Origin of the sequence: Natrialba chahannaoensis JCM 10990 (assembly GCF_000337135.1) — an archaeon.
GTDB classification, from domain to species: domain Archaea; phylum Halobacteriota; class Halobacteria; order Halobacteriales; family Natrialbaceae; genus Natrialba; species Natrialba chahannaoensis.
In genome coordinates this window covers 1-115343 of record NZ_AOIN01000064.1, presented here as the reverse complement: position 1 = coordinate 115343, position 115343 = coordinate 1, and the positions used below count along the sequence as shown (strand labels likewise).

Below are 115343 nucleotides of genomic sequence, written 5' to 3'. Positions count from 1 at the left end.
GACAGCCACGTGCTCGCGCTGCTCGCACTTGCCACCGCCGCCGTCCTCGCGGTCATGCTCTACCTCCCGACCGGCGTCGTCCTCGTCAACGCCGTCGTCGAGGACAGCATCCCAACACTCGCGCCGTTCGTCGATGTCCTCACAGACCCCTTCTACTTCGGCGTCCTGGCAGACGTCTTCGCGGACCCGCTCGCGATCGGCGAGCACCTCCACGCACTCGCCGGCTGGCTCGCAGCCATCTCGATTTCGGTCGGACTCGAGTACCGACTCCCACTGCCGTTCGTGCAGTTCGAGCTGCCGATCCCCTGGGTTGGCGTCGAGACGCCCGGCGTCCGGCAGGGACTGTTCGGCTTTACGGCGTATCAGGCCGCGCTGTCGACGATTGCAAGCGTCGCGATCGGGCTGCCGGCGGCGTACATCCTCGCGAACTACGAGTTCTACGGCCGGCGAACGCTGCGCTCGCTGACGATTCTGCCGTTCGTGCTGCCGGGCATCATGGTCGCGGTCGGCTTCTACGCGATGTTCGGCCGCTCTGGAACGCTGAACACGATTCTTGGCGGAGTCGGCCTCGGTCCGGTTGCGTTCGTCGAGTCGAACCCGCTCGCGATCGTCATCCTGGCCCACGCGTTCTACAACGCGCCGCTGGTCGCTCGGATTACCGTCGCCGCCTGGGAGTCCGTCGACATCCGGGCCGTCGAGACTGCTCGTAGCCTCGGCGCGAGCGAGCGCCGGGCCTTCCGGGATGTCGTCGTGCCACAACTTGTGCCGGCTGTCCTCACCGGCGCGCTGTTGACGTTCATCTTCACGTTCATGACGTTTCCAATCGTGCTTGCGCTCGGTGGTCTCCAGCTTGCGACTGTCGAGGTCTGGATCTACGACCGCATCCAGCGTCTGGACTACACCGAGGCCGCGACACTGGCTGTCCTCGAGACAATCCTCTCGCTCGGGCTGACCTACGCCTATCTCCGGTACGAGTCCGCCCAGACGGGACTCTCGCAGGCGGCCTCGCCGCCACCGAAGGAGGCGCTATTTCCCGATCTCCAGACGGTTCTCTCTCCGCGACGGCTCGCCATCCTCGGCTACGGGCTCGCCGCGCTCATCCTCTTCGTCGGCCCGCTCGCAAGCCTCGTCGTCGGGAGCCTGACGGATGGGAGCGGCTTTACGCTGCGAAACTACGCCTTCCTGTTGGAGCGCCAACTCGAGGGCGAGAGCTTTCAGACCCAGCCGTGGCCGGCGATCCGAAACTCGCTTCTGTTCGGCGTTGCGACCCTCGTGGTCGCGGTGCCGATGGGCGTCGTCATCTCGGTGCTGACGGTTCGGGCGGGTCGGAGCGGGACGATTATCGACACCCTCGCAATGCTTCCGCTCGCGGTCAGCGGGGTCGTCTTCGGCATCGGACTGCTTCAGGGACTCGTCTTCGGCATCTCGCTACCCGGCGGCTGGCAGTTCCAGGTGACCGGCGCGGTCGCCATCGTCGTCGCGCACGCGGTCGCGGCCTACCCGTTCGTCACCCGAAACGTCTCACCGCTGCTTTCGAATGTCGATCCAGCGATGGTCGAGTCCGCACGTGCACTTGGCGCGTCGCGATTCCGGGCGCTGCTCGATGTGGAGCTCCCGCTGGTCGCGAGCGGTATCGTCGCCGGCGCGGCGTTCGCCTTTGCCATCTCGATCGGTGAGTTCTCTTCGACGGTGATTTTGGCCAGCGGGAGCGAGAGCTACACGATGCCAGTCGCCGTCGAACGCTACCTCGGTCGCCGAACCGGCCCCGCAATCGCGATGGGGACGCTCCTCTTATGCGTCACGGCGGCCAGTTTCGTCGTCATCGACCGCGTCGGCGGGAGGTACGAACTGTGACGGAACTTCGACTTGCGGGTGTCTCGAAGCGCTACGGTGACACAGAGACGAGCACCACGGCCGGCGAAAGTGAAGCTGAAGCGATCGCCCTGCAGAACGTCGACCTCACCGTCAACGACGGCGAGTTCTTCACGCTTGTCGGACCCTCTGGCTGTGGCAAGACGACCACGCTACGGACCATTGCCGGTTTCGAGGAGCCGACGACCGGTACCGTCACCTTCGACGGCGACCCGATGACCGGCGTCCCGCCCGAAGACCGGGATGTCGGCGTCGTCTTCCAGAGCTACGCACTCTTTCCACACCTCTCGGTCGCCGAGAACGTCAGCTACGGGCTCAAGTTTCGAGCACCGCCCGCAGGACTGACTGTGGATGAGCGTGTGCGCGAGCTACTCGAGTTAGTCGACCTCGAGGGGATGGGAGAGCGCGATCCGGCGCAGCTCTCTGGCGGCCAGCAACAGCGGGTTGCCCTCGCTCGTGCGCTCGCGCCGGCACCGGAGCTGCTCTTGCTCGACGAGCCGATGAGCGCGCTCGACGCCAGACTGCGTGAGTCGCTTCGCCGGCAGCTCTCACGGATCCAGTCCGAACTCGATATTACGACGGTCTACGTCACGCACGATCAGGCGGAAGCGCTCGCGATTTCGGATCGCCTCGCGGTGATGCACGACGGAGAAATCGAACAGATCGGCCGGCCGAAGGACGTCTACCGCGAGCCGGACTCACGCTTCGTCGCCGAGTTCGTCGGCGACAATAACGTCTTCGACGGCCGGGTGGTCGATCACGACGGCGAGCGTGCGACCGTCGCAGTCGGGGAGACACAGACGAGGGTTACACTCGCTGGCGTTCCGACGGACGCGACGCACATTGCTGCTTGTGTGCGCCCAGGTGCGCTTCGTCGCGAGACGACGCAGAATCAGCTCACTGTCGACATCGAGACTACCGAGTTCCTCGGCGAACGCGTTCGCGTTCACGGCCACTGGAACAGCGTTCCGATCGTCCTCCGGCTCGCGGAGCCGCCCAGCGGTGAGACGTGTTCGGTCGGGTTCGAGCCCGAGGCGGCTCACGTGATCTCTTCGAGCGAGACGTAGTCGATTTCGGTGTTTGAGCCCTAGTTCGATTGCTGCTTACTATCGGTACCATCGCTACTGCCGCCACTATCGCTACAATCATCAACACCGTTCCCATCACCAACACCGTCACCGTCACCGTCACCGTCACCGTCACCGTCACAACCGCCCCCTCTCACGCCTGTCTCGCCATCCGCCCCGACAACTCGACGTGATCGTACGGCTCGTTCGTCACACTTGGGCCATGTCCCGTGTGCATCTCGGCGAGGTCAGTATCGATGGACTCGAGTACCCGGTCGATGCTCTCGATTAACGTCTGGCGATCGCCCTCGGGTAGGTCCGTGCGGCCGAAGCTCCCGTTCTGGAAGATCAGGTCGCCAGCGAAGAGGATGCCGGCGTCGGCGTCGTAAAAACAGAGGTGGTCGTCCTTGTGGCCGGGTGTGTGGAGGGCGGTGTACTCGCCGTCGCCGAGCGCGATGGTCGTGCCGTCCTCGATGGCGTGGTCGACGCCGTCGATCGTGTCGTCGTAGCCCCAGATGTCGACACCGAAGGCCTCCGTGACCGCAGCAACGTTGCCGACGTGGTCGCGGTGAGTGTGCGTGAGGACGACGGCGTCGAGGTCGTCAACTCGGGACTGAACCGCATCGACGACATCGAAGTTCGCCCCGGTGTCGACCAGTACGGTTCGGTCGCCTTCGACCAGAAAGACGTTACTCGTGAAGGCCTGGACACCCTGTGCGAGGTTGTGGATCATAGCGAGCCCTATGGAGGCGAGGGGTTTGTGCGTATCGACACTTGCTGACACTGACACCGCTTGCTGACACCAACACCGACACCGAAACAGACGCAGACGCAGACAGTGGTTCTCGGTGCGGAGCGATTTCGACGACCGGAGGCTGTTCAACCTACACACTACCGAACAGGTCGCTGGTCTAGCGGTACTCGTATTCACAAGCATTTTTAGCTCCGGCACGTAGTGAGCAACGAATGTATCGGCCGGTTTCCGTCGGACTCGTTGCCATCGGCGTTCTCCTCGTTGCACTCGGTATCGGCGCGACCGTTGTTCTGGGCGCGCCGACGGGGGGTAGTGGCGATGCCGGGACGGTGGCCGACGTTCAGACAGCGGAAACGATACCACAGTCGCTCTCTCCGCAAACACAGACACATTACTCGGACACTGAGACGCAGCAGCTGATCCAGCAGACGACCCAGCAACACGGCTCTCCCACCCAGCAGCAGTACGTCCCCGATTCGCGCGAGTTCGATCGGCGGACGTTCGAAATCACGGTCCACGAGAACGGGAGTGCAACCTGGACGTTCCGCTACGAACAGCAACTCGAGGAAAGCGATAACGAGACGGAGACGAACACGCCGGAGAACTTCGAGGCGTTCGCGGAAGAATTCGAGTCGGAGGAGACTGAGTTCTACCAGCGGTTCGTCGAGCAGGCGGGTTCACTCACAGACAGCGGGTCGGAGATCACGGATCGCGAAATGGACGCGACTAATTTCGACCGTCGCGCAATGGTCGATGGGCAGATCAACCCGAGGGGAATCGTCGAGATGTCCTTTACGTGGCACGGGTTCGCAGCCTCGGAGAACGGCACGCTCGTCATCGGTGACGTCTTCCAGAGTGTGTTCCTGTCGAGCGACCAGACAATTGAAGTTCAGCCCGGTGACGGTCTCGTCTTCGAACATGTCGAACCGGAGGCTGAGTACGTCGGGACGACGCTATCAGACGCCGATACGGTCCGATGGAGCGGCGAGCACGAGTTCCTCACCGGACACCCGCGCGTCGTCCTCGAGTACGAAGATGGCGGTTCGGGCGGCATTTCCGGGAGTAGCATTCCGTCGCTCTTTGGTGACCAGTCGACCGGCACGGTGCTGGTCGCACTCGCGCTTACTCTCGCGGTTGTGGCCGGACTAGTTCTCGCTGGGCTCTGGTACCGTACGCGGGGTCAGGATGGAACTGGTGCTGGTGTTGGTACTGGTACTAGTGGTAGCGACACGAGCCGCGATGGGAGCGGTGCTTCCGTTGTTCCAGGGCTCGGTGGGCGTACGGGAGACGAGACGACTGCAGAGAGTGGATCGGACTCCCGTGTAGCTAGTGCTGGTAACGAATCAAGCAATGGTCCGTCTCCGGGAGCCGGCGAAACTGCCGACGCTGGCAGCTCCGGACCGACGCCGGACCCCCTCTCCGAGGATGACCTGTTGACCGACGAGGACCGAGTCGTCAAACTCATCCGCGAGAACGGCGGTCGGATGAAACAGGTCAACATCGTTGACGAAACCGGTTGGTCGAAATCCAAGGTGAGCATGTTGCTCTCGGAGATGGAAGACGATGGAACGATCAGCAAACTCCGCGTTGGACGTGAGAACATCATCAGCCTCGAAGGATTCGAACCGGAGGCGACGAAGTCGCCGTTCGACGAACAGTAGTGACGTACGACGAGTAGCAATAACGTGTGACGAACCTATCGTGACAATTATCACACCTACGACCGGTACATTGTCACACAGTTGTCGTGTGACCGGTATGGTGTGATCCGATGTACAGTGACCTGCAGTGAGACTCTCCTCACGAGCAGCGTTTGCCGTACTCTGTCGTGTGACGTTGGCGCACTCCGGCGCTGAAACGGAATGCTTAAACATCGTAGCGCGCTACGTGAAAGTACGTTCGCGACGAACCGCGACGGGCTCCGATGGTGTAGTCCGGCCAATCATATTGCCCTCTCACGGCAATGACCAGGGTTCGAATCCCTGTCGGAGCACTTCTTCACTTTCAATTCGTTACTGAGCCACTGCAGTCGCTGTTTCACAGAATCGAGGTACTACACCCAGCTCTATCCCGTCTGATCCGGGACGCACCCGCGACGCACCAGACTCGGTGCACGCCGATTCGAAATTGAATGGTGGTGCACTCGATTTATATACTCCGCCAGGACAGTACCACAGAATATAATTTTCCAAATCGTAGTAAATACTCATCTCATACTGGCTGTTCGTCCCTGCTGAACCTATCGACACAAATAAACGAAGAACTGCATGACAATAGTTCACTCGAACCATCAGTAACTATCATAGAAAACGATTGATGACGGCCGCCTGAGGCCCTGCAAGGCTTTTTTACCATCCACCCACACGTCTCTGCTATGCAACTCCACAACAGGGATGTCCGACAGGACGTCCGAGAACTCGGCGCACTACTCGGTGACGTTCTCGAGGACCAAACCTCGCGACAGGCCTTCGAGACGGTCGAGTCGTGTCGGCGGGCGGCGATTGACTACCGAGCCGGCGAACTCGAGTCCCGTGACTCACTTATCGCCGAACTCGAAGGACTGTCGCCACACCAGCAGCGCATCGTCGCGCGAGGGTTCACCTCGTACTTCGAGCTGATCAACCTGGCCGAAGAGCGCGAGCGGGTGCGTTCGATCCGTACCGAGTCCCAGGAAGGAACGCTTGAGGACAGCCTCGAAACGGCGGCTGCAGAACTCGGTGAGGAGGACATCGAAACCGTTCAGCAAGTGCTCGACGACGTACTGATCGAGCCAACGTTTACGGCGCACCCGACCGAGGCGCGACGCAAGACGGTCAAGTCGAAGCTACGCGCGATTTCGATGGCACTCGAGACGCTCGATGAGCGGCTGTTGACCGACAAGGAGTCAGGGCAGGTCTGGGCGGACATCGACTCGGAGGTGACGAGCCTCTGGCAGACGCCCCAGGTTCGCAACCGCCAGCCCGAACCGGAAGACGAGGCCCGAAACGTCCAGTGGTACCTGCAGAACACGCTGTTTGACGTGGTCGGCGAGATCTACGACGAGTTCGCCGACGCGATCGACGAGGAGGTAGCGAGCGACCTCGATATCCCGAAGCTGTTCGAGTTCCGCTCGTGGGCCGGCAGCGACCGGGACGGGAACCCCTACGTGACGCCTGATGTGACCGCGCGGACGCTCGAACGCCAGCGGTCGGTCGTCCTCGAACGCTACCGCGAGCAGCTCAAACGCCTCTCGGGCGTGTTGAGCCAGGACGGAAGCCGGATCGACCCCGGCTCCGAATTCCAGGCCGCACTCGAGTCGGATCGCGAGCGACTGCCGGGGACTGCCAAGACCGCGGCGGAGCGGTATCCGGACGAACCGTACCGACAGAAGCTCAAGCTGATGCGCGAGCGGCTTGATCGTGTGGGTGACGTTCGACCGGGCGGCTACGACGACGCCGAAGAACTGCGAACCGATCTCACAACCATCGCCACGAGCCTGCGAGACAACGGCGCGGCGAGCGTCGTCGAGGCCCACGTTGATCCAATTCGACGGCAGGTCGCCACGTTCGGCTTCTCGCTTGCGAGTCTCGACCTGCGAGACCACCAGCAAAAACACACCGACGCGATCGCGGAGGCACTCGAGTCCGAGGAGATCGACTACCACGCCCTGTCCGAAGACGAACGGACGGAGCTGTTGACCGACGCGATCTTGCAGGACGAACCGGTGATCGACCTGGCCGGTGCCGTGAGCGACGAGCTCTCGGACGACTCCGCGCGCGTTCTGCGACTGTTCAACAGTCTCGCCGACTGGCAACGCGAGTACGGCGTCGAGGCAATCGACACCTACTGTATCTCGATGACCGAGGAACCGAGTCACGTCCTCGAGGTGCTGTTCCTGGCCGATCAGGCTGGTGTCGTCTCGCTACCAGAGCACTGTGGTATCGATGTCGTCCCGCTGCTCGAGACCGAGTATGCGCTCTCGGGGGCGCGCCGGATCATGGGCTCGCTGTTCGAGAACGAGGCCTACGTGCAGGCGCTCGAAGCGCGCGGACGCACCCAGGAGATCATGCTCGGCTACTCCGACTCGAACAAGGAGAACGGCTTCCTGGCGGCGAACTGGTCGCTGTACAAGAACCAGCGCCGACTCGGGGAGATCTGCGACGACCACGACGTGACGATGCGGCTGTTCCACGGCCGCGGTGGCTCCATCTCGCGGGGTGGCGGGCCGATGAACGAAGCGCTGCTCGCGTTGCCGAACAGCACTGTGACGGGCCAGGTCAAGTTCACCGAGCAGGGCGAGGCGATCGCCGAGAAGTACGCCAACCCGCGCATCGCCGAGCGCAACATCGAGCAGATGCTCAACGCCCAGCTTCGGGCGCGCCTCTACGCGAAAGACCAGCCTGAAGACGAGATTCGCGAAGAGTGGGTCGACGCCATGGAGACGATGGCCGACTCGGCCCGCCGCGAGTATCGCGATCTCCTGGAGAGCGACGGCTTCGTCCGATACTTCGAACAGGCGACGCCGATCACTGTCATCGAGAACCTCGACCTGGGATCGCGGCCTGCCTCGCGCTCCGGCGAGCGCACCGTCGAAGACCTGCGAGCGATTCCATGGGTGTTCTCCTGGACTCAGTCCCGGTGCATCCTGCCGGGCTGGTACGCCATTGCGACGGGTATCGACGCATACCTCGACGATGGTGGTGACGTGGAAACCCTCCAGACGATGTACGAGGAATGGTCGTTCTTCCGAACCACGCTCGACAACGCCGCACTCTCGCTCTCGCGGACCGAACTCGAGATCGCCGAGCAGTACGCGAACCTCGCGGACGAGGACCTGCGCGAGCAGTTCTTCCCACGGCTGACCGGCGAATACAAGCGTGCAGCCGACCTGATCACCAAGATCGGTCAGCGTGACCAACTCCACACCCGCGACTGGCTGGGTGAGAACCTGGAGCGACGAAACCCCTACGTCGACCCGCTGAACTTGCTTCAGACGTACCTGCTCGACCAAACTCACCGGACGGACATCGAAGAACGGACGCTCCGGCTGACGGTGAAGGGAATCGCGGCGGGGATGAAGAACACGGGATAAGCACACTCCGGTGACGATACGGTACTCGAGTTTTCAGTCGCTCTCTACCTGACTCTACGCTGTCGACTCCTCGACAGTCGGCACCGGCACCGACTCCAGCACACCGTTGACGACCTGCGACTTCGCGACGCCGTTAACCGTCGCGTCCGGCGTCAACACCAGCCTGTGGGCCAACACCGGCTGGGCAACGCGCTTGATGTCGTCCGGCGTCACGTACGACCGACCGACGATCGTCGCATACGCCCGCGCCGCCTCGAACAGTCGCTGGGTGCCACGCGGCGACACGCCCGTCTCGACACGGCCATCCGCACGGGTTTCGCGGGCGAGCGCGGCGACGTACTCGAGTAGGTCTTCGTCCACCCGGACTGTCTCGGGTACTTCTCGGAGTTGTCCGACCTGCTGGGGTTCGAGGACGGCCTCGACGGACGGACTGGTGGTTTCTCGGTCGGCGCGGCGACGGAGGAGTTCGACCTCGCCGGCTTCGTCGGGGTAGCCCATCGATGTTTTGACGAGGAAGCGGTCGACCTGCGCTTCGGGGAGCGGGAAGGTCCCTTCCTGTTCGACGGGGTTCTGGGTGGCGATGACGACGAAGGGATCGGGTAGCTGGCGGGTCTCGCCGTCGACGGTGACCTGGCCTTCCTCCATCGCTTCGAGGAGCGCGGCCTGGGTTTTCGGCGGTGCGCGGTTGATCTCGTCGGCGAGGACGACGTTTGCGAAGATGGGGCCCTGGTTGAACTCGAAGGTTCGCTCGCGTTCGTTGAAGATGTGGGTACCGGTGACGTCGGCGGGGAGCAGGTCGGGGGTGAACTGGATGCGCGAGAACGAGAGGCCGAGTGCAGTGGCGACGCTGCGGGCGGTGAGCGTCTTGCCGGTGCCGGGGACGTCCTCGACGAGGACGTGGCCGCGACCAACGACGCCGACGAGGATGTCTTCGGGGAACGCGCGGTCGCAGATGACGGCGTCGTCGATGGTCTGGAGGACGGCCGAACACTCGCTACTGGCCTGGGTGACGTCCATGGAAACGCCGTCGGCCGCTCGTGTCAAATGAGTTTCGCTCCCAGTGAGTTCCGGACTGCGTTCGGTGTCCGCTGTGTATCCGTCGGTATCCCACTCACTGACGATCTACAGAGCGTCCGTGAACCGCTCCCATCCTGCGAAACAGATCGAAACCGGTAAAAACGATACCCGAGTACAAACAGGTGAGCCGAGATAGCCTAGCCCGGCCAAGGCGGCAGATTCGAAATCTGCTGTCCTCACGGACTCGGGAGTTCAAATCTCCCTCTCGGCGTTTTTGGAGCAACAAATCGATGAGCGGTGCATAGCGACGCGAATCAACGAGTTGCTGCAAAACGACACAGAGATTTGAATCAGGGAGGTCGCACGCTCGCGAACGAAATGAGCGAGACCGTCCGACTGTGGTTCAAATCTCCCTCTCGGCGTTTTCCGCGAACTAACATCACTGAGCACCGTGTAGCGTGTGCTCAGAATCCGTGAGCGGACACGTTCACGGGAATTTGAACGAGGCCAGACGCGCGCAACGAAGTGAGCACGTCTGGACGTTGTTCAAATCTCCCTCTCGACGCTTCTACAGCGACCAACACCGACGAGCGACGCGTGGCGTGAAGCGCCACGACGGTCGAGCGGTGAAACCGCGAGATGCGTCGCGGCGTGAGTCAACCTGTCAGCATGCTCGCCGGGATTTTCTTCCACCCCTCGTGCATATAGCGCTCTCATAGTCACCTCTGGTTTGTGCTCCGAGGCACGGTACTCGAGTACCGTCCATCACCGTATTGTGAGTCCTCTGTCTGAGCACCCCATTACCATCCATTGGAAGCGTCGGACGTACAGAGCAAATCCGCTGGTCGGCTAGGTTGTCGCCGTCACCTGCAGGGTAACGCCTTATTCGCGTTCGTCTGGTCGGTTATTGTGTCAGTGAGTATCAATGGGAACGGCTGTATTCGATCGACGACGGGAGGTGAGCGACGGCAATGACTGACGCTGGTGAGCGAGACGGTGAACAGCCACATGACACCGGGTCCATTACCGATCGGACTGAAACCGACGAGGAGACATCGTCACCGGAGGAGGTGACCGACACGGGTGAACTGTTCCATCCACTCGGAGAGGATGCCCAGACCGATTTTCGGGACATGCTCGAGGAGACCGAGTACGATGCAGGCCTTGGGATGGAGATGGCTCGAGACGCGATGCGGCTTACGAAGGGCGAACTCTCCGAGGAGGAGTTCTACGACCGCTACCACGATGACGTGGTCGACGAGTTCGGCGAGGATGACCGGCCGATGGCCGAACGGATCGAGGAGGCCCGGGCAAACGGCACTCTCGACGATGCGCTGGCACGGTTCGGAACGGACGACGAATCTCGTCGCGACGTGATCAAGAAGATGGGTGTCGGCGCAGGCGCGTTCGGACTCACGGCCTGGGGCGCGTCGAACGGTGACGAGCGAGAGCCCGCCATCGGCGCTGTGCAGGACGACAACGGTGAGGAAAACGGTGCGGACGGAGACGGAACCCAGTGGGGTATGGTCCTCGATCACGAAACCTGCGACGGCTGTCTCGCCTGTGTTGTCGCCTGCAATGACGAGCATAATTGGAACGACGGTGCGAACTGGATGTACATCCTCGCTTACGAGGATGGGACGGTCGAATCGCCGGACGAAGAGGAGTTCGACGACACGCGCGATTTCAACTTCTTGATCCGGCCCTGCCAGCACTGTACCGACGCCCCCTGCGAGAAGGTCTGTCCGACCACGGCGCGCCACACCCGCGAGAACGGTGGGCTCGTTCTCACGGATTACGACATCTGTATCGGCTGTCGGTACTGTCAGGTCGCCTGTCCCTATGGTGTGAACTACTTCCAGTGGGAGGATCCCGAGGTTGAAGCTCCCTCCGAGGAACTTGAGGAGGACATGATGTTCGACGAGCGCGGCCGCTGGGTGAGCGGACGTGGCCCACGCGGTGTGATGGAGAAGTGCATCTTCGACCCGGCCCGGCAGGACGGACAGATGGGTGAGGAGATGGTCGGGACGACCGCCTGCGAGGACGCCTGTCCGCCGGGCGCGATCCAGTTCGGGGACATGAATGACCCCGAGAGCGATCCCCAGCAGTACCTCCAGAACGTGCCGCTTGCGAGGGCACGAGAGCACGACCCCGATGACGAAGTGCTTCAGGAGGCAATCGCGATCGTCGAGGGCGAAGAGGAGGGAGCCGATGAGGGCGACGATGGCATGACCGAGGAGGAAGCGATCCGACTGCTTCGCGGCGAGTACGGTGACAACGATTCCTCGTTCAAGCTGCTAGAGGAGTTCGGCACGAATCCGAATGTTATCTACCTCGGCAACGAGCCGGGTCCCGACGCCGAGCAGGTTCCCGGACCGGTCGCCTACGAGGATGTTGGGCAGATCAACAACCGGATGGAGGTCACCGACGAGCGGACGTTGGACGGCCTCGAACTCTGAGACACTGGGTGAGCGTTCCCTTCTCTTTCGATCGGCCAGTCCTGTTGGTGTTATTGATGGTCTCCTGCGCCTGAAGACGCCTAAAGGCGCGGGTATTCTCCTTGTTCTTTATGTTGATTCAGTCATACGGATTCGTATGAACACTCGTGGCCGCCTTTTCGTCGGCCTCCTCTGGCTCGGTGTCGCTGCTTTGATGGCGACGACGATCCTCGTCGAACCCGGCTTTTCGGCATCGGCGAGCGAACTCGCTCGGCTGTTCGTGGTTGCACTCGCGGTCTTTCTGGCCGTTGTCTACCTGTTCGATCCGTGGAATGTGTTGAGTCGCCAGCCATTCCATTGAGACCGGACTGGTACTACCACGGGCAACCCCGTCTCTGTTCAATCACCCGCTGGCGCGAGCGGCCGCTGATCGACCGCGAGCAACCGATCGAGTGCATCGACCATCGCCTCGACGCTCGCTCGGGTGATGTCCGCCTCGCTGCGAGCAACCGTCACCGAGCGATCGTTTCGCACCATCGTCACCTCGACAGTGACGACCGCATCCGTCCCGCCCGTCACCGCGTCGACGTGGTAGGACTCGAGTTCGGCGTCGGCCGAGGAGCCGAGGGCCTCCCGGATCGCTGAGACGGCCGCATCGACGGGACCGGAGCCCGTGCCGCTTGCGACCCGTTCCTCGCCGTCGACATCGAGACGGATACTCGCCGTGGGGACGGCTCCGCCGCTCGTCGCCGTCAGGTCGAGCAGGTCAACGACGCGCTCGCGGTCGTCACCAGTCACGTCCTCAGTGATGGCGAGCAGGTCGGCGTCCGTAACGCGCCGGCCGCGGTCGCCGAGTTCGGTGACCCGCGTTGCGATCTCAGCCACTTCGTCGTCACTCGCCTCAACGTCGTGCTCCTCGAGTGTGGCCGCGACGCCGGCCCGGCCGGTGTGCTTGCCGAGGGCGAGGCGACGCTCACGGCCGACGGTTTCGGGCGCGTAGGGCTCGTACATCTTATCGTCTTTGAGAGTGCCGTCCGTGTGGATGCCGCTCTCGTGGGTGAACGCGTTCTCGCCGATGACGGCCTTGTTTGGCGGGAGTTCGACACCGGTCGCTCGCGAGACGCGCTGTGCGAGGCCGTACAGCGTTTCGAGGTCGACCGTCTCCACGTCGTACACGTGTGAGAGCGCGATGGCGACCTCCTCGAGGGCGACGTTGCCGGCACGCTCGCCGAGGCCGTTGACCGTGCAGTGGACGAGGTCTGCGCCGGCCGAGACGGCGGCGAGCGCGTTCGCCACGCCGAGGCCGAGGTCGTCGTGCGTGTGCGCGCTGACCGGCCCGAGTTCGGCGAGCCGGGAGACGGCCGCCGTCGTGTGTTCTGGACCGGTGTGGCCGACCGTGTCGGCGAAACAGAACCGGTCCGCACCCGCCTCGAGCGAGGTTTCGGCGAGCTCCGCGAGGTAGTCGAGATCCGCCCGGGAGCCGTCCTCGCCGATCACCTCGACCCAGAGGTCGTGCTCGGTCGCGTACTCGACCAGTTCGGCCGTCGTCGCGAGGTTATCCGCACGTGAGGTGCCGACCTTCCCCTCGACGTGGCGGTCACTCGAGGGCACGACGATGTGGACGCCGTCGACGCCGCACTCGAGTGCCTGGTCGACGTCGCCGCGAATGCCGCGACAGAAGCTGGTGACGAGGGCGTCGAGGTCGAGGTCGGTGACGCGGGAGATAGCGCGGCGTTCGCCGGCACCGGTGCAGGCGCTGCCGGCTTCGATGACGCTGACGCCGGCGCGCTCGAGGGAGCGGGCGAGTTCGACCTTTTCGTCGGGCGAGAGCGAGACGCCGGGGGCCTGTTCGCCGTCGCGGAGTGTGGTGTCGAGGAGTTGAACGGTGCGGTCTGGATCGATCGTCTGGTCGGGGGTTGGTGTCTGTGAGTGCATTGGAGTGGTGGTGGTGGGTGTGGGTGTTGTCTGTGGGTGTGGTTGTCGGCGTAGGCGTGGCTGTGGGTGTGGCTGTGGTTGTGTCCGAGGCCGTAGCTGCGGTTGCGTTCGTCGCTGTGGATCTGTCGCTGTCGGCGTCTTCGCCAGTGCTGGTGCTCCCGTCGTCGCCAGCGTCAGCAGCGTCGGACGCAGTATCGGTTACTGTCGATGCAGATGAAACAGAAGCAGTGGCAGTGGCAGCGGCAGCGTCAGTTTCAGTAGCAATCTCAGTCTCAGTACGACCGCGGAGGACCGAGGCGAGACTATGTGTGCCGTATAATTTCGCGTCCAGCCGGATCGCTCCGACTTCCTCTATCCTCCGGCGATGAGACCGAATCAGAATCTCGTGCCATTGTACCTCGGTCTACTGTGACACACCGTCTTAAGCACGTCGACCACGGTACTTTCTGCGCTGTCGCCTCAACCAGTTTGCACGACGCTAGTCGTCGATCAACGCAACCTCGTCACCCGGCTCGACGCCAGCCGCAGCGCCGGCGGGTAACTCGAGTATCGTGTCCGCGCGATCGCGGGCGAAGCCGCGCCACGGTCGGAGTTGTTCGACGCGCTGGACGACGCCGTCGGCGACCCAGATGACGTCGAGCGGGACGAAGACGAACAACATGTGGACATCGCGGGTGCTCGCGTTGCCGAAGCGGAAGGCGAGCGCGAAGTCCTCAGGGAGCGAGCGGCGGAACATGAGACCGCGGGTCTGTGCGAGCAGGGAGTCTGCGAGGTCGATCTGGGTGGCGAGCGTCGTCCGGTCGTCTGGGGATGCAACTGAGCCGTCGGCGGCGTGAACGAGGCGCACGACTGGGCGTCGGCGTGCAACGAGCAAAAAGACTGTCAAAACGGCGGCTGCTGACTGTGGTCCGTGATTTCCGTGGCCGTGGGCGTAGCCGTGGCGGTGACCGTTACTCCGCCTTGTCGTCGGTGAATTCGAAGACGTTGGCTTCGGCGTCAGTGTCTTCGTCGCCGCTGCCTTCGCCATCTTCGGTATCATCGCTGCCGTCCGTCACGCCAGCGGATTCAGACGCAATGGCGCTTTCTCCCTCACCAGCCACCGTCGCATCGAGCAACGCCGCGTCCCCCGCGTCTGCAGCCGCGTCAGTCTCGAATCGGTCGAGCGCGGCCGAAAGCGTCGTCGCCTGCTGACTCAGCTGCTCGGCCGAGCCGGTGACTTCCGTCAGCGCGCTCGTCTGCTCCTCGGCTGCCGCGGCGACCGTCTCGGCCTCTGCGGTCGTCTCCTCGGAAATCGAGGCGACTTCGTCGACCATCGCGACGACTTCCTGGGTGGAGGCGGCCTGTTGCTCCGTCGCTGCCGAAATCTCCTGCACGCCGTCGTTCGTCTCCTGGGCGTATGTGGCAATCTCCTCGAGGTCGTCGACGACAGTCGTCACGAGTTCGTTCACCCGCTCGATCTCGTCGGTCGTCTGGTCGACCTCCGTCGCAGAGCGTGCCGTCTGGGACTCAACCGCTTCGAGTCGCTCATCGATCTGCTCTGCGGCCTCCTTGACGTCCTGGGAGAGCTCCTTGACCTCCTCGGCAACCGTGCTGAAGCCACCCGTGTCGCCGTCGCTCGCCGAGCGCGAGGCCTCGATCGAGGCGTTCAGCGCGAGCATGTTCGTCTGTGCCGCAATCTCGGTAATCGTCTCCGTCAGTTCTGCAATCTGGTCAACCTGCGTCTCGAGTTCCTCGAATTCCTCGACGACCGCCTGGTGTTCGTCTTCGAGGTCATCACACGCGTTGATCGCCTCCTGTGCGATGTCGCTGCCGTCGCGGCTCGTTTCGGCGGTCCGCTCGGCGAGCGTCGCGACCTGACTCGAGGAGGCCGCAATTTCTTCGGTCGTCGTCGAGAGCGTGTTAAGTTCGTTGTCGATCGACTGCAGTGACTTGTGCTGACGGTCTGCACCGTCGGAAATCTCCTGCACCGAGGTGCTGACCTCTGCGCTTGCGGTCTGGACCTCCTCGCTCGAGGCGGTCACCTGCTCGGAGGCAGTCGCCACGTCGGTCGCGAACTGCGAGAGCTGTTCGACGGTCGTCTCGAGTTCGCCGAGCATCTCGTTGAACTCGGTGGCGATCTCTCCCATCGCCTCGTTTTCGCTTTCGGGATCCATTCGAGCCGTGAGGTCGCCGTCTGCAGCGGTCTGCATCACCGTACTGTATTCGTCGGCCTTCTGTTCGAGGTGGGCGTTCATTCGGCCAACCCGTTCACGTTCGTCTTCGGCCTCAGCGCGGGCGTCTTCAGCTTCCCGGAGCGAGTTCTTCAGTTCGTGACGCATCGAATCGAAGCCGTCGTAGAGCCGGCCGATGTTGTCAATCCGGTTGCTCTCCAGTTCGACATCGAGGTTGCCTGCTTCCATCTCCTTCGCCTTGTCCGTCAAGCGATCGATCGAGGCAGCGGTGTTGCGCCCGATGACGGCACCGAGAACGGCGATGATGAGCACGCTTGCGAGCGTGATCAGCGCGCCGAACTGGCCGATCGAGTCGACGACACCGAGTGCCTGATCCTCGGTGGTGTGGACGAGAACGGTCCAGTCCTCGCCAGTCGTGTAGTAGCCGACGACGTAGCCGCCCGGCGAGAAGTCATAGGGCTCCTGCTGGAGTACGTCAGTCGGCGCTTCGTCGAACCGGAGCGCACCGAGTGAGTTCTCCTCGGCAGTGTCGAGGAGTTCCGCGTTGCCGTACGTCTCGCCGAACGAGACGTTGTCTGGATCGCTGCCGTAACCAAGATACGCGTCGTCCGCGATGATCTGTCCCTCGTCGTCGACGATGGTGACGACAGTTTCAGACTGCCAGACCGTCGGCGAGTTCGACGAGCGGTCGGCCAGGTCGAACGTGAGCATGATAGCTCGGTCACTCCCCGGAATGCCAATGTAGTACGAGCGGACGGGCCGCTCGTCGAAAATAAGCGAGACGTTGTCTTCGATCAGGTACGGATCAGTCCGCTGGGCGACGTGCCCAGACGCCGACTCGAGTTCGTCCGTCTCAGGGAACGCAAGTTCCTCGAGTGAGGACGCGTTGTTGGTGCCCGCGAGAATGTCTCCAGATTCGGTGCTGGTGTCGACGTACAGTGCGTTGACCCTAGTGTTTTCGGGGAGTTCGTCGTAGACATCCTCGAGATATTCGTCTATTGCCTCGAGATCTTCGACAGTCCCTCCCTGCCCGTCATCTTGGACAGCCGAGAAGATCGGTGCTTGTGCCGTCGAGGCCAGAAGCTGCTCGTTTCGGTCGTTCCAGTTTTCGATCTCAGTCGCCTCCTGAACGGCCTGATCCTGCTGTTCGTTCAGCACCGTCTGCTCGACGGTATCGGTGATCATCGACGTCTCGACGATGCCGACCGCACCGACAGAGAGCCCGATGATCAGTAGCATGATTCCAAACTTGAGTGCATAGCGCCGTCTAATAAACGACGGGACGAGTCGCCGTATCCCACTACTCATTATGCACCCCTTCTTCTAACAATTCTTATGTCTGACGAAGCTACTGTCTGTAATTATGATACTTGTTCTCACCCACCGTCCTACACGTCCGCATGGATGGTCCGTTGGGTTCAAACCGTCTGCTACCCTTTGACGCAGTGAGAATGGAGCGAACACCAAACGGCACTCCCGTCGGCGTCGACGATCCCTACGAGTTCGTGGGTGTCTGTGACTACCTTACCGGTGAGGGGACGTGTCGGTACGCTTTTGATCACTACGGGCACGATCCCGAGTTCGCCCGCGAGCGTGCACAGGAGGACTACGACTGTCCGATCGTCGATCCCGAAACCGACGACACCTGGGCTGATTGCCCACATTTCCGTGCGCGAAACCGAGACCGCGAGTGCGTTCGCTGTGACCTCACCGAAAAGCGACTCGCCCACGACGACGAGCGTCCGCTGCTCGAGGAACATCACCTTTCATACGCACGCGATGGCGAGACGCTCTCCCACGAGATTACGATCTACCTCTGTCGGTGGTGCCATGCGAAGGTCCACAACTCGTGGGCGCGGATCACCGACGACGCCGCACCGGTCCCAGAGGCGCTGGCCGAACTCGAGGGCCGCCGTAGTCGGGAACTCGAGGAACTAAGCTTCGAATCGGCAGCGGAACGGTACGACCGGGAGCAAACAGACGAGTGAGATCCTCCCAGATGGACAAGCGGTCACGTCGCTGAGTGTAACGGCGGTGGCAGCGGTCACGAGGGCGGCGCTCGCTGGCCCATCGTTTACCCGCCGCCGGAGTGGACGCGTTCGTATGTCAACACCATCATCCTCATCCTCATCCTCGTCTTCGTCTTCGTCGCCGCCGACACTCATGGTGTACGGTTCCTACGGTTTCGTCGGGAACCTGGTCGCACAGGAGGTGCTCGACCGCAACCACAACCACAACCGCGGCCGCGGCCGCGACCGTGAAATCGACATGGTCCTCGCCGGTCGCGACCGCGAACAACTCACAGCACAGGTCGATGAACTCGGCGTCCCCGGCCGCGTGTTCCACCTCGGCGATCCTGACCTCATCGACGAAGCACTCACAGACGACGTCGACTGCGTGCTCAACTGCGCGGGCCCGTTCTCGAACACGGCCGCCCCGCTCGTCGAGGGCTGCATCCGAACCGGCACCGACTACGTCGACATCACTGGCGAAATCCCCGTCATCGAAGGCATCGGGGAGCGAGACAGCGACGCGACCGACGCCGGTGTAACGCTGTTGCCAGCCGCCGCGTTCTCTGCCGTTGCCATGGACTGTCTCGCCGCCCACCTCTCGGATCGGCTTCCCAACGCGGACAGCCTCGAACTGGGCGTCGACTCGCTCCGCCCGCCGTCGATCGGGACGGTCAGGACGGTCATCGAGGGGATCGAGGACGGCGGGGCCGTCTATCGCGACGGGCGACTCGAGTACGTCCCTGCGGCGTGGCGGACCAGAGAAATCGACTTTGGCCGCGGCACCCGCTCCGCGGCGACGATGCCGATGGGGGACGTGTCGACGGCTCACTACACAACCGGGATTCCGAACGTCTCCGTCTACGCAATCGCGCCTCCGCCCGCTCGGCTCGCGCTGAAATCCCACCGGTATCTCGCGCCGCTACTCGGGTCGACGCCGGTCCAGAAGGGCCTGAAGCGGCTGTCAGGACTTGTTCGCGAGGGGCCGGCCTCGTGGTCGCGAAAGCGCGGGTCGGCGTATCTCTGGGGCGAAGCGCGAGCCGACGGTTCGAACGGCGAGCGTGTCGTCTCCCGGTTGCTGACGCCGGACGTGTACGTCGTCACCGTTGACGCCGCCGTTGCGACTGCCGAACGCGTGCTCGACGGCGACACCGAGGACGGCTTTCAGACGCCAGCCGGCGCGTTCGGTCCCGAATTCGTCCTCGACCTCAAGGGCGTCGAGGGCTTCTTCGACGAGTCAACGCCCGACTCAGACTCGCGAACGGTCGACGTGCCGTCGTGAGTCGGGCTACACGTGCGTGCAACGCTTTGGCTTCTCGTCGGGGAGACGACCAGTCACAGAAACAGCGTCTCAGCGACCGGGATACTCCCGGACGCTGCTCTAGTCGAGAATATCGCCGACGCGCCGCGGTTCACCCTGCAGGTTCGGCTGTTCGGCGACGATTTTGAGGACTTCGTGGTCCGTCACGTTGTAGTACGATTTCTCCGTGGCCTCCTCGATGAGTTCTTGTTCGAGGCGAAACTCGGTGCCTTCGTAGACGACATCGACGCCATCGTCGTCGAACGCGAGCGTTGTCATGTCCTGCTCTATGCCGTGGGGGGTGTAAAAGGGTCCGGACCGACTGCTCTCGATCAACACTGTTCGGCTGGCAAGCGGCATGATACCGCACAGACAGGAGTCAGACGGGCGGCAGACGACGCGCGAGGTTTATTACCGGCCACCCATATTGGATGTGAGTGTGGCCGGACACAGGGATCCGCTCGACGAACTCGTCGTCCCCGACGGGACCGAAGCCAAGGAAGTCGCCCTCGAGACCGACGGAGACGTGCTTATCGGGAGTCGCTCGACGATCGAGTTCGGCGTGCGCGGACGCAACGTCCTCGCCGGCGAAAATGTCACCGTGGAAGGCGAGATCGAAGCCGAAGGCGACTGCCGACTCGACATGTGGTGTGACGTCGCGGAGAACGTCCTCGTCGGACAAGACGCCTATATCGGCGAACGAGTTCACATTGCCGGCGAACTGAAGGTTGCAGGCGACCTTGACATCGGCGACGACGTCGACATCGAGGAAGGCTTCGAGGCCAATGGCTGGATCGTCATCCGAAACCCGATGCCGACGATCGTCCTCATGTTCGTCTATCTTAAACACCTGCTTTTGATCGGCGAGGAAGACACTGCGCAGCGGCTCATCTCCGAACTCGTCGACGAAGACGACGACACGGACGACCCCGAGACCGACCCACTCGTCATCCCGCGCAACGCGACTGTCGGCGACGACGCCTGGCGCGTTTCAACGCCCGCGACGCTCGGCGATAACTGTCGACTCCACGGCAACGTCCGCGCCGAAACGATCGACGTGGGTCGTGAGTGCAACGTGTTCGGCAGCCTCCGCGCCCGCGGCGACGTAACCGTCGGCGAGGAAACGCGAATCCACGGCGACCTGACCACCCGCGACGGCGACGTGGTACTCACCGATGACGCGCGCGTCCTCGGTGACGTCTCGTGTGCCGACCTCGAACTCGGTCCCGGTGCCGAAATCGACGGCACGATTCGCGCCGATGGCGAGATTACGATGGACACTGGCGAACGCGAACTCGAGTAAGGCCGAATCGACCGGATTTTCGCACCCGCGGTCGACGTACTGTCTCGCAGACGGATTCTCACCCCCAGTCTTAATAGCAGTACTGTGGATACGCGAGATGAGTATGCGAATGACAATCACACAACAGACACGGAGGCGCGTATGCGGTCCGTCGTCCTGACGAAGGGTGTCCCGGACTTCTCGGATGGTGCCGTCTCGTTCAACGAGGAGGGCCACCTGGAGCGCGGGAAGACACCGACGGTGATGAACCCGAACGACGCGTTCGCACTCGAGGCGGCCCTGCAGACGCGGGTCCGCCACGGCGGCCACGTCTCGGGGATGAGCATGGGTCCACCGGGCTACTCGGCAGTACTCGAGGAGGCGATGGAAGCGGTGTATACCGACGACAGCTACCTGCTATCCGACCGGGAGCTCGCCGCCTCGGACACGTGGGCGACGGCGATCACGCTCAGTGCGGGTATCGAGACCTACCAGGAGGAGATTGGCGATGTCGACCTGCTCTTTGCGGGGTTCAAGACGGCGGACGGCGAGACGGGCCAGACCGGGCCACAGACAGCGTGGGCGCTCGACTGGCCGATCGTCACACACGTCATCGCGCTCGATATCGATCCGGACGAGCGTCTGCTCCGCGCGAAGCGACTCGTCGAGGGAGACGTAGATGAGATCGAGACGGTCGAGGCACCGCTGCCCTGCATGGTCGTCACGGACCCTGAGTTCGAACCCACCTACCGAAAAGCCTCTCACCGACTGACTCACAAACGACTTCGCGAGGAGACCCAGAACCGTGCGGCCGCCCACGATCGGCACCTGACCACGTGGGATCACGAGGACCTGAATCTGGATCCGGATTACATCGGCCTCGACGGCTCGCCGACGATTGTCTCCTCGGTCGATCCGATCCCGAAGGCACCCTCTGAGCGAGAGGCGACGATGGTCGATCCCAGCGATTCGGAGGAGATGAACGAGATTCTTGGCGAGTTCAAGCCCTACGCGGCGGCGACGAACGGTGCAGACGGACCGAACGCAGCGGAGGGAGGTGACTAATCGTGGCACTCGATCCGGACGACTACTCGGTCGACGAACTGCGCGAGGAACTGGACACGGTCGACGAAACCGACGAACTACAGGCAATTCTCGAGGCCGAACAGGCGGGGCGAGACCGGAAGACGGCCCGGGAAGCGGTACACCGGCGGCTCGACGCGGTTGGTGCGGACGTTGCTGGCAGTGATGACAGCAGCGACGGCGTCGAGGAAGGGACGGAAACCGAAGGCGAGTACGAGGAGACGAAGGAAACGGTTGGCGACGAGGCGGACGGTGATCCAGTCGACGAGGTCGAAGATGAGGGCGAGCCGGCCGTCGACGACAAGGGTGTGGCAGGCGAAGCCGACGAACCACAGACCCGCGACAAGAAACACGTCCGGGCGCTCGCAGACGGCCACTACGAGGACGTATGGGTCTTCTGTGAGACCCAGCAGGGCGACCTCCTCGAGGTCTCGCGGGAGATGCTCGGCAAAGCCCGCGAGTTGATGGACCAGTTCGCGGAAGAGTATGGTGACGAGGAGCGTGTCGTCGCGTTCCTGATGGGCGACGACTGCGAGGAACTCGCCGAGGAATGCATTGCCTACGGCGCTGACGTCGCGGTCTATCACAACGACGATCGACTCGAACGGTTCCTGCACAAACCCTACACCGAAATCTCGGCGCACATGTCTCGCGGTGAGGGTACCGTCGAGAGCACCGACTGGCGCGAGTACGACAAGCCGCGCTACATTCTGTTCCCGGCGACGAACAACGGCCGGGACCTCTCGGCGAAGGTGCAGGCCGAACTCGACTCCGGACTCGCTTCGGACTGTTCTGACCTCTTCATCGAGGAGAACGAGGTCTCGAACCCCGTCAAGACCGGCGAACCGGGCGTCAAGAAGACCTTCGAGAAGGTCTTGCACATGAAGCGGCCCGACTTCTCGGGCTTCGAGTACTCGACGATCCTCTGTCTGGACAACCCCGGCCGGGAGTTCCACCCGCAGGGGGCATCGATCATCCCCGGCAGCTTCGACCCTATCGAACCCAACTACGACCGCGACGGGCTCGTGGTCGAACACGACATGGAACTGGACGACGACTGGTTCCGCGTCGAGATCACGGAGTACGACCAACTCGAGGCCGGCGTCGATCTGACGGGCCACGACGTGGTCGTCTGTCTCGGTCGCGGCATTGCAGACGACCCCACTGAAGGGATGGAACTCGGCCTCGATCTGGTCGACGCCTTCGAGGACGCCGAACTCGGCATTACGCGAGGAATCGTCACATCCTCCTACCAGTTCGACGGCCACGTCGAGCAGTACGCGAAGGAAGAACGCCAGATCGGCGAGACGGGACAGGTCGTCGCGCCCGACCTCTACATCGCAGCCGGCGTCTCAGGCGCTGTCCAGCACAAGGTCGGGATGGACGAATCGGACACTATCATCTCGGTCAACACGGACCCAGACGCGCGTATTCGGGACTTTAGCGACTTCTTCGTTGAGGGCGACCTCTTTGAGGTTCTCCCCGAACTCACCGATGCGGTGGAGTCGGGCGAGATGGCACCCGAAGCGGTCGCGGACGGTAGTGGCGATACGGCAGAGGACGGCAGCGGCGATACGACTGCGGACGGCGAGCCAGATGGCGGTGCCGACACTGCAACTGGAGGTGAGACCGATGACTGAAACGAACGAGACAGACCGTGAGCACTACGAGGCCGTCGTCGTCGGCTGCGGTCCCGGCGGCGCTGCGGCGGCGTCACGACTCGCAGACCACGGTATCGAAACGCTCGTGCTCGAACGAGGAATGGATGCGGGTTCGAAGAACGTCTCCGGCGGCCTGATCTATGCCGAGGAGTCCGCTCCCTACACGATCGACGACCTGTTCGACGGCTTCCGAGAGGAAGCGTCCGAACGGCCCGTCACGGACTACTACATCCACAACGTGGCCGGCAACAAGGTCAAGAGCTACGATCTGACCGACCTCCACGAGGACGACACCGACTGGTGTGACGCCGTCCTCCGTCGGCCGATGGACTCCTGGCTCGCAGAGCGCGTCCACGAGAAGACCAGCGAGACCGGCGGTGGGGTTCTGACGAACGTTCGGGTGAACGGTCTCCTGCGCGAACGCGGCCGTATCACCGGCGTCACCTGCGACGAACTCGACCCGATCGAGGCCGAGATCATCATCGCCGCCGACGGCGTCAACTCCGAACTCGCCCGTGAGGCGGGTTTGATGGACTGGGAAGACCCGAACGAGTGGTTCCAGGGCGTCAAGGCCGTCGTCGAGATGGAGCCCAACGTGATCGACGACCGGTTCGATATCGACGAGGACGAGGGTGTCGCGCACCTGTTCTCGGGCGACCTCTTCGAGGACGTTCGCGGCGGCGGCTTCCTCTATACGAACGAGGAGTCGCTATCTATCGGGACCGTCTTCCACCTCGACAGCCTCGTCGAGGAACAGGCCGAACCGCACGAACTACTCGACGCCTTGCTTACCCACCCGCTGCTCGCGCGGTGGCTCGGCGACGAGTACGACGAGCGCGAGTATTCGGCAAAGCTCGTCCCCGACTCGAAGAAGGTTGCCCACCGCGAGCCGTATCAGGACCGGCTCGTTCTGGTCGGCGACGCGGCAGGTCAGATGCAGGCACAGGGGCCGATCATCAAGGGGATGAACCACGCCGTCACGGCCGGCGCGCTCGCTGCCGACGCCTTCGCAGTCACGCGTGGGAACGCCGACCCGGCCGCTGCGGGCCGGCGCTATACGCAGATGCTCGAGGACTCGGGCACGATGGACAAGCTTCGGCCGCGGCGGTACGACCTCGCACGAACCGTTGGTGAGCGCGACCGGGTGACAGACGCCGTCGAACGGGTGCTCGACTCCCGCGTTGGCTCGCTCGCAATCGGCAACCCGATCGCGGACCGCGTGCTGCAGCGGGCGTACAACTCGCCATTCCTCGTCTCGATGCTGCCCGACACGCGAACGGGCTACGTCACCCTGCCGTCGATCATCGGAGAGGAACACGGGCGAACGCTGCATTGGGAGAGTTCAGTCGAGCCACCGTCGCTCGACGAGCGGATTGGTGACCTCACCTACGATACGGACGTCGGCAACCCACACATCGAAGTTCGAGACGCGTCCTTCGAGGCCAGCGGCGCGGCAGTGTACGCCTGTCCCGTCAGCGCAGAGGACTTCGGCGGGGGCTGCTATCGCTCCGAAGAGGTCAAACGCAACGGCACTGCAGAGACCGTCGTCAGCCTCGACACCCAGCCCTGCGTCGAGTGTGGTACCTGCGCCGTCGTCGCCGACACCGAGTGGGAACACCCCCGCGGCGGCAAGGGCGTCGAGTTCCGCGAGGGATGAGTGTGAGCACGCGGCAATTCCGGTGTCGTTCGCAGTCAGGCGGAGGGTCGCGCCATGAGTGAGTACGGCCCTCAAATCGCTGCGCTCGCCCGGCGCGCCGAGCGCGAGCACGCTGCACTCCACCGCGGAAACGAACCACTCGGACCGACGTTCGCACCACAGTACCTCCGTGACGGCGTCGGCCAGGCCATCGCGGTCTACATCGATGCCCGCACCGGCGGTCGACCCGCTCCGCTCTCGCCAGCCGAACTCGACTCGCTCGAGTACGCGATGCATCGCTGGCTCGAGTGCTACGCGCGCTGTCACGGGGTGGTACTCGAGTCGGATGCCAGCATTAGGACGGCCGCGGAAGTGCTACTCGAGACACGGAACATCGACGATGTTGGGCAGTTGCTAACGGGTGTGCCGGCGCGTCGCGAAGCTGAGGACGCGCGTGGGAGGGACGGATGTCCGGAGCCTGGAGCCGAACCGTGAGGGGGAGGAGGTGGGGATGTCGACGTGGCTCTATAGTGACACTGCAACCAACTGTGGGGCCACACAGATACCAGAGCATCACAGATGCGACACAACGACACGGATACTGAACGACACAGCAACACAGATACAGAACGGCACAACCACACAGCAACACAGAAATACAGAAATACAGAAATACAGAAATACAGAAACACAGAAACACAAGTACAAAATGACGACAGTCGCCATCACTGTCTCGTCCGAACAGTCATCGCCTTCGCTCACGGAAGCATAGCCGTGTCTCTCATCGTCGAGTACGAGCTCCGAACACCCATCCTCAAATCGGCAGCCCAGGCTGCAGAAAAACTCCAGATCGAAGAACTTTACGGGTCACAGGCCGGCACCACGAAACTCCTCTTCTGGGCGTTCGGTGACGACTTCGCCGCGTTTGAGGACGCACTCGAGTCCGACCAGACGATCGAGAACTACACGACACTCGAATCCGTCGGTGATCGGAACCTGTATGGTGTCACGCTCACCGACGAGGCAGCGACAAAGCTGACCTACCCGCTGGCGGCCGAGTACAACGTCGCGCTCATCGACATCACGGTCAGCGACGAAACAGTGGTGAGCGCTCGCGTGCCGTCCCGAGACGTCCTACTCGAGTACCGAGAGCGCTGTCTCGAAAAGGGAGTTGGCTTTCAGGTGCGGCGGATGTACCACGAGCACGAGGCTGAGACGAAACAGTACGGACTCACCGAACACCAGCGCGAGGCGCTTCAGACGGCACTCGACCGGGGGTACTTCGACGTGCCTCGAGCGGCGACGCTGTCGGAAGTTTCGGACGAACTTGGCATTTCGGATCAGGCGCTTTCGGCTCGACTCCGACGCGGACAGGCAAATCTGCTCTGGCACACGATCGCTGATGACCCTACTTAAAAGGTTGGCCACCCAACGAACGGGCTTTCCCGGTTCCCTGCCGTTCTTCAACTATGAAACAGCGTGCTCACTCGTCCACCGCAACGTCATCATCGACAACCGAATCCGCCTCCGAGACAACCGACACCGACGATCGGTCGACCACTGACGATAGCCAGTTTACCTTCCAAGCCGACACCGAACAGCCACCGAGCGTCGCGGTCATCTCCGCCATCGCTACGCAAGAGGACCTCGACGTACTCGCTGTTGCAGACGAACTTGAGCCACTCTACAACGCCGTCGACCCGGCGGCACTGGATGCACTCTTTGATGGCTCGAGTGACGCTGCCAAACTCGACCGGGCTGGCGGCAGTGTGACGTTCACCTATGCTGGTCGAACGGTGACTGTCGATGCGACTGGCCGGGTTGTGCTGGAAGGGGCGCAATAAATCGACCCACCCATACACCGCGTACAATTGTCACGCCGTCATACCGACCGCAACCGTCACATAGTCACGCCGCCCGTAACTATCAGACGATCAATCGCTACAACGCGAGACCGTCAGTAAATCAGTTCGTCGTCGTTTTCGACCATATACAGCGTTCGCGCGGCGATATTGACCGCGTGGTCGCCCACTCGTTCTAGGTCACGAATTGTGAGCAACAGCCGCGAGACATCCTGGAGCAACTGCTCAACTTCGTCGGGGGACTCGAGTTCCCGTTCGATGAGGTCGCGGACGACGATCTCGCTCGCCCGCTCGGCGAAGTGGTCGAGGTCGTCGTCGCGCTCGGCGAGCTGTCGGCAGCCGTCGGTGTCTTCGGTGTCGTAGGCGACCATGGATTCTTCGATCATCTCGAGGGTCATCTCGCCCATTTCCTGGACGTCGACATCGGGGAAGAGGTCGTGTTTGGCCTCGAGCGTGTACTCGCCAAGGTTGACCGCGAGGTCGCCGATTCGCTCCAGGTCGGTGATGATCTTGAACGAGGCCGCGATAAAACGCAGGTCGCTCGCGACAGGCTGTTGGAGCGCGAGCAGTTCGATACACTGCTGTTCGAGGTCGAGGTACATTTGGTTGACCTCGCTGTCACCGGTGATTACTTCGTTCGCGAGGTCCTCGTCTTTCTGTTCTAAGGCGTCGAGGCCCATGCGAAGTCGTTCCATCACGACCTCGCTCATGTAGAGGATGTCCTCGCGGAGTTCCGCGAGTTTCTCCTGGTAGGATTGTCTGGCCATACTGCAGACAGCACGCCGGTCACTGATAAATATTGGTAGCGGTCTGCACGTCGTGTACCGATTTCAGTTTTCAGAGACAATCGACGACTGTCCGACTGCCGGACCAGCAAGTGGTCGAAGAACAGTTCCTTGCCTGCCCCCGCACGACCTTCAACATGTGCAGATCCGAACTACAGATCGCTACCGTCGTCACGTTGAAGAGTGCGTCGTTCGGGTGCTCGATATCGCGTTCGTCGATTTCTTCGATCGGGACACCGTGGGAGTCGCGGTAGACAACGCCTTTGATGGTCTGTAACACCTTCCGGTGGCGACGCCGACCCTGTTCCCTAAAGATTCGCGGTGCAGGTGCAACAGGTGTCGTAGTTCGGGACAGATGGTGTGGCTGCGAGGTCGATCACCGCCGATGCGTCTTTGCAACTCCGTCACGTAGGCGTTCGAAAGCGATGGCTGATGGGAGCGTGTCCGGCGCGGATCGAGACGAGTCCGATCGCAGGGGTTCCAGTGGCCGTGGTGACGGCGGTCGTAGCGGTGACGACCGCAGCGACAGCGACAACGGCTACAGCGATAGCAGCGATAGTGACAACGGGCATGACTACGACGACCGCGGCTACGGCGACGGCTGGGAGGAACTCCGCCAGCAAACGCTACGGCGAGACAACTACGCCTGCACCCGCTGCGGAGCCGACAACCAAACCCTTCAGGCCCACCATATCGTTCCACGCTCCGCTGGCGGCCCCGACGAACTAGAGAACCTCCTCACGCTCTGTCGGCCCTGCCACGGCGTCATCCACCAGCACAACAATGCCTTCGACGACGTTCGCGACGACGCGCCGCTCTTTCCCGAGCGGACTGCACCCAAACCCGTCGCCCGATTACGGACGCCAGCCGATCAGTGCTGTACACGCTGTGGAGCCGAACGCAGTGATCCGACCGAACTCGTCGCCTGGACCGACGTGCCAGCCAGCGACGATGGTCGTCCGGCCCCGTCGCACGTCACCCTCTGCAAACCCTGTGCCGGACTGCTGATCAAGCACGATCCAGCAGTCGAAAAAGAAGCTCTCACCGCGAACCATACCATTTCAGTACACGAACTCACGGCCCGCCGGACCGACGCACCCGTCCGACCCAGCGCCTTCGCGCTCTCACAGGTTGAAATTCGGCGCGAGCCACGCACACTCCGCGAACGCGTCGTGGATGACACACCATTACGGTTTCTGCTGAACCACCGCGGTGTTCGTCTGGCGCTGCTCGTCGCTGCCGGCTACGTGGTGCTGTTCGTCGTGTTAGCGCTGTAGCCAACCGGTGAGAGCGTGCGATTCGACCGTTGTATGCGGTGAAAACGAGACACAGAGAGACGAAACAGACCGAACTGCCTCCGACAGACGGACTACCCGAATTTGCCGGTAATGTAATCCTCGACCCGATCGCTCTCGGGATTTTCGAAAATTTTGCTCGTGTCGTCGAACTCGACGAGGTGACCGCCTGTGAGGAAGACCGCCGTCTTATCCGAGATGCGGGCCGCCTGCTGCATGTTGTGCGTGACGATCGCGACCGTGTACTCCTGGGCTAACTCTTCGACCAAGTCCTCAATCTTCGAGGTTGCAACCGGGTCGAGCGCAGAGGCCGGTTCGTCCATCAGGATCACTTCCGGATCCGTCGCAATCGCACGGGCGATACAGAGGCGCTGTTGTTGCCCACCGGAGAGATCCAGTCCGCTCTCGTCGAGTTGGTCTTCGACCTCGTCCAGCAACGCCGCGCGCTCGAGTGCGGTCAGTACGTTCTCCTCGACGTTGTCGTCCTTGCCCTGCACGCGGAGGCCGTAGGCGACGTTGTCGAAGATGCTCTTCGGGAACGGGTTCGGCTTCTGGAAGACCATGCCGATCTTGCGCCGGAGGGCGACGGGGTCGACATCGTCTTCGTAGACGTTCTTCCCATGGAAGTGGAGATCTCCCTCGACGCGAGCCACGTCGATGAGGTCGTTCATCCGGTTGATCGAGCGCAGGAACGTCGACTTCCCACAGCCGGAGGGGCCGATGAGAGCCGTGACCTCCTTCTCGGGAATGTCCATGTTGATTCCGTGGAGGGCCTGTGTGTCGCCGTAGAAGACGTCCAGATCGCGGGCTTCGATGACGGCGTTGTCGACGCGGGGCGAGCCAAGCGGCTTGTCGCCGGCCGGCATCGCGAGGCCGCTTCCCGACTCACTGGTTGTCGTCGTCTCCGCATCAGGCTGCGTCGACGCGGCCGCGCTGGCACTGGAATCGGCTCCCGACCCCTGCCGGCTCACCGATTCTGATTCGCTACTGGCCGCTGCGATTTCGGGCGGTTCGGTATTCGAACTCCCACTCGTGCCTGTGAGAGAGCCATCGTTCGCGTTCGGGCGGATCGACAACAGCGCCGATCGAACTCCTGCAAGTCGACCGTCCGTCTGGTCGCTCATTACACCATTCCAGCGGTCGAATCCCTAAATACCATACTATGTCCTCTATATAGTGCTATAGTCGGGCACAGTGGCCGCGACAGCGGGAACTGGGCGAGTGGGGTACTCGAGTAAAAACTACTGAAAACGACTACCAAACTCCTGACGGCATTCGGACCGGCGTAGCTACGACCGTTTGTCGTACTTGTTCCGGATGAGGATCGCAACGGCGTTCATGAGCAGGAGGATCGTCAGCAGGACGACGATCCCGGCTGCGGCGACGTGCTGGAACTCAGCCTCGGGCATCTTCGCCCACTCGTAGATCTGCATGGGCATTGCACCGAACGAACCCGTTGGATCCGTCAGGTCCGGTGGGGTGAACATCGTTGTCGCCGCACCGACCATCAGGATCGGTGCGGTTTCACCGATCGCTCGGGAGAGCGAGAGGATGATCCCGGTCATGATTCCCGGCACGGCTTCCGGTAGGACGACGTTTCGGATGGTCTGCCATTTCGTCGCACCGGTACCGTAGGAAGCCTGGCGCATCGAGTCCGGGACGGCACGCAGCGATTCCTGGGACTGGACGATGACGATCGGTAAGATAAGCAGCGTCAGCGTCAGCGCACCGGCGATGAGGCTCGCACCAGTCTGCATTGCACGGACGAACACGGCGAGCCCGAGCAGTCCGTAGACGATCGAGGGGACACCGGCGAGGTTTGCGATGTTCGCCTCGATGAACCGCGTCAGACTCGAATCAGGCGCGTACTCCTCGAGATAGATCGCTGCGCCGACCCCCAGGAAGAGGGTGAAGATCGCCGTCATAATGATCAGGTAGATCGAGCCGATGATCATCGGGTACATGCCGCCGGGGCCGGTCGCCAGGTCGCCGTAGTTGCTCGGGACGTAGTTCTCGGCGATCTGGGACGGCGGATACGTCAGGAACTCCCAGGTGAGCCAGCCACGGGCCTCGAGGAGCACGTCCGCGAGGAGTGCAACCAGAGCGACGATGCCGACCATCGTTGCGGCGAAACACAGCCCGAGGAAGATCGTCCCGAGCTGGTGTTTGCGTTTGATCGAGGAGCCGTCGAAGTCGAAGCCATTGCCGTCGGGGTCGAAGCCGTCGGGATCCCCGCCCGTACTTGTGGTTGTGGTCGTGGTCGTCGTGGTACTCGTATCCGTATTGGTACTCATTGGTACTCCTCCCGGTAGCGCGACCGAATCCACATACTGAGCACGTTCATCAGGAACGTCATCGCAAACAGCGTCAGGCCGATCGCGAACAGGCTCTGGTAGCCGATGGAGCCGACCGAGGCGTCACCAGTTCCAATTTCGACCATGTACGCCGTCATTGTCTGAATCTCGGCGAACGGGTTCATGGTCACCTGTGCGAGTGCGCCGGCTGCAAGCGTGACAGCCATCGTCTCGCCGATGGCCCGCGAAATCGCGAGCACGTACGCGGCGAGAATGCCCGACAGCGATGCCGGTAACACGACCTGCGTCGAGACTTCGAACTTCGTCGCGCCCAGTCCGTAGGCGGCGTTGCGAAGCGAGTCGGGAACGGAAGACATTGCGTCCTCCGAGATCGACGAGACCATCGGAATGATCATGACGCCGACGACGATCGCCCCCGCAGCAGCGTTGAACGTCCCCGTGCCGGGGTAAATCTGCTGGAGAATCGGGGTGATAAACGAGAGCGCGAAGAAGCCGTAGACGATCGTTGGAATCCCTGCGAGGATCTCGAGTGTCGGCTTCACGACGCGGCGGACACGCGAACTTGCGTATTCGGAGAGGTAGATCGCGGTTAGCGTGCCGATCGGAATCGCGATCAGCGCCGAACCGACCGTGATCATCAGCGTCCCCCAGACAAGCGGGAGCACGCCGAAGCTCGGGTTGTCAGCCGCCCGTGGCGACCAGTCGGTGCCCGTAAAGAACTCGGTGAGCGAGACGGTCGAGAAGAAATCCGTCGCGCCGTTGACCAGAACGAGCACGATTGCGAGTGTCGTTGCAATGGTAACGGCGGCACATCCAAAGAAGATGTAGCGAGCGAGTCGATCCCCGATCGTCCCCACGTCGTTTCCGTTCCGGCTGAGATCTATGGGTTCCGTACTCATGTGTAGTCCTCAATTGCGGCCTCCAGTTTCTCCCGTTGGTCCGCGATAGTTTCGTCGGGAACCGCGTAGAACTGGACCTCACGTGCAGTCTCCTGGGTGTTTTCGAGATAGAAGCGAACGAACTCGCGGTACTCCGGTCGAGCGAGTTCGTCACGTCGAACGTAGATATACATCGGTCGAGAGAGTGGCTGGTAGGCCTCGGCTTCGATCGACTCTCGAGTTGGAACGATACAATCGTCCCACTCGTCGCCAGGGTCCGCACCGTCCTCGTAATTGACGGCGATGAGCTCTGCGTCCGCCTCGTTCTCGTAGTAGTAGCCAGCCCCTCCGAATCCAATCGTGTACTCGTTGCCCCTGACGCCACGAATGATATTGTTGGTGTCAGGTGTGCCGCTGTAGTCGTTGCGGATGTTCCCGACCGATCCGGTGATGTGTTCAGTAAAGTAATCGAACGTTCCAGAGGCTGCGTCACGGCCGTAGAACGAAATTTCTTCGTCGGGCCACTCCTCGTCGGACTGCTCGGGCTCGAGATCAGCCCAGGTCTCGATCTCCGAACCGCGCTCCCAGAGGTCGCCAAGTTCGTCAACGGTAAGACACTCACACCAGGTGTTGTCGGGGTGTTTCAGGAGTGCAATGCCGTCGAGGACGACCTCGAGTTCGAGCCACTCGACGCCGTTTTCGCGACAGTGTTCGGCTTCCTCGTCCGTGATCGGCCGACTCGCGTTCTGTAGCGAGATTTCGCGCCGGGCGAACTGCTGGAAACCGGCACCGGTTCCCGAGGCGCTGACCGACGCCTGCACCTGATTGTTCTCCCACATGAACTGCTCGGCAACGAGAGCACTGTTTGGTCTGAGCGTATTCGAGCCGTCGATACGAATTTCGCCCTCAAGGCCACTGTCTTCCCCGCGTGTGAGACAACCTGCAAGGCCGGCGAGCGCCGTTCCGGAAACGCCGAGTAACACGCGCCGACGGGTGGTTGTTTGGGTCTGGGATTGAGACGGAGACTCAGAACCAGATCCAGTCCGAATTCGAGAATCGGAGCGAGCGTTCGCCCCAGACCGACTCCCAGGTTGGGACCCCCCATCGGAGTTGCCTAGTATCGGCTCATTTCCCATCAGTTAGCTAGTGGAATATCGCATCTAAATACCCTACTATGTTATCTATATATCTCTATGTGGGACAATCGATGCCAGTGTGGGGTCAATTCGACACGGTGCCGGCTCTGGCATCGGGAAAGGGATTTGTGACTGAGAACGGGCGCTTTAGATCGCTATAGATCTACGAGGGTTTATAGATAGGCTCACGAAACTGTGGCTATGGAGACGCGCAAGGTGCAGGTAACTGGCGGGTCAACGTATACGGTGTCACTCCCTAAAACGTGGGCAACCGACAACGATGTCAGCGCCGGCACGACTGTCGAGTTTTATCCAGAAGACGACGCACTATTGCTCACCCCACAGAGCGAAACCAACCGCCAGGAAGGGACACTCGATGTCTCAGACCTCGAAGGCGACCGACTGACCCGAGCCGTCATGACGATGTACGTCAGCGGCTTCGACATTATCCGTCTCGAAGCAAACCGGATCACAACTCACCAACGCCGCGCAATCCGCAACGCCACCCAGAGCCTCGTCGGCGTCGAAGTACTGGAAGAAACCACCGACAGCGTCGTCATTCAGGACCTCCTCGACTCCTCCGAACTCTCGATCGTCAACGCCGTCTCACGCATGCGACTCATCGCGAGTTCAATGCTTTCAGATGCCGTCACCGCCCTCATCGAAAACGACGACGACATCGCCCACGACGTTATCCAGCGCGACGACGACGTCGACCGTCTCTGGCTCGTCGTCTCGCGCATCTTCCGCGCCACGCTTCGCTCCCCCCGCGCCGCCGAAGAACTCGGTGTCCCCCGTGAGGACTGCTTCGACTACCACTCGAGTGCACGCCAACTCGAGCGGGTTGCCGATCACGCGGCGAAAATCAGCAATCTGGCCCTCAAACTCGACGAGATTCCGGAGTCAGTCGCGGAGGGACTGGTAGCGCTGCAGGAGGATGCCTCGGACGTCCTCGAAAAGTCGATGGATGCGCTGGTTGCGGAGGAGTCGGCGGAGGCGAACGAGTTGGGTCATGCAGCTCGCGAGGCGGTGCTCGAGATCGACGAGCATACGCGAACGATCGACGACATGTTACGTGATCTCGAGCCGGTGCAAGCGCAGTCGCTTGGGTTGATCGTGGACTCGTTGTCGCGGAGTGCAGACTACGGTGGAAATATTGCGGAGACGGCATTACAGAAGGCAGCGCCACGGCCGTGATGGGGATGTTACCGTAACTGTTCACGAGTCGAGGTAATATCCACCCTACCCGAAACGGAGGGTAACTTTCGATCCCTCAGACAGTCGGACGTAGCCGAGATGAAAGAGCTTCCTGCCCAGCAGTGAAGGTACTCGTTAGTTCCAGTTTACACGACGAAACGGCGGTCGTATCCATCGAAAATCAATTGAAATTCGGTGTGGAACTCGCTCTCACTCGCCAGTGACGATGCTCAGAGCCACCGGTCGACAGCGCGGCTAACTAGTGGGCCGTTGTCCAACTCGAGTTCTTGATGAAACAGGTACTGTGCGAACGCCGGTATCCCGGCGGTGATGCCGATGATACCGAGGACGGTCATCGGGGGGACAGTAGCGGTGGCGAGTGCAACTAGTCCGCCGATACCGAGCAGCGTAATCAATAGAACGCTGGCGAGATACAAACGCGACCGTACCGGGGCCGCAGCTTTCTCAGTGGGATCGTAGAGCGTGAACTCGTACAGACAGAGCACGCCTGCGAGCACGAGGAGGACCGACAGGGCACCGGCAAACGAGGTGATCATTGTCTACGCCAATATTCGTTCTCGACCGATATAAAAATAGGCTGTCACGCCTGAAGCGGTCACGGTACCGTTACCTGATGTCTCTGCGCGCGGCGAACGCAGTGGCTCTGTGTCGAAAAGCGGAGTAGCTGTGAGAAACCGGAAACCGGAACCGAAATTCGGACCCGGACTCGAGCAGCGACGTTAGTTGTCGAGCAAAACGGCGTTGACCTGGCCGGTCTGGCCGGGACGGGACGTCACGCGGGCCTCACCTTCGGAGGTCGCGATGATAGCGCCCTTCGTGATGATGTTTCGGCGGACGTAGTTCGGGTTGGCGTCGTTCTCGACGACGTCTTCGATATCGGCCGAGAGCGTTTCGTCGCCGGCGTTGACGCTTGCGACGTTCGTTGCGAGTGCGCGCGTCTTCGTGTCGTTCCCGCGAACGTCGACTGTGCGGAAGCGCGGTTCGCCGACCTGCGTCTCGGTGGGTAGCCGACCGAGTTCGTCCTTTCGGCGATTGCGAACGTTCTTCAGTCGACCACCGGTGCGCTTTCGCGTAGAGCGTCCCTGATCTTGCATACGCGAGGACAGTCCCGGCAAATACTTGAATGCACGCTTTCGCATCGGCCAGGACTGGCTGCCGGCTCACAGTTCAGGTCCGCTCAAACGCCGCTCAGTCGTCCGCAACGAGACAGTAGGCGTGGCCAGGCTCCTCAAGTATCGTCGTCTCCGGATCATCGTCGTAATAGTTCGAAAACGCAGCGCGCTCGGCGTAGTAGATCCGTCCGTCCACGGGAACCGGCGCGCTGGTGACGCGCCCGCGGTTCTCGACGCGCCAGCGTCTGTCGCCCGTTTCCTTGTCCAGTGCGTACAGATGTGTGTCGTAGGAGCCGGCGAGCACCGTCTCTGCCGTGACCGTTAGCGCCCCAATCACGCGGCCGTTGACGTTCGTCGACCAGATCTCCTCACCTGACTCGGCGTCGAGCGCGTAGACGTAGTTGTCGTCGCTACCCATGTACACGATCCCTTCCGCCACGTCGACCGCCGGATTCGACATGATCGAGGCACCCGTCTCGAACGACCATACCTCCGATCCGTCCTCGAGATCCAGACAGTAGAAGTGGTTGTCCCAACTCCCAACGTAGCCGTAGCCATCGTAGGCCGCGACCGTTCCCTTGATCTCCGCCCCTTCTCGGAACGCACCGCCCGCACGTTCCTGTCCGTCGGCGTCAGCCTGGTACTCCCAGGTGTACTCGAGTGCCGGGAACTCCCAGCCGTAGACGACGCCGTCGTTCGAGCCGCCGACCAGCCGACCGGTTTCGAGGTCGATTGTCGGCGAGGGGTGGGGTTGGCCCCACATGCGGTCGTCGTACCAGAGCGGCTCGCCGGTGTTGGGGTCGATGGCCCAGATGGTGCCGGTGGAGGGTGAGCCGTACTCGGAGACGACGTAGAGGGTACCGTCGTGGAAGGCGGGACTCGAGCCGATGGCGAGCGCGCCATGTAAGTCGTTGGCGCGGGTTCGCCAGACGATGTCGCCACTGTCGGTGTCGAAAGCGTAGAGGTCGCCGTCGTAGCCGCCGATGTAGGCGGTGTCGCCAACGATGGCCGGCGAGCCGTGAAAGCCGAGGTCCGTCGCGCCGGTGAGTGTAGACCACTGCAGTTCGCCGCTCGGCGTGTAGGCGTGGACCCAACCGCTGTCGCCGGCGATAATGATCGTCTCGCGGTCGGGGGTCGGTACGGGACTCGATTTGGCGGCGGTGTGTCCGACGTAGTTGACGGGGAACGACCAGTTGACACTGACTGAGTCAGGGACAGTCTCGTCGGGGTAGTAACCGAGTCGCCGGAGCCCGTTCTGGAAGTGCGAGACCTCCTCGGTGCCGTCGAGCCGGTCGCCGAGCACAGTCGGCAGGCTCACACATCCTGCGAGTCCGCCGACCGCTGCTGCGCCGACTGCGCCGAGGAACCACCGTCGCCCAGAGCCGGGAGTTCGGTTGGCTGTTGCCGCTGTCGGTCGGTTCGTGAGTCGCATGTGGTACTCCTGTGAGAGCACGACGGACGGACGCTAAAGACCGACGATTCGCTGCACGGGGCGAGGCGACCACCGCTCGAAAGAGCGGGTGCGTGGGTGTTGGTACTGTGGGCGTGTCATAGAATCCAACTCATCGCTTGTATTTTTGCGTCCAGGACCGTCTCTTCGCTCGTCGCGCTTCTGTAGCGCAGCGGAACCTGCCTGCGGGTAGTAGGGCCTCCTGCGTGGGCAGGAACGAGTCTGTGTAAACAGCGCTCCTGACTCGGGAGTGTGATGCCACCCGTTGGCTGTGGGGGCAGCTCGTCCCTCTCGGAAGTGGCGGTTTGGCCGTCATCCGGTGTGCCTTGACTATGTTGTTTGCCGAACAGACAGGATTGATCCATTCCGCGAATTGAACCACTACGACGACTGGGACGCCGAGCTCCCCTCCCACTGTTCCTCGTGGACGAGTTCGTCGAGGTCGATACGGTCGCGCCACCCCTCTCGCTGGAGTACCGGTTCGTCTGGGAACCCGTCGGCGGGATATCCTAAACAGAGGTACGCGACGGGCTTGACGTGCGGCGGGATGTCGAGGACCTCCTGAACCTCGTAGGGATAGAGAACGCTGACCCACCCGACGCCGACGCCCTCCGCGCGTGCGGCCAGCCAGAGATTTTGGACGGCAAGACACGCCGAGTAGACATCCGTTCGCTTCATTGAACTCCGGCCAAGGACGTGTGGCGCACCCCGCGTCGGATCACAGGTCACGCAGATGTTAACCGGCGACTCGCGGATCCCCTCGAGTTTCAACGCGCCGAACTCACTTCGCTGCGGTTCCTCGTAGGCCGCTCGAGCGGCCGCGATTGCCCGGTCTGCGATTGCGGCGATTTCGGCTTTCGTCTCCTCGTCGGAGATCACGATCATGTCCCACGGCTGTGAAAAGCCGACACTCGGCGCGTGATGGGCCGCCTTGATGATCCGATCAATGACCGCGTCAGGGATCGGTTCGCTCCGGAAGCGGCGAATGTCTCGTCGGGCGAAGATCGTTTCGTATACCGCGTCTCGTTCGTCATCAGTGAACGAAGTCATGATTCTGGCCCGTTTTGCGTCCGGTACTAAATCATAGTCGATCCCGAACGATCGAGAACTGACCGAACCCCAGTCACCTCTGATATTTACGGGATGGGTGAACTGCTTCGGAGCCAACCACGAGGCATTGACCTTGCTTACCTATAGAAACGATTGAGGTGTCGATTGAAGTGTGGAGGATAGAATAATGAGCAGAGAACCGGACGAAAAAGCGCTATCAAGGAGAACTCCGAACCATGAACTCCGATAATCGAGACTACTGTGCCGTCCTTTGGATGTGGCCTTAACCTGTACGTTATCTACTCCTTCTGGGCGTCCACGACCGCGACACTCGCGAGGTTCACGATATCCTTGACTTCGTCGCCGCGCTGGAGGACGTGAACCGGGCGGTCCATCCCGACGAGCATCGGGCCGATGGCGTCCGCGCCACCGAGGCGCTGGAGCAGCTTGTAGCCGATGTTACCCGACTCGAGGTTCGGGAAGACGAGCACGTTCGCGGGTTGGTCGAGCTCCGAGAAGCCGTACGTCCCCTCCAGAATGTCGTCGACGACGGCGGTATCGGCCTGCATCTCGCCGTCGACGGGGAAGTCAACCTCGGGGTCGTCCTGCAACATACGCGCCGCGTTCCGAGGTTTACGGGTCCCTTTGTTGTCGACGCTGCCGAAGTTCGAGTACGAGAGCAAGGCTGCGCGGGGTTCGACGTTGAACCGACGGGCGAGCATGCCGGTCTGTTTCGTCACTTCGGCCAGCACCTCCTCGTCGGGGGCCTGATTCACCGTCGCGTCGGCGACGAAGACGACGCGGTTCTTGAACGTGAGCATGTAGACGCCAGCGGCGTAGTCGACGTCGTCCGCCGTGCCGATCACCTGCAAGGGTGGCCGGAGTGCGGACGGGTAGTGATGGGAGAGTCCGGTCAAAAGCGCGTCAGCGTCACCCTGTTCGACCATCACGCTCCCGAAGTAGTTCGAATCGCCCTCGATGAGGTCACCGGCCTCGGTTCGCGTGATGCCCTTCCGGGCGCGCAGCTCGTGCAGACGGTCGGCGTAGTCCTCGTAGTCGCCGACGGTTGGGTCTGCAACCTGTGGCGTGAAATCGAGACCGAGACTCGAAGCCGTCTGGCGAATCTTGGACTCGTCGCCAATAAGGATCGGAACAGCGATCCCTTGGTCCTGGATCTGGTAGGCCGCCCGAACCATCTTCTCGTTCTCGCCCTCCGCGAGTGCGACCGTCTTCGGATCGCTCTTTGCTTTGTTGAGGACGACGCGCATCATCTCGCGGGACTTGCCGAGGCGGGCCTCGAGTTCCTCTTCGTACTCGTTGAGGTCGAGGTCAATGCGGGCTGCGTCCGACTCGATGGCGGCTCTGGCGACCGCGGGCGCGACCTGGAAGAGAACGCGTGGGTCGACCGGCTTCGGGATAATGTAATCCGGGCCGTACTGGATCGGGTCATCGCCGTAGGCCTTGACGACTGCGTCGGGGACGTCCTGGCGTGCAAGGTCTGCAAGCGCTTCGGCGCAGGCCACTTTCATCTCCTCGTTGATCTCCGTTGCGCGAACGTCGAGTGCGCCGCGGAAGATGAACGGGAACCCGAGGACGTTGTTGACCTGATTCGGGTAGTCAGAGCGGCCGGTCGCCATGATCACGTCGTCGTCCCGGGCTGCTTTCGCCTCCTCGTAGCCGATTTCAGGGTCTGGGTTGGCCATCGCGAAGATAATTGGATCGCTGGCCATCGACTGGACCATCTCCTGGGAGACGAGCCCACCGATCGAGAGGCCGACGAAGACGTCCGCTCCCTCCATCGCGTCCGCGAGGCCACCCTCGGGCACATCGCGAGCGAACTGTTGTTTGTACTCGTTGACGCCGTTGTCTTCAGCGCGGGCCTCGGTAATGATGCCCGAGGAGTCACACATCGTGATGTTTTCGGCTCGGCAACCGAGCGAGACGTAGAAACGCGCCGTCGCAATCGCGCTCGCACCTGCACCCGAGAAAACGATCTCAAGGTCTTCGAGCTCTTTGTCCGCGATGTCCGCGGCGTTGAGCAGTGCTGCGCCGGAGATGATCGCAGTGCCGTGTTGGTCGTCGTGGAACACCGGAATGTCGATCTCCTCGCGCAGGCGCTCTTCGATGGTGAAACAAGCTGGTGCCGTAATGTCCTCGAGATTGATGCCGCCGAAGGTCGGCTCCATCATTTTGACCGCTTCGACGAATTTGTGTGGATCTTCCTCGTCGAGTTCGATGTCGAACACGTTGATGTCGGCGAACCGCTTGAACAGCACACCCTTGCCTTCCATGACCGGCTTCGAGGCTTGCGCACCGATATTGCCGAGCCCGAGGACGGCAGAACCGTTCGACACGACGCCGACGAGATTCCCCTTCGCGGTATAGGTGTAGGCGTCGGTTTCGTCCTCCGCAATTTCCATACAAGGTGCGGCTACACCGGGTGAGTACGCGAGCGAGAGATCTCGTTGCGTGTTCGTCGGTTTCGTCGTCGAAATCTCGATTTTACCCGGGGGGTCTGTCAAGTGGTAATCTAAGGCATCCTCGTCAAGTCCCATACCACCCACAGTGTGGGCGACCACTAAAAACAATGCGAAGGCGGATATCGACAAATGTCGAATGTTGCCGCAGTTGGCTCCCCGATTCTTTGTCCCCCGTTTCGACCGTTTTATACGGACCGCGCCAGTCAGGTGGGGTATGGACGTCGCGCTTGGTGGGACGTTCGACCCCGTTCACGACGGCCACCGTCGGCTGTTCGAACGGGCGTTCGAACTCGGAGACGTCACGGTCGGCTTGACCAGCGACGAACTCGCCCCGCAAACACGACACGTAAAACGACGGGTCCGCCCGTTCGACGAGCGACGGGACGATCTCGCGGACGAACTCGAGTCCATCGCGGACGGGTACGACCGCAGTTTCGATATTCGAACGCTCGAGGAACCAACCGGAATCGCGACCGAAGAGCCGTTCGACTACCTGATCGTCTCGCCGGAAACGAAATCCGGCGGCGAGCGAATCAACGACATTCGTCGCGAACGCGGCTATGACCCGCTCGATGTCGTTGTCGTCCCCCATCTGCGCGCCGACGACGGAGACATCATCTCGAGTACCCGTATCGTCCGTGGCGAGATCGACGAACATGGAAACGTGCTCGAGGGAGCAGACGGTAGGAATGAGACGGGAGCCGGAACTGGAACTGGAACTGGAACCGATACCGACACCGACACCGACACTGCCGCTGACACATCATAACGTCGCTTCCGATTGCCATTCCCAATGGAGACCACAGACGGGGACTAACTCCACCTTTCCTCCGTATATCGTACACTTACGACGCACAACAGTCGCCGTTTCCGAGACACCGACAGCCCTACCAGCGCGGTGGTTCGAGTCCCGCCTCCTCGAGACGATCCTTCCAGCGCGTCTGAATCGAGAGTCTGGAAACGTCTGCGGCGTCGGCGACGGCACCCTGCGTACACCCCTCGCCAGCGACGAGTGCGCCTGCATACACGCTGGCGGCGAGGACGGCTCGTTTCGACCGATCCGCCTCCGGAACATCCATGAGAAAGAGCTCTGAAGCGCAGGAACGGGCTTCTTGCGTGAGTTCGAGGCGGTCTGCGACCTGCTCGAGTTCGGCCAGCCACGGTTCGTACTCGAATCGGTCGCGGGCGCTGTGCATACACCAGTGTATCGCGCGATCAGGAATAAACCTGCGGACGTCATGAGCGATCAGTCGGCAACAGTCTATCGTGGTCGTGAGCCGACTCGGTGACTGTCTTTGTAACTGACCATCGACTGGCTCTAGACGCTGTGTAGGCCGCGCCAGTAGTTGTTGAACGCTGTCCGTTTCACATCGTTGTCGGTCCCAATAGTGCGCTACTCGTACCAACGTTCAGCTACGAATATCTCGGCGAATCGGCCGTTCTCGCTGGATTTCACTAGGAGATAACTACTAAAGCCCGGGAATCGCCAAGTATTGAGCAACGTCGGGTTCCGGTCTCGGCATGGCTGGAGGCCTGCGCCACCCATGAAGGAACCAACCTGCAAGCTCGTCTGCACTGGCTGCGGTCTCGAGATGCCGTACCGAGACCGATCGCTGGCCGAGCAGGCGGCAGAGCTGCACCAACTTCGCGACTCGGAGCACGTGACCTTTATTGTCCCGCCGGACTGGTCGCCCGAGGAGCCAGTCAAACATCAGTAACCGAGACCGGGAGCCGTACTGCGGACCGACAACTACTTACTGGACTCGTGAAAAGCGATGGGTGCGCGCGGGTAGCCAAGCCAGGCCAACGGCGCAGCGCTTAGGACGCTGTCCCGTAGGGGTCCGCCGGTTCGAATCCGGTCCCGCGCATTCCTGTCGTGAGCAAATCCGCGAGCGACAGGAATCGGATGGCCGGTTCGAACCCTGCAAGTCGCAGCGCTCGAGGAGCACGAGAGCGACCGTCTTGCTTCGGTTCGAATCCGGTCCCGCGCACTGAACGAACGCAGTGACTGAAGGAGCAGGTCGGATTCGCGGCCCAGAGGACGAGCGAAGTGATGTCCTCGCGGTTCGAACGAGAGAAGACGCGCGCAGCACCGCGAGCACGTCTTCGCGTTGTTCGAATCCAGTCTCGCACTCGTAGGATACTCCATTCTACTTGAGTCTCCCTCACTATTCGAGTACCCCGCTCTCGCCTCGGTATTCGAGTGAGACACACTCCTCGGTACTCGAACGCTCCCGGTACTCGAGTACCACCACAACCGTCTTCCACCCGGAGCGTACCGTCATCGCTCTACACCAGCCACCCGAACCACCCATCTCAGCACCTGTCCCTCTTTAACCCACAGCATGCCGTGGCAGACACACGTCTGACGCTCCATAACGCTTATTCGCGCGCAAACGGCTTGTATGAGCAATGGCCGGGTTAGACGACGTGTTCGGGCAACTCTTCTCGAACGCCGATGCAGTTGTTCTCTTTTCACCGAGTAGCTCCGTCTACGAGCGCTGTCAAGAGCTTGAGGACCTCGACACAGTCGTCGTCGGAACGGACAACGACATCGGCGCTGAAACGTTCGTCGAGCTCCCACTGGAGTTCGAGGATGTCTCAGAGCGGATCGACTTCGGTCTCGAGGGGGCGCTCGAACAGGACGTACTCGAGGACGGCGACGAACTCGTCTGTGCGACGAGCGTGTTCAGTGACGAGATGGACACGGTGTCGCGCGTGCGAGCGATTGCAGATGATCGGACGGGAATCTACGATCTTTTCACGAAATCACGCGCGGAGCCGGCGGTGATCAAGTCGGTTCTTGAACTGGCGATCGAACTCGGGAAGAAAGGGCAGAAGGGCAAGCCAGTGGGCGCACTGTTCGTCGTCGGCGATGCAGGCAAGGTGATGAACAAATCCCGTCCGCTGTCGTACAACCCGTTCGAGAAGTCCCACGTCCACGTCGGTGACCCGATTGTGAACGTGATGCTGAAGGAGTTCTCTCGTCTCGACGGCGCGTTCGTCATCTCGGATGCGGGCAAGATCGTGTCGGCCTACCGCTACCTCGAGCCGTCCGCAGAGGGGGTGGATATTCCGAAGGGGCTGGGAGCACGACACATGGCCGGCGGTGCGATCACGCGCGATACGAACGCGATCACGATCGTGCTGTCGGAGAGTGATGGACTCGTGCGGGCCTTCAAGGGCGGCGAGCTCATCATGGAGGTCGATCCGGAGGCGTACTGACATGAACTGGCAGACCCTCATCGACGAGCCGGCAGTCATAGCTGCGGCGGTGCTCGCACTCGGGGTAGTCGTCGGCTATCTGGTTGGTCGGCTCAACAAAGAGTTGCTCTCAGCCTCGGGCGTGCCGGACGCCGTCGAGGGGACGCCGTTCGAGCGGACCGCCCAGTCCATCGGGACCTCCTCCGTCGAAATCGTTGCGCGATTGAGTTCGTGGTTCATCTACGGCATTGCTGTCCTGACGGCGATCCACATCGCCCAGTTGCTCGACACGGAGGCGTTCTGGATCCGGGTCGTCGAGTTTATCCCGCAGGTGTTCATCGCGGTTCTCGTGCTCATTTTCGGCTTTATCGTCGCCGACAAGGCCGAACTGGCCGTCAGTGAGTACCTTCGCGGCGTCAAACTCCCCGAGGTCTCGATCATCCCGAAGGTCGTCAAGTACTCCGTCCTCTACGTGGCCTTCCTCATCGCACTGGGACAGATCGGCGTCTACGTCGCGCCGCTGTTGATCCTGCTCGCGGTGTACGCCGTGGGTATCGTCATCGTCGGCGCGGTCGTGTTCAAAGACTTCCTGATCTCGAGTGCAGCGGGGATTTACCTGTTGCTTAACCAGCCCTACGGGATCGGCGATCAGATTCGAATCGGTGATCAGTCTGGCATCGTTCAGGAGGTCGACCTCTTCGTGACGAAGATCGAGAGCGACTCCGAGGAGTACATCATCCCGAACCGGAAGGTCTTCGAGGACGAGTTAGTTCGCGTTCGCGACTAGGTTTCCTCATCCTGTTCGTCGTCGCTATTCCGCAAGCGAGAGTCCCGGATGCCACCGCTCGGCACCCGCCTCACGCTTTTTCTCGTCCATCTTCGCGAGCAGGTGCGTTGCGAGCGTTGCCGTCTCGGCCGCCCGCGACTCGCCCTCCGTTCTGAACTCGCCGGTCTGGCGGTTCGCATACACCGAGCAGACCGCCCCGGACCGCAGTCCATAGATATTCGCCAGCGTGAAGATCGCGCTCGCCTCCATTTCGATGTTCTTCACGTTGGCCTCGACCAGCTGGTCGACCAGCTCGTCCGCGCCGGCGGCTTCGAACTCGTCGTAGCCAGGGCGACCCTGGCCCGCGTAGAACGAGTCCGCGCTCATCGTAATCCCGGTGTGGTAGTCATAGTCCAGTCGCTCTGCGGCGGCGACGAGCGCAGCGACGACCTCGTAGTCCGCCGTCGCGGGGTAATCCTCCCGAACGTACTCGTCGCTCGTCCCCTCCTGGCGAACCCCGCCGGTGCTGATTACGAGGTCGCCGACGGCCATGTCTTCCTGCAGCGCACCACAGGAGCCGACCCGGATGAACGTCTCGGAGCCGACACGGGCGAGTTCTTCGACGGCGATCGCGGCAGACGGGCTGCCGATTCCCGTCGAGGTAACCGAGATCGGCGTCCCCTCGTAGCTCCCCGTCGCAGTCCGGTACTCGCGGTGATGGGCGCGAATCTCGTGGTCGTCCCAGTGATCGACGATCTTCTCGAGTCGCTCTGGATTGCCGGGCAGGAGGACGGTGTCTGCCACGTCGTCGGCGCTCACTTCGAGGTGGTACTGTACGTCCGCGTTCGGATCTTCACTATCGCCGGTCATCGAGTAGCGGCGATTCGCACCGACACCGTATATAAATGCAGGGCGACCGTACCGGCAGGTATGGCTCGTGATCGGCGCGACGGTCGCAATACTGCCATCGACGACAGCCGCTCGGACGGCACTCTCACCGATACCTACGTCGCCGCCCTCCAGCACGACCTCGCCGACATTCCGCCCGAAACGACCCTCGTCGGCGTCGTCCGCTCCCTCACCTCGTGGTTCCACGCCGTGGTCGACGAGAACATCCCCGAACTCGGTCCGCCCGCTAATCTGCTCGACGCCGTCCAAACTGCCGAGGAAGATCTGAAGATGCGTGGCATCTGCGACGAGGGAGCCCACAACGCCGCGTGGGACCAGGTCGGATTCGCTGAGGCCTACCGGGATCACCTCCAGACGGGCCACGACGCAGAACGTGCACTCGAGTCCCTCACCGATCGACTCGCTGCCGGCGAGAATCTAGCGCTCGTCTGCTACGAGAATACAGAGAAAAAGCGGTGTCACCGGACGATTCTGTGCGACGTGCTCGAGAACCGCCGCTGAGGCTGGGGTGCACACCGGCGAGTGAGAACCGCCCTGTCAACTTACGTCAACTCGAGTTGAGACGCCACCACAAACACATGACGTACAATCTGGACGGAAAAACGGCTATCGTCACCGGCGGCGCGTCGGGAATCGGCAGGAAAACGGCAGAGCGGTTCGCAGCCGAGGGTGCGAACGTTGTCGTCGCTGACGTGGTCACAGACGGTGGCGAGGAGACAGTCGAGTCGATCGAGTCGGCGGACGGGTCTGCGACGTTCGTCGAAACCGATGTCACGGACCCAGAGGCCGTCAAGGCGATGGTCCAGACGGCAGTCGACACCTACGGTGGGCTCGACATCGCGCACAACAACGCGGGAATAGAGGGCGAGACCGACCCACTCGCCGAGCAGACCGAAGCCAACTGGAAGCAGGTCATGGATATCAACCTGACCGGCGTCTGGCTCTGTCTGAAGTACGAACTCCAAGAGATGACGGCGAACGGCGACGGTGGCGGTGGCGCTGGCGGTAACGGTGACGGTGACGGTGACGGTGACGGCGGCGCAATCGTCAACACGTCCTCCATCGCCGGTCTCTCTGCGGCCGGGTCGTCCGCCTACGCCGCGAGCAAACACGGCGTCATCGGACTTACTCGAGTGGCCGCGACGGAGTATGCAGATGCCGACGTTCGGGTCAACGCGGTCTGTCCCGGCGTGATCGAGACGCCGATGGTCGAACAGTCCGCGGCGGAGAACCCCGAGGAGATCGAGCAGTTCGTCGGCATGCAACCGCTCAACCGGATGGGGTCGCCCGAGGAGGTCGCCAACGCCGTCGTCTGGCTCTGCTCGGACGAGGCCTCGTTCGTCACCGGGAACGCGTATCCTGTCGATGGCGGTTTCACGGCGCTATAGTTGTGGAGACGGGTTCGAACACTCTCAAACGTGATTCGGGCCCCGCTATGATTCTGAGCAGTTCTACTCGAGTGTCTCTTCAGAAATCGTGTTCGGCAGGAGGTCACCGAGCGTGTATACTGTTGGTCCCTCGTCTTCACCCTCGTCGCAGAACACTATGAGGTCGTCCTCACAAAACTCGGACAGCGTCTGTCGGCACATGCCACAGGGAGTGACGCCGTCGCGGCGGTCCGAACTCACGGCGAGCCGTGTAAACTCGCGGTGGCCGTTCTTGACTGCCTCGGCGATGGCGACCTCCTCGGCGTGGAGACTGTTGCTGAAGTTCGCGTTCTCCAGGTTGCAGCCGACGAAGACCTCGCCGTCGGCCGTCTCGAGTGCGGCTCCGACGCGGTACTCGGAGTAGGGGACGTGAGCGGCCGATTGGATGTCGCGTGCGGCCGCGATGAGGTTGTGGGGATCGGGGAGATCGTGGTCGTTGTCGTGGTCGTGGTCGTTGTCGTGATTGCGGTCGGCATCGTCCTCGCGGTCGTCCGAAGTCACGTCGAACGGTACTGTGAGTGGGCCTAAGAAGGCACCGACCGCGATGTGATCGGTTCGCTGACAGGGATCAGTCCTCGCCGGACTCGTAGTGCTCACCGGCGGCATCCGGGAGTCGGGTGCGGCCGACGAGCACGAGGACGACGATAACCGACATGTGTGGAAGCGTCCGGATCAGTTCAGTCGGAATTGCGTAGCCGGCCGACTGCAGTGCGGTCTGGAGCGAATTGAGTCCCGCGAAGAGGAACGACCCGAGGAGGGCTCCGACCGGGTGGTAGTTCGCGAGGAGGTAGGTCGCGATGGCGATAAAGCCACGGCCGTTGATCGCGGTGTCGCCACCGCCGGCGAACGTCCCGAGCGTCCCGAGTGCGAATCCAGCACCGCCGAGGCCGGCAAAGACCCCTGAAAGCAGGACCGCGGCGTATCGGACCTTCCGGACGTCAACACCGGCCGTATCGAGCGCCTTTGGATTCTCGCCGCTGGCGACGACCCAGCGGCCGAAGGTCGTCCTGGTGAGGAGGAACCAGCCGCCAAGAGCGCCGGCCAGCATGAGGTAGACCTGCGGTTCCGTGTCGAACAGCAGGTAGCCGAGGATTGGGAGCTCCGAGAGGCCGGGAATCGTCACGTTTCCGAATCGACTGATACCCGCGGTGTTCGGACTCCCGAAGACGATCCGCGATACGAACGGCGCGAGCCCGAGCGATATGAGCCAGATTGCCAGTCCCGCGATGATCTGGTCAGCTTTGAAGTCGATACAGACGACCGCGAAAACGAGCGCAACCACGACGCTGACGAGAACGCCGATCAGCAGCCCCCACCAGAGATTCGACAGCCCCATCGTCGCGCCGCCGTCACCGAGTCGGTGAACGGCGATGATCGAACTGAACGCCGAAACAATGAGTAGGCCCTCGATACCGATGTTGATCACGCCGCTCTTCTCGGCAAAGATACCGCCTATCGCCGCGAGGGCAATCGGAACCGCAAGCCGAAGCGTCGATGTCTGCCAGCTTGCAGGCGTCGCCACAAGGAAGAGCAAGACGAGGCCGAAGATACCGACTGCCGTTGCTGTCGGATTGGCGGCGAGAGTATCTCGCGCCCGGCCGAGTCGCTTACGCATCGTCAGCACCTCGTGGGTCCTCAGTCGTCTCATCGGCAGGTGCGCGACCACCGTCGGTCCGCGCGGGTTCCGTCGGGCGAACATCAATGTAGCGCGTCCCGATCATCCGGAAGAACTCGGGCATCGCAACGAAAAGGATAATCAATCCGGTGAGGATACCGACCAGTTCAGGCGGCACGTCCGTCGCAGTGCCGATCGAGTTTGACCCACTCTCGAGTATCCCGAATAGGAACGCAGCCGCGCCGACGCCCAGTGGATTGTTGCCAGCCAGTACCGAGACGGCAATCCCATCGAAGCCGATCGACGGAACGTTCTCAAGCCAGCTTCCGTGGACCATCAGGACCCAGAACGCACCGGCGATGCCGCCGAGAGCGCCTGAGAGGGTCATGCTGGCGACGGTCATGCGCTTCTCGTTGACGCCGCCGTAGGCGGCCGCCGCCGGCTGAATGCCACTCGTTCGCAGCTCGTAGCCGAACGAGGTGCGGGCGAACAGCCAGGCGATGCCAATCATGAGTGCGATGGCGAACCCGAGTGCGAGCAGCGAGAAGTCCATCCCACCGCTGAATCCAATGTATGGCACGGTTGGGATCTCAGCGTACTCGGGGATCGGTTCCGTCCGGGGATTGTTGCTCTCGGGGTCCTGAAACTGCCAGGACAGCAGCGTTGAGGTGATACCAACCGCGATAAAGTTGAGCATAATCGTCGTGATGACCTCGTTCGCGTCGGCGTAGGCCTTCAGGACGCCAGGAATCGCGCCGTAGAGGCCGCCACCGATCGCACCGGCGAGCACGCCGATGGGGATGAGAACAACCGTCCCGACGAAGCCGCTGGGGATGATCGACGCCGCGAAGACGACTGTAACGGCCGTTGCAAGCCCCCCAACGACGAGCTGTCCCTGTGTTCCGATATTGAGGAGCCCGGCGCGAAACGCCACCGCGACTGACAGTCCCGCGAAGATCAGCAGCGTCGTCTGCTGGAGCGTCGTCGCGAGGTTGTAGTTCGTCAGGGACCAACCACCCTCTAGTGGATGACCAAGCGCCCCGAGGAACAGTTCGTAGTACACCTGCATCGGGTTGTAACAGAACGTCGTACCGGCCACGTCCAGGCCGGACCGGCAGGAGGCAAAGCTACCCGAGATGAAGACGAGAACGCCGCCGACGAGCACCGCGGCGAACAGTGCCGCGACGCTGATGGCGATTCGTTCCATCACCGACGCCTGGATGAGTCGCTCAAGTAGGCGTCGAATCCGGTCCGGCATCGGTCCGGAGCCGGAATTCATCGCGACCGACCTCCGTTCGAGCTAGCGTTGGTCTCGGCGTCGTCACCGGTTTCACCGGCATCGGGACGTATGCCCGGGCCAGACTCAGCAGTGCTAGATCCGGTCGAATCTGTCTCCACCCGTTGGCCCGCCATGAGCAACCCGAGTTCTTCCTCAGTGATCTCGTCGGGGTCCGTCACGTCGATGAATTCGCCCTCGTAGATGACGGCCAACCGATCGGAAAGCGCCCGGACCTCGTCGAGTTTCGAGGAAACGAGCAGAATCGCGACGCCCTGTTGACGGAGTTCAAGCAACCGATCGTGGATGAACTCGGTCGACCCGACGTCGACACCCCGTGTGGGGTGGGTTGCGACGACCAGCGAGGGATCGCGTTCAAACTCGCGACCGACAATAAACTTCTGTTGATTCCCGCCAGAAAAGGAACTCGCATCGGCGTCAGGATCCGGCGGCCGAACGTCGTACGTCTCAATGAGGTCGTCTGTGTGGTCGCGGACGTTCTCCCAGTCGATGCGACCGTCGGTCGCGAATTCCGAGGCACGCTGATTCCCGAGGATACTGTTTTCAACGAGATTGAAGGGCATGACCAGCCCGCGCTCGTGGCGATCCTCCGGGACGTAGGACATCCCGGCATCGATTCGCCGGCGACGTGACCAGTCGGTGATATCGGCCCCGTCGTAGGTAATCGTCCCTTCGTCAGGCGTTCGAAGGCCGGTGATTGCCTCGATCAGCTCAGCCTGTCCGTTGCCGTCGACGCCTGCGATACCGACGATCTCACCGGCACGAACGTCGAAGTCGATGCCAGAGACAGCCTCGATACCGCGAGTGTCTTCGACGGTGATGTCGGTTGCTGAAAGGACGGTGTCGCCAGTCGTCATTGGCTCGGAGTCGATCTCCAGGAGCACCTCACGGCCGACCATGCGTTCGGCTAAATCATTCTTATTTGTCTGGTCGGGGACGACCGTCCCGGCGGACTCGCCGTCACGGAGAATCGTGATCGCGTCGGCAGCGTGGGTCGCCTCTTCTAGCTTGTGCGTAATGAAGATGATCGTCTTTCCCTGTGCAGTGAGTTCATCGAGAACGTCGTAGAGACCCTCAACCTCCTGTGGCGTGAGGACGGCGGTCGGTTCGTCGAGAACAAGGACATCCGCCCCGCGAAAGAGTGCTTTGAGGATCTCGACGCGTTGTTGGACGCCGACACTCAGATCCGCCACAGTTGCACTCGGATCGACGTCAAACCCGTATCGATCGCAAAGTTCGCGGATCTCGCGGTCGATGCGGGCGCGGTCGACCGCCATCCCGAACCACTTCGTCGGTTCGTCGCCCAGCGCGATGTTTTCTGCAACCGTCATGGAGTCGACCAGCATGAAGTGCTGGTGGATCATCCCAACCCCAGCGTCGATGGCATCTCGTGGCGAGTCGAACATCCGCTCCGTTCCGTCGACGACAACACGGCCCTCTTCTGGCTCATAGAGTCCATAGAGAACGTTCATCAGCGTTGTCTTGCCAGCCCCGTTCTCGCCGAGCAGAGCGTGAACACTACCTCGTTCGACGCGGAGATCCACGTTGTCGTTCGCCACGACACCGGGAAATCGCTTGGTGATCCCGTCGAGGTGGACAGCAAGGTCTGTTTCGGCCTCGCCGTAGCTGGACGTGGTTGCTTCTGTTGTGGGCCCTGCACCTGTTTCCACGTCCGTTCTCGCTTCCCCGGTTTGTCCCGAGCCGGCTGTTGATCCCGTACCCGTCTCCGCTTCCGATTCGGTCTCGGTCATGCGGTTACAGTTCGTGTGGAACGTCGATCTCGCCGTCGATGATCGCCTGTTTGGACTCCTCGATCTGCGTCGAGATTTCTTCGGGGATCTCGTCGCCGAGCGTATCACCGTAGACCGCGCTGACGCCGCCGTCGTCGAGTCCCAACCGCTCTACGCCGCCTTCGAACTCGTCGTTGACGGTGTCTTCGATCGCCGAGTAGACCGCTGTGTCGACGCGTTTGACCATACTCGCGAGGATGACGTCGGCGAAGTCTTCGTTCGAGAGTGACTGGTCGTCGTCGACACCAATTGCGAAGCGGCCCTCGTCTTGGGCCGCCTGAAAGACGCCGATGCCAGTTCGTCCGGCTGCGTGGAAGACGATGTCGGCATCCTGATTTTGGTACATCGTTCGCGCGGCTTCCTGTCCAGCGGCGGTATCGTTGAACTCACCGACGTACGACGACACGACTTCCGCATCGTCGTTGGCGTACTCAACACCAGCAGTGAATCCAGCCTCAAACGATTCGATCAGCGGTGTTTCGGTTGCACCAACGAATCCGACGACGCTCTCGTTCGGAATCGTCTCCCCATCACCGGCCGCAAACTCCCGCTCAGTCAATAGTCCCGCAAGGTGACCAACCTGAAACGATCCCTCCGGCTCGCCGAACGTGTAGCTCCGGACATTGTCTTCTTCGACGACCTCGTCAATGATGATGAAGTCCTGCTCAGGATAGTCAGGCGCGTTCTCCGCGAGCGCGTCGGCCTGCGCGTAGCCGACGCAGTTGATCAGGTCGTTTACACCGGACTCCGCGAAGGTTCGCTGTGCGCTTTCGAACTCACTCTCGGAACTCGGTTCCGTCTCTGTGATTGCGATGTCGAAGTCGTCCTGTGCATCCTCGAGACCCCGCTTGGCCATGTCATTGAACGAGTCGTCGCCAAGTCCACCGGTTGCATACACCGTCCCGATCTGGACAGCATGATCACTTTCGTCTCCAAATCCACTAATGCAGCCGGCGAGCCCTGCCAACCCGATTGCCCCAGCCCCTCCGAGAAATTGCCGTCGATTTCGTACCATGAAGGCGGCTAGCGTAAACATTGGGTATATACCCGTCGAAATACCATCTTCACGCTCCAAAACAGGTTCCAAATCCGGCCAAAACATATTTTAGCTGAATCGAGTCGCTAAGCCCCCTTCCTCAGCGAGCGCCGAAGGCGCGAGCAGGGAGAGGATACAGCGTCCCCAGAAATCGGTGATTTCTGAGGACGACGCCGCACTCAAACAGGTTCCCCTCAAGAAGGAACCGACGGTCGAGTGGGTCGCCACCTTCGGTGTCGAAGTCGATCGAGAGCCACCGGAGAAACCCGACCGGCTGAAGAACAAGCGCCGAGACATCCTTCACAAGCTCTCGAACTACTACGCTCGAGAGTACGATCTCGTGGCCGTCGAAGACCTTGACGCGAAAGACTTGGTCGAACTTGACGGCAACTCTCGGAACCGTGCCGGAGCGGCGTGGGGACGTTCCTGCGGATGCTCGAGTACAAGTTTGAACGCGAAGGCACGCACTTCGTCGCCGTCAATCCACGAGGGACGACCAAAGAGTGTGCAGCCTGCGGTGTCTCGACCAAGAAACCGTTGTGGGTACGCGAACACGCCTGTCCGTCGTGCGGGTTTACCGCCGACAGAGATTGGAACGCGGTCGTCAGACTACGTCTGACGGGCAGCAAAATCGCGTGCGATTTTGCGACGGCGTGGAACATTCTTTCTCGCAGTATCAAGAAAGTAGGTGCGGGACGCTCCGAATCAACGTCCTCAGAATCGCACAGCGATTCTGATGGGCTGCGAAAATCGCTGAGCGATTTTCGAACGCCTGTGGAGACTGCGCTCCCTACGGGAACCACGTCGGTTCCTGCAAAGCGCGTTTGTCGAGGGAACCCCGACAGGCTGTCAGACGTTGTCTGACAACGTCGTGGAAGCAGGAAGCCCCATCTGCTCACGGGCGCGAAGCGCCCGTTCGCATGGTCCGTGAGACCCCCGGTCTCACGCTCCCCTCAAGGAGCGAACGGCGTCAGCCGTGAGCGAGTATGGTGGGGTAGTTCACATAAAACGCACTTCACACAGTCCTTACACGCATCTCCACCTTCAAACCGTCAATCGGAGAAATCCCGACCACGTGGACAGCGAGCCTACGCAGCGCCCTCCACTGCCGCTTCGATGACCGTCTGCGCTTCAGCGACGAGTTCGTCGACGGACTCACTCTCAGCGTAGAGGCGTACGTACGGCTCCGTGCCGCTCGGCCGGACGAGTAGCCACGCTGCGTCCTCGAACTCGAGTCGAATGCCATAGTCAGTGTCGACCGTCGTCTCAGGGAAGGCCTCGGGCAGGTCGGATTCGAGTGCACCCATCACGGCCGTCTTGTGCTGGTCGGGGCAGTCGACACTGACCTTCCGGTAGGGACGTTCGGTGACCGGCTCGCGGAGAGTGTCGGTGTCGCCGGCGTCGGCAACGAGCGCGCTGACGATGGCAGCGCTCGCAACGCCGTCGATCCAGCCGCCGAAGGCAGTGTGGATGTGCTTCCAGGGCTCTGCGGCGAAGACGACAGCGGTGTCCTCGTCGCCAGCGGCGCGTTCACGGGCGATTCCCTCGTGGAGTGCGCCAAGTCGGACGCGTTCGACCCGGCCACCGGCGTCGCGAACCTGCTCGTCGATCCGCGCCGAGGCGTTCGGCGTCGTGACGACCACGGGGTCCGCAGCGTCGCTCCCAGCCGTGTAGTGGGCCGCGACGAGGGCGAGCACCGTATCCTCGTGGATAACCTTGCCGTCGGGTCCAAGCACGACTAGCCGGTCCGCGTCGCCGTCGTGGGCCAGTCCGAGGTCGAACTCGCCGTCCGCAAGGAACTCGGTGAAGGCCGACAACGTCTCCGGGGTCGGCTTGCTCTCTCGCGCCGAGAAGTGGCCGTCGACGTTCGCGTTCACCGCGACGACGTCAGCGCCGAGGGACTCGAGTACCTGCGGGGTCGCGACCGCGCCGACGCCGTTGCCGCAGTCGACGGCGATGGAGAGACCGGCAAGCGGCGTCTGCCCTGCGCCAAGGTCGGGGAACTGCGTGCGGACGTAGTCCGCGACGGCGTCGCGGTAAGGGGCGAGTACGTCGAGGTCGGTGGCGCTGCCCCACTGGTCCCACGCGGGGAGCGACGACCCGCTGCTCACGTAGTCCTCGACGGCTTCTTCGGCCTCGCGGTCGAACTCGACGCCGTCGGTGAAGAGCTTGATGCCGTTGTCCGTCGGCGGGTTGTGGCTCGCGGTGAGCATGACGCCCTTGCGGCCCTGCGAGGCGAACGCGAGCGCCGGTGTCGGCACCTGTCCAATGCGGGCGACGTTTGCGCCGGCGCTCTCGAGGCCGGCCTCCATCGCGGCGGCCAGCGCCGGTCCGGTTTCCCGGCCGTCGCGGCCGACGACGAACGTCTCGCCGGGCTCGCCGGCGGCCTGGCCCACCGAGAGCGCGAGCGCGGGCGTGATCTCCTCGACCGGCCCGCGGATTCCTGCGGTCCCGAACAGAGTCATGTGAGGTCGTTCCGCGAGCAACTACTTATATGGCGTGACATACGGTCTCTGCTGGCCGTCCTGTCACCCAGTAACGTCAGAGCAACGTCCAGGTTCCGGTCCGGCCTCAACCAGCAGGACGCCGCCGCGAAACGAATTCGTACGCCCACCGCGCTAAAATATATTTTAGCTAACATACAACCCGCCGTGGCCCGTCGATTCGAACGAGCACCAATGGACCAGACGGACTCCACCGAATACATCGAAACCGGCACGACGACGGTTGGGCTCGCCGGCGCGGACGGCGTCGTCCTCGCCGCTGACAGGCGGGCCAGCCTCGGCGGCCGCTTCGTCACGAATCGCACGGCACAGAAGGTCGTCCCGGTCGGCGACCACACCGCGCTCACCTTCGCCGGAAGCGTCGGCGAGGCCCAGTCGTTCGTCCGCCAGTTACGCGCCGAACGCTCGCGCTACGAGCACGCGACCGACCGCTCGCCGTCCGTCGAGACGACGGCCACCGTTGCCGGCGACCTCCTGCGCAGCGGGCCGTACCAGCACCTCGAACTCGTCCTCGGCGGCACGTTCCCCGAACCGGCCGTCTATCAGGTCGGTCCCGGCGGCGGCGTGATGGACACGCCCTACGCCGCGAGCGGAAGCGGGATGCAACTCGCCTACGGCCGACTCGAGGACGCCTACGAACCGGACCACTCCGTGGACACACTGCGAGGTCTCGCAACGACCGCGATCCGAAACGCAACCGAGCGCGACACCGCCAGCGGCGACGGGATGACGGTCGCAACGCTGACTGTCGATGAAGACGGAGGCGGAGACGAACACGACCACGAACGCGAGTTTGAGCAGTTCGAGCAGTTCGAAAGCATCGACGCTGCCGTCACCACAACGACAAACAGGGCTGGCGGTGAGTCCGATACCGACGCAGAACCGGGGGTGGCCACGTAGCCATGGACTCGAGTACCACTCGCCAGCAGGCCTACGACCGCGGGCACACGATCTTCTCACCAGATGGTCGGCTCTACCAGGTCGAGTACGCCCGCGAGGCGGTCGAACGCGGCTCGCCGAGCGTTGGCGTCGTCACCGACACCGGTGTCGTTCTCGCCGCGCGAAAGCGCCTTCGGTCGCCGCTACTCGAGTCGAAGTCGGTCGAGAAAATTCACCGGGTCGACGACCACGTCGCGGTCGCCACCGCGGGGCATGCTGCTGATGCACGGCAGTTGGTCGAGACGGCTCGGAAGCGCTGTCAGCGCCACCGGCTCCGCTATGCTGAACCGATACCCACAGAGACGCTTGCGGAGGCGATTGCGGACCACATCCAGGAACAGACGCAGGCTGGTGGAACGCGGCCGTACGGCGCTGCGTTGCTCGTTGCGGGTGTCGACGCTGGAAGGGGGAGGGAAAGGAAAAGGAGAAAGGAAAGCGAAAGCGGTAGCGGTAGTGGAAGCGGTAGTAACGCAGCAGGACAACACCCCCAGCCAGCGCTCTACGAGGTCGACCCCGGCGGCACACACTACGGCTGGCGTGCGACCGCGATCGGCAACGGCACGGCCGATATCAGATCGTTCCTGGAGGGGCGGCTGGCTGACAGCGATGCCGAAGCGGGGGTGGGGGAAGACGGTCTCCCGCTCGCACTCGAGTCCCTCGCCGCCGGCACCTCCGAGACCGAGACCGACACCGACACCGAACTCTCACCCGAAACAGTCGATGCCCTCGTGCTCACCCCCGATACCGTAGCTGATCGAGCGGGCGCTGTCGGCGAAGAAGAGCTTGCAGACGGACTCGGGGAACTCGAGTAGGTGCGGGTTCGCTACTGGGCAGTCGTCTCGGCTGTATCGTCCGTCTCGTGTGTTCCGACTGTTTCGCCGGCCTCGGTGGTCTCCGTGGTCTCAGCGACCCCGTCACTCTCGGCGGATTCGTCACCCTCGGTGGTCTCGGACACCGACGCTCGCTGCGTCTCGACCACGTTCAGCCGCTCGTCGACGTACAGCGCGAGCACGTCGTCCTCGAGTTCGACGACGACACGGACGGCGAGCGGGTCCTCGGAGAGCACCATCTCGGCCCACTCGTGGCCGACGTTCCAGAGCGGGCGCTCGCTGACAGCCTGCCCGTGTTCGTAGTAGAACGAGACGACGGCCGGATGGGAAAGCAGCGAGAGCGCGACGGGTGACCGAAGCGTCGTGCCACAGCATGAGCAGGTGAACTCGGCCTGAAGATGTGTGGCGTGTTCTGCGGGCAGGAGGTCGTCTGTCGCCGGCGACGGCCGCACGAGTCTGGCGTCGACTTCGCCGCTGCAGGCCGGACAGACGCCGTCACGAACGAGCGAGAGTCGGTGTCTGTGGTAGCGGTCGAATGCCGCGGGGAACGATTCGCCGTGGGACTCGAGTCCGGCCGGTGGGAGATCGAGTCGGAGCAGGCAGCGTTCACAGTGCCCGCAGGCGACGGTAACCCGGTTGTCGCTGGCCTGGGCGGTGAGCGCGTCGTGCTCGCAGAACGGACAGTCGTCCTCGAGCGGGACCGGTGGGTGGTCGACGCGCTGGGTGTACGTGCCGGTCGCAATGGCGCGTGCGATTTGCTCGCCGGCGTAGGTGAGTTCGTAGCCGTCGGCACCGGAATCGGCGTCAGCTGACGACTCGTCGTTCACCTTCCGGAGATACGGCCCCACGAGCTCGTCCAGATGATAGGCAAAGCCAGCGGAGGTTTCGACGTCCGAGGCCTCGAACAGCATCGAAAAGGACGGGTTCGACCGATACGACTCGCCGTCACGTTCACTCGCTTCCGGCCCGGGGCCGTCCGTCCATTCGAGCATCGTCTCGAGTATCCCCATCCTGACCTCGTTGCCGAGCGCCTGGAAGGCGTCGCTGGGGTCGGAGACGCGGTCGCTCGGCTCGGGCGCGGCGACGGGCGGGTCCTCGCCGTCCTCCGTTGACATGCCAGCCAATTCGTGGCGGACGAAAAAGTACGTTTGGCTAGAGTTGGCGCTATGCCTGACGCTTCTCCTTCTGCACCACGCGCACGTTCTCGATTCCCGTCTCGGGGTACTGGCCTTTGGCGTCCTTCTCGACGGCCTTCACCATATCCCAGACGACGTTCAGTCCGGTCGTGACGCCCTCGAGTGCCTCCATTTCGCAGCCGGTCTTGCCCGTCGTCTCGACTGCGACCTCGCACTCGACGCGGTCCTCGGACAGCGAGAAGTCGGTATCGACGTTCGTAATCGGAATCTGGTGGCACATCGGGATCGTCTCCCAGGTGTGCTTGACCGCCTGAATCGCGCCGATTCGGGCGGTCGCGAGCACGTCACCTTTGCCGATCTCGTCCGAGCGAATGGCCTCGATTGTCGATTCCTGCAGGCGGATCTCTCCCGCCGCGACGGCCCGGCGTTTGCTGTCGGGTTTGTCGCCGACGTCGACCATCTGTACGTCCCCATCGTCTGTGGTGTGGGTGAGGTCCTCGGCGGTGGCGTTGGTGTCCGTCTCCGCTCCACTGTCGTCCCCGCTCCCCCCATCCGTCGAAATCGGCTTGTCGCTCATCAGTTCTCACTCTCCTCACTCTCCCACAGCACCTTGGGGATTTCCTCGAGTACCTCGGAGGCGAGGTAGCCGAATCCGTCGGCCGCCGCGAGTCGTTCGCCGGCGAGTCCGTTGACCTGTGCGGCCGCCGCGGCCGCGTCCAGCGGCTTGGCGTGCTCCAGCAGAGCAGCGACGATACCGGTGAGCACGTCGCCCGTCCCGCCGACTTTCATGCCCGCCGTTCCCGAGCGGCTGAGCCGTGTTCGCTCGCCGTCAGTTATCACGTCCGTTGCCCCCTTTGCGAGAAGTACGTCGACGTGGTCCAGCTCCGCCGTGAACGCCTCAATCTCGTCCGCTGCCTCCTGCAGGTCGTCCACGTCGGGGCCGCCCATTCCCGCAAGCTCGCGCCGGTTTGGGGTACAGACCAGAGTCGCCTCAGTGTCGAGATCCGGCACCGTCTCGAGTGCGTCCGCGTCGACGACCACGGGGCCGGTGTAGGACGTGAGAAACTGGCGGGCGGCCTCGAGCGTCTCGTCTGCGGTCCCGAGTCCGGGGCCGAGGATCACCACGTCGTCGTACCGTTCGGCGGTGTCGACGAGATCGCTGACCTGGTCTGGTGTGAGAATCTCGCTCTCGTAGGGCTGGACGATCAGGTCCTCGGCGTAGCTCTGGATCTCGCCGGAAACGGTGTCGGGCGCGGCGACGAACGAGAGTTCTATGCCGGCTCGGAGGGCGGACTGTGCGGCGAGCGCCGGTGCGCCGGTGTAGGGACCGCCGCCGATGACGAACGCCCGGCCGGTCCGGTCGTCAGGCCGTGCGAGTTGTACGTCACCGGGGCCGACGAAGCGCTCAGCGGCTGCCGGAATCCCGATGTCCGCGACGGTTACGTCGGCGTCGAGGTCGTCCAGACCGGGTTTGGTGTCGTGGAAGGTGACGACGCGGTCGGCCTCGATGGCGTTCGAGGCGAGCAGGGCATCGGGGTCGCCAGGGTCGTCAGCGGCAGACGAGCCGCCGGCGTTGGCGTCGAAACCGGATGGGACGTCCACCGAGACAACGATCGCGTCGGCGTCGTTGATCGCCCGCGCCGCGGTGGCTGCAGGTTCGCGGAGGTCGCCGCTGATCCCCGTGCCGAGCATCGCGTCGACGATCACGTCGCAGTCGGGGAGAGCGAAGTTTTCGGAGTCGGTCACCTCGCGCGTCTCGTAACCCGCGTGCTGGAGTGCGTCCCAGTTCTCGCGAGCGATTTCGGTGCCGATGGTCTCCGCACGGCCGAGCAAGAGCGTCCGCACGTCGTAGTCGTCCAGAAAGCGCGCGGCGACGAACGCGTCCCCGCCGTTGTTTCCGCGGCCGGCGACGACGGCGACGGTCGCACCCGGCGCTGTGACCTCCCGGACCGTGCGGGCGATGGCGTTCCCACTCGACTCCATGAGCTGTTTCTGCGGGACGCCAAGTGCCGCGGCGTTCGCGTCGACTGCGGCCATGCGTTCGCCTGTAATCATACGCCAGCGTTCGACGGGCCAGCCGTTGAAGATTGCGGACGGTAGGCTGAATAGCCTCGAAGGCCTACACGGGTCGTGAACGTCTTTTGGCTCGACGAGGACCCGCGCCTCGCAGCGCGCTATCACTGCGACCAGCACGTCAACAAGCTGCTGTTAGAGGCCGCGCAGGTCCTCTGTACGGCGGCCCGCGAGAACGGTTACGAGGCCGAGTTTCTCTACCAGCCGACCCACGTCAGCCACCCAGTCACCGAGTGGGCGACCGAATCACGGGCGAACTGGCTGTGCCTGCGCGAGCACGCCGAGGCGCTCAACGCCGAGTTCACCGAGCGCTACGAGAAAGACGAGGGCGAGGCCCACGCGAGTTGGGAGGTCATCGACCAGATCGACCCCGATCTGATCGACTTTCCATTTGCGGAGCCGACGCCGCGGCCGCAGGCGATGCCCGACGAGTACAAGCGCCCGGGCGATCCCGTCGCGGCCTACCGCGCCTACTACGCCGGCGAGAAGGCCGAGCTCGCGACGTGGGAGTACACCGAGGAGCCGCCGTGGCTCGCGGAGTATCTAGTTGAAACCGTCTGAGGATTCTCGAAACAGCTCGCAGCCAGTCAGTACCGGATCTCGAACCCGTTCTCCCCTTCGGGCTCCTCGAACTCGGCGTCGACGTTCTCAACCGCTGCCGACGGACTCCCCGTGTGACACCACTCGATCATCGACTCGACGGCCTCGTCGGAACCTTCGAAGATCGCTTCGACACGGCCATCATCGAGATTCCGCACCCAGCCATCGATTCCCTTTTCCTGGGCCGTATCGCGGGTATTCGCCCGGTAGTAAACGCCCTGCACGGTTCCCGAAACGAAAACGTGTGCACGCGTTCGGTCTGACTCGTCTGCCATACACGAGCACTCGAGTGCGACCGGCAAAAATCCCAGCCTCGGCGCGCCAGCGTCCGTCACACTGCCGGCTTACTCCCCACGCTCGAATCGCCGCGACCCAACGATCAGCCAGCCCGTGAGCGCGAACACCACGATCAGAAACCCGATCCAGGCAGCGTCGGTTGCCGCACCGTCTGCCGGCTGGGTGGACTCGAGTACCGCGAGCGCGAGGAGGAGTCCGGCGACGACGAGGATGTTCGTGCCGACGAACGAGGCGAGTCCCCCCTCGTCGGTGACGGTGTCGGGGTCGTAGCCGGCGATGAGTTCGGTGTGTCCGAAGTATTTGATCGCGATACCGAGTCCGCCGACGAAGATGGCGCTGGAGAGCAGGACGGCGGCTGCGGGGCCGTTCATACGCGGATAATGGCAGTGGTACTACAAATAAGTGCCCGACGAGTTCCGTTTGCTGGATCGATCATCACGAGCGGAGAGAGAGAGTGAGAGTCTGGATCGAACTCGAGTTCAGCCAATCTGATGACGACGGACCCACAGCTCGACCCAGGAACTCACCAGCATCAGTGCGAGTCCGGTCGGTGCCGTCACGAAGACCAGTCCGATGAGTGGATCACCAGGCCCTGGATTCGCCTCTGACCAGATCCAGACGCCGATAGTCAACACAGCGACGACTGCTGGCGTGAGCACTCGGTTCCGGACGAGAAGGAACGCCGGCAGCCCACCGAGAACGAAAAAGACCGCACTCGGTAGCAACTGGACTGGGTGCTCGAACGCGATCAGCGGGTAGTTCAACCCGGCGGCGTACCACGAAAGCACCGCTGCGCTCACAGCACCGCCGAGGACGAACGCGCCGACGGCGGATCGACGGACAGTTTCCATGACGTGATAATTGCATGTATGATTGTTCAACCCTTTGACTTGTAGCAAAGTCTGATATAGGGGCCAGTACAGGAGCGTCGCTGCTGTCGCCGGGAACGTGGGCGACAGTGCTGGACTGAACGACAACTCGTTTCGACCGACCGTTTCAGTCGCCAGTCCGCAGGTGATGAAAGACGTACGTCTGTGCATAGCCCGCGTACTCGCCGCCAAACTCCTCACGGAGCGCTCGCGACGTTTCGGTGTACGAGCCACAGTCACAGTGGGGATAGTGCTCCTCGATCGCCGTCTTGAGCCACGTATCGAGGGGCACCGCCTCGTCGAACTCGAGTGCAAAGAGCAACACGCAGTCGGCCACCTTGTCGCCGACGCCGACGAACTGACAGAGGTGCTCGCGAGCGGCTTCGTACTCGAGTGTCCGCGCGTCGTCGGGGTGGGTCTCGCCGCTGGCGACCATCTCGGCGGTGCGGACGACGTAGGGGGCGCGGTAGCCGAGTCCGAGGTCGCGGAGTTCGGCTTCGGTTGCGCTTGCGAGCTGGGCTGGCGTCGGGAAGGCATGGTAGGTGTCGCCGTTCAGGGAGACCTCGTCGCCGTACTCCCGCGCGAGTGTCGAGACCATCGAGTGGATGCGACTGACGCGCATCTGCGCCGAGCAGATGAACGAAACTAGCGTGCCAAAGGCCGGGTCAGTGACGAGGCGCATCCCGCGGTGGGCCTCGTAGGCCTCGTCTAACAGCGGATCGTCGGGTGCAGCGTCGACGATCGCCTCCAGATCGTCGTCCAGACGAAGGAGGCGACGGACGGTCGGCTCGGCGTCGGTCGTGGACTGCCACTCGAGTACCCCGTCGACTGTTCGCGCGCGGATCACGTCGCCGTCGACGACGGTGACGTACCACTCGCCGAGAGCGGGCGTCCCGCTGTACATCTCGCCGTCTGCGCGCCGCCAGAGGTAGGTCTGACCGCTTTCGAGCGTCCGATACAGATCGAGTCCGCCGGAGAGTTCCTCGAGGCGGATCGTCCCCGTTTCCATTCGGTGATCCCTACGGGGGCGTCGGCTTGGGCCTTTCGGACTGACGTCTCTACCGTTCTCAGGCCGCCTCGCGCTGTGTGTTACCGGGGCGAACCTTCATACTGCATGCGACACAATGTGTGTGTATGAACTGCAGGGTTGTCGTCGAAGCTGCAGTGCCGGTATTCGACGTCGAGACAGAAGATGAGGCGATTCGCATCGCCATCTCGAAGACGGGCGAGATGCTGAACCCTGACTTAAATTACGTCGAGATCAACATGGGCGAACGGACGTCCCCGTCCGGTGAAGAGTTACCACCTGCGTTCATCGCAGCCGACGAGGCGCTCGTCGCACTCGAACTCGAGATGACCGTGTTCAACGTCGAGCGTGAGGAGCACGCCTCCCGAATCGCTCGCAAGGAAATCGGACAGCGACTCGAGAACATTCCACTCGAGGTCGAGCAAGTGGAGGTTATCGAGGATGAAGACGACGATGATGCCGAAGACGACGAAGAGGCGACAGAGAGTACAGCGGATGCTGACGAGACGGCGGCCGACAGCGACGATGCAGATGTCGGTGGGGAGCTCTCGGAGACAGATACAGAGTCGGCGTCCTCGAGCGCGAGCAGTGGAGACGAAACTGACGGTGGGGAAAACACGCGGGTTGACGACGAGGGAGACGACCAGACGGACGAGGAGATCCTCCCTGAGTTTGAGGACCTAGTCGAGTAATCTGAATCACCAGGCGACTCGGGTAGATCCAGCGGTTTCTTTTGATTGAGAGCTTGTAGACCATGGCTCGACGACCCTGTGGTCGGTGTCTCTGATCGAACATTGCTGGCGGAGACTGTCTCATCATTGGCTGTCTCAGCACGAGGAATATCGGAACACTGCCTCCCGAACTGGTTCGGCACCAGTTTGTCACACTGCAGGGTAATCATCTTCTATCACGACAGTCGACCACAGTTCAGAGCACTTTTCTGTTCGATGGATCGTCGGAAGTGGGTGACTAGAGAGTCGATCAAAGGGGGTAGAAAGCTGGTGAGAGGCGGTTCTCGAGAAATCGCGTCTAACTATTACTGCTCGACTGTTCGTTCGGCCGAATTCAAAAACAGACACTGAGAAAGTACGACGGACGAGACATTGAGAGTAACTGACCTAAACGCGCACCCAGAACCTGCGTCGTGTTCCCCGTTGAATAGCATCACACTGTACGGACGGGCACTCGAGTACCACACCAGCGGAGGGCAGCTGGTTTGGAATCCAGTCTCGCCAGTAGTATACGTGTGTTCCTGAAGGGGGCTCCGTACGACTTAGTCTGCGGTAGCAGCGACAGCTTCCTGCTCGCTCTCGCGCATGTTCATCGTGATTCCGCCAGCGAGTGCAAAAACAGCGGCCTTGTGGTCGGTTTTCGATTTATGAATTGATGTCGGTCGAATACCAAGAGAGTCGTATTCGCCGAGGTCAATCTGACAGTTATCCCACTCTGCACACTGGTTCGATACCTCCGCAAGAAGGCCGTGAAGGTGAATGAGCTCCTGTTTCTTCATAACCATGCACTCCTATCCACTGCAGGGTTATATTATTATCTTGAGTCGCGTTACCATGCGTATAGGGACAACGTACGTGAAAATCCGGTACAAAAACTATTCGAAAACAGCTGCTAGCCGGATGAAACGGTTCACAACAACTCATTGTCACGGCAGTAGGAATCGCTATCGGTTGTCTCATTGCATGTTCGGGTAGGTCCGAATCTGGTCTGCGGTGACCAAAGGAGACAGATTCAGTGTTAGCCTAACTGTTTGAGATTCTGGAGGTCACGATCTGTTCGCATGAACTCAGCTGTGCGTCGAGAGGCGTGACAGTTCGGACAGTGAAACATTTCTGCCGACGCTGGGAGTGTCCCGGGCGACCGCTGCCAATCTTTCGCACATTCTGGACACAACAGCTGCACGGTCGTCTCGTCCATGGCACGCTATTACACACCATATGTGAAAAAGCTTGTCGCAGCTGTCTCACAATGGATGGCACTTAGAACAGACAAGAACCGCTACGGAAGTGAGATCAGTAGAGAGCAGCGTATAGACAGCAACAGTGTCACGTCAGATCAGTGTGTACGCTTAGGCTGGTGCAGCCGTGTCCGAGGCTTCGAGCAGTTCCTTGTAGCGGTTGCGGATCGTGACCTCGGAGATGCTCGCAACCTCGCTGACCTCGTTCTGGGTCACCTTCTCGTTGGTCAGTAGCGCGGCTGCGTAGACGCCGGCGGCGGCGAGTCCGACCGGCGACTTGCCGCTGTGAACGCCCTCCTTGCGGGCCGAGTCGAGCAGTTCACGGGCCATCCGCTCGGTCTCATCCGAGAGGTCAAGGTCGCTGACGAACCGGGGAACGTAGTGTTCCGGATCAGCGGGCTTGACCTCGAGCCCGAGTTCGCGGATGATGTAGCGGTACGTGCGGGTCAGCTCCATCTTGTCGACACGGCTCACGGCCGAGATCTCGTCGAGGCTGCGGGGCGTGCCGGCCTGACGGGCCGCAGCGTACAGCGACGACGTTGCAACGCCCTCGATGGATCGACCTGGGAGCAGGTCCTCCTCGAGTGCCCGGCGGTAGATGACCGACGCGGTCTCACGGACGTTCTCCGGCAGTCCGAGCGCGGAGGCCATGCGGTCGATCTCACCGAGCGCCTGCTTCAGGTTGCGCTCCTTGGAGTCGCGGGTTCGGAAGCGCTCGTTCCAGGTGCGAAGCCGTTGCATCTTCTGGCGCTGGCGGCTGGAGAGGGACTTGCCGTAGGCGTCTTTGTCCTGCCAGCCGATGTTGGTCGAGAGGCCCTGGTCGTGCATCATATTCGTCGTCGGCGCGCCGACGCGGGACTTCTGGTCCTTCTCGGCGGCGTCGAATGCACGCCACTCGGGGCCGCGGTCGATCTCGTCCTCTTCGACGACGAGGCCACACTCCTGACAGACCGTCTCTGCGTGTTCGTCGTCCGAGATGAGCCGACCACCACACTCCGGGCACTGCTCGCGCTCCTCGGAGCGGGTTGTCTCCTCCTCCTCAGTTCGTGTTCGCTCCTCGGTACGCTCGTTCGAGTAGGTTCGAAGGTTTGTATCAGTCATGGTGTATCGGGTTGGTTACTCGGGGCTCCCGGGTGGGGTAACCAGAAGAAACCCGGTCGCCTCGGCTAACATAGGGTTAGGCCGTAAGCCATATAAACGTTTCGTCTGGTTTATAAAACAATCGCAGTTCTGTTTATATGTGTTTCGGATATATACCCATTAATCATGTCTATAAACACTGGTTCACCGGGCTAGAAACGACGGTCGAATGACGGGAGTCTAATCCCAGCCCCGGTGGCATCGACGTTCGGATCACGACCCCCGTATGGAGAGATTACACAGTCGAATACTTTTCGACGGTTCACGTAAATGATCGGCTATGACCGTTCGATTCGGCGCGCTTACCGTCGACTGGCTCGACCTCGCGACCGTCCGACTCGAGGGACAGACAGGAACCGTGATCTACACCGATCCGGGCCCCGAACACTACGGCGTCCTTGACAGCGAGCCAAGAGACGGTGACCTCGTGCTCGTTTCCCACGGCGACCACTACGATCCCACCTCGATTCGTCGCGTCGCCCACGAAGACGCGATCGTCATCGTACACGACTCCATCGACGCAGGGCTACTCGAGTGGACCGACGAGCAACCGGAGGCGCTGCCGTACGAGGTCGAGCGCGTGCAGGCGAACGAGTCGTTCATCCTGGGACCGCTCGATCTCTCGACGACGCCTGCGTACAACGAGCCAGCGGGACCACACACGGACGAGCAGGGGCGGCCCTATCACCTGAAAGGCGAGGGCTGTGGTTTTCTCGTCACCATCGATGGCGTGACGGTCTTTTGGCCGGGTAATACCGACGCGCTGGCGGTGCACAACGACCTCGTCGTCGATCTCTTTTTGCCGCCGATCGGCGGCAGCACCACGATGGACCGCCACGAGGCTGCAGCGCTCGCCGAGCGACTCGAACCGGATTTAGTCCTCCCAGTGCATTACGACACGTTCGACGCGATCGTGGCCGACGAGAAGGCGTTCGCCGTCGATGTCGCGACCCGTGGGGTTCCGGTTGTCCTCGACTCGAACTAATGGATAGGTCTGTACATTCGAGGACAGATCCGCACCTATAAGTGACGAGTCACGAATTCTCCGACGAGAAATCATGATGGTCATTGACAATCGAACACTTTGGGGTGACTGGCGGTGACTCCTGACACAACACAATACGATCAACCTGAGACACGTGGTGAGTGCCGTGAGTACTGAGACGGGGCCAGGACCGGGATCGGAATCTGCCTCAGCGACGAGTGCGGACCTCGAAAGTGACGGTCTCACCTATCCCTCACGGAACTGGCGGGACTTCTTCAGGGATCACTTCGGCCCATCGATGCTCTGGGCACTGATCAGCATCGGTGGCAGCCACATCGTCCTTGCACCGACGCTCGGCGGGACGTTTGGCCTCTTCGCCATCTGGATGTTCGCGATCATCTACCTCGCGAAGTACGGCGGCTGGGAGCTCGGTATCCGGTACAACTACGGCGTCGGCGGCAACCCAGTCGAGGCCTACGATCAGCTTCCGGGCCCGAAAAACTGGATGCAGTGGTTCACGGTGGGCGTCTTCACCATCATGTACACCGGGATCACCGCCGCAGTCGGGATGAGCACTGCCTCGTTTGTCCAGGCGATGACACCGCTGTCGTTCCAGCAGTCGTTCGTCCTCTTCGTCGGCTTCGCGGGCGTGCTCGTCCTGTTGACGCGCTACAGCCTCCTCGAGAAGATCCTCATCGGCTTTACGGTCGCGCTGGGATTCCTCATTGTCCTCGGCGTGCTCGTCGGCCCGCCGTCGGGTGAGGTCGTCGCCGCGACGACGTTCACCGCACCGGACATCACCGGACCGCTGTTCATCGGCCTGTTCGCCGCGGCGGCCGGCTTCGCACCGACTGGCTTCAGTACCAGCGTCCTCATCGGCAGTTGGAGCATGGCCAAGGGAGAGGGTGCTGGCGAACTCCGTGAGCGCGACCTCGACCCGAACGACGAGCGCTACCACGACTACATCCACGCGTGGATCCAGACCGGACGCCGCGACTTCAACATCGGCTACGCGTTCAGCTTCGCGCTGATCGTCGCGATGGTGATCCTCGCCTCGAACGTCCTCTACCCGAACCCGCCACAGGACGCCGATCTCGCCGTCACGATCGGGAACATCCTGAGCCAGTCCTTCGGCGAGTGGTCCTACTACGCGATGATCCTCGGCGCGTTCGCCGCGCTGTACTCGACCGTCATCACGCTCCTCGATGGGGCGGCCCGCGCGACGGGCGACGTGCTCCCGATGGCACTCGAGCGTGACGACCTCGACAGCGAGCGGATTCGCAAGCTCGTCGTGGTCGGCATCGTCGCTGTGAGCTGCGGGATCGTGCTCACGCTCGGTGCCGTTCCGGTCACGTTCCTCATCTGGATCTCCGCGATCCTCGCGGTCACCGAGATCCTGTTCTACCCGGCGAACTGGTACGTCGTCAAAGAAAACCTGCCCGAGCAGTTCCAGCCCTCACGGACGTGGGTCATCTACTACGTGGTGAGCCTCATCGCGGTCACCATCTTCGGCCTCATGGGTGCTGCCCACGAGTTCGGCTACATCTAGACGCAGTTAGCTCGGGGTCGACGCCATTTCCTCACTTCTCGCACTCTTCTCCCGCAACCGCGCAAGCCGACGCCCGAGCGGCGGCCGACTCTTGAACACGACCCAGCGACCGCCGTCGACGAGTTCGAGGTTCTGTTCCTCGGCGGCGTACTCGAGTGCGCGGACGAGTTCGTCCCGTCCGACCACAGCAGCCGCGTAATCGTCAGCGCGGTAAAACGCCCGACGGGCGGCCCAGAGCGTGGGCAGGGCGAGCACCGCGACGAGGACGATAAAGATGGTAACGAGCGTCCCGGAGCCGAAGAGTAACACACCGACGCCGAGTGCGAGATAGCCGAGTAGGGAATACACTGCGTAGCCGCGGTAGTGAGCCCGTAGCTTGCCGGCGTGAACCGCGAAGATAGCCTCGAGTGTCTCGTCGTCGAACGCCTCCAGCACGCGTTCGGTGACGAATAGCTGTCGACGGCTGGGAACGCCGTAGATGTGGATTCCTGCCGTCTCGGGCATGTCGTCGAGGATCACGATGGACGAGACCGAGAGACCGCTGTGGTCACACCGTTCGCGGAGACGCTCACGCTCGGCCGATGTCGGCTCGCGGGTGTCCCGAAAGACGTGGGCCAGTACCGGGTTGGCGAATGCGAGCGCGACCATCGCCCCGAGCAGGAGCAGCCAGTACACCGCGGGGCCATCGTCGGCGAGCGCTCGAAGGAGGAGTGCGAGCACCGCCGCGAACAGGACACTGAGCGCGAGGGCGTACCGACCGAGGCTTCGAAGCGCGGTTCTCATCGGGAGGTCGATCTCCTGGACGTCTCGGATCGCCGGCACGAGCGTCGCGTAGACAGCGAGGGTCACAGCCGCAGTAGTGAGCGCGGCCGTAAGCTGGACGACGAACTCGGCGGCGAGTGAACTGTCGGAGATCGGCGTCGCCGCTGCGAGTGTCGTTCGTACGACCAGCCCGTGGCCAAGCGTAAACAGGGTCGCGTACGTGAGCACGGCGACGCCCCACAGTGCGACGAGCAGTCGACGAAGCCAGCGCGTCGGAGTCGACGAGCGCAACGCACGGCGAGATGCGAGCCAGAACGCCGGCGCGAACACCAGCAGGAGGGCAAGCACGGCGTTGGCGATGGTTACGGGTGACACATTTTCAATGTGTTCAGGAGAGGCACATATACTCCGCGATTTTCTCGGTACTCGAATTCGCCATTCCCCGTTCCCGGGTTGTTGGCAGACAATACAACGTTCTCAGAACACTGACTGACTAATCAGTCAGCTTAAGACCATCCAGCCGTTACCCTGATTCGGGAGGATGGAAACACAACGACCAACGCTGCGAGAAGACCTCGGACGAGCGAGAGAAGAACGTGTAGTTCACCTCTGGGGAGCGATCGGGTCTGCAATCGTCTCGATTTTCGTTCCGATTCTCGGGCTGATCACGGTCTACAGCGGGTACAAACTGACCGACGTAATGAGTCGGCGCTGGTTCGGATTGCTCTTCGCAGCGTTTGGACTGGCGAACGTGGTATCCTGGATTCTGTGGTTTGCCATGCTCGCCGGCTACATCTAAGCTAGCATCAGAGAACGACGGCAAGCGGCTCGAACCAGACGGCGGCGACTAACACCGCCAGAAAGACGTACGAGCCGCGAATGAGCAACATTGTCGCGAGATCTGGCGGCGCTCGCGCGGCGATTATGGCGACCACGGCGAACGCGAGTCCTGCAACCACTGCCGTCGGTGGAAAGTGTTGTGTGACGACGAATCCGATGACGACGAGCAGCGCTGTCGCCATCAACCCGTAAGCAACTGTGTATGCCCGTTGTGGGCCGACGATCACCGCAACAGTCCGCTTTTCGATCGACCGATCGTAGTCATAGTCCTGTGCGTCGTCGATCACCTTGATCCCCGAGAGCAGCAGGAAAAAGACGAGCGCGAAGCCGAGGGGCACGGCCGCGATCGTCGTCGCCTGGACGTAGAAGCCGCCGAGCAGCGACAGCGCGATGCCAAGCGGGTATCCTGTCGTCGCGGTCAGTGGATTCATGTCCAACTGGGGCGCGTGATGGTAAGCGATGAGCCACGTTGGCACTGTCAGGGCGACAGCAACCCAGTTGACCAGCAGCGCCAGCAGGAGACAGCAGAGTGTAAAGACCGCGGTCGAGAGGGCGAGGCCGAGTCGACAGCCCTGCTCGGTGAGCGGGTGATCGTCGTCCTCGTCGCGGACGTAGAAGTCGACGTAGCCGTCCTTGATGTGGGCCGTATAGACCGCGGCGAACATCGCGACGATGTGGATCGCTGCGAGCACCGGGTTCACGGTCGTCGCGAGCAGCGCACCGAACAGGGACGCAGCCAGCGGCGGCAGCATAAACACCGGATGCACCTGCGACAAGTACGCCCGCGTTGTCGCCTCAGCGCCAGCGCCGCGTCTCGCGAGAGCCATGGCAAGAGGGACATCGAACGGCCCTATAATACCCGGCCCGGCGTCACACCGGCTGTGAGTCACGCGTGGGGTGAGTGAATTGGAAAGTGGAACGGAAAGATGGGGTAGGATGGACAGGATGAAGACTGAAGACTGGAGAGCATCGATAGATCGGCTGTCCCCACGTCGGAACCGTGAACTGCGTGCACAGCAACGCAAGACCGGAACAACCGGAACACACAATTTGATGTGTCGTCCCGTATCACGATCGACCATGACAGACACAGCCGAACACACCGGTTCCGATCTCTTCGTCGAGGCCCTCGAGCAGTACGGCGTCGACTATCTCTTTGGCAACCCCGGCACAACCGAACTGCCGCTCATGGACGCCGTCAGTCAGAGCGAACTCGAGTACATCCTCGGATTGCACGAGGACGTTGCGGTGGGGATGGCAGGCGGCTACGCCCAGACGCGGCGATACCACTCCCATCACGACGAGTCGATTATGCCGGTCGGCGTGGTGAATCTGCACATCGCGCCCGGGCTTGCCCACGGGCTGGGGAACCTGTACGCCGCGAGCATCACCGGCGCGCCGCTGGTCGTGACGGCGGGTAACCACAGCACGGACTTCCGACACGAGGAGCCGATTCTGTCGGGCGACCTGACCGAAATGGCCGACCAGTTCTGCAAGTGGTCCGACGAAGTGCTCGACGTCGAGGCACTGCCGACGATGCTCCGACGGGCGTTCCGCGTCGCGATGACGCCGCCGACCGGTCCCGTCTTCCTCGGCTTGCCGCTCGACGTGATGCTCGCCGAGACGGACGCCGAGCCCGAACGGCTGGGGCCGATCCCGAACGGCGGGAGCGGCGATCCGGCGCAACTCGAGCACGCCGCCGAGTTGCTGGCCGAGGCAGACGAACCGGTGATGGTTGTGGGCGATCACGTTGCGCGCTCGGGGGCGGATGCGGTCGCGGCGGCGGTCGATCTCGCAGAGACGACCGGGGCGCGCGTCCACGGGGAAATTCTGACCTGCGAGGTCGACTTCCCGACGGATCACGAGCAGTGGGTGTCCTACATCCCACCGAACGACAGCCTGGCGTCGATGCTGATGGATACGGACACGATCGCGTTCGTGGGTTGCTCGACGAACACGACGCTGACGCGCTACGAGGAGACGCTGGTCGATCCGGAGACGACCTGCATCCACGTCGGCGACGACGCCTGGCAGCTCGGGAAGAACCAGACGGCGGACGCGGCCGTCATCGGCGACCCCGGGTTGGCACTACAGGAGTTAAACGAACGCGTCTCGTCGAAGGTTTCCGAGGAGACCGTTACGGAGCGACTCGAGACGGTCACCGCAGTGAAAGAGATGGTCGATGCCAAGATGTCCCAGATGGGCACGGGCGATGCGGAAGACGATCCGCGGGCGTCGAAGGCCGAACTGGTCGACGCGCTAGAGCGGGCGGCCGGCGATGCCTACATCGTCGACGAAGGAGTAACCTCGAAGTACGCCATGCTGACCCGCTGGGACCTCGCGCCGGAGCAGTACATCTCGAACAAGGGCGGTGGCCTGGGCTATGGGCTGCCCGCGGCCGTCGGGGCTGCTGTGGCGGAGAGCCAGCGCGATGAGCCGCGGGAGGTCGTGGGCTTCATCGGCGATGGCTCGTATCTCTACTATCCGCACTCGATCTACAGCGCGGCGAGACACGACCTCGACCTGACGGTGGTGGTCTCGGATAACCGCAACTACCGGATTCTCAAGGACAACACGCTGGGGCTGCTTGGCGGCGAAGAAGCGGAGTACGACTTTGTCGGAATGGACTTCGAGCCACCGGTGGATATCGTCCAGAACGCACAGAGCCACGGGGCACGGGCGGAGCTCGTAGAAACGCCCGATGAGATCGAGGACGCGGTATCGGCAGCGATGGAGCGCGAGGGGACGGACGTACTAGACGTGCTGGTACACGACTGATCAGTTCGGACTCTATCAGTCAGAAGAGCAGATCACCGATAGGCCAGTTGGTGTTGGCGGTGGACTGCAATCCAAAGGGCCGAGTGCAGACACGTTCACCATCTGGAGAAGGCATTATTTTAACCTCTCTTGAGCACACCAACATCTCTGAAACCATTAGTCATTACCAAAAATTTATGTCTTCGTCTATAAGAATCTCCTACTGTAATGTCCGAGGACAACCATCACGATTTCAATAGGAGAAGCGTGTTGAAGAAGTTCGGCGTAGGTGCTGGTGTTTCCGTTCTACCAGTTGCGTTTTCACGGAAAACCCGGGCGCATGAAGAACAGGTAATTCCCATCTTATTCACTGTTAACCATTATGAGCACTATGATGGTGGGAACACCTGTTGTGAGCATCCAACTCGGGACGAAATTTCCGGTAGAAGTCTTGCAGGTAGCATGACTCTTTTATGGGAAGATGAAGTTGGAGATGGTGAGTATCTGATGGATTTCGATGGCAGACACTCCGAAAGTCTGCCCGAGAGTGCTTTTGACAGTGATGATCTGGGTACGCGTGCTGTAGATGCTGACCACTACTTACAAGATAACTCAGCAAGATATAATTATGATTCTTGGCCGTTTATAATCGTGTTAGATTATAACTTCAAGAATGACACGAGTACTTACGGTGATGCCATGAGTTGGCATAATAAAACTGCAGTCGTCGATACTGCTTTCTTCGATAAACCGGGAGACACCCCCTTCGAGCCGGATGGGTTTTACGGTGAAACCGGGATTAGAGGAACAGTGTTCCGAGCAATTGCAGATGGATTCGCTAGCTGTTCGGTTACTGATGCAACAACGAACTCCTCTGGTGACTTCTCACTAATCGCGAGAGAGGAGTCAAAAGCCATTGCAGGTTGTGGAAACACAAGTGGTGACGGTGACCAAGCACTATTTGTGTCGCAGTGTACTCGAGATCAGATTCAGAGCACGATAGATAGGAACTAGCGCAAGGCACAGAGTACACATCTCTTCGGTTCGTGCTCTCTTTTAACGGTAGAAATAAGTCACTACGGGTGTTGCTGCGCTGAAACGCGCAGCAACGCCCGCCAAACCCACATTTTCAGCCGATCGAACGACTTGTAGATCGTGCTGTAATCCGGCAGCTCGTCCTGATCTAGGTCAAGTACGTCACGAACCTCAGACATGTACTTCAGCTGGTTAGGCGTTTCACGGTAGCTATGTCCATCTTCGAGCCGATAACAGTGCAAAACGACATGTACGCGGGCTCGCCCGCGTACTTCCCCAACGCTTGTTTGGCTAGGTCTCGACACTGCTCAACGGAGTCGAGTATATCGATTTCCTCGACTTCATCCTTCTAACCCGTGATATCAGCGGATTAGATTGCTCTTCAACAGAGCACATAGAAGTATTATCGATGGCTGTTGTGGAGTTCAGCCGTCAGCTGTACCGAAGCCGTAGCCTCGTGAGTTCTTCCATGACCCCGATCCAGTCGAGCTAGCCGCTCTGAACGGCGGTTTTCAAAGCCAACCGATGGAATTGAGCAGTACTGAGAGTAGTAGCTAACGACGAATGCTTGCGATCCTTTCGGATCGGTTTCTCGATGTGACTGCTCGAGGGTGACTGACGAGTCAGTCTCGAGTACTCGAAGTTTCGAGCGAGAGTCACGACCATTCGACGGCGTAAGAAGTCACCAATCGGTCAATATCCTAACGTTCTTTACGATTGCTTGAGTATCCAACAGACGCGCACGAAAGTGCGCAGAGCCGGAGTCCAAGCATCCAAACTAGGAACTCCGGCTCATATGCGGCCCCCGCGTAGCGGGAGCACTCCATCATTGACGGCGACGAAATAAAGACCTGCCGACCTATCGCCAACAGAGTCTCACAGGCGGTTGGATCATCTTGGGGTGCGCTTCGCTGCGTGTCGGGCCACGCTATCAGCTTGACACATGCACTGTGAACTGACGATCCACTGTAAGTGCGGTACTGACATCCGCGCGGACCCGACGCAGGGCGCGATCACGTGTCCCGACTGCGAGTCGACGTTCGCCGCGCGAATCATTGATCTTGAGACTACCAATGCATCCCGCTATTTCCACGGCACTCACTCGTATCGCGGCCCGTAACGACCTCAACGTGGCCGATCTGCCACCGCTGTACGANCCCGCTATTTCCACGGCACTCACTCGTATCGCGGCCCGTAACGACCTCAACGTGGCCGATCTGCCACCGCTGTACGAGGTCGTTGATCCAGAGGCACTGGCTGCGGTGCTTGAGTCTGGCGGGAACACCCTCGTTGGCTTCGAGTACGAAGGCTATCGCGTCGTGATCGGGAACGGGCCTGACGACGTGGCGGTGGAGGTGATCGACGAGAACCGGTGACGGATCGTCAACAGGAAGTGGCTGTCGATCACCGCGTTTTTCTCAGTGTTATCAGTTCGGCCAGCGCCTCGAAGGTGCTCGCCGAGTACCCACATTGATATCCGTTTCGTATCCCGATCGGTTGAATCGCCCCGTCTGGCCACTCTTTGACCGCATAGGCATTGCTGCAGTCGAGACATTCGTCGGTTGTCCGTTCGCTCTCTCCGTCGGGCATCTCTTAAAGCATCTTGGCCACGGATCGGCGTTAGCACTACTTTTGGATATACAACGCTTTTAAACAGATTATTTATGGATATAGTCGCTGGGACCGGTATGTTAGCAGTCCTACTTATCGGCTAATTCACCAGGAGTGTCAATGTAATCAACACAGTGAGAAGGGTTCTATGAGCCCTCGTTGGGTTGGCTGGTGGAGGCTGAACGGTGAGTGTCAAGTCAGATTCCGGTGTGAGAACGGGCTTCGGGAGACGCGTGGTGAGTTAGAAGCGACGCCGACCGCCCGGGCCACCAGGGCCACCAGGACCGCCGGGGCCACCCGGTCCACCGCCGCCGAGCTGGAACTGATTCGCGGTGCGGACGTTCTTCGTTCGCTTGATGTATGCACCGTAGGCCAGCCCGATGACGAGACCGACGAGGTGGGCTGCGTGGGCGATACCACCGGCACCACCCGCACCAGTGCCGATGAAACCGACGCTGATGAGCGCCGTCCCCACCGCGAGCATCCAGAGCCGAACGGGGACGATCATGTAGAGGTAGACGGTGAGGTTTGGATTCAGGATGGTGAGCACGCCCATGATCGCGAGGGCTGCGCCGCTGGCTCCAACAACTCCCGGGCCAACACCTGGCTGATACATTTGGATGGCAACCTGACTCAAGCCAGCGATGGCACCGCTGACGAGGAACAGAATGAGGAAGTTCCGCGACCCGATGTATCGCTCGACGAGCGGACCGAAGAAGAATATCACGATGGCGTTGAACGCGATGTGAACGATGCCGCCGTGGGCGAAGATCGAGGTCACCCAGGTCCAGACGTACTCCGGATTCTGCGGCGTCAACACGAACAGCGAGCGCTGGAGGCTGGCAGAGCCGAACGTGCCGACGAGCAATTGCGCGAGGAATGTAATCCCCATCAGCGCGAGGACTGTGTAGGTCATATTCCCGCGGAAGTACGCGAGTGGCCCGCCGGGACCCGTATCTATCGGCACCTTGTCAGCGATGCTCGCCGTTTTCGACGTGCTGGCACCGCTTCCGCCGTTGACACTCTCGTCGAAACCGCTATCGAAGACTCCGCCCGGATCGTTCCAGTTTTGGAGTCCGGAACAGTCGTGGTTCTCCGGCAGCCGATGGTCGGCACAGTAGGTCCCCCCGCAGTGCCGACAGTTGTACGGCATGCTTTCGTCCTTCCGACACACGTCGCACTTGGCCATTGGCGGGGGGTATGTGCGGCGTCGCTAAGGGGTTTGGGGTTCCGCTCATCGACCGCACACCGTCCGTTGTCACATCCAAACGCCAACCCGTCGGTCTCTGTTACTCGTCGTAACATTCTTTCATCCATTAATGAGCCAGTATTTATATCTGCCCGCGTTGTGTTCTCTGTCGTCTCAATGACCGACACGGACCCCGAGTCCGCATTTCAGTCCGGAGCCGGGAAGAAGGAGAAAAACGAGGAGACGGACAGCAATCAGGTCACAAACTCCTCCGAAACCGGCAACAGAGACGACTTTGCGGCACTCGGCTACGAGTTCCGACACCACTTGGCTGTCGTCTACGGCAACTCAGAACTCCTCCTCGAGGAGGCCTTCGGCTCACTCTCTCCCGATCAGCGAGAAGCACTCGAGAAGATTGTCGCGAACGCCAGTGAACTGACCGCGCTCACCGCGCATACGTTTGAGACGAACGACAGTGACGACGCGATCGACTACACCGATCAGTTCCCCGATCCGACTGGGAGCGACGAGCCGACGCTGGCGGAGTCCGACGTGTTCGACCCGATCGCACTGGCTCTCCAGAGCGAGTCGTTCGCCGATCTCGTCGTCGAACAACTCGAGTTAGCAGATCACGAGGCAGTGACGGTCGGGGCTGACAACGAGCGCGCCGAAAATGAGATGAGTGACGAATCTGCCGAGTGCCGCGAATTGGATCGGCCACACCATCTCGTGGTCGACTGCGGGTTTCCGACACCGGAGACTATCGAGTGGCTCGAAAAGATCACAGAGTCGACGGAGCAGCGGCAGTCGTTGACGCTTGTGTCGTCTGTCGATCCGGCCGAGATCAAAGACGAGGAAACGAAAGCGAGTGGTGGGGCTGGCGACACTGTCAGCGTCGCTGGCCCACTGCTCGGGATTGACGGTGTTCTCGACTCAGACGCGAGTCAATCCACTGTGGTCGATCTCCTGGCAGACGGGCTGGTACACACACCCGACGCGCCACCGATTTCGACGATCCACATCGCCGGTGACGGAACGGAGGCACTCGCCTCGTCGCTCACTGTCCAGCGCCAGACGACGGCGACACTCCCAGAACTCGACCCCAGTGGCGATTCGTGTCTCTTCCTCGGACCGGACGTCTTCGAGCAGTGTGACCCGCTTACACTCTCGCGGTTCCGGTCGCCTGCTGGCGCACCACAGCGACCAATCCCGATCGTCGCAATCACCGAGTTCACCCTATTCAATCAGGAGTGGATTCCGACCTGCGGTGCGGACCTCTTTGCACACAAACCCATAACCGCCGCCGAGTTCGCAGCCGAACTCCGCTGCTGGCTGTCTGGAGGTGAGGACTGATGCAAGTACTGGTCGCCGAAGACGACGAACACGTCAACGAGATGCTCGTGTACCGGCTCGAAACCGCGGGCTACGATGTGGTCTCCTTTCAGGACGGCGAGGAATGCTGGGAGTTCCTCACAGATGTCGACGAGCCACCGGACGCCCTGCTGCTTGACGTGATGATGCCCGGCATGGACGGCCTCGACGTCCTCAGACGGCTCCGTGAATACGATTTCGACCCGGAACCCGCCGTCATCATCGTCTCCGGCCGCGGCCTGGAGCAAGACGTCCTGACCGGCTTCGACCTCGGTGCGGACGACTACGTCACGAAACCGTTCAGCCCTTCGGAAGTCGTCGCCAGACTCCGACGAATACTCGAGTAACACGCCATGTCCATACGATGAACGGACTCCTCTGGGCGATTTTCGTCGTTATCGCGGCGCTGACGGTGCTCGTTGGTGTTCTCACGCTCTCGCTGTCGGTGTTTCTGTTCTGGGTAGATAACAGGCGGACGGCTGCTCGCAAGGAGATTGCACCAGCGATACTGGCGCGTCTCGACCAGGGTGACCCGGAGTGGGATGACTGGTATCGCGAGCTGTCACCGATTGAGCGCTTCGTCGCGCGAGAGGTAGTCGCGAGCTACCTGCGCCGTGTTCGTGGACGTGAACGGGCACAACTCGTTCGGTTTGCGGAGGACATCGGACTCGTTGATCACGCGCGTTCGCTGCTCGCAAACCCGCTGCTGTTCAATCGGCTTCGCGGACTCGTTTGGCTCTCGCTGCTGGAGCGCCCCGTGTCGATCGAGCGATTGCGAGCGACGAGTACGTCGCATCCTGAAACACGGGCGGCAGCGGCGCGATTGCTCGCCGTCAGCGACGTGCCGGAGGCGAGTCAGAACGGGACGGCGTTGCTCTGCTGGTCGGGGGAGGACCGGCTGTCGACGTTCGGACTGGATACCCTCTATCAGCTCAACAACACAGACGCGACGCCGCTGTTGACGCTGACTGCCACGGACGGCGTCTGGTGGGATGAAGGACTGTTGGTGCAGGCACTGGTGACGCTTGGCTACTGTCAGTCGACACAGGAGCTTGTACAGTTTGAGTGGCTCTTGCCGTTGCTCAAGCACGACTCGCCTCGTGTTCGGGCGGCGACGCTGATCGCGCTCGGCCAGCACGGGTGGCGCTGGGAACTCCGCGACCGAATCGACATCGAACAGGCACTCACCGACCCGGAGCCACAGGTGCGAACGGCGGCATACGACCTGCTCAGTCGCTGGGGCGATTCGAAGTCGATCGACTGGCTTCAGTACGGCGTCGCGTCGGATCCAGACGAGCGCTCGCGGCTCGCCGCTGCGCGTCTTCTGGATCGGTCCGGAGCGTCACTGCCTGAAGTCGCCAACGAGGACGTTGTCCAAACGATCGACTGGGTCCGCGCCGAACACGCCGCACCGCGACGGGTGACGACCGGATGGACGTAGCGATCGAAGCCATTGCCTGGCTCATTAGCTGGTTCTTCCTCGCGTACTTCGCGTTGGTCAACGGCAGCTACTTGTTCGTCCACCTGGTCTCGATCGTCACTCTCCAGCGCGGTGTTCGCGACTGGCTGCTCGAACCCGTGTATCAGCCCTACAATTCGCCGTTTTTGCCGGGCATCGCGATTATCGTTCCGGCGTACAACGAGGCCGTTACCATCGTCGACACCGTCCAGTCGCTGCTCAATCTCGAGTATAGCAACCACGAAATCGTCGTCGTTAACGATGGCTCGCGAGACGAGACACTCGAGCGCCTCGTCTCGACGTTCGACCTCGAACCTGTGGGTGAGGACGTCCCGTTCGATCTGCCCTGTGAGACGGTTCACGAGGTCTACCAATCCTCACGCGTCGATCTCGTCGTTATCGACAAGGACAACGGTGGGAAGGCAGACGCGCTCAACGCGGGCGTGTTCTTCACGGACCAGCCGCTGTTCTGTGCAATCGACGCGGATAGCATTATCGAGCGAAACGCCCTTCTCGAGGTCGTCCAGCCGTTCCTGCGTAATCCCGAGCAAATGATTGCCTCCGGCGGTGCAGTTCGGGTCGCAAACGGCTGTTCGATTACCCGCGGCGAAATCACCGATATCGGACTCTCGCGAAGCCATCTCGCGAACCTCCAGACTGTCGAGTACCTCCGTGCGTTCCTTTCCGGGCGAATTGGGCTGAGCGGCCTCGGTAGCTTGCTCATCATCTCCGGCGCGTTCGGCCTGTTCAGGACGAGTACAGTCCGCGAGGTCGGCGGCTACTCGACGGAGACGATCACCGAGGACATGGAACTGATCGTCAGGCTCCAGAAGCATATTTCGGACGAAAAGCACCGAATTACGTTCGTCCCGTATCCGGTTGTCTGGACGGAGGTGCCCGAGCGGCGGGCTGTCCTCGCCCGCCAGCGCGGTCGCTGGTTCAAAGGCATGCTCGAGACGCTCTGGGTACACCGGCGGATGATCGGCAATCCGAAGTATGGGATGGTCGGCCTGTTCGCGCTGCCTTTTTTCCTCTTCGTGGAGGCGCTTGGCCCGCTCATCGAGGGACTGGGCTATATCATCGTCCCGGCCGCCTTTCTCCTCGGCTACCTGAACGTGCCCTTCTTCGTCGTCTTCCTCGGCGTCGCGGTCGGGGTCGGGACGCTTCTCTCGTGGCTCTCCGTGCTCAACGAGGTCGTGAGCTTCCGCCGATACAGGAATCCGAGAGACATCGCACTCTTGCTGCTCTATGGCCTCCTCGAACACGTGCCGTTCCGTCAGTGGAAGTCGTTCGTCACCTGGGTCGCATTCGTCCAGTATCTCCGTGGCGAGACGAGCTGGGGTGAGATGTCCCGACTCGGTTTTGACCGCTGAGCCGGACGACGGTGCAGTACGGAAACGGAAACGGAGACCGGGACGGTGTACACTTTTGCCCCTCAGTCCCCAACACAGAGACGTGCAAGAGTTCGAGCGAAAGCAACTGCTCGAGCGCGTCGAGCGCGAGGGTGCAACCGTCGGCGCGGACATCCCCGAGACGATCACGGTGCAAGGCGAGGAAATCGACCTTCGCACCTTCGTCTTCGAGATCAAACGCCGCGAGACGGTGCCCCCAGGCGAGCGCGACCGCGTCGAGCAGGCGAAACGAAACCTCAGACGAGAGCGCGTCGAGCGTCTCGAGCGGATCGAGGAGGGTGACATCTCCCGTACGGAGGGCGAGGAACTCGCCCAGAGTATCATCGGGATCGACCGCGCGCTGAACGCGCTCGAGAACCTCGGTCCAACAGACCTAGAGCGCGAACAGCAGGCCAAGCAGGCTGCCGACACCAAACGCTGGATGTCGTTCCTCAAGCAAGCACTCGGCCACGACGATGACCAGAGCGCGCGGCGGGGGCGGTGATCACGGTGGCGACCAATGCCGAACTCGCCGGCCGCTTTGAGGAGTTCGCCGACTTGCTCGAAGCCGACGACGTAGAGTACAAACCCCGGGCGTATCGCCGTGCAGCCGAGAATATTCGTGCCTATCCCGTTCCGATTGGTGACCAAGTTGCAGACGGCAACGAGGAGATTCTCGACGAAATCGACGGCGTCGGTGACGCGATCTCCGCAAAGATTGTCGAGTACGTCGAGACCGGCGAGATCGAGGAACTCGAGGAACTCAAAGCCGAGCTGCCGATCGATATCGCTGACATCACCCGAATTGAGGGCGTCGGCCCCAAGACGGCCGGCAAACTGTACCGCGAACTGGGGATCGAAACGCTGGACGAACTCGAGGATGCCGCTGAGGCCAGCGAGATCCAGGGTGTCAAGGGCTTCGGCCCGAAGACGGAAGAAAACATCCGCGACAACATCGAATTCGCACGCGAAGTCGGCCAGCGTCAGTTGCTCGGCGAGGGCCGGCCGCTCGCCGACGACGTACTCGCCTTTCTCGAGTCGCTCGAGGGAGTCGAGCGTTGCGAGGTGGCGGGCTCAATCCGGCGCTGGCGTGAGACCATCGGTGACGTGGACGTACTCGTCGCGACGAACGAGAACGAGACGGTGATCGAGCAGTTCGTCGGCTGGAACTCCGTCGACAGCGAAATCGAGTCCGGGCCGGCAAAGGCAAGCGTGCGCATCGGCGAGAGTCGCGTCGACCTCCGTGTGGTCGTCCCAGACGAGTTCGGCTCCGCACTGCAGTACTTTACGGGAAGCAAGGACCACAACGTCCGACTCCGCAACTACGCCATCGACCGCGGCCTGAAGGTCAACGAGTATGGCGTCTTCGACGTCAGCGACCTCGATGAGGGGGACGAGGGCCAACGCGTCGGCGAGCGTATTGCCGGCGAGACCGAGGACGGGATGTACAACGCACTCGGACTGCCGTGGATTCCACCGGAACTACGAACGGACCGCGGCGAGATTGCGGCCGCCGAGACCAACGACCTTCCAGATCTACTCACACGCGAGGATATCCGCGGCGACTTTCACAGCCACACCGAGTGGTCCGACGGCAACACCGCAATCGAGGCGATGGTGGCGGCGGCGGAGAATCAGGGCTACGACTACTTCGGAATTGCCGACCACGCCGAGGGTCCCGGCATCGTCGGCGGCATGGGGCTCTCGGACGCTGAAATTCTGAAGCAGGTCGAAGAAATTCGCACGGTCGACGACGAGAGCGAGCTCACCGTCTTCGCCGGTATCGAGGCAAACGTCGACGCCGAAGGAGAGATCGACCTCTCCGAGGAGGTCATCGACGCGCTCGACATCATCGTCGCCTCGACCCACAGCGCGCTCGACCAGGATGCCGAGCGGGCGACCGCCCGGCTCATCACCGCCGTCGAAAACCCTGCTATCGACATCCTCGGTCACCCCAGCGGGCGCATGCTGAACGAACGCTCCGGCCTCGACTTCGACGCGAGCGCACTCGGTGCGGCCGCCGCCGAGCACGACACTGCACTCGAGGTCAACGCCAATCCGCGCCGGCTCGACCTCTGGGGGAGCGCCGTCCAAGCCGCCATCGACGAGGGCGCGGTGATCGCCGTCAACACGGACTCCCATCAGCCATCGACACTCGAGTACATGCGCTGGGGCGTCCACACAGCGCGCCGAGGGTGGGCCGAGCCCGCGGATGTGATCAACACGTGGGAGCTCGCGGAGTTGCAGGCGTTTCTGCACTGAGTGGGCTTGACCTATGCGATTCCTCCTCGACACCATGTGTGGCGGGCTCGTCGCCTACCTTCGGATGTGTGACTACGATACCGTCTACGCGGGTGACCGCGAGCCGGTACTCGAGTCCGACGACGATCTGCTCGCTGTCGCGGCAGCCGAGGATCGCACGCTCGTCACGCGAGATACCGAACTCGCAGCCCGTGCTGACGATGTGATTCTGCTGACGGCACTTGAGGTGGAGGAACAACTGGGGGAACTCAGCGAGGCGGGTGTGGCATTCGAACTCGCAGCTGAGCCGTCGTACTGCGGGCGATGCAATGGGGTACTCGAACGCGTCGATCCGTCGGCGGAGACGCCCGAATATGCGCCGGATCCAGCCGAGGACTCAGTCGACGACACTGGTGACAAAGACGCGGATACCGAGGTGATGGCTGTCTGGCGCTGTCAGTCGTGCGGACAATACTTCTGGCGCGGCAGTCACTGGGATCGCGTCGAGCGGACACTGAGCGAGTACTGACGGTCAGAGCAGTTCCGGTTACACTCGCCGAATCGATATCGTCGTGCGTAAACGGTCCGTAAAACCAGTCTGGTATTAGAATCCCATCTGGACGAATACAATAGCGAACACGACTAGGCCGAAAAGAGCGGTGAGTAGCAGCCAGACGGCAACGATGAGTCCTGCCTGGCGGCCCGTCAACTCTTGTCCATCCAAGACATCGAGCCATTCCATAAGCGTCTCTTTGAGGCCCATATATGTGTAAAACCATCTCGGGTCCTCTTAATTGTAACCCTGGCCCCTGGTACTGTGTCCGGTATGGATCTGCTGTCCTTGTGGCGTGGTGTCGCCACTGGTCCGTCTGGTTTGACTGTCGCCCGTCCGCCGCGAGAACTGTAGTCCGCGACGGACAAACCGCCACCCAAGTTCTTTGAATCCACGGTCCGTTCCGCTCAGTACACCGCCGCGTCGTCGAACCGTCCATTGTAGGCGATGTGATCCGGATGCGTTGGTTCCGTCCCCGAGAGAAACAGCCGCTCCGCCTTCTTCCACGTGTTCTCGTATCCAAGGTGAAGCAACTCAGCCGCCGTCGTCTGCCACTGGTCGAGTCCGTTCGAGCGGACAATCTGATGTGGAGCGTCGTCCTCGAGTGCCGCACAGAGATCCGCCTCGGACTCAATCACCGTCTCGAACGCCGTGTGGGCTACACCCACCGAACTCGACAGGTGCGCATACGACGACGTGAACGGTGGTAACTCGAGTTCGTTTGCCAGTCGCTGCGCTCGTCGGTTATGCAGCGGCAGATGTTTCGGGTTGAAAATCTCGATCGCGTCGATCGTCTCGCGGTACTGGCAGAGGTCGGCGGGCGAGAGACTCACGTTCAGAAAGCCAGGGTGCGGGGCGAGCACCGTCGAACCCTGCCGGTCCAACTCCGCCATCGCGGCCTCGAGTGTGATGAAGTCCGGCACCGGCTCCTCGAGTCCGATCGCGAGCACGTGCTTGCGGTTGGACCAGGGACCGGTGAACACCTCGCGACCGGGGACGACCAGCAGGTCGTCGGTCGTGTACTGTGTGGCCATGTCTTGAATCTCCGGCAGTCGTCGGAAGTGCGGTGCGTAGACGATCACGTCGAGTCCTGCCTGCGTGGCGCGCTCGACGACGGTTTCGTCGAGTACCTTCACGTGACAGTCGACTCGGGACAACACGCCGTCGCTCACGTCGCCTCGTTTCACGACCGAAGAGTTATGAATTCTGATTCGCCACGGATCCAGCTACCGGGGTCGAACTCATCTCCTCGGTCACATGTACTACGAAAAGACCATTAGGACGGCCCGTCCAGTTCGACGCGAAGACGAATGGGAACGGGACTAGCCTGGGAATGTGAAATCGACGGCTGTGGCGAAATCTTCGCCGATATCGAGTCGGCTGTCACCCATCAGGCGACAGCGCACGCCCATCTCGAGTGTGAAATCTGTGACGCACTCGTTCCCGATGGGTATCTCGCGATCCGCCACACGTTCACCGAACACAGCCGTGCGGAGTACGTCCGTGCCTACGGCGCGAACTCAGCGGATGTGCGCGAGCGCGAGGAGTTACTTGAAGCGGTTGCGGATGTGGCTGATCCGGAGTCGCTCGGCTCCGAAGTCGAGACGTAATCACAATTCACAGATCGGAACGAACTAACTGAGAGAGACTGAGACTCCGTCTCACTCGCTCGCCAGCGCGCTATCGCTCGTCGGAGTCGAGCACGCGGATCTGGTCGCCGCGGACCGTCACCGGAATCGGGACCGTCGCCTCGTAGAGTTCGACCGTCACCTGATCCTTGCCTTCGTCGATGCGCTGGACCTGCGCCTTCTCGCCCTTGAACGGGCCAGCGATGAGTTCGACGATGTCGCCCTCTGCAATACCCTCGACGTCTGGCTTTGGCGAGAGGAAGTGCTCGACTTCCGAGATGTCGGACTCGCCGGGGACGATGCTACGCGCGTGGGGGATGTCCTCGAGGACGCGGTTCAGGACGGCAGAGCCATCGGCTTCGACCATCACGTAGGAGGTCAGCGAGTCAGGCGCGAGCGCAGCGTGAATCTCGGGTTCCTCGCGGTTGATGATCATCTCTGCAACGGTGCGCTCTTGGCTCGCCGTCGTTTTGACAGCGAAGATGCCCATTAGACACCACCACTACCAGTCAGCAACAGCATGATACCGCCGATGATGAAGCCGAGGAAACCGACCAGTAAGATGCCTGCACCGGCGATCTTCGACACCTGAAGGAACTCCTGGGTGGTGGGTGTCGTCGCCATTTTCAACACCCGTACGTACGAGGTGAGATCGTAGGGAACGTCCATATTTGTCTGTTCACAACGCGGGGACTTTTATCTGTCTTTCGTGTTTTCCGAGGGATCGAACTCGGTTGAACCCGTGTGTACTCGAGTATCGACCCCAACAACACCCCTTCGACGTTGCACTCGACGGCCGGTCGTCCAAACGGCTCGCGGCTAAAGTCGCAGTATGGCCGAAGACAACACCGATCGAGCGAACGAGTACGAATCAGAGCGCAAGGCGGAGATTGAAGACGAACTCGAACGCATCGACCGCGATCCAGACGAGATTAACGAGGGGAGTACCGACGTTGGCTCCCAGAGTGCACCGAGGCGAGACGAGCGGAGCAAGCAGGACGGACAGGAAGCCGAGGAGCCAGACGAACTCGAGGAGGAGGCTGAAGAGTAGCGAGGTGACTGCTTCTTGACGGCCCGTCCGCTTCGTGGGCAGTAGCCGTCTCAATCGATCTCAGGAATGACTTCCTCCTCGTAGAACTCGATGAACTCGGTCTGATTCGAGCCGATCTGGTGGATCGTAATGTGATCGAAGCCGGCGTCGACGTATTCCTGGATCGTTTCGATGTGCGCGTCGGGAGCTGGCCCACAGACGACTAGCTCTGCGATGTCGTCCTCGGAGACGTCCTCGGTCGCCTGCTGGAAGTGTGCAGGCGTCGCGAGTTCCCAGAGTAGTTCGCCGGGAAGCGCCGCTTGCGGCCAGATTTTGTGGGCGGTTTCGATCGCTTCCTGCTCGTCTTCGGCGTAGCAGACGTCGACCTCGGCGTACCGTGGCTGATCCTCGCCGCCGCCGGCTTCAAATGCTTCGACGAGTTCTTCGTCCGGCGCGACAGCTACGAGTCCGTCGCCGATCTCGCCCGCTGCGCGTGCCGTTTTCGGACCGTCGGCAGCGATCGGAATCGGCGGCAGTTTGTCGGGCAGTGTGTAGAGGCGAGCGTTTTCGACGGTGTAGTACTCGCCGCGATAGCTCGTCGTTTCGCCCTCCCAGAGCGTCCGGATGAGGTCGACGGCTTCGCGCAACATCTCGAGTCGGATCGCGTGTGGCGGCCAGCGGTCGCCGAAGACGTGTTCGCTCAAGTTCTCGCCGGTGCCGAGGCCGAGGAAGAATTGGCCGGGAAGCTGGACGCCCGTCGTCGCGGCTGCCTGTGCGATGAGTCCGGGGTGATACCGGATGATCGGGCAGGTGATTGACGTACCGAGGCGGAGGTTGTCGGTCGCCTGCGCGATTGCGCCGATGACGTTCCAGACGAACGGACTCTCGCCCTGCGTCGAGGTCCAGGGGTGAAAGTGGTCCGAGATCATCGCGAACTCGAACGCGGACTGGTCGGCCAGGGTGGCGTACTGGGTGAGGTCGGTCGGGCCGTGCTCCTCGCAGATGAGTTTGTAGCCGAGTTGGGTCATGGGTGATGTGACGGGCTGTCGGTTCTGGTGCTGGTCGTCTCGTCTTCCTGTTAGTCGTGTGTCGCTGTCGCTATGGGAGGTCGACATCCGGCCGTTCCTCGAGTGCCAACGCGACCTGCTGGGACTCGCCCTCGCGGACGACCTCGAGTTCGACCGTCTCGCCGGGCGAGGTCTCGAGTGCCAGGACGGAGGTGAGACGGGCCTCGTTCGGGATGTCTTCGTCACCGATCGAGACGATCACGTCGCCACCGGTCGGGACGGGGTCGCTGTCGATCATCGTCTCACCGTCGATCGGCTCGAGGACGCCATCTGCCGGTGAGTCGGGGACAACCTCTGAGACGAGGACGCCGCGGGCTTCCTCGAGGTCGTTGGCGGCGGCGACCTGGGGACCAACGGGCGAGACGCCGATTCCCATGTACGAATGTTCGTACTCGCCGTCTTCGATGAGCGCCGGGATGACGCGGTCTGCGAGCTGGGCGGCGATTGCGAAGCCGATGGTCTGGCCGGCACCGGCGAAGACGACGCCGAGGACATCGCCGTCGAGTGAGACGAGCGGACCGCCGCTGTTGCCCGGATTGACCGGCGCGTCGGTCTGGATCGCGGCTGGAATGGCAAAGCCCGTCGGACTCGGGAGCTGGCGGTCGACGCCGCTAACGATTCCCTGGGAGAGGGAGGCGTCGAGTCCGAGCGGGTTCCCGAGGACGACGACCTCCTGGCCGATTACCGGGTCGTCCGCTGCGAACGACAGCCCGTCGGTGATCTCTGGAAGGTCGTCGACAGCGATCGCTGCGAGGTCGCTGTGGCTGTCAGTGCCGACCACCTCGCCCTCTCGCCACTCCTCGTCGCGAAACTGGAGTTCGACGTCGTTGGCGTCGCCGACGACGTGGGCGTTGGTGACGACATGGTCGCCGACGACGAAGCCGGAGCCGATGCCGCCAGGGTCGCCGAACGGATCGTCGGAACCGAGCACGTTCACCAGCACCACGTCGTCGATAATGTCGTCGTAGACGTCTGCATAGGGCCCGCCAGCATCGAACGGGTCGTCTCCGTTTTCGTCGTTTTCGTCGTTTTCGTCGTTTTCGTTTCCGTCGTCCTGCATTCCTCGAGCGCCGCCGGTTCCGATACCTGCGCTTGCGCCGACCCCGGCGACCGCGATACCGGTGCCTGCGCGAAGAAGTCGTCGCCGTGAGAGTGTGTGCTGTCGTTGCCGTCCCATCGTAGACGTTCCTCCTCGACGAGGGCCATAAAACGACGCCCAGCACGCCATTGTTCCACGACACCGGTCATACGACGAGGTCGTGTAGGCACTCCCTATTTGCCACACCCGGCCGCTGCTGGCCGACACTTATTCTCGCACGCGGTAGACAACGTAACGAGTTACGGAGATTCCGTGTGTGCATTGCCCCATCCAACCGCCGCTCGCTCAGCGAGGTCACAACGGACGCGGACGCAACCCATGTCTTCCACAGTCCGCTCGCAGTCTGCTCATGCTCACAGCCCAGGCCCGTGCGCCGGTCCTGGCGACTGGTCCGATCACCGCGCGACCGGTCCGATCACCGCGTGACACACAACGATGGAACACGACTATCCACCCCTTCGAGACTACGGCAGTATCGGCAACGACGACCGGTGTGCACTGGTCAGCAGATACGGCTCGATCGACTGGTGTTGTTTCCCCCACCTCGAGTCACCGAGCGTGTTCGCCCGACTGCTCGATGCGACTGACGGTGGACACTTTACCGTCTCGCCGACGGCCGACGACTTCGAATCGAGTCACCAGTACGCCGACCGAACGAACGTCCTTCAAACCACCTTCGAGACGGAATCGGGCCAGGTGACGCTGACCGACTTCATGCCCATCCAGAACGGGGATGCAGCGGAGCAACAATCTCGCAACCAGGATTCCGACGACCAGCACCGGGACCAACACCAACACCAACACCAACACCAACACCAACACCCCCAGCACGCAATCTACCGCCAACTCGAGTGCGACCGCGGTTCGATGGAATGCCAGGTCGTTTTCGAACCCCGACTCGAGTACGCCCGAGTGACGCCGGCACTCGAGACGAGTGATGGTGGCGTCACAGCGGTTCGTGGGGGTGGTTGCAGCGAACCGGGCAATGATGATGGTGTCGATGTCGATGCCGATGCCGACTGGCTCGAGCAGCGCCACCAGCCGCTACACTACGTCGGCGATGTCGATCTCGAAATTAACGAGGCGGCGGCGAAAGCGACTGGAACAGTCACGCTCGAAGCCGGCGATACCTGCTGGCTCGGGGTCCAGTACGGCGGCGAGGAGCCACCGGGATCGCCGTCGTATCAGGAGTGGCTCGACGAGACGAAGCACTACTGGCGCGAGTGGGTCGGCGATCGGGAGGGAGTCGCAGAGTCAGTCTCGGAACGGTGGCACGAGATGGTCATCCGTTCGGAACTGGTGCTGAAACTCCTGATTCACCACGAGACGGGTGCAATTCCCGCGGCTGCAACCACGTCGGTCCCGGAGAAAATCGGCTCCGAACGCACCTGGGACTACCGGTATAACTGGATTCGGGACGCGAAGTTCACCGTACAGGCGTTGCACGACACCGGCCACCGCCAGGAGGCCAGAGACTACTTCGACTGGTTCGTCGGTATCGCAACGGACCATCCCACCGAAATCCGGCCGCTGTACGGACTTCATGGCGAATACGACGACGATCTCGAAGAACGGACGCTCGATCATCTCTCTGGCTATCGCGATACTGGTCCGGTTCGGATCGGCAACGGTGCAGCATCACAGCTCCAGCTCGATGTCTACGGCACGTTCGTCCAGGCGATCTACGAAACCATTCAGTTCGACGAGGAAGCCGAACTGAGCGAGGACAGCTGGGACGCCGTCATCGAGAGCATCAATTACGTCTGTCGCAACTGGGACCAGCCGGACGCCGGCATCTGGGAATTCCGCGACGAATATCGTCACTTCCTGCACTCGAAGCTGCTATGTTGGGTCGCCCTCGACCGCGGTATCGCACTGGCCGAGGCAAACGACTTCGACGCACCGCTCGAGCACTGGAGTGAGACGCGTGATGAGGTCCGTGACGCAATCGAAACGCGTGGGTACAGCGAGGAGGCCGGCAGTTTCGTCCAGTACTTCGACAGTGACGAGGCGATCGACGCGACGGCGCTTCTGATCCCCATTTACGAGTTCCTCCCGCCGGAGGACGAGCGCGTCCAGTCGACTATCGACACCGTCCTCGAGAAGCTCGCAACCGACGACGGGCTCGTCGTGCGATTCGTCGATACCGACGTACGGGAAGACGAGGAAGAGGCCTTCCTGCTCTGTTCGTTCTGGCTCATCGACGCGCTCGTCCTCTCGAACCGACTCGAACTCGCGACGGAATACTTTGAGTCGGTACTCGAGTACGCCTCGCCGCTCGGGCTGTATTCGGAGAAGGTCGACCCCGATAGCGGCCGATTGCTCGGAAATTTCCCGCAGGCGTTCTCGCATCTGGGGTTGATCAACAGCGTGAGTTACCTCGCGCGGGCGATGGATGCGGACGGAGACGTTTCACCCGAGGATTTCCACCCGGAGAGCGTGGAGACGCTGTTCCAACGCGGGAGCGAAGACGCCGTGACAGAGTGAGTCGCTTGCGGCTGCCCCAGATATCGCTGTTGGGTTCGTTCGTGGTAACAGTCGATGTCGTCAAACGACGGGTCGCCGCTCAGTTTGTACGATGCCGATGCGGCTGACGCTTCGTTGAACGACGAAAATCAGAGATTTTCGAGCGTGACGGGGTTATGCCTCGTCGAAGAGCTCTTCGCCATCAACCATCTGTTCCGCGACGGTATCCAGGTCGAGCGTGACACCCAGTCCAGGCTTCTCGGGAATCTCGATGTAGCCGTCCTCGATCACGTCCTCCTCGACGAGATCCGACCACCACTCGAGTTCGTAGGAGTGGTACTCGACAGCGAGCGAGTTCGAGATGGCTGCGCCAACGTGGGCGCTGGCCATGGTTGCGACGGGCGAGGCGACGTTGTGCATCGCGACGGGGACGTAGTAGAGGTCTGCGAGGTCAGCGATCTTTCGGGTTTCGCGCATCCCGCCGACCTTCGGCATGTCGGGGGCGATTATGTCGACGGCCTGTTCCTCTAAGAGGCGGCGCTGGCCGTGTTTGCGGTAGACGTTCTCGCCGACGGTGATGGGTGTGGTCGTCGACTGGGTAACTTCCCGCTGCACGTCATGATTTTCCGGCGGAACAGGGTCTTCGAGCCACCAGACATCGTACTCCTCGAGTCGCTTCGCGAGGCGCTTGGCGCTGCCACCGGAGAACGTCCAGTGGCAGTCGAACGCTACGTCGGCCCGCGAGCCGACGCGGTCGGTGATGGCTTCGACGATGCTGGCTTTGTGCTCAATTTCGGGGTGCCGAAGGTGACGATTCGCCCGATCCTTCTCGTGGCCCGATGGCACGTCGAGGTCGAANCTGGCTTTGTGCTCAATTTCGGGGTGCCGAAGGTGACGATTCGCCCGATCCTTCTCGTGGCCCGATGGCACGTCGAGGTCGAATTTGAGAGCGTCGTAGCCGAGTTCTTCGACGACACGTTCTGCCTCGTCGGCACACGCAATTGGGTCAGCCTCGTCTTCGGTGTGACAATCGCAGTAGACGCGGACCTCGTCGCGGTACTTGCCGCCGAGCAGCTGGTAGGCGGGCACCTCGAGAATCTTGCCCGCGAGGTCGTGTAGCGCGACTTCGATGCCCGAAATCGCGGTGACAGTGACACCACCAATCGAGCCCTCGCCGGACATCTTCTGGACGAGGTGCTCGGTGAGACGGTCGATGTCGAGTGGGTTCTCGCCACGGAGGAAGGGAGCCATGCGCTCGATGAGTTCCGGTGCACCAGCGCCCCAGTAGGCCTCGCCGGTGCCGACGATACCCGCGTCCGTGTAGATTCGGACGAGCGTCCACGGGAAGTTGCCGTCGACCATCGTCGTCTGAATATCTGTAATTTCGACGTCGCGGCCGCCGCCGCGCTCGCGTGTCACGCCCATCGTCTCCGCCGAGAGCTCTCGCATCGTATACTCGGCGTTCGGATCGTGGAGCCGCGTGTAATCTACACCCATGGAATGAATACTTACACCTATGGTAGTAATAGTTTTGCATCTGGCGCGTGCGAACGCTCCCCAACTGCCTGTGTTTCTGAATCGCCCGTCGCAGTGCAGGCGCGTAAATGAACAGTACAGACGACGAGCAGCGATTCGGCTTAGACGGCGTCGAACTCGATCGCAGTCTTGACAACATCGTCGCCCGCGTCGAAGGCGTCCTGGTAGTTCTCGAGATCGTACACACCTGACGTGAGTTCCTCGGTGAACCAGTCAGGAAGCTGTGCGAGCGTGTCGATTGCGGCCTCAAAGTGCCCGCGATGGGAGTTGACCGTTCCGAGCAGCGCCTTGTTGTGCAAGACGAGTTCACGGTGGAGTCGACCGCCGTCGACCTCGAACTCCCAGGGCTCTGGCACTCCAAGCAGGACGCCGACCCCATTCGGAGCGAGCGCCTCGACCGTTTCGAAGGCGTGCTTTGCGTGCCCAGTCGCCTCGTAGACCAGGTCGACGGCCTCGTGTTCGGCCGGAATCTCCGAAGCCGGTGTCTCCCGCGAATCGACGTAGGTGCCACCAAGCTCCGAAACGAGTTTGACTGTTGGGTGCGACCGATCCCGGCGACCCAGACAGTAGGTCCGATCGAACTCGAGTACCGACTCGAACATCGCGAGGGTGATGAGCCCGAGCGGGCCGTTCCCGAGGACGAGCGCCGACTCTGGGTCCCACTCGAACGCGGACCGACTCGCAACGGCGTGCTCGAGTGCCTTCTCCGTGATGCTGATCGGTTCGACGAGGAAGCCAAGCGCTGCGAGCTCTGCGGGAATCGGAACGAGGTACTCCGCCGGGCTGGTGAAATATTCGGCCATGAAACCGTGCGCACCGACGATTCCGCGTTCGACGTACTCGCCGCTGGGTGCCATGTCAGGCTCGCCGCGTTCGAAGAACTCGTTGCTGTCGTCGGGACGACGGCGCACGGTCGGCACGACGAACTGACCGGGCTCGAGTGCCGTTCCGTTCGGATCTTCGACGATACCGACGGCTTCGTGGCCGAGGACGAGGTCGTCCGCCCCGGCGGGGAGATCACCGTGGTGGCCCGCGATCACTTCGTGGTCGGTGCCGTCGATACCGACGCGCAGCGTCCGGACGAGGGCCTCGCCTGGCTCGGGGTCGGGACGGGGTCGCTCGACGAGAGCGGGTTCGCCGGCCCCTGGGTCGACAGCGATCGCTTTCATACCCGAACCACTGCACCACTGGGATAAAAATTTACCCTTTCAGTAGTAAACTTCTGAATGACACGATCATGACCGCCAGTACCTATTCGAATTTCGACAAAGGTGCTCTCCTCAACGAACATCCAGCATGACTTTCGGCCTTCGACCTTCGGCGCTCTCGGAGCTGTTTTCAGGCGATCAACTCGAGTTGACTGCTGGACCAGCCCTGTTGACTCGACTGTTGTTCAAACTATTGCTCAATTCATTGGACTCGACACAGCACTGCTGCTATCGGCAACGTACCACTTGTTGACCAGCAGAACGGGTTTTTGTGGCAAGCGCTGCCACTATTGGCCAGATTGTGAATAGTGGTCCCGGGCCGGCAGTAACTATCGTAGATACCGACTGCCTATCGGGCGTCCTCGACCGCCGCAACAAACGTTTCAGCGGTTTCTCGGACCTGGTCCATGTCGCCGCGTTCGAGGGCCTCGTCGTCGAGAATCGAACCGCCCGCGCCGACGGCGACCGCGCCCGCGTCGAAGAAGTCGGCGACGTTGTCTGGTGAGACGCCACCCGTTGGAATGATATCTACGTCACCAAGTGGACCGCTGAGTGAACCAATGTGTCCAGGTCCGACCGTCGAGGCAGGGAACATCTTCAGCAGATCCGCGCCGGCTTCCATCGCTGTGACGGCCTCCGTTGGCGTCATGACACCGGGTGCTGCGAGCACGCCGTGTCGGTTGCACGTCCGCACAACGTCGGGACTTGTGTGTGGCGAGACGACGAACGTCGCGCCCGCGTCGATCACTGACTGTGCCGTCGCAGCGTCGAGAACGGTCCCTGCGCCGATTACGGCGTCCGCATCTGCGAGTTCGCGATCCACGTCGGCGATCATCTCTGCGGCGCGGGTTCCATCGGCGGTGATCTCGAGTGCCTCGACGCCAGCATCGGCGAGGGCGCGCGAGACGGGGACGATCTGGTCCTCGTCGACGCCGCGCAGGACGGCGATGACACCGCTCCCGACGATCCGGTCCTCGATGGTTCGTTTGTCAGTCATTGGGTGCCTCCACGTGGCCCCGACGGATAGTTCTCACCGGGCTGGTCGTTCCAGACGGACGTGTTACGGATCGCGTCTCTAGACATTGACTCCGTCTTTCTGGCCACTAACCAAGAAATTTACTCACAGTCGACTCTATCACTCGCTGTTTTGTTCGCGGAGCGTCACCGACTCGGCCTCGAAGTCCTCGAGGAACGCGCCGGTTCCGCCGATCGTGTAGCGCTCGGTCGTGCCGTCTCTCTCGTCCTCGACTTCGATCGCGAAGGAGTTCTCGATTGGGACAGACGACGTTTCCGGGCGAACGAGGCTCTGGCGTACGTCAACGACTTGGCCGGTGAGTGTCCCCGGGGAAGCCGAGGCGTCTCCGTCGCTAACGGGAGTTCCCGTCACCGTTGCTTCAAGCGCCGTGTCCGTCGCGCGGTGGAGTGCGATCTGGAATACCGCGTTTCGGAACCCGTCGTAGGTCTCGGGCAGCGCCCGCGGTGTCGTCACGTAGCGCTCCTCGGCGGTCGGCCAGTAGTTCGCCAGGAACGAGCCCGCGAGCACCGGCACGAGCTGTTCCTGTGAGAGCGCGATTGCGCGCGTATCGCTCGTCGAACTTGTGAGCAACTGGCTCGGCGCGAGCAGGCCGTGCTGGCGATCCACGGTGAGCATCGTCGGCACCAGCGCATCCCACGTCCGCACCGTACTCGCCGCACCTGCAAGCGAGGCGATGTCCTGTTCGTCACTACCGGTCGCACCGAGCAGGAGGAGCACGAGCACGCCGCGGTCGACGGTCTCCTCGAGTGCCGATCGAATCTGGGGGAGGATGCTGACGGGAATCGAGAGCGTCACTTCGGTGTCGGCGCTCGCGAGCAGTTCCTCAAGTCGCTTGACGACGGTCTGACGGGACTTGATCACCTCGAACTGCTCGCCGGTACGCTCGGTCGCGGTGTAGCGTTCGCGGAGTTCTGGCTCGATGTCTTCGACGCTTCGGGTGAGCCGGTCCACGACGGTTTTGGGATCGACGGGTCTGATCACAGTCGGCACGGCGTGGTCGTCGACCTCCACGAAGCCACGACTCTCGAGTTCCTCGCTGATGCTGTAGACGTAGCGCTTCGAGACGTCGGCGGCGTCGGCGATAGTGCTCGCCTTCGACGCGCCGTGGTCGAGAATCGCGAGATACGTGTCGATTTCCTTTTCAGAGAGTCCGAACCGTTCGAGGAGGTCGGCGAGCCCGTCAGTATCCATGAGTATACAGTACATCACGGATTGCGACGATGCGTGAAAAAGTTTCACGGTTGCGCCGGCTCGTAAGCCGGTTGATGCTCACACGCCGCCGGCCCGAAAAGTAAGATTACATTTTACAACAAACTTTAATCGGTGGGGGTCGTAGTTGTCCGTCACGATGAAACTTCACAGCGCTCTGAACGACGTCAAGCGCTCGCGGGGTGACGACCGCCGATTCCCCGGCGAGCGCCGGTCGACGACGGGCCGCTTCTCCGGCTTCGACGACAGACTCGTCCACGTCGCACCGAACGGTGCACTCAGAGACTACTCCTACCCGCTCTCGGGACTGGTGGGCATCGACCACTCCCGATTCGGTATCGAACTCGACGACACCCGTTACTGGCTCGACGAGCCGGGCGACCAGCGCTACGTCGAGGAGACGGCGCTCGTCGAAACGACACACGAGGTCGCCGGCCACACCCTCACTCAGTACGACCTCACGCTCGGTCGCCTCCATCTCACGCACGTTTCTCTCTCTACCGACGGCGAGCGCGACGCTACCGACCTGGAGGCAACCCTTCATGCCTGCGTCGCCTTCGCCCCTGAAGACCGCATCAACCGTATCGGCCAGTTGCTCCACGGCGACGCCGTCGAAGTCCACCACGACCGCGAACACGACTTCCTGACCGCCGCGACCGATATCGAGGTCACCGGCCAGGTCCCCGCCACATTTGGGGAGCTACTCGAGTCCGAGCCGACTGAACTTCCCCGCAATGAGGACGATGGCCGGTACGAGGAGGCGCGACTGAGTCCGATCACGCTGGCCGAAATCGACCTCTCGGGGCCAGACGTCTCAACCACGGTAGCGACGTTGCTCGCTGATTCGGAGGCAGAAGACGAGTCACGAACCGACGCACTCGAGCGCGCCCGCACTGGCGCTGCGGAGCACGCGACTCGTGACGCACTCCTCGAGGCAGCCCGAGCGCAGTCCGAGACAGCGTTCGAGGGCGTTCGATCGGCTGCAGACGACGGCGAAACCGTCGATATCGCCGATCCGATCGCCGACTTGCGGACGCTGCGTCTGCTTCGCGCGCCAACCGGAGCGCGCATCGCTGGCCCCGAGTTCGACCCGTTCTACCGCTATTCGGGCGGCTATGGTTATACGTGGTTCCGGGACGACGCCGAAATCGCCGGCTTCCTGCTCGCGGCCGATCGGTGCGCCGGCCTCGGACTCGAGCAGTGGCACCGCCAGAGCGCACACGTCTACACGACGAGCCAGCTCACAGACGGTACCTGGCCTCACCGCGTCTGGCCGCGAAACGGACGGCTTGCACCCGGCTGGGCACACGGCCGCGTCGAGGAGGGTACTGACTCGGCGGACTACCAGGCCGACCAGACCGCGAGCGTCGCCGCCTATCTCGCGACGTACCTCCGCACTGTCGACGCCGACGACGAACAGGTTCGTGAAGCACTTGTCGCCGCACTCGACGGCCTCGACGCGACGCTCGGCGAGGACGGCCTGCCGGAGCGCGTCCAGAACGCCTGGGAGAACATGACCGGCCGGTTCACCCACACCGCCGCGACGTTCCTCGAGGCCTACGCGGCGATCGCCCGCGCTCCCATCGCGGACGAGCACCGCGAACGCGCACGCGAACGGGCACACACCGTCTACAGCGCGCTCGACGACCTCTGGGTCGTCGACCGCGGCTGCTACGCGCTCCGACTCGCCGACGGCGACCTCGACGAACGCCTCGACGGCAGTACCTTCGCGCTCGCCGCGGCCCATCGCGAGTTCGACGTACTCGAGCGCGAACGATCTGACGCGGACGAGGCCGGCGAGAACGCCGGCGTCGACGCCGCTCGACTTGACCGGCTGGTGACCCACATTGACACGACCGTCGACGGTCTCTACCGCGATCCCGCGGGCCCACTCGAGGGCGTCGCTCGCTTCGAGGACGATCCGTGGCGGGTCGACGACCAGGCCGACGCCAAGATCTGGTCCGTGACGACGGCGTGGGGGGCACACGCCGCGGCCGAGATGGGATCACTGCTCATCACACATGACCACGAGGCCGCCTCACGCTTCGACGAGCGAGCGCGTGAATTGCTCGCGCTCGTTGCGCCCGGTGGGAAACTCCGTCGCGACGGGGAGTTCCTTCCCGAGCAGTTCTTCGACGACGGGACAGCCGATAGCGCGACGCCGCTTGGTTGGCCGCACGCACTGCGACTTGCGACGGCAGCGGAGCTGGCGACGGTCAATGGAAACGATGTGTCGGCGGCACCGCCGAAATCAGATCACGCGCCGGTCCAGGATTGAGACTGGGCTTCAGGTGCTTTTTCAGTGAGGAGAGTTCGTCGCTGGTCCGCCAGTGGATCTGTCTCGTGGTGGTTGAACCGTACCCGCTACGGTGGCGTTGCCGGTTGGGTTTCTTGGTCGTGACCGAGTACCTCCACACCGCTGTCCGCGTCGAACAGGTGGATATCCGACTCGTCGAACGTGATCGTGATCTCGTCGCCTGCCTCAAGAGTAACGTCAGATGGCACGCGAGCGATGAATTCCGGGCCAATATCGAGGTGGAGGAAATTGTCCGACCCAACCGGTTCGACGACGTCGACACCGGCCGAAATCGCGTTCTGTGATTGGCTGTCCGCAATGGAGATGCTCTCTGGTCGAATGCCGAGCGTGTAGCGGCCCCTTCCCAGTGCAGCGTCGTTCGCCGTGGCGTACGCTGCAGACAGTGTGAACGAGAAGTTCCCGTCGCTATCGTCAAGCCGCAGGCCCCCGGCGACCTGCTCGACCGAGACGTCGATAAAGTTCATGGACGGCGAGCCGATAAAGCCGCCGACGAACTTGTTCGTGGGGTTCTCGTAGACATCGGTCGGCGCGCCCTGCTGTTGCAGTTCACCGTCGCTCAGGATGACGATACGATCACCCATCGTCATCGCCTCGTGCTGGTCGTGGGTAACGTAGACCGACGTGATGCCGAGTTCGTCCTGCAGGCGCTGGATCTCGGCCCGCATGGTCGTACGGAGTTTGGCGTCCAGATTACTCAGCGGCTCGTCGAACAGGAACAGGTCGGGCTCTCTGACGATTGCGCGACCGAGTGCGACGCGCTGTTTTTGTCCGCCCGAGAGCTCATCCGGCTTGTCCTCGAGTAGCTCTGCAATATCCATCATCTCGGCCGTTTCGACGACGCGCTGTTCGCGCTCCTCGGCGTCGAGATCGGTGCTCATGCGGAGCCCAAACGCCATGTTCTCGAAGACGGTCTTGTGCGGATACAGCGCGTAGTTCTGGAACACCATCGCGACGTCCCGGTTCTTGGCGTGAACGTCGGTGACATCCTCGTCGCCGATCTCGATCCGTCCGGACGTCGGCTCCTCAAGCCCGGCAAGCATTCGAAGTGTGGTCGTCTTCCCGCAGCCGGACGGACCGACGACAGTAACGAACTCGCCGTCCCCAATTTCGAGGTCCAAGCCGTCGACTGCGACGACCGTTCCAACGTCGTATTCCTTTCGGAGCGATTCGACCCTGACACGTGCCATTTCCCTGTTCGTTCGATGAGCGAACATAAAGTCCTTTCCCAAAAATGAGTATCTGGGAAGAAATAGTACACCACTAATTAATGTTCAGCGAGCTGCCACCCCTCCGAGCCGATCTGTTCAAGAGCCACCGTTCCCGAATCCGCACAGGGGAACGCGCGGAACGGCCGCCTCAAGTTCGCTTGTCGTTGAGAATCTGGATGATAGACCCTAACAATTAAATATATGAAGACATAATTCGTCACTGTTCACACCATGCCAATGCAACGCAGGCAAGTACTCGCGGGGATCGGGGGGGCCACAATGCTGACTGTCGCAGGATGTCTCGGTGACGATGACCGCGGTATCACGCTCTGGACCGAGTTCGAAGAGGCCGAAGAGGAGACGCTCGAAGAGCACCTCGCCGCGTTCAACGAGGGTCGTGATAACGAACTCAACGCGGAGGACATCACCGATATGGAGGACCAGCTCAATACCGCTATTCCGGCCGGTGACGGTCCTGAAACGTTCGCATGGGCACACGACTGGCTCGGGCGCTATCATGAACAGGAGTTTGGTTACGATGCCAGCGATGATCTCTCGATCGATCTCGAGAGCGAATTCACCGCCGACGCCGTCGACGCAGTCCAGTGGGAGGGACATACCTACGGCGTCCCATACGCGTCCGAGACGGTAGCGCTGATGTACAATCCGGATCTGGTTGCTGAGCCGCCGGAGACGATTGAGGGGATGGTCGAAATCATGGACGACTATCACGATCCGGCTAACAACCAGTGGGGACTCTCATACCCGCCGGTTAACCCGTACTTCGTCAGTGGCTACTTGCAAGCCTTCGGCGGTCGTCTCTTCCACGAGGACACCGGTGAACTCGGCATCGAAGACGACGAGTTCATCGAGGGTGTCGAGCTGCTCCAGGACAGCCTCTGGGAGTACGTCCCCGAGGACCCAACGTACGGGTCCCAGATAGCGCCGTTCAACGACGGCAACGCACCGTTCGCGATCAACGGCCCGTGGCAGGTCGGCGGCTTCCGCGACGCCGGCGTCGACGCGACGCTCGCACCGCTTCCAGACATCGAGGGCGGCTCACCGACGCCGTACACCGGCATTCAAGTCTGGTACTTCACCGCTGCACTCGAGGACGCAGACGAGGAGACATTCGAGACGATCATGGATTGGGCGGAATGGTACACGACCAATGAGGATGTGATTGTTGACAACGCCGAACGTCACGGCCTAATTCCAGTGCATCAGGAGTACGCCGAAAGCGACGACATCGGCGAGGACATCCAAACGTTCGTCGAAACCGTCGACATGGGAACGCCGATGCCGGCCGACCCACGGATGGACATCATGTTTACGACCCTCGAGGAGGCGCTCGAGCGGGTATTCAACGGGAGCGAGGAACCGGCCGCGGCGATGGAAGCGGCAGCCGAAGAAATCCGCAGTCGTTGGGAGTAAGCGACAGCCAACCCAGTTTCAGTTAGCACCTTCACGTCATGTCTACGTCATTCCTTGATCGCGTTTCGGCGGAGAGTCAGCGGCTGCTCCCGTTTGACACACGGAATCTCAACCTGTTTGGGCTCCTGCTTGTCGCACCCGGTGTGGTGCTGTTCCTGTCGTTCATGCTGTTCCCGATCGCGTTCCTGGTCTACCTCTCGATGACCGACGCGACCCACGCGGGAACGATCATCGGCGGGGACACGAACTTCGTTGGGCTCGATAACTATGTCGATCTGTTCACCGATAGTCAGTTCTGGACTTCCTTTGGGATAACCTGGCTGTTCCTGGCAGTGAGTCTGGTGATCAAGATCATCGTCGGAGTCGGGCTCGCAATGTTGCTCACACATGCTCGCGTCGTCGGAAAGCGGTATATGCGAGCGATCGTCATCATTCCGATGGGCCTGCCGGCGATTTTCATCATCACAGTCTGGCGCGGGATGTTCAGCGGTGCCAGATTCGGCCCGTTCAACGAGCTGTTAGCGACGTACAACAGCGCCGTGGCCATGCTCGCCGGCATAGTCGACCAGGCGCTATTTTTCGTCGCCGTTTCCGCACCGGAGTTCTTGCTCGTCGACCTTCCCGTGAGTTGGCTCAGTGGTCGCTGGAGTGCGTTCATGGCGTACGTGACGACGGAGGTCTGGCTGGCGTACCCGTTCATGGTGATCATCATCGTGAGTGCGTTGCAGGACGTCCCCATGGAACTGCACGACGCAGCCAAAGTCGACGGCGCGGGCTACGTCCACCGGTTCATCCACGTGACGCTGCCAGCGATCAAGCGGCCGGTCATGTTCGCGTCGATCCTGACTGCTGCGACCTCGTTCCAGCAGTTCCTCATCCCGTGGATTTTCAACTCGGGTGGTCCCGCGCGCCAGAACGAGTTACTCATCGTCTACGGCTATCGCGAGGCGATTGAGCTCAACCAGTACGCCTACGCATCCGCAATCATGGTCACAGCAATCGCGTTCATCGGCCTGTTCATGTGGCTCGCCGTCAGAAAAGGCAACCTCGCCGAGGGGGTGGATAGCGAATGATCGCGGTCGTCGCCATCCTCGCGAATGTCATCGGCATACTCACCGGTTGGGCCTACGAAAAGGCAACCTGGCCGATGCGAGCCGCCAGCACGGCCAGACTCACGCTCGAGCAGGTCCGAACCGGAAAGCGAAGCGTTCGCGACCTCGCCAAAACGGTCGCCAGTACTGCCGGTGCGATTGCGGTCCTCGTCGTACTCATGTTCCCGATCTACTGGATCTTCGCAGCCTCGCTTTCTGAGGGGGCGGGGTTGATGAGTACCGATGGGGTCTTCGCCGATCCATCGACGTATAACTTAGACGCCTACCACTGGGTGCTGTTCGAGTCGGCGTTCACGGATGCACTGCTCAACAGTCTGATCGTCGTCTTCGTGACCGTCTCGGTCTCGATGTCGGTCGTCATCCCCGGTGCGTACGCGCTTTCGCGCCACGAGTTCCGCGGCCGAAAGAAGATCCTCTACGGCTACGTTCTGTTTACGCAGGTCGGTGCTGGGCTCTCGATTGCGACACTCATCGCACTCTACGTGCTGTTCGTCAACTTCGGTCTGAGCAACAACCTGCTCGTGCTCGGGTTGTTCTACGCCGCGGGTGCGATTCCGTTCAACACCTGGCTGCTCAAGACGTTCATGGACAATATTCCGGTCTCCTACGAGGAGGCTGCCGTCATCGACGGTGCGGGCCGTTGGCAGGTCATCCGTGAAGTGATCCTGCCACTCTCGAAGCCCGGTATCGCCGTCGTCCTGGTCTTTACCTTCCTCGCGGGCTGGAACGAGTTCATCGTCGCCCAGACGCTGCTACGACCCGAGAACTACACGCTCTCGGTCGAACTCTACGCGCTCGCGACGGCCGGTCAGTACGACACGCCGTGGACCCAGTTCTCGGCGTTCGCGATCCTGTTCGCGATGCCCGTCGCGCTGATTTACTTCTTCGCCCAGAACTACGTCGAGAGCGGGCTTTCGTTTGGCGGGATGGAAGGCTGATAGCCGTACTCACTCTCTCACTCCGCTCTCTGATCGGCTTTTTGTCGACTCAAGCACTATCGATTATCTGGCCAACCCAGATTCTATTCGCCGTATCACCGTCCGCAGTAGGTGGGTTTGCGAAACTCAACCGCAAACCGACTGTTCAAATTCAAAATATGTGTCTCCCTTCTCCGGGTACTCTCGTATCTCTGCTACGAACAACTCCATAGCGTTGTCTCTTCCCATACACATTACTTGAAACCCGCTCTCTGCAGATTCACCGCTAGAGAGTTCAACATCGATAGCAAATCGATCATCGTTACGTGCTTCAACGAATTTTTCTTCCCGAATCACAGTTGCTTCGCCGTTTGGCTTTCGCTCACCCACTTCATACGATTCACTCAGTACTGTCTTTCCGTCATGCTCCGAGATAGTCACAGCAACGTGCTGTGTCTCCCCGGTAACATTCATGAGCTGGAAATCAACAGGACCAGCTCTGTCAATAGAAAGGCAGCCAGCACCCCATGCTGTCACCCCAGTGCTGATCATCGCTAAAGCAGTTCGACGGTCCATACTACTCATTTTTATTTGTGCGACAATAGTACTAATTCCTACTGATAGAAGAACGACTATTTATACGAATGACCACCCACTACGGGAACTCTACGTGCTGATTCAGCGACCGTGCGATGAAATCGAGGCCACAGATTCGCGAATCGAGACCTACTCCGTAGCCGAACCCTCGGACTCGAGTACCACCGCCGAATCGACAGTCACGGCCCAATCCCATTCGGACTCGTCTCCGTCGCTCTCGCTGACGACCTGTGCGCCGGAGAGCAGATCCGGGCCCGAAATGCGCTCGTTCACCCGTACTGTCGTCGGTTCCGGGCTGAAATTGAGGACGACGAGAACACGTTGTGGTCCGTCCTCGACGCCTGTCTGATCCACTATCTGGTGCACCGCTGATGCATCGCGGGCGTACGCAACTGCATACTTCGTCCCCGCCTCGTACGGCACCCGCTCGAGTGCCGCCGCGCGCTGGAGCGCCGGCACCGACTGACGGAGATCGAGGAGGTTGCGGTAGTACTCGAGTACCGCTGTGTCAAACCCGTCCCAGTTCATGGGCTCACGGCGCTCGGTGAGCCCAGTTTCCTGGCCGTAGTAAAGCATCGGCGAGCCGGGAAGTGTGAAGGTGGCGGCGGCAGCGGCCTGCTGTGCGTCACGGCCGTGTTCGGCGAGGAAGCGGTCGGTGTCGTGGTTTTCGACGTAGAGAAGCCACTCCGAGTCGGGGTGTGCGCCGCGGCGTGCTCGCTCCGAGACGGCGTCGAGGATCGCGCTAGCGCCGTCGATGGCGTCGACGGACATGTCGGAGAAGGTGTCGACGACGGCGTCTTCGGTGTCTGTGTCGTTGTGTGCTCCGTCCGCTTTCGCTTTCGCTTCCCCGTCTCCGTTTCCTCCCTCGTCATCCCTCTTCCTTTCTTCTCCATCTCCGTTTCCTTCCTCCTCACCACGTCCAGCGTCGGCGGCCCCACCCCCATCTGCAGCCACAGCCGCCGCGGCAACCGACTCGAGTGTATCGTGCAGCACATCGTCGTGGTGCATGTGGAATCGGCCGCCACCCATCTCGACATCTGAGGGGATGGTTTCATCGAGCAGGAAGAACTTCGCGTCGTACCGGCGCAGTCGGTCGGCAACCTCAGTCCAGAAGCCAAGCGGGACGCCCCAGGCAACGTCCGTGCGGAAGCCGTCGACGAGCGGAGCCCAGAAGTCGATCACATCGAGTAAGTACGCGCGCACGGCTGGGTTGCTGTGATCGAGGTTCGGGATGCCCTCCCAGCCGAAGTAGGTGTCTGCGTCTCGCTCGGCGAAGTTTTTCCAACGGTACCAGTCACGGTAACGCTCGTGTTCTGGATGGGAGTCGTCGACGGCGGCCTCGTAGAACGGGTGCGTATCCCCGGTGTGGTTGATCACCAGATCGAAGACGACCCGGATGTCGTGGTCGTGGCAGGCATCGACCAGCGCTTCGAAGTCGGCCATCGTGCCCAGATCCGGGTCGACCCGGAGGTAATCGTCCGTGTGGTAGCCGTGGGGACCTCCCTGGCTGTCCGGCGTGCCGAAGCCCCGATCCGTCTCGAGCATCGGCGTAAGCCAGAGCACGTCGACACCGAGGTCGGCGAGGTGATCGATTCGGTCCGCGATCGTCTCGAAGGTCGGGTCCTCCTGGTCCGGGAACCGACGCGTGAAGATTTCGTAGACGATCGCGTCCTCGACCCAGGACGGCGGTTCGAAGGGGCGCTCGACGTGGATATCACTTCGCTCTGCAATTCCGACAGCGTCGTCAGCGTCGCCAGCACCCGACCCAACCCAGACCTCCACCGCATCGGGAATCGAATACCGGCCGTCGTCGGTGACCGCAACCGCGTAAACGCGGGCTGGCCGTTCCAGCGACTCGAGTGCCGCTCTCGAAACGCTGTTCTGACCGTCCAACTCGAGTGCGTTCCAATCGTCAGTGTAGAACTCGACGGTCAGGTCGGTGTCCGGTTTCTCGTCGCCCGCTGCCGCGTCGTCTGCCAGTTGTGCCGTCGCTTCAAATTGCACCCGCTCCTGATTCCGGTTCTGGGTTCGATCCTGATCTGCGTTGGTGGTCACCTCAAGTCGGACCTGCGGACGCGGCTGCTCGCCCTCGGCCTCCTGCTGCGGAAACGCACGAACCGTGAGTTCGTGTTCGCCGTCAGGGGCCTCGAGAACGAACGTGTACTCGCCGGATACGTCGGGGACGAACTCCGCGATTGGCGCATCGGTGGGGGTGGCAGTCGACCCCTCGGGAACGTCTGCGACGTGCCAGGTATATTCGCCGTCAGGATTGCGGTCGAGATTCCACGGCGCGAGTTCGTCGCGCGTTTCCATCTCGTCTCCGTTCGGGTTGACAAATCCCTCGCCGACGGTGACGAAGCGCGGCGGCCCAGGATGGTGAGAGCCGTCGCCGCTTTCGAGCCTGTCGGTGTGTTTGCGAGCCATACACCTCGATACGCACGGCAGTTGCATAATTATGGTGTACTATTACATCACGCTCCATCGAAGAGTTCCTCGCCGTCGACCATCTGCTCCGCAACGGCGTCCATATCCAGTGTAACGCCCAACCCTTGTTTCTCTGGCACCTCGATGTAGCCGTCTTCGATTACATCCTCCTCGACCAGGTCTTCCCACCAGCCGAGTTCATAGGAGTGGTACTCGAGTGCTAGCGAATTCGAAATTGAGGCGGCGACGTGGACGCCGCCCATGGTTGCAATGGGAGAGGCGACGTTGTGCATGGCGACGGGCATGTAGTAGAGATCCGCGAGATCGGCGATCTTCTGTGTTTCTCGCATGCCGCCGACCTTCGGCATGTCGGGGGCGATGATATCGACGGCTTGCTCCTCGATGAGTCGGCGCTGGCCGTGGGTCCGGTAGACGTTCTCGCCGGCGGCAATCGGCGTCGACGTCTGGTGGGTGATTTCGCGCTGTACATCGTGGTTCTCCGGCGGGACGGGGTCTTCGAGCCACCAGACGTCGTACTCCTCGAGCCGTTTGGCAAGCCGTTTTGCGCTGCCACCGGAGAAGGTCCAGTGACAGTCGAAGGCCACGTCAGCGCGCGAGCCGACGCGTTCGGTGATGGCTTCAACGATGCTGGCTTTGTGCTCAATTTCGGGGTGCCGAAGGTGACGATTCGCCCGATCCTTCTCGTGGCCCGATGGCACGTCGAGGTCGAANCTGGCTTTGTGCTCAATTTCGGGGTGCCGAAGGTGACGATTCGCCCGATCCTTCTCGTGGCCCGATGGCACGTCGAGGTCGAATTTGAGGGCGTCATACCCCAGTTCGTCCACGACGCGCTCGGCTTCGTCCGCGCAGGCAATCGGGTCCGCTTCCTCTTCGGTGTGGCAGTCGCAGTAGACGCGGATCTCGTCGCGATACTTGCCGCCCAGTAGCTGGTATGCCGGTACGTCGAGCACCTTGCCAGCCAGATCGTGGAGCGCGACCTCGATGCCCGAAATCGCCGTCACGGTAACGCCGCTGATCGAGCCCTCGCCGGACATCTTCTGGACGAGGTGCTCGGTGAGCCGGTCGATATCGAGCGGGTTCTCGCCACGGAGGAAAGGAGCCATGCGCTTGATGAGCTCCGGCGCACCAGCACCCCAGTAAGCCTCGCCGGTGCCGATGATGCCCGCGTCGGTGTAGACCCGGACGAGTGTCCACGGGAAGTTGCCGTCGACCATCGTCGTTTGCACGTCGGTGATTTCGAGATCACGATCGCCGCCCCGTTCGCGTGTTATACCCATCGTCTCCGCCGAGAGCTCACGCATCGTGTACTCGACGTTCGGATCGCGAAGCTGCGAGTAATCAATTCCCATCGGAGCGTGTACACCGATGACGGGCATAATGCTGAGGGCTTCAGCGCTCAATTCATTGGCACAGTCGCCTCGGAGACTACGAATCCGAATCTGGATCCAGATCTGAATTTAAACACAAACGGCCTTGTTGAAGTACTCAATCACTCAATCGGTGACAAACTCCAGCTGCCTTGCTGAATATATAGCGCAAGTGTTGCAGTATTTTCAATCACCACGTCCGAGTTGGGAGAACACTGCACACCTGATTGCACGGCAGCTGTGCGATCAGTGTGTAACTAGTTGCAGTTGTTATTATAGTCGATCCGCGCCTCAATAGAATCGCTGATTCAATTAGATTACCGTGAACAAATGCGTCTTCGTTGCTGCACGTATCCTCTGTATTCAGCAGTCACCTCTTGTCGTCTGCTGAGGATTTCAACAGAGTCAGACAAACGCAAACGCAGACCAAACCCAAACCAAAACTGAAGCCCAAACCCTACTGGAACTCGACCGACTCGAGTACATCCTGAATCTCCTCTTCGTCTGGCACCCCGTCGAAACCACCAGCCTGTGCGAGCGCATCGGAGCCGCCGCCACCGCCGCCGAACTCGGCGGTGAGGGCGTCGATTACTGCGCCAGCCGAGATCGTCTCCTGTGCGTCTTCGGCCACGCTTGCGACCGCGTACGGTGACCCAGACGCACCCGAAATGACGACGACGGCTGCCCGGTCACCTGCTGCGTCGCGAGCAATCTCGCCTGCGTCATTCGCGTCGACACCTGCGCTCTCGCCGCCTTCTCCCCCGACCGCGACGGCCAGCCACTCGAGTCCATCCCGCTCGAACGAGTCGGCGGACTTGAGTTGGTGGGCGACCAGGTCGCGCTGGAGTGTCTGTACCTCGGCGGCGAGCTCGTCGCGCTCATCCTGCAGGCGAGCCAGTTCATCACCAACTTCCTCAAGGGGAACACCGAGTCTCTGGCGTGCGGTGAGCGCGACTGCTTTCTCCTCGCGCCGGCGGTCAATGGCCGTCGGGCCGACGCTGAACTCGACGCGCGTCATGCCTTCGCCGGGATTGGATCGTCCGAGGACAGTGACGGGGCCGATTTCGCGCGTGTTGCGGACGTGCGTGCCGCCGCAGGCGGCGACATCCCAGGATTCGGCTGCGCCGTCAGTGCTCGTGGTGACGGTTGGCCCGCCAGTGGACCTGTTCCGCGTGCGTGCGCCGTTGCCGCCGTTCTCGTCCGCGCCGCCAATCGTAACGATGCGGACGCGTCCCTTCTGGAACGCGCCGTCCTCGGTGGCCTCGTTGAACGCGATAGCCTCGCGCTCGCGTGCGTCGGCAACCGAGATGTCTTCCCAGGAAACGGGTCGTGATTCCCAGACGGCTTTGTTCACGAGCGAGTCGAGTTCGAGCAGTGTCTCGTCGTCGAGTTCACTGGTTGTCTCGAGATCGACGCGAACTTTCTTCTCGCCGATGTTGAAGCCGCCGTAGCCAAGGTCATCGAGAAGCCGGCGGCCGGCTCCGTAGAGTGCGTGGCTGGCAGTGTGTGCGCGCATGCAGTACATCCGGAACGCCCAGTCGATCGAACAGAGAACGCGCTGGCCGGCCCGGAACGTCGGCTCCTCGGCCAACACGTGGACCTGCTCGCCGTCTGTGAGCTGGACATCCTCGACGGCGACGCTGTCGATCGTCCCACGATCGGCTGGCTGGCCGCCGCTCTCGCCGTAGAAGTAGCTCGTCTCGAGCCAGACTCGTCGGCCGTCGATCGCCGTCACTTCGGTCTCGAACCGCGTGGCGTACGGCTCCGCTGCCGCCCGTTGCCCACTCATCGGTCTCACTCCGTCGCCTGGTACTAAAAAGCTGCTCGCCGATTGCGAGTGTTCCTTGCTCGGTCTCGATCCCGCTTGCTCTCTTTCGGTCGCTCACTCAGCCAGTTCGATATCGAGATGCTCCTCGAGTGCGTCGATCAGCCCGCCACCGATGCCGGCCTGCGTTGCGCGGCCCTGCTCGACCGCGAGGAGGTCTTTTTCGGGAATATCGAGTTCCTCAGCGAGTTCGGATCGCTGGAGACCAGCCCCTTGGCGAGCGTCGATGAGTTTGTCGCCGTAGTCCGAAACGAGGTACGGGAGCGGGTCGTCGTCGTAGTTCGTGCCGTCTTTCTCCCAGTGTTCGGAGTCGCCGTCCCAGACAGGGTTTGCCTTCGCAACGTTCTGGGCAGCCTTCTTTTTGCGGCTTGGCTCATCCTGTGAGCGCGAACCGCCCGAATCCTGCGAGGAGCGCCGTCGACTCGACGTTTGCTGGGTATCGTCGTGAGGTGCACAGTCGGGGCAGACCTCAAGCTCCGCACCGGCGACGGACGCCAGCCGTAGGGAGTTGCTTTCGGCACCACAGAGTTCGCAGTTCGTCCCGCCACCGCCGCCGGACGAACCGGTCGAGTATTTAGCCATGGTATTCTTTGGCAATTGCGCCATTTGAAATCTCCGTTCCGATCGGTTCCGTGTGACCTCACCGCAGACGCAAGCACAAAGGAAAGGGCTTTTATAATCACACTGGGTACGATTGAGTGCAGACAAAGAACGCAAACGCGAGCGTGGGTAGCCAAGCCAGGCCAACGGCGCAGCGTTGAGGGCGCTGTCCCGTAGGGGTCCGCCGGTTCGAATCCGGTCCCACGCATCGCATGCGCGGTACATCGTACCGCGAAACGCGAGGCGGTTCGACCGCCGAGCAAAACGATGCAGGTGATTTCCCTTCGCGGACATCACCCACGCATAATCCTTTCAGAAACCTACACCAAGAAGCGACAGTGCTAGCGCTGTGATCGGGAACATCACAACACCCACTCTCACTCGAGAGCACCGCTGCACGAAAGTCGATACGCACTTCCTCGTTCCGTCCAACACTCTCCATAGACCATGGAATACGTCTCGCGTGAACGCGTTACTCCCCTCACCGCCATCCTGAGCGTCATCTCACTCATCGTCGTCTTCGCCGCCGCCGGTGGCCGTGTTCCCCAGTCAGCCGTTCCGGCCGCACCCGAGTGGGTACTCGAGTTCATTCCGCATCTCAACGTCGTGATCAGCGCGACGGCGATCGTGACGATTGCAGTAGGGTGGCGAGCGATCCGCCGTGGTGACGTTGTCGCACATCGACGGGCAATGCTCGCCTCGTTCGGACTGTTCGGAGCGTTTCTGGTCTTCTATCTCTATCGGCTGATCGCGACCGGTGGCCCGGAGCCGTTCCCTGGCCCTGAGACGGTCTATCTCACCGTCTACCTGCCCGTTCTGGCGATTCACATCTTCCTCGCAGTCGTTTGTATCCCGCTTGTGTACTACGCGCTGCTGTTAGCGGTTTCGCGCCCGATTCCCGAACTCCGGCAGACGAGCCACGCCCGCATCGGTCGGATTGCGGCAAGCCTCTGGTTGATCTCGTTTTCGCTGGGGATCGTGGTGTACGTCCTCGGGCACGTGATCTATTGAGGTGCAGTACTGGTTCGGCGTTGTTGTCAGCAGTCGATACGGTAGAGAGGGGTGGTGACAACGTGGTGAGTTCGACGTCGGGGGTAGTTGAAGCGACGATGGGCGGGTGACCGATCCCGATCACTGTCGCGGTCGGTCTGATGTCTTCACGTGATTAGCTCTTGGAAGAAGTCACTGAACGTGATCAGAACTATCGCTGCGATGATGATCAGCAACAGGAACGTAAAGAAGATGATCGCTGCCTGTCGCCCAGTCATATTATGCCCCTCGAGGAACTCGTCCAGGTCCATAGTGGTGTGTTCACGCGTCCCTCTGTTAAAATTAGCGCAGCGTGTTATTATCTGTCACGTTCTGACGACGCCGATAGCTACCGATACTATAGTAGCCACTGCAAGTCACTGGACACCTGATCGCACAGCTATCGTGTATTAGTGTGTAACTAGTTGCAGGTGTTACTATAGCGCCCTGGTCGTCGGCCGGGCGCGATCAGCGACCCTAGTCGTCAGCCGACAGCTGCCGGCTGGCAAGTGGTGGTCGCTGGACATCTCGGTCAGTTTCCTCGCCCTCGATATCGTAGGGATACTTGCCGGTAACACAGCCCAGGCAGAGGTCAAGGCGCTCTTTCCCGAGCACGTCAGCGATGGCATCCGTCGAGAGGTACGCGAGACTGTTGGCGCTGATCGCGTCCCGAATTTCGTCGGTCGACTTGTCCGAGGCGATCAGTTCCTCCCGAGTAGCCATGTCGATTCCCATGTAACACGGGGCGACGATTTCCGGAGCGCCGATCCGAACGTGGACTTCCGCTGCGCCGCAGTCTTTCAGGAGCTGGACGAGCTGCGTCGAGGTCGTTCCGCGGACGATCGAGTCGTCGATGACGGTGACGGTTTTCCCTTCGATCGTAGACTTGATCGGGTTGAGTTTCAGTCGGACGGCGCGCTCGCGTTCGTCCTGTGTCGGCATGATGAACGTCCGCCCAACATACCGGTTTTTCATCAGACCCTCGGCGAACTCGACGCCGTCGTCGTCCTCGGCTCGAATCTCGCCGTCGGCGGTCGTCTCGGTCGCCGCGTCGGCGTAGCCCGAGGCGAACGCGCGACCGGAGTCTGGCACTGGCATGACGACATCTGTTTCGACGCCGCTTTCCTCCCAGAGCTTGCGGCCGAGGTTCCGGCGTGCCTCGTAGACGAGCGTCTCGTCGATGACGCTGTCCGGGCGCGCGAAGTAGACGTGCTCGAAGAAGCAGTGGGCAGTATTGTCTTCCTCGACGAGCTGGTAGGAGTCGAAGCCCTCACCGTCTTCCTGCAGGACGACGAGTTCGCCCGGCCGAACGTCACGGACCAATTCGCCGTCGAGCGTGTCGATCGCAGCCGACTCCGAAGCCAGTATGTAGCCGTCCTCGACTTCACCGATACAGAGTGGCCGGTTCCCCTGTGGGTCGCGGACGCCGAGGACGGTGTCGTCGTGGCTGATCGTCAGCGCGTAGGAGCCGTGGATGCGCCCCATCGTGCGTTTGACGGCGCGCACGAGGTCTTCTTCCAGGAGGTTGCGCGCGAGGTCGTGTGCGATGACCTCGGTGTCGCCGTCGCTCGTGAACGCGTGGCCGACGTCGGCTAACTCGTCCCGAATCTCGTCGGCGTTGACGAGGTTCCCATTGTGAGAGAGGCCGAGCGAGCCGCTCTTGAACGAGACGGAGAAGGGCTGTGCACACGAGGTATCGACGGAGCCAGCGGTCGGGTAGCGAACGTGGCCGATCCCGGCCGAGCCGGCGAGTGGATCGAGGTCGCCTTCGCCGAAGACATCGCCGACGAGGCCCATGTCGACGTGGCTGTGTTGCTGGAAGCCGTCGTGCGTGACGATCCCGGCGGACTCCTGGCCGCGGTGCTGGAGTGCGTAGAGCGCGTAGTACAACGGTCGTGCCGCGTCTCGACCGTCCAGTGAGACGCCGACGACGCCGCACTTTTCGATCATTCCTGTTCGCCGGGGAGTTTCGCCCCGCCCATCAGTCATGGTCGTCCATAGGTGACTGCCCGGATAAAAACCCCCGTGTTTGTGCGCTCCAGAGACGGTTCATCACACAATATTATACACGAATGTGCATATATTCGAGCAGACCGCTACCTGTACTCGTCGAGATCGACCGTCGCCGACGAAATCGACTCACTCCCCGAGGGAACGTCGACCGTCAACACGTCCTGCTCCTGATGAACCCAGCTCCGTGCACCTCGATCGCTGCCGTCTCACCGGACTCGAGTTCCACTGTCTCGATTGGCGCACTTTTCTCGGGACCATCGTCAAACGTGAGCCGCGCGTTATCGATCGCCAGCGGTGCAGCCCACGGTTTTCGACAGTGAGAGCGAATGATTCGACGGAGTGCTTCGTCTGGGAGGAATTGAGTACAAGGGTGACATCGACGATTCGGCTCTTGTTCGCAGTAAACCGTGAGAAGGAGCTGCTGTCTCTCTACACTGATGGATGGCGTGCCTACAATCCACTCAACGAGAACTCCGCACTTGAAGTAACGTTTCTTCACCCGGTTCACCGGGTCTGAACCCTGTTGAGGGATGTTGGCGCAATTTCAGCGTACCTTCGGCAATCCGTCTTCCAATCACTGGACAAGCTTCGCGAGGCAGCGTTCGTCGTCCTTGATGATATCAATCTAACAGCTATCCGATAACTTCTGCACTTTAGGGTCGGCTTGTGGGACACTGAGTGTTCCTTACGTTGTGCCTCAGAGTGTCGTTGCAACCAATAACTACGAGCGGGAGACAATCCAGGTGTATCAAGCAATAATATTGTCTCCATATCATATAATAAACAAAAAGATATAAGTACACACTTCAAATATGATTTCATGTCATGAGAGAAAAACAGATTACCCGACGTAATGCATTTAAGACAGGTATCGCCACTACAGTGGCAGGCCTGGGACTTGGAAGCGTAGGAACCGCCGTTGGAACATCAACTGATGACGATGAATACTATAAGAAGGGGAAAAAGCTGACACCCAAAGAAGCACCCACTACACAGAGTGAGGCCGAGGAGGAGATATACAAGGGTGGCTCTAATCATGAGGAGTTCGATTGTGATGATCGGGTACAGTTTCGCGATACGACAGTCGCTACCGAATATGGCATCAATGTCAATAGAACGCTTACTTTCCTACGTTCAAATTGGGTCGACGGGTTCTATCCTAATGACGAGGAAGGCCACGTCTATGAATTCGCCTTCTCTTCGTTCTGTGGTGACACGGTTGACCAGCAGGCCATAAACTCCTGTGACGATTCCAGCCGAATGGGGTCACTTCTTCCATTCCGGAAGGAAGGACAGGAAATGTCGATTGAATTAGTTGGTGGCGATTTAGACGACTTCGAAAATAAGCTTGAGGTCCACGATGAACTAATGCACGGTGGTACACGGTTTGACGACGACGAGACTCTCGTTGATGGGAACGAATGGGTGGAAGACGATGTTGACCAGGAATCGTATAATGTTGAAAACGAATCCGACTTCATGGCTGGAATGGGCACTGCATTTGGCTTCGGATCAAAAGCAGTCTCTGGTGGCCTCGCAAAATTGTTTGGGGGAGCCGGTCTGGCCTTGTCCGCAGGCAGTCTCATGGTCTCCCTCGCTGACAATGGCGGCTTGGAGGGTGAGACTGTAGGCAATAAATACACTTGCGAGAGAAACCCTTCCTTCACAGGTACTGAGGGTTGGTTCGAACATTTCATGTTTTTCAGAGTGTTCGTCCCCGAAGGAGACGATGCCGAGATTCATGTTGTGAACGAGTATGAGAAAGATGAAAGTCGATCAACCGGTACCGGGCACCACCGAAAATCAGAGCTCCAGGATGAATTTATTGCACAGATTCCTCAAAACTACGATAGCGAAACCTTCACTGTTTATATGCATGAACAGGACTCGGATGTAGAACATCCATCAATTTGGGCTTGGTAAATCGCTTCGGGGTCAAGTGGTTCGAGAGACTTCGTCCCTCGTCATCAAGCGAGAAACCGATGTTCTTGGAAGCGTTCTAGCCGGCATGATTCTTCACCACACTGCTGTCACTCGAACGATTCTCGATGGCGATTGTCGTCGAGGAGCGTGTCATAGAATCCATCTCATAGCTTCTCACAGCCCGGTTCGTTTCCTCGCTCGTAGTTGGTGATTGCAACAACGAGTCGGA

At 61.5% G+C, this 115343-nt stretch carries 104 protein-coding genes, 4 tRNA genes and 3 pseudogenes; 55 read left to right on the top strand and 56 right to left on the bottom strand.

The features are described 5' to 3' along the window. Positions 1 to 9: 9 nt before the first annotated feature. Complete coding sequence (locus C482_RS12115) at positions 10 to 1854, top strand: ABC transporter permease subunit (protein WP_049896685.1); 1845 nt, start codon at positions 10 to 12, stop codon at positions 1852 to 1854. Beyond that, complete coding sequence (locus C482_RS12110) at positions 1851 to 2939, top strand: ABC transporter ATP-binding protein (protein ID WP_006167913.1); 1089 nt, start codon at positions 1851 to 1853, stop codon at positions 2937 to 2939. Before C482_RS12115 ends, C482_RS12110 begins: the two co-directional genes overlap by 4 nt. A 154-nt stretch (positions 2940 to 3093) precedes the next feature. On the opposite strand, the gene C482_RS12105 is transcribed toward C482_RS12110, so the two are convergent. Next, complete coding sequence (locus C482_RS12105) at positions 3094 to 3672, bottom strand: MBL fold metallo-hydrolase (protein WP_006167912.1); 579 nt, start codon at positions 3670 to 3672, stop codon at positions 3094 to 3096. A gap of 233 nt (positions 3673 to 3905) precedes the next feature. On the opposite strand from C482_RS12105, the gene C482_RS12100 reads away from it, so the two are divergent. The 3 genes from C482_RS12100 (at position 3906) to ppc (ending at position 8764) form a co-directional block, all read left to right on the top strand. Beyond that, entirely contained in the window at positions 3906 to 5354 is a 1449-nt protein-coding gene (locus tag C482_RS12100; RefSeq protein ID WP_006167911.1) for a helix-turn-helix transcriptional regulator, read from the top strand. A 257-nt stretch (positions 5355 to 5611) separates the two neighbouring features. Beyond that, positions 5612 to 5686: transfer RNA gene (locus C482_RS12095), tRNA-Glu, on the top strand. Between the two features lie 381 nt (positions 5687 to 6067). After that, positions 6068 to 8764 carry a phosphoenolpyruvate carboxylase gene (gene ppc / locus C482_RS12090; RefSeq protein WP_006167910.1) on the top strand — a complete coding sequence of 899 codons (2697 nt, stop codon included), beginning with the start codon at positions 6068 to 6070 and terminating at the stop codon, positions 8762 to 8764. 54 nt (positions 8765 to 8818) lie between these two features. On the opposite strand, the gene C482_RS12085 is transcribed toward ppc, so the two are convergent. Further along, a complete protein-coding gene (locus C482_RS12085; RefSeq protein ID WP_006167909.1) occupies positions 8819 to 9781 on the bottom strand; it encodes an AAA family ATPase in 963 nt (320 codons plus the stop codon). 186 nt (positions 9782 to 9967) lie between these two features. On the opposite strand from C482_RS12085, the gene C482_RS12080 reads away from it, so the two are divergent. The 3 genes from C482_RS12080 (at position 9968) to C482_RS12070 (ending at position 12580) form a co-directional block, all read left to right on the top strand. Next, positions 9968 to 10052, top strand: a tRNA-Ser gene (locus C482_RS12080). 700 nt (positions 10053 to 10752) lie between these two features. Beyond that, positions 10753 to 12240, top strand: coding sequence for a 4Fe-4S ferredoxin N-terminal domain-containing protein (locus tag C482_RS12075; RefSeq protein ID WP_006167908.1), 1488 nt, complete (start codon positions 10753 to 10755; stop codon positions 12238 to 12240). A gap of 136 nt (positions 12241 to 12376) precedes the next feature. Continuing rightward, positions 12377 to 12580, top strand: a complete 204-nt coding sequence (locus tag C482_RS12070; protein ID WP_006167907.1) for a hypothetical protein — start codon at positions 12377 to 12379, stop codon at positions 12578 to 12580. A gap of 38 nt (positions 12581 to 12618) precedes the next feature. On the opposite strand, the gene C482_RS12065 is transcribed toward C482_RS12070, so the two are convergent. The 3 genes from C482_RS12065 to C482_RS12055 form a co-directional block, all read right to left on the bottom strand. Further along, complete coding sequence (locus C482_RS12065) at positions 12619 to 14154, bottom strand: (R)-citramalate synthase (protein WP_006167906.1); 1536 nt, start codon at positions 14152 to 14154, stop codon at positions 12619 to 12621. Positions 14155 to 14632: 478 nt separating this feature from the next. Then, complete coding sequence (locus tag C482_RS12060) at positions 14633 to 15001, bottom strand: DUF192 domain-containing protein (protein ID WP_006167905.1); 369 nt, start codon at positions 14999 to 15001, stop codon at positions 14633 to 14635. 103 nt (positions 15002 to 15104) lie between these two features. Next, positions 15105 to 17633: a methyl-accepting chemotaxis protein gene (locus tag C482_RS12055; protein WP_049896673.1), complete on the bottom strand. Its 2529-nt coding sequence runs from the start codon at positions 17631 to 17633 to the stop codon at positions 15105 to 15107. 143 nt (positions 17634 to 17776) lie between these two features. On the opposite strand from C482_RS12055, the gene C482_RS12050 reads away from it, so the two are divergent. Then, the gene (locus C482_RS12050) at positions 17777 to 18313 is read left to right on the top strand and encodes a DUF7097 family protein (protein ID WP_006167903.1); all 537 of its coding nucleotides are present in this window, start codon (positions 17777 to 17779) and stop codon (positions 18311 to 18313) included. 115 nt (positions 18314 to 18428) lie between these two features. Further along, entirely contained in the window at positions 18429 to 19616 is a 1188-nt protein-coding gene (locus C482_RS12045; RefSeq protein WP_049896672.1) for a saccharopine dehydrogenase family protein, read from the top strand. A gap of 99 nt (positions 19617 to 19715) precedes the next feature. Here C482_RS12045 and C482_RS12040 read toward each other — a convergent pair whose 3' ends face one another. Further along, a complete protein-coding gene (locus C482_RS12040; RefSeq protein WP_006167901.1) occupies positions 19716 to 19913 on the bottom strand; it encodes a DUF5800 family protein in 198 nt (65 codons plus the stop codon). 160 nt (positions 19914 to 20073) lie between these two features. Between C482_RS12040 and C482_RS12035 the strand changes: the two genes are divergently transcribed. From C482_RS12035 to C482_RS12005, 7 genes are all read left to right on the top strand, one after another. Beyond that, the gene (locus tag C482_RS12035; RefSeq protein ID WP_006167900.1) at positions 20074 to 20937 is read left to right on the top strand and encodes a polymer-forming cytoskeletal protein; all 864 of its coding nucleotides are present in this window, start codon (positions 20074 to 20076) and stop codon (positions 20935 to 20937) included. A gap of 141 nt (positions 20938 to 21078) precedes the next feature. Continuing rightward, positions 21079 to 21981 (top strand): electron transfer flavoprotein subunit beta/FixA family protein, encoded by a 903-nt coding sequence (locus C482_RS12030; RefSeq protein ID WP_049896684.1) that lies wholly within the window; start codon positions 21079 to 21081, stop codon positions 21979 to 21981. A 2-nt stretch (positions 21982 to 21983) separates the two neighbouring features. Beyond that, on the top strand, positions 21984 to 23639 hold the full coding sequence (locus C482_RS12025; RefSeq protein ID WP_006167898.1) for an electron transfer flavoprotein subunit alpha/FixB family protein: 1656 nt from the start codon (positions 21984 to 21986) through the stop codon (positions 23637 to 23639). After that, positions 23632 to 25317 carry an FAD-dependent monooxygenase gene (locus C482_RS12020; RefSeq protein WP_049896671.1) on the top strand — a complete coding sequence of 562 codons (1686 nt, stop codon included), beginning with the start codon at positions 23632 to 23634 and terminating at the stop codon, positions 25315 to 25317. Before C482_RS12025 ends, C482_RS12020 begins: the two co-directional genes overlap by 8 nt. A 54-nt stretch (positions 25318 to 25371) precedes the next feature. Then, the gene (locus C482_RS12015; protein ID WP_006167896.1) at positions 25372 to 25791 is read left to right on the top strand and encodes a hypothetical protein; all 420 of its coding nucleotides are present in this window, start codon (positions 25372 to 25374) and stop codon (positions 25789 to 25791) included. A 279-nt stretch (positions 25792 to 26070) separates the two neighbouring features. Next, positions 26071 to 26712, top strand: a complete 642-nt coding sequence (locus C482_RS12010) for a helix-turn-helix domain-containing protein (RefSeq protein WP_006167895.1) — start codon at positions 26071 to 26073, stop codon at positions 26710 to 26712. 53 nt (positions 26713 to 26765) lie between these two features. Then, on the top strand, positions 26766 to 27140 hold the full coding sequence (locus tag C482_RS12005) for a HalOD1 output domain-containing protein (protein ID WP_006167894.1): 375 nt from the start codon (positions 26766 to 26768) through the stop codon (positions 27138 to 27140). 113 nt (positions 27141 to 27253) lie between these two features. Here C482_RS12005 and phoU read toward each other — a convergent pair whose 3' ends face one another. Continuing rightward, positions 27254 to 27925, bottom strand: a complete 672-nt coding sequence (gene phoU, locus C482_RS12000) for a phosphate signaling complex protein PhoU (RefSeq protein WP_006167893.1) — start codon at positions 27923 to 27925, stop codon at positions 27254 to 27256. Between the two features lie 443 nt (positions 27926 to 28368). Here phoU and C482_RS11990 point away from each other — a divergent pair, with 443 nt between their 5' ends. Continuing rightward, positions 28369 to 29220: an HNH endonuclease gene (locus tag C482_RS11990; RefSeq protein ID WP_006167891.1), complete on the top strand. Its 852-nt coding sequence runs from the start codon at positions 28369 to 28371 to the stop codon at positions 29218 to 29220. 92 nt (positions 29221 to 29312) lie between these two features. Here C482_RS11990 and pstB read toward each other — a convergent pair whose 3' ends face one another. From pstB to C482_RS11970, 4 genes are all read right to left on the bottom strand, one after another. Beyond that, positions 29313 to 30362 carry a phosphate ABC transporter ATP-binding protein PstB gene (gene pstB, locus C482_RS11985; RefSeq protein ID WP_006167890.1) on the bottom strand — a complete coding sequence of 350 codons (1050 nt, stop codon included), beginning with the start codon at positions 30360 to 30362 and terminating at the stop codon, positions 29313 to 29315. Between the two features lie 165 nt (positions 30363 to 30527). Beyond that, positions 30528 to 31532: a phosphate ABC transporter permease PstA gene (gene pstA, locus C482_RS11980; protein WP_006167889.1), complete on the bottom strand. Its 1005-nt coding sequence runs from the start codon at positions 31530 to 31532 to the stop codon at positions 30528 to 30530. Then, entirely contained in the window at positions 31529 to 32452 is a 924-nt protein-coding gene (gene pstC, locus C482_RS11975) for a phosphate ABC transporter permease subunit PstC (protein ID WP_006167888.1), read from the bottom strand. Before pstC ends, pstA begins: the two co-directional genes overlap by 4 nt. Continuing rightward, on the bottom strand, positions 32449 to 33567 hold the full coding sequence (locus C482_RS11970) for a PstS family phosphate ABC transporter substrate-binding protein (protein WP_083858614.1): 1119 nt from the start codon (positions 33565 to 33567) through the stop codon (positions 32449 to 32451). The genes pstC and C482_RS11970 overlap by 4 nt, the downstream gene beginning before the upstream one ends. 201 nt (positions 33568 to 33768) lie before the next feature. Here C482_RS11970 and C482_RS11965 point away from each other — a divergent pair, with 201 nt between their 5' ends. After that, on the top strand, positions 33769 to 34764 hold the full coding sequence (locus C482_RS11965) for a phosphate uptake regulator PhoU (RefSeq protein ID WP_006167886.1): 996 nt from the start codon (positions 33769 to 33771) through the stop codon (positions 34762 to 34764). Between the two features lie 230 nt (positions 34765 to 34994). Here C482_RS11965 and C482_RS11960 read toward each other — a convergent pair whose 3' ends face one another. From C482_RS11960 to C482_RS11940, 5 genes are all read right to left on the bottom strand, one after another. After that, on the bottom strand, positions 34995 to 35321 hold the full coding sequence (locus tag C482_RS11960; protein WP_006167885.1) for a hypothetical protein: 327 nt from the start codon (positions 35319 to 35321) through the stop codon (positions 34995 to 34997). Positions 35322 to 35504: 183 nt separating this feature from the next. Beyond that, positions 35505 to 35879 carry a 30S ribosomal protein S8e gene (locus C482_RS11955; protein WP_006167884.1) on the bottom strand — a complete coding sequence of 125 codons (375 nt, stop codon included), beginning with the start codon at positions 35877 to 35879 and terminating at the stop codon, positions 35505 to 35507. A 94-nt stretch (positions 35880 to 35973) separates the two neighbouring features. After that, positions 35974 to 37329: an outer membrane protein assembly factor BamB family protein gene (locus C482_RS11950; RefSeq protein WP_049896680.1), complete on the bottom strand. Its 1356-nt coding sequence runs from the start codon at positions 37327 to 37329 to the stop codon at positions 35974 to 35976. 399 nt (positions 37330 to 37728) lie between these two features. Continuing rightward, complete coding sequence (gene bluB / locus C482_RS11945) at positions 37729 to 38397, bottom strand: 5,6-dimethylbenzimidazole synthase (protein ID WP_006167882.1); 669 nt, start codon at positions 38395 to 38397, stop codon at positions 37729 to 37731. A gap of 299 nt (positions 38398 to 38696) precedes the next feature. After that, positions 38697 to 40952, bottom strand: a complete 2256-nt coding sequence (locus C482_RS11940; protein WP_006167881.1) for an NADP-dependent malic enzyme — start codon at positions 40950 to 40952, stop codon at positions 38697 to 38699. 139 nt (positions 40953 to 41091) lie between these two features. Between C482_RS11940 and C482_RS11935 the strand changes: the two genes are divergently transcribed. After that, positions 41092 to 41646: a phosphopantetheine adenylyltransferase gene (locus C482_RS11935; RefSeq protein ID WP_006167880.1), complete on the top strand. Its 555-nt coding sequence runs from the start codon at positions 41092 to 41094 to the stop codon at positions 41644 to 41646. Positions 41647 to 41764: 118 nt separating this feature from the next. Here the strand turns inward: C482_RS11935 and C482_RS11930 are convergent, their stop codons facing one another. Further along, positions 41765 to 42073, bottom strand: coding sequence for a transcription initiation factor IIB family protein (locus C482_RS11930; protein WP_006167879.1), 309 nt, complete (start codon positions 42071 to 42073; stop codon positions 41765 to 41767). A 348-nt stretch (positions 42074 to 42421) separates the two neighbouring features. On the opposite strand from C482_RS11930, the gene C482_RS21815 reads away from it, so the two are divergent. The 4 genes from C482_RS21815 (at position 42422) to C482_RS11915 (ending at position 44868) form a co-directional block, all read left to right on the top strand. Next, entirely contained in the window at positions 42422 to 42595 is a 174-nt protein-coding gene (locus C482_RS21815) for a hypothetical protein (RefSeq protein ID WP_004214082.1), read from the top strand. Positions 42596 to 42660: 65 nt separating this feature from the next. Continuing rightward, positions 42661 to 42745: transfer RNA gene (locus tag C482_RS11925), tRNA-Leu, on the top strand. Between the two features lie 544 nt (positions 42746 to 43289). Beyond that, complete coding sequence (gene dacZ / locus C482_RS11920) at positions 43290 to 44102, top strand: diadenylate cyclase DacZ (protein WP_006167878.1); 813 nt, start codon at positions 43290 to 43292, stop codon at positions 44100 to 44102. Position 44103: 1 nt separating this feature from the next. Beyond that, positions 44104 to 44868 carry a mechanosensitive ion channel domain-containing protein gene (locus C482_RS11915; RefSeq protein WP_006167877.1) on the top strand — a complete coding sequence of 255 codons (765 nt, stop codon included), beginning with the start codon at positions 44104 to 44106 and terminating at the stop codon, positions 44866 to 44868. A gap of 24 nt (positions 44869 to 44892) precedes the next feature. Here C482_RS11915 and C482_RS11910 read toward each other — a convergent pair whose 3' ends face one another. Continuing rightward, positions 44893 to 45717: a nucleoside phosphorylase gene (locus C482_RS11910; protein ID WP_006167876.1), complete on the bottom strand. Its 825-nt coding sequence runs from the start codon at positions 45715 to 45717 to the stop codon at positions 44893 to 44895. 60 nt (positions 45718 to 45777) lie between these two features. Between C482_RS11910 and C482_RS11905 the strand changes: the two genes are divergently transcribed. Then, entirely contained in the window at positions 45778 to 46257 is a 480-nt protein-coding gene (locus tag C482_RS11905; protein WP_006167875.1) for a DUF488 domain-containing protein, read from the top strand. Positions 46258 to 46334: 77 nt separating this feature from the next. Further along, positions 46335 to 47144 carry a glucose 1-dehydrogenase gene (locus C482_RS11900; protein WP_006167874.1) on the top strand — a complete coding sequence of 270 codons (810 nt, stop codon included), beginning with the start codon at positions 46335 to 46337 and terminating at the stop codon, positions 47142 to 47144. Between the two features lie 63 nt (positions 47145 to 47207). Here the strand turns inward: C482_RS11900 and cdd are convergent, their stop codons facing one another. From cdd to C482_RS11875, 5 genes are all read right to left on the bottom strand, one after another. After that, on the bottom strand, positions 47208 to 47684 hold the full coding sequence (gene cdd, locus C482_RS11895) for a cytidine deaminase (protein ID WP_152422002.1): 477 nt from the start codon (positions 47682 to 47684) through the stop codon (positions 47208 to 47210). Positions 47685 to 47751: 67 nt separating this feature from the next. Next, on the bottom strand, positions 47752 to 48798 hold the full coding sequence (locus tag C482_RS11890; RefSeq protein ID WP_049896669.1) for an ABC transporter permease: 1047 nt from the start codon (positions 48796 to 48798) through the stop codon (positions 47752 to 47754). Beyond that, positions 48791 to 50056 (bottom strand): ABC transporter permease, encoded by a 1266-nt coding sequence (locus tag C482_RS11885; RefSeq protein ID WP_049896678.1) that lies wholly within the window; start codon positions 50054 to 50056, stop codon positions 48791 to 48793. Before C482_RS11885 ends, C482_RS11890 begins: the two co-directional genes overlap by 8 nt. A gap of 17 nt (positions 50057 to 50073) precedes the next feature. Next, positions 50074 to 51846: an ABC transporter ATP-binding protein gene (locus tag C482_RS11880; protein ID WP_006167870.1), complete on the bottom strand. Its 1773-nt coding sequence runs from the start codon at positions 51844 to 51846 to the stop codon at positions 50074 to 50076. Positions 51847 to 51850: 4 nt separating this feature from the next. Beyond that, positions 51851 to 52900, bottom strand: coding sequence for a BMP family lipoprotein (locus C482_RS11875; RefSeq protein ID WP_049896668.1), 1050 nt, complete (start codon positions 52898 to 52900; stop codon positions 51851 to 51853). A 187-nt stretch (positions 52901 to 53087) separates the two neighbouring features. On the opposite strand from C482_RS11875, the pseudogene C482_RS20460 reads away from it, so the two are divergent. Next, positions 53088 to 53852, top strand: a pseudogene (locus C482_RS20460) (RNA-guided endonuclease InsQ/TnpB family protein); the annotation flags it as partial. Positions 53853 to 54009: 157 nt separating this feature from the next. Here C482_RS20460 and C482_RS11865 read toward each other — a convergent pair. Continuing rightward, a complete protein-coding gene (locus tag C482_RS11865) occupies positions 54010 to 55386 on the bottom strand; it encodes a phosphohexomutase domain-containing protein (protein ID WP_006167868.1) in 1377 nt (458 codons plus the stop codon). A 213-nt stretch (positions 55387 to 55599) separates the two neighbouring features. On the opposite strand from C482_RS11865, the gene C482_RS11860 reads away from it, so the two are divergent. Continuing rightward, the gene (locus C482_RS11860) at positions 55600 to 56325 is read left to right on the top strand and encodes an Ntn hydrolase family protein (protein WP_006167867.1); all 726 of its coding nucleotides are present in this window, start codon (positions 55600 to 55602) and stop codon (positions 56323 to 56325) included. Between the two features lie 2 nt (positions 56326 to 56327). Next, on the top strand, positions 56328 to 57176 hold the full coding sequence (locus tag C482_RS11855; RefSeq protein ID WP_006167866.1) for an archaeal proteasome endopeptidase complex subunit alpha: 849 nt from the start codon (positions 56328 to 56330) through the stop codon (positions 57174 to 57176). A gap of 11 nt (positions 57177 to 57187) precedes the next feature. Here the strand turns inward: C482_RS11855 and C482_RS11850 are convergent, their stop codons facing one another. Genes C482_RS11850 through C482_RS11840 form a run of 3 tightly spaced genes read right to left on the bottom strand, consistent with a single transcriptional unit; the run spans position 57188 to position 60385 of the window. After that, on the bottom strand, positions 57188 to 58309 hold the full coding sequence (locus C482_RS11850; RefSeq protein WP_006167865.1) for a DUF7351 domain-containing protein: 1122 nt from the start codon (positions 58307 to 58309) through the stop codon (positions 57188 to 57190). Between the two features lie 49 nt (positions 58310 to 58358). Then, positions 58359 to 58907 carry a cyclic pyranopterin monophosphate synthase MoaC gene (gene moaC / locus C482_RS11845; RefSeq protein WP_006167864.1) on the bottom strand — a complete coding sequence of 183 codons (549 nt, stop codon included), beginning with the start codon at positions 58905 to 58907 and terminating at the stop codon, positions 58359 to 58361. Further along, entirely contained in the window at positions 58907 to 60385 is a 1479-nt protein-coding gene (locus C482_RS11840; RefSeq protein WP_006167863.1) for a bifunctional ADP-dependent NAD(P)H-hydrate dehydratase/NAD(P)H-hydrate epimerase, read from the bottom strand. Before C482_RS11840 ends, moaC begins: the two co-directional genes overlap by 1 nt. A gap of 75 nt (positions 60386 to 60460) precedes the next feature. On the opposite strand from C482_RS11840, the gene C482_RS11835 reads away from it, so the two are divergent. Beyond that, positions 60461 to 60964: a hypothetical protein gene (locus C482_RS11835; RefSeq protein ID WP_006167862.1), complete on the top strand. Its 504-nt coding sequence runs from the start codon at positions 60461 to 60463 to the stop codon at positions 60962 to 60964. Positions 60965 to 60990: 26 nt separating this feature from the next. On the opposite strand, the gene C482_RS11830 is transcribed toward C482_RS11835, so the two are convergent. From C482_RS11830 to C482_RS11815, 4 genes are all read right to left on the bottom strand, one after another. Then, positions 60991 to 61278 carry an acylphosphatase gene (locus C482_RS11830; RefSeq protein WP_006167861.1) on the bottom strand — a complete coding sequence of 96 codons (288 nt, stop codon included), beginning with the start codon at positions 61276 to 61278 and terminating at the stop codon, positions 60991 to 60993. Positions 61279 to 61347: 69 nt separating this feature from the next. Beyond that, on the bottom strand, positions 61348 to 61671 hold the full coding sequence (locus tag C482_RS11825) for a DUF3784 domain-containing protein (protein ID WP_006167860.1): 324 nt from the start codon (positions 61669 to 61671) through the stop codon (positions 61348 to 61350). Between the two features lie 108 nt (positions 61672 to 61779). After that, positions 61780 to 62151 carry a hypothetical protein gene (locus C482_RS11820; protein WP_006167859.1) on the bottom strand — a complete coding sequence of 124 codons (372 nt, stop codon included), beginning with the start codon at positions 62149 to 62151 and terminating at the stop codon, positions 61780 to 61782. A 145-nt stretch (positions 62152 to 62296) separates the two neighbouring features. After that, positions 62297 to 63178 carry a DNA-3-methyladenine glycosylase family protein gene (locus tag C482_RS11815; protein WP_006167858.1) on the bottom strand — a complete coding sequence of 294 codons (882 nt, stop codon included), beginning with the start codon at positions 63176 to 63178 and terminating at the stop codon, positions 62297 to 62299. Positions 63179 to 63303: 125 nt separating this feature from the next. Here C482_RS11815 and C482_RS11810 point away from each other — a divergent pair, with 125 nt between their 5' ends. Next, on the top strand, positions 63304 to 63888 hold the full coding sequence (locus C482_RS11810; protein ID WP_006167857.1) for a DUF555 domain-containing protein: 585 nt from the start codon (positions 63304 to 63306) through the stop codon (positions 63886 to 63888). A 581-nt stretch (positions 63889 to 64469) separates the two neighbouring features. Here the strand turns inward: C482_RS11810 and C482_RS11805 are convergent. From C482_RS11805 to C482_RS11795, 3 genes are all read right to left on the bottom strand, one after another. Then, entirely contained in the window at positions 64470 to 64706 is a 237-nt protein-coding gene (locus C482_RS11805; protein WP_006167856.1) for a UPF0058 family protein, read from the bottom strand. Positions 64707 to 64945: 239 nt separating this feature from the next. Continuing rightward, positions 64946 to 65125: a DUF7836 family putative zinc-binding protein gene (locus C482_RS22395; protein ID WP_049896666.1), complete on the bottom strand. Its 180-nt coding sequence runs from the start codon at positions 65123 to 65125 to the stop codon at positions 64946 to 64948. Positions 65126 to 65276: 151 nt separating this feature from the next. Continuing rightward, positions 65277 to 66266, bottom strand: a complete 990-nt coding sequence (locus tag C482_RS11795) for a transcription initiation factor IIB (RefSeq protein ID WP_006167855.1) — start codon at positions 66264 to 66266, stop codon at positions 65277 to 65279. A gap of 319 nt (positions 66267 to 66585) precedes the next feature. On the opposite strand from C482_RS11795, the gene C482_RS11790 reads away from it, so the two are divergent. Together C482_RS11790 and C482_RS11785 are read left to right on the top strand one after the other, a co-directional pair. After that, positions 66586 to 67290, top strand: a complete 705-nt coding sequence (locus tag C482_RS11790; RefSeq protein ID WP_006167854.1) for an MBL fold metallo-hydrolase — start codon at positions 66586 to 66588, stop codon at positions 67288 to 67290. A gap of 166 nt (positions 67291 to 67456) precedes the next feature. After that, positions 67457 to 68839: an Nramp family divalent metal transporter gene (locus C482_RS11785; RefSeq protein WP_049896677.1), complete on the top strand. Its 1383-nt coding sequence runs from the start codon at positions 67457 to 67459 to the stop codon at positions 68837 to 68839. A gap of 6 nt (positions 68840 to 68845) precedes the next feature. Here the strand turns inward: C482_RS11785 and C482_RS11780 are convergent, their stop codons facing one another. Continuing rightward, entirely contained in the window at positions 68846 to 69976 is a 1131-nt protein-coding gene (locus C482_RS11780) for a M48 family metalloprotease (RefSeq protein ID WP_049896664.1), read from the bottom strand. A gap of 166 nt (positions 69977 to 70142) precedes the next feature. Here C482_RS11780 and C482_RS11775 point away from each other — a divergent pair, with 166 nt between their 5' ends. After that, entirely contained in the window at positions 70143 to 70400 is a 258-nt protein-coding gene (locus C482_RS11775; protein WP_006167851.1) for a hypothetical protein, read from the top strand. A gap of 7 nt (positions 70401 to 70407) precedes the next feature. Here the strand turns inward: C482_RS11775 and C482_RS11770 are convergent, their stop codons facing one another. Further along, positions 70408 to 71268 (bottom strand): UbiA family prenyltransferase, encoded by an 861-nt coding sequence (locus tag C482_RS11770; protein ID WP_006167850.1) that lies wholly within the window; start codon positions 71266 to 71268, stop codon positions 70408 to 70410. A 253-nt stretch (positions 71269 to 71521) separates the two neighbouring features. Here C482_RS11770 and C482_RS11765 point away from each other — a divergent pair, with 253 nt between their 5' ends. Together C482_RS11765 and C482_RS21180 are read left to right on the top strand one after the other, a co-directional pair. Next, positions 71522 to 73219 carry a thiamine pyrophosphate-binding protein gene (locus tag C482_RS11765; protein ID WP_006167849.1) on the top strand — a complete coding sequence of 566 codons (1698 nt, stop codon included), beginning with the start codon at positions 71522 to 71524 and terminating at the stop codon, positions 73217 to 73219. 207 nt (positions 73220 to 73426) lie between these two features. Then, a complete protein-coding gene (locus tag C482_RS21180) occupies positions 73427 to 74212 on the top strand; it encodes a hypothetical protein (RefSeq protein WP_152422001.1) in 786 nt (261 codons plus the stop codon). A gap of 65 nt (positions 74213 to 74277) precedes the next feature. On the opposite strand, the pseudogene C482_RS11760 reads toward C482_RS21180, so the two are convergent. Then, positions 74278 to 74564: pseudogene (locus C482_RS11760) on the bottom strand (IS5/IS1182 family transposase); the annotation flags it as partial. 817 nt (positions 74565 to 75381) lie between these two features. Between C482_RS11760 and C482_RS11755 the strand changes: the two are divergent. After that, positions 75382 to 75609: a HalOD1 output domain-containing protein gene (locus C482_RS11755; RefSeq protein WP_049896676.1), complete on the top strand. Its 228-nt coding sequence runs from the start codon at positions 75382 to 75384 to the stop codon at positions 75607 to 75609. A 476-nt stretch (positions 75610 to 76085) separates the two neighbouring features. On the opposite strand, the gene C482_RS11745 is transcribed toward C482_RS11755, so the two are convergent. Continuing rightward, complete coding sequence (locus tag C482_RS11745; protein WP_083858613.1) at positions 76086 to 77033, bottom strand: rhomboid family intramembrane serine protease; 948 nt, start codon at positions 77031 to 77033, stop codon at positions 76086 to 76088. Positions 77034 to 77210: 177 nt separating this feature from the next. Here C482_RS11745 and C482_RS11740 point away from each other — a divergent pair, with 177 nt between their 5' ends. The 7 genes from C482_RS11740 (at position 77211) to C482_RS11710 (ending at position 84024) form a co-directional block, all read left to right on the top strand. Beyond that, on the top strand, positions 77211 to 78386 hold the full coding sequence (locus C482_RS11740) for a hypothetical protein (protein WP_006167844.1): 1176 nt from the start codon (positions 77211 to 77213) through the stop codon (positions 78384 to 78386). Beyond that, a complete protein-coding gene (locus C482_RS11735) occupies positions 78386 to 78751 on the top strand; it encodes a response regulator transcription factor (protein WP_006167843.1) in 366 nt (121 codons plus the stop codon). The genes C482_RS11740 and C482_RS11735 overlap by 1 nt, the downstream gene beginning before the upstream one ends. Before the next feature lie 17 nt (positions 78752 to 78768). Next, a complete protein-coding gene (locus C482_RS11730) occupies positions 78769 to 79845 on the top strand; it encodes a HEAT repeat domain-containing protein (protein WP_006167842.1) in 1077 nt (358 codons plus the stop codon). Then, positions 79836 to 81236, top strand: a complete 1401-nt coding sequence (locus C482_RS11725) for a glycosyltransferase family 2 protein (RefSeq protein ID WP_006167841.1) — start codon at positions 79836 to 79838, stop codon at positions 81234 to 81236. The genes C482_RS11730 and C482_RS11725 overlap by 10 nt, the downstream gene beginning before the upstream one ends. 82 nt (positions 81237 to 81318) lie before the next feature. Next, positions 81319 to 81759, top strand: a complete 441-nt coding sequence (locus C482_RS11720) for a DUF5788 family protein (RefSeq protein ID WP_006167840.1) — start codon at positions 81319 to 81321, stop codon at positions 81757 to 81759. A 5-nt stretch (positions 81760 to 81764) separates the two neighbouring features. Then, positions 81765 to 83516 (top strand): DNA polymerase/3'-5' exonuclease PolX, encoded by a 1752-nt coding sequence (polX, locus tag C482_RS11715; RefSeq protein WP_006167839.1) that lies wholly within the window; start codon positions 81765 to 81767, stop codon positions 83514 to 83516. 13 nt (positions 83517 to 83529) lie between these two features. Beyond that, on the top strand, positions 83530 to 84024 hold the full coding sequence (locus C482_RS11710) for a Mut7-C RNAse domain-containing protein (RefSeq protein WP_006167838.1): 495 nt from the start codon (positions 83530 to 83532) through the stop codon (positions 84022 to 84024). A gap of 75 nt (positions 84025 to 84099) precedes the next feature. On the opposite strand, the gene C482_RS21810 is transcribed toward C482_RS11710, so the two are convergent. Together C482_RS21810 and C482_RS11705 are read right to left on the bottom strand one after the other, a co-directional pair. Beyond that, on the bottom strand, positions 84100 to 84258 hold the full coding sequence (locus C482_RS21810; RefSeq protein WP_006167837.1) for a hypothetical protein: 159 nt from the start codon (positions 84256 to 84258) through the stop codon (positions 84100 to 84102). 197 nt (positions 84259 to 84455) lie between these two features. After that, positions 84456 to 85220, bottom strand: a complete 765-nt coding sequence (locus C482_RS11705; RefSeq protein ID WP_006167836.1) for a PHP-associated domain-containing protein — start codon at positions 85218 to 85220, stop codon at positions 84456 to 84458. 138 nt (positions 85221 to 85358) lie between these two features. Here C482_RS11705 and C482_RS11700 point away from each other — a divergent pair, with 138 nt between their 5' ends. After that, positions 85359 to 85658 carry a DUF7565 family protein gene (locus C482_RS11700; protein ID WP_006167835.1) on the top strand — a complete coding sequence of 100 codons (300 nt, stop codon included), beginning with the start codon at positions 85359 to 85361 and terminating at the stop codon, positions 85656 to 85658. A 70-nt stretch (positions 85659 to 85728) separates the two neighbouring features. On the opposite strand, the gene C482_RS11695 is transcribed toward C482_RS11700, so the two are convergent. Both C482_RS11695 and C482_RS11690 read right to left on the bottom strand, forming a co-directional pair. After that, a complete protein-coding gene (locus C482_RS11695) occupies positions 85729 to 86166 on the bottom strand; it encodes a transcription elongation factor Spt5 (RefSeq protein ID WP_006167834.1) in 438 nt (145 codons plus the stop codon). Beyond that, on the bottom strand, positions 86166 to 86345 hold the full coding sequence (locus C482_RS11690) for a protein translocase SEC61 complex subunit gamma (RefSeq protein WP_006167833.1): 180 nt from the start codon (positions 86343 to 86345) through the stop codon (positions 86166 to 86168). The genes C482_RS11695 and C482_RS11690 overlap by 1 nt, the downstream gene beginning before the upstream one ends. Before the next feature lie 163 nt (positions 86346 to 86508). Between C482_RS11690 and C482_RS11685 the strand changes: the two genes are divergently transcribed. Next, a complete protein-coding gene (locus tag C482_RS11685; protein WP_006167832.1) occupies positions 86509 to 86727 on the top strand; it encodes a hypothetical protein in 219 nt (72 codons plus the stop codon). Positions 86728 to 86777: 50 nt separating this feature from the next. Here the strand turns inward: C482_RS11685 and C482_RS11680 are convergent, their stop codons facing one another. Then, on the bottom strand, positions 86778 to 87734 hold the full coding sequence (locus C482_RS11680; protein ID WP_006167831.1) for a TIGR03557 family F420-dependent LLM class oxidoreductase: 957 nt from the start codon (positions 87732 to 87734) through the stop codon (positions 86778 to 86780). A gap of 70 nt (positions 87735 to 87804) precedes the next feature. Then, positions 87805 to 88950 carry a S1C family serine protease gene (locus tag C482_RS11675; protein ID WP_006167830.1) on the bottom strand — a complete coding sequence of 382 codons (1146 nt, stop codon included), beginning with the start codon at positions 88948 to 88950 and terminating at the stop codon, positions 87805 to 87807. Positions 88951 to 89307: 357 nt separating this feature from the next. Here C482_RS11675 and C482_RS11670 point away from each other — a divergent pair, with 357 nt between their 5' ends. Then, positions 89308 to 91359, top strand: coding sequence for a glycoside hydrolase family 15 protein (locus C482_RS11670; RefSeq protein WP_006167829.1), 2052 nt, complete (start codon positions 89308 to 89310; stop codon positions 91357 to 91359). Between the two features lie 153 nt (positions 91360 to 91512). Here C482_RS11670 and C482_RS11665 read toward each other — a convergent pair whose 3' ends face one another. From C482_RS11665 to C482_RS11650, 4 genes are all read right to left on the bottom strand, one after another. After that, positions 91513 to 92835, bottom strand: coding sequence for a mandelate racemase/muconate lactonizing enzyme family protein (locus C482_RS11665; protein WP_006167828.1), 1323 nt, complete (start codon positions 92833 to 92835; stop codon positions 91513 to 91515). A gap of 140 nt (positions 92836 to 92975) precedes the next feature. Further along, the gene (locus C482_RS11660; protein WP_006167827.1) at positions 92976 to 94043 is read right to left on the bottom strand and encodes a glucose 1-dehydrogenase; all 1068 of its coding nucleotides are present in this window, start codon (positions 94041 to 94043) and stop codon (positions 92976 to 92978) included. 388 nt (positions 94044 to 94431) lie between these two features. After that, the gene (locus tag C482_RS11655; protein ID WP_006167826.1) at positions 94432 to 95079 is read right to left on the bottom strand and encodes a bifunctional 4-hydroxy-2-oxoglutarate aldolase/2-dehydro-3-deoxy-phosphogluconate aldolase; all 648 of its coding nucleotides are present in this window, start codon (positions 95077 to 95079) and stop codon (positions 94432 to 94434) included. Positions 95080 to 95217: 138 nt separating this feature from the next. Then, positions 95218 to 96309, bottom strand: coding sequence for a TrmB family transcriptional regulator (locus tag C482_RS11650; protein ID WP_006167825.1), 1092 nt, complete (start codon positions 96307 to 96309; stop codon positions 95218 to 95220). A 157-nt stretch (positions 96310 to 96466) separates the two neighbouring features. On the opposite strand from C482_RS11650, the gene C482_RS11645 reads away from it, so the two are divergent. Beyond that, entirely contained in the window at positions 96467 to 98605 is a 2139-nt protein-coding gene (locus tag C482_RS11645; RefSeq protein ID WP_006167824.1) for a glycoside hydrolase family 15 protein, read from the top strand. Between the two features lie 86 nt (positions 98606 to 98691). Here C482_RS11645 and C482_RS11640 read toward each other — a convergent pair whose 3' ends face one another. Then, the gene (locus C482_RS11640) at positions 98692 to 99831 is read right to left on the bottom strand and encodes an ABC transporter ATP-binding protein (RefSeq protein ID WP_006167823.1); all 1140 of its coding nucleotides are present in this window, start codon (positions 99829 to 99831) and stop codon (positions 98692 to 98694) included. A gap of 258 nt (positions 99832 to 100089) precedes the next feature. On the opposite strand from C482_RS11640, the gene C482_RS11635 reads away from it, so the two are divergent. Genes C482_RS11635 through C482_RS11625 form a run of 3 tightly spaced genes read left to right on the top strand, consistent with a single transcriptional unit; the run spans position 100090 to position 103336 of the window. Continuing rightward, on the top strand, positions 100090 to 101286 hold the full coding sequence (locus C482_RS11635) for an extracellular solute-binding protein (protein ID WP_193787749.1): 1197 nt from the start codon (positions 100090 to 100092) through the stop codon (positions 101284 to 101286). 38 nt (positions 101287 to 101324) lie between these two features. Then, on the top strand, positions 101325 to 102359 hold the full coding sequence (locus C482_RS11630) for a carbohydrate ABC transporter permease (RefSeq protein ID WP_006167821.1): 1035 nt from the start codon (positions 101325 to 101327) through the stop codon (positions 102357 to 102359). Then, on the top strand, positions 102356 to 103336 hold the full coding sequence (locus tag C482_RS11625; protein WP_006167820.1) for a sugar ABC transporter permease: 981 nt from the start codon (positions 102356 to 102358) through the stop codon (positions 103334 to 103336). Before C482_RS11630 ends, C482_RS11625 begins: the two co-directional genes overlap by 4 nt. A 126-nt stretch (positions 103337 to 103462) precedes the next feature. Here the strand turns inward: C482_RS11625 and C482_RS11620 are convergent, their stop codons facing one another. From C482_RS11620 to C482_RS11600, 5 genes are all read right to left on the bottom strand, one after another. After that, the gene (locus C482_RS11620; protein ID WP_241431921.1) at positions 103463 to 103891 is read right to left on the bottom strand and encodes a hypothetical protein; all 429 of its coding nucleotides are present in this window, start codon (positions 103889 to 103891) and stop codon (positions 103463 to 103465) included. 150 nt (positions 103892 to 104041) lie between these two features. Then, on the bottom strand, positions 104042 to 106336 hold the full coding sequence (locus C482_RS11615) for an alpha-amylase family glycosyl hydrolase (RefSeq protein ID WP_006167818.1): 2295 nt from the start codon (positions 106334 to 106336) through the stop codon (positions 104042 to 104044). 47 nt (positions 106337 to 106383) lie between these two features. Then, positions 106384 to 107706, bottom strand: coding sequence for a mandelate racemase/muconate lactonizing enzyme family protein (locus C482_RS11610; RefSeq protein ID WP_006167817.1), 1323 nt, complete (start codon positions 107704 to 107706; stop codon positions 106384 to 106386). 475 nt (positions 107707 to 108181) lie between these two features. Beyond that, entirely contained in the window at positions 108182 to 109513 is a 1332-nt protein-coding gene (locus C482_RS11605; protein ID WP_006167816.1) for an alanyl-tRNA editing protein, read from the bottom strand. Between the two features lie 93 nt (positions 109514 to 109606). Continuing rightward, positions 109607 to 110131 (bottom strand): helix-turn-helix domain-containing protein, encoded by a 525-nt coding sequence (locus C482_RS11600; protein WP_006167815.1) that lies wholly within the window; start codon positions 110129 to 110131, stop codon positions 109607 to 109609. Positions 110132 to 110272: 141 nt separating this feature from the next. Between C482_RS11600 and C482_RS11595 the strand changes: the two genes are divergently transcribed. Both C482_RS11595 and C482_RS11590 read left to right on the top strand, forming a co-directional pair. Next, positions 110273 to 110357 (top strand) — tRNA-Leu (locus C482_RS11595). A gap of 239 nt (positions 110358 to 110596) precedes the next feature. Further along, entirely contained in the window at positions 110597 to 111160 is a 564-nt protein-coding gene (locus C482_RS11590; RefSeq protein WP_006167814.1) for a DUF420 domain-containing protein, read from the top strand. A gap of 146 nt (positions 111161 to 111306) precedes the next feature. Here the strand turns inward: C482_RS11590 and C482_RS21805 are convergent, their stop codons facing one another. Next, positions 111307 to 111450 carry a hypothetical protein gene (locus C482_RS21805; protein ID WP_006167813.1) on the bottom strand — a complete coding sequence of 48 codons (144 nt, stop codon included), beginning with the start codon at positions 111448 to 111450 and terminating at the stop codon, positions 111307 to 111309. Positions 111451 to 111655: 205 nt separating this feature from the next. After that, on the bottom strand, positions 111656 to 113128 hold the full coding sequence (purF, locus tag C482_RS11585) for an amidophosphoribosyltransferase (RefSeq protein ID WP_006167812.1): 1473 nt from the start codon (positions 113126 to 113128) through the stop codon (positions 111656 to 111658). Positions 113129 to 113567: 439 nt separating this feature from the next. On the opposite strand from purF, the pseudogene C482_RS22390 reads away from it, so the two are divergent. Beyond that, positions 113568 to 113669, top strand: a pseudogene (locus tag C482_RS22390) (IS1595 family transposase); the annotation flags it as partial. Positions 113670 to 114016: 347 nt separating this feature from the next. Next, positions 114017 to 115114 (top strand): hypothetical protein, encoded by a 1098-nt coding sequence (locus C482_RS11575; protein ID WP_006167810.1) that lies wholly within the window; start codon positions 114017 to 114019, stop codon positions 115112 to 115114. Positions 115115 to 115343 lie beyond the last annotated feature (229 nt).

Excerpts from the sequence above, each read along its gene's own strand:
- C482_RS21815 (WP_004214082.1), top strand. The coding sequence starts at position 42,422 with ATGAAGGAACCAACCTGCAAGCTCGTCTGCACTGGCTGCGGTCTCGAG.
- C482_RS11725 (WP_006167841.1), top strand. The coding sequence starts at position 79,836 with ATGGACGTAGCGATCGAAGCCATTGCCTGGCTCATTAGCTGGTTCTTC.
- C482_RS11620 (WP_241431921.1), bottom strand. The coding sequence starts at position 103,891 with ATGGACCGTCGAACTGCTTTAGCGATGATCAGCACTGGGGTGACAGCA.
- C482_RS11930 (WP_006167879.1), bottom strand. The coding sequence starts at position 42,073 with ATGCACAGCGCCCGCGACCGATTCGAGTACGAACCGTGGCTGGCCGAA.
- C482_RS21810 (WP_006167837.1), bottom strand. The coding sequence starts at position 84,258 with ATGGGCCTCAAAGAGACGCTTATGGAATGGCTCGATGTCTTGGATGGA.
- C482_RS11875 (WP_049896668.1), bottom strand. The coding sequence starts at position 52,900 with ATGGTACGAAATCGACGGCAATTTCTCGGAGGGGCTGGGGCAATCGGG.
- bluB (WP_006167882.1), bottom strand. The coding sequence starts at position 38,397 with ATGACTTCGTTCACTGATGACGAACGAGACGCGGTATACGAAACGATC.
- C482_RS11710 (WP_006167838.1), top strand. The coding sequence starts at position 83,530 with ATGCGATTCCTCCTCGACACCATGTGTGGCGGGCTCGTCGCCTACCTT.
- C482_RS11815 (WP_006167858.1), bottom strand. The coding sequence starts at position 63,178 with ATGGAAACGGGGACGATCCGCCTCGAGGAACTCTCCGGCGGACTCGAT.
- C482_RS11650 (WP_006167825.1), bottom strand. The coding sequence starts at position 96,309 with ATGGATACTGACGGGCTCGCCGACCTCCTCGAACGGTTCGGACTCTCT.
- pstA (WP_006167889.1), bottom strand. The coding sequence starts at position 31,532 with ATGAGTACCAATACGGATACGAGTACCACGACGACCACGACCACAACC.
- C482_RS11970 (WP_083858614.1), bottom strand. The coding sequence starts at position 33,567 with ATGGGAAATGAGCCGATACTAGGCAACTCCGATGGGGGGTCCCAACCT.
- C482_RS11950 (WP_049896680.1), bottom strand. The coding sequence starts at position 37,329 with ATGCGACTCACGAACCGACCGACAGCGGCAACAGCCAACCGAACTCCC.
- C482_RS11745 (WP_083858613.1), bottom strand. The coding sequence starts at position 77,033 with ATGGCCAAGTGCGACGTGTGTCGGAAGGACGAAAGCATGCCGTACAAC.
- C482_RS12085 (WP_006167909.1), bottom strand. The coding sequence starts at position 9,781 with ATGGACGTCACCCAGGCCAGTAGCGAGTGTTCGGCCGTCCTCCAGACC.
- C482_RS11825 (WP_006167860.1), bottom strand. The coding sequence starts at position 61,671 with ATGAACGGCCCCGCAGCCGCCGTCCTGCTCTCCAGCGCCATCTTCGTC.
- C482_RS11885 (WP_049896678.1), bottom strand. The coding sequence starts at position 50,056 with ATGCCGGACCGGATTCGACGCCTACTTGAGCGACTCATCCAGGCGTCG.
- C482_RS11880 (WP_006167870.1), bottom strand. The coding sequence starts at position 51,846 with ATGACCGAGACCGAATCGGAAGCGGAGACGGGTACGGGATCAACAGCC.
- C482_RS11830 (WP_006167861.1), bottom strand. The coding sequence starts at position 61,278 with ATGGCAGACGAGTCAGACCGAACGCGTGCACACGTTTTCGTTTCGGGA.
- C482_RS11645 (WP_006167824.1), top strand. The coding sequence starts at position 96,467 with ATGAAACTTCACAGCGCTCTGAACGACGTCAAGCGCTCGCGGGGTGAC.
- C482_RS12070 (WP_006167907.1), top strand. The coding sequence starts at position 12,377 with ATGAACACTCGTGGCCGCCTTTTCGTCGGCCTCCTCTGGCTCGGTGTC.
- C482_RS12055 (WP_049896673.1), bottom strand. The coding sequence starts at position 17,633 with ATGAGTAGTGGGATACGGCGACTCGTCCCGTCGTTTATTAGACGGCGC.
- C482_RS11790 (WP_006167854.1), top strand. The coding sequence starts at position 66,586 with ATGACCGTTCGATTCGGCGCGCTTACCGTCGACTGGCTCGACCTCGCG.
- C482_RS11810 (WP_006167857.1), top strand. The coding sequence starts at position 63,304 with ATGAACTGCAGGGTTGTCGTCGAAGCTGCAGTGCCGGTATTCGACGTC.
- C482_RS12015 (WP_006167896.1), top strand. The coding sequence starts at position 25,372 with ATGAGTGAGTACGGCCCTCAAATCGCTGCGCTCGCCCGGCGCGCCGAG.
- C482_RS12030 (WP_049896684.1), top strand. The coding sequence starts at position 21,079 with ATGCGGTCCGTCGTCCTGACGAAGGGTGTCCCGGACTTCTCGGATGGT.
- phoU (WP_006167893.1), bottom strand. The coding sequence starts at position 27,925 with ATGGCCAGACAATCCTACCAGGAGAAACTCGCGGAACTCCGCGAGGAC.
- C482_RS11805 (WP_006167856.1), bottom strand. The coding sequence starts at position 64,706 with ATGAAGAAACAGGAGCTCATTCACCTTCACGGCCTTCTTGCGGAGGTA.
- C482_RS12105 (WP_006167912.1), bottom strand. The coding sequence starts at position 3,672 with ATGATCCACAACCTCGCACAGGGTGTCCAGGCCTTCACGAGTAACGTC.
- C482_RS11965 (WP_006167886.1), top strand. The coding sequence starts at position 33,769 with ATGGAGACGCGCAAGGTGCAGGTAACTGGCGGGTCAACGTATACGGTG.
- C482_RS11795 (WP_006167855.1), bottom strand. The coding sequence starts at position 66,266 with ATGACTGATACAAACCTTCGAACCTACTCGAACGAGCGTACCGAGGAG.
- C482_RS11695 (WP_006167834.1), bottom strand. The coding sequence starts at position 86,166 with ATGGGCATCTTCGCTGTCAAAACGACGGCGAGCCAAGAGCGCACCGTT.
- C482_RS11680 (WP_006167831.1), bottom strand. The coding sequence starts at position 87,734 with ATGACCCAACTCGGCTACAAACTCATCTGCGAGGAGCACGGCCCGACC.
- C482_RS21180 (WP_152422001.1), top strand. The coding sequence starts at position 73,427 with ATGTCCGAGGACAACCATCACGATTTCAATAGGAGAAGCGTGTTGAAG.
- C482_RS11900 (WP_006167874.1), top strand. The coding sequence starts at position 46,335 with ATGACGTACAATCTGGACGGAAAAACGGCTATCGTCACCGGCGGCGCG.
- C482_RS11690 (WP_006167833.1), bottom strand. The coding sequence starts at position 86,345 with ATGGACGTTCCCTACGATCTCACCTCGTACGTACGGGTGTTGAAAATG.
- C482_RS11700 (WP_006167835.1), top strand. The coding sequence starts at position 85,359 with ATGGGAACGGGACTAGCCTGGGAATGTGAAATCGACGGCTGTGGCGAA.
- C482_RS11905 (WP_006167875.1), top strand. The coding sequence starts at position 45,778 with ATGGCTCGTGATCGGCGCGACGGTCGCAATACTGCCATCGACGACAGC.
- C482_RS11820 (WP_006167859.1), bottom strand. The coding sequence starts at position 62,151 with ATGGAAACTGTCCGTCGATCCGCCGTCGGCGCGTTCGTCCTCGGCGGT.
- C482_RS11765 (WP_006167849.1), top strand. The coding sequence starts at position 71,522 with ATGACAGACACAGCCGAACACACCGGTTCCGATCTCTTCGTCGAGGCC.
- C482_RS11915 (WP_006167877.1), top strand. The coding sequence starts at position 44,104 with ATGAACTGGCAGACCCTCATCGACGAGCCGGCAGTCATAGCTGCGGCG.
- C482_RS11770 (WP_006167850.1), bottom strand. The coding sequence starts at position 71,268 with ATGGCTCTCGCGAGACGCGGCGCTGGCGCTGAGGCGACAACGCGGGCG.
- C482_RS11775 (WP_006167851.1), top strand. The coding sequence starts at position 70,143 with ATGGAAACACAACGACCAACGCTGCGAGAAGACCTCGGACGAGCGAGA.
- C482_RS11685 (WP_006167832.1), top strand. The coding sequence starts at position 86,509 with ATGGCCGAAGACAACACCGATCGAGCGAACGAGTACGAATCAGAGCGC.
- C482_RS11730 (WP_006167842.1), top strand. The coding sequence starts at position 78,769 with ATGAACGGACTCCTCTGGGCGATTTTCGTCGTTATCGCGGCGCTGACG.
- C482_RS21805 (WP_006167813.1), bottom strand. The coding sequence starts at position 111,450 with ATGGACCTGGACGAGTTCCTCGAGGGGCATAATATGACTGGGCGACAG.
- C482_RS11630 (WP_006167821.1), top strand. The coding sequence starts at position 101,325 with ATGTCTACGTCATTCCTTGATCGCGTTTCGGCGGAGAGTCAGCGGCTG.
- C482_RS11960 (WP_006167885.1), bottom strand. The coding sequence starts at position 35,321 with ATGATCACCTCGTTTGCCGGTGCCCTGTCGGTCCTCCTCGTGCTCGCA.
- dacZ (WP_006167878.1), top strand. The coding sequence starts at position 43,290 with ATGGCCGGGTTAGACGACGTGTTCGGGCAACTCTTCTCGAACGCCGAT.
- C482_RS12005 (WP_006167894.1), top strand. The coding sequence starts at position 26,766 with ATGAAACAGCGTGCTCACTCGTCCACCGCAACGTCATCATCGACAACC.
- C482_RS12050 (WP_006167903.1), top strand. The coding sequence starts at position 17,777 with ATGGAGCGAACACCAAACGGCACTCCCGTCGGCGTCGACGATCCCTAC.
- C482_RS12020 (WP_049896671.1), top strand. The coding sequence starts at position 23,632 with ATGACTGAAACGAACGAGACAGACCGTGAGCACTACGAGGCCGTCGTC.
- C482_RS11890 (WP_049896669.1), bottom strand. The coding sequence starts at position 48,798 with ATGCGTAAGCGACTCGGCCGGGCGCGAGATACTCTCGCCGCCAATCCG.
- purF (WP_006167812.1), bottom strand. The coding sequence starts at position 113,128 with ATGATCGAAAAGTGCGGCGTCGTCGGCGTCTCACTGGACGGTCGAGAC.
- C482_RS11660 (WP_006167827.1), bottom strand. The coding sequence starts at position 94,043 with ATGAAAGCGATCGCTGTCGACCCAGGGGCCGGCGAACCCGCTCTCGTC.
- C482_RS11935 (WP_006167880.1), top strand. The coding sequence starts at position 41,092 with ATGGACGTCGCGCTTGGTGGGACGTTCGACCCCGTTCACGACGGCCAC.
- C482_RS11575 (WP_006167810.1), top strand. The coding sequence starts at position 114,017 with ATGAGAGAAAAACAGATTACCCGACGTAATGCATTTAAGACAGGTATC.
- C482_RS11605 (WP_006167816.1), bottom strand. The coding sequence starts at position 109,513 with ATGAGTGGGCAACGGGCGGCAGCGGAGCCGTACGCCACGCGGTTCGAG.
- C482_RS11635 (WP_193787749.1), top strand. The coding sequence starts at position 100,090 with ATGCAACGCAGGCAAGTACTCGCGGGGATCGGGGGGGCCACAATGCTG.
- C482_RS11990 (WP_006167891.1), top strand. The coding sequence starts at position 28,369 with ATGGCTGATGGGAGCGTGTCCGGCGCGGATCGAGACGAGTCCGATCGC.
- C482_RS11670 (WP_006167829.1), top strand. The coding sequence starts at position 89,308 with ATGGAACACGACTATCCACCCCTTCGAGACTACGGCAGTATCGGCAAC.
- C482_RS11860 (WP_006167867.1), top strand. The coding sequence starts at position 55,600 with ATGGACCAGACGGACTCCACCGAATACATCGAAACCGGCACGACGACG.
- C482_RS12065 (WP_006167906.1), bottom strand. The coding sequence starts at position 14,154 with ATGCACTCACAGACACCAACCCCCGACCAGACGATCGATCCAGACCGC.
- C482_RS11735 (WP_006167843.1), top strand. The coding sequence starts at position 78,386 with ATGCAAGTACTGGTCGCCGAAGACGACGAACACGTCAACGAGATGCTC.
- C482_RS11840 (WP_006167863.1), bottom strand. The coding sequence starts at position 60,385 with ATGATTACAGGCGAACGCATGGCCGCAGTCGACGCGAACGCCGCGGCA.
- C482_RS11640 (WP_006167823.1), bottom strand. The coding sequence starts at position 99,831 with ATGGCACGTGTCAGGGTCGAATCGCTCCGAAAGGAATACGACGTTGGA.
- C482_RS12045 (WP_049896672.1), top strand. The coding sequence starts at position 18,429 with ATGTCAACACCATCATCCTCATCCTCATCCTCGTCTTCGTCTTCGTCG.
- C482_RS11675 (WP_006167830.1), bottom strand. The coding sequence starts at position 88,950 with ATGGGACGGCAACGACAGCACACACTCTCACGGCGACGACTTCTTCGC.
- C482_RS11940 (WP_006167881.1), bottom strand. The coding sequence starts at position 40,952 with ATGGGACTTGACGAGGATGCCTTAGATTACCACTTGACAGACCCCCCG.
- pstB (WP_006167890.1), bottom strand. The coding sequence starts at position 30,362 with ATGAGCGACCAGACGGACGGTCGACTTGCAGGAGTTCGATCGGCGCTG.
- C482_RS12075 (WP_006167908.1), top strand. The coding sequence starts at position 10,753 with ATGACTGACGCTGGTGAGCGAGACGGTGAACAGCCACATGACACCGGG.
- C482_RS11590 (WP_006167814.1), top strand. The coding sequence starts at position 110,597 with ATGGAATACGTCTCGCGTGAACGCGTTACTCCCCTCACCGCCATCCTG.
- C482_RS11740 (WP_006167844.1), top strand. The coding sequence starts at position 77,211 with ATGACCGACACGGACCCCGAGTCCGCATTTCAGTCCGGAGCCGGGAAG.
- moaC (WP_006167864.1), bottom strand. The coding sequence starts at position 58,907 with ATGAGCGACAAGCCGATTTCGACGGATGGGGGGAGCGGGGACGACAGT.
- C482_RS11855 (WP_006167866.1), top strand. The coding sequence starts at position 56,328 with ATGGACTCGAGTACCACTCGCCAGCAGGCCTACGACCGCGGGCACACG.
- C482_RS11955 (WP_006167884.1), bottom strand. The coding sequence starts at position 35,879 with ATGCAAGATCAGGGACGCTCTACGCGAAAGCGCACCGGTGGTCGACTG.
- C482_RS11850 (WP_006167865.1), bottom strand. The coding sequence starts at position 58,309 with ATGTCAACGGAGGACGGCGAGGACCCGCCCGTCGCCGCGCCCGAGCCG.
- C482_RS11600 (WP_006167815.1), bottom strand. The coding sequence starts at position 110,131 with ATGGCTAAATACTCGACCGGTTCGTCCGGCGGCGGTGGCGGGACGAAC.
- C482_RS12100 (WP_006167911.1), top strand. The coding sequence starts at position 3,906 with ATGTATCGGCCGGTTTCCGTCGGACTCGTTGCCATCGGCGTTCTCCTC.
- ppc (WP_006167910.1), top strand. The coding sequence starts at position 6,068 with ATGCAACTCCACAACAGGGATGTCCGACAGGACGTCCGAGAACTCGGC.
- C482_RS22395 (WP_049896666.1), bottom strand. The coding sequence starts at position 65,125 with ATGGACGAGACGACCGTGCAGCTGTTGTGTCCAGAATGTGCGAAAGAT.
- pstC (WP_006167888.1), bottom strand. The coding sequence starts at position 32,452 with ATGAGTACGGAACCCATAGATCTCAGCCGGAACGGAAACGACGTGGGG.
- C482_RS11865 (WP_006167868.1), bottom strand. The coding sequence starts at position 55,386 with ATGACTCTGTTCGGGACCGCAGGAATCCGCGGGCCGGTCGAGGAGATC.
- C482_RS11625 (WP_006167820.1), top strand. The coding sequence starts at position 102,356 with ATGATCGCGGTCGTCGCCATCCTCGCGAATGTCATCGGCATACTCACC.
- C482_RS11910 (WP_006167876.1), bottom strand. The coding sequence starts at position 45,717 with ATGACCGGCGATAGTGAAGATCCGAACGCGGACGTACAGTACCACCTC.
- C482_RS12040 (WP_006167901.1), bottom strand. The coding sequence starts at position 19,913 with ATGACAACGCTCGCGTTCGACGACGATGGCGTCGATGTCGTCTACGAA.
- C482_RS11655 (WP_006167826.1), bottom strand. The coding sequence starts at position 95,079 with ATGACTGACAAACGAACCATCGAGGACCGGATCGTCGGGAGCGGTGTC.
- C482_RS11615 (WP_006167818.1), bottom strand. The coding sequence starts at position 106,336 with ATGGCTCGCAAACACACCGACAGGCTCGAAAGCGGCGACGGCTCTCAC.